Below are 83,757 nucleotides of genomic sequence, written 5' to 3'. Positions count from 1 at the left end.
ACGGCGTCGGTGCGGAAGCCGGTGACCGCGTCGGCGTGGCCGTCGTCGACGGCGGCCTTCGCGGCGAGGCCCAGGGCACCGCGGGCGGGGAGCTGGTCGGCGGTGCCGCCGCCGAAGGTGGAGCCGCTGATACCACGCCGCAGGATCCATACGGTGTGGGTGTCGGGGGTCTCCTCGGCGAGGTCGGCCAGGTAGGCGAGGGCGGTGAAGGCGGAGGCGCCGGAGCCGATGACCGCGGTGCGCCTGCCCGCGTACCGGGCGCGGACGGCCGGGTCCTTGAGGTCGGGGATCCGGTAGGAGATCCGGGCGGTCGCCGTCTTCTCACCGAGCGCGGGCAGGCCGTCGCCGCCGATGGGGCTGGGGGTGGACCAGGTGCCGGAGGCGTCGATGACGGCGCGGGCGGTGATCCGCTGCTCCGTGCCGTCGGCGTTGAGGATGCTGATGGTGAAGGGCTGCCGCTCGCGGTCGGCGTCGACGATGCGGTCGCGGCCGAGGCGGGAGACGCCGGTGACCTGGGCGCCGTAGCGAACCTTGTCGCCCAGGACGTCGGCGAGCGGCTGGAGGTACTTCTCGGCCCAGTCCGCCCCGGAGGGGTAGGTCGAGCCGTCGGGGGTGGTCCAGCCGGTGGGGGCGAGGAGCTTCTCGGCGGCCGGGTCGACGAGCTCGGACCAAGTGGAGAAGAGTCGTACGTGACCCCACTCGCGCACCGCGCTGCCGGCGGCGGGCCCGGCCTCCAGGACCAGAGGTGCGATGCCGCGCTCGACCAGGTGTGAAGCCGCAGCGAGGCCGGCAGGTCCGGCGCCGATCACGACGACGGGCAGAGCTTCGGTGTGTGTGGTCACGGCAGACTCCCATTGATTTGATGGACGTCGATGTCTCGATGCCACCAGAGTGGACCACGGATCGACATTCGTCAATATAGACATCTGTCGAATCTCGCTGCATGATGGATACATGTCCACTGTGAAGGTGCTGCCACTGCTGGAGCCGGAGGCCGTGGCCCCCTGCTGTCCGCCACTGACCGAACGCCCGCTGACGGCCGACGAGGCCGAGCGGAGTGCCGTGATGTTCAAGGCGCTCGGCGATCCCGTACGGCTGCGGCTGTTCTCGCTTGTCGCCTCCCACGAGGGCGGCGAGGCCTGCGTGTGCGACATCTCCGACGTCGGCGTCTCGCAGCCGACCGTCTCCCACCACCTCAAGAAGCTCAAGGAGGCCGGTCTGCTCAGCTCCGAGAGGCGCGGCACCTGGGTCTACTACCGGGTCGAGCCGTCCGTGCTCGCCGCCATGGGACAGCTCCTGACCCGCGCGGGTGCCGCGTGAGCGCGGCGATCACGCCTCTCGGCGAGGTGCACGCCGAAGAGGTCCTCGCGATCTACCAGGCGGGCATCGACGAGGGAAACGCCACCTTCGAGACCACGGCCCCCACCTGGGCGGACTTCGATGCGGCCAAACTCTCGGACCACCGTTTCGCCGCACTCGACGAGTCGGGCAAGGTCCTCGGCTGGGTGGCGGCCACCAAGGTCTCCGACCGCTGCGCGTACGCAGGCGTGGTCGAACACTCCGTCTACGTCCACCCCGGCGCCCGCGGACAAGGCGTCGCCAAGGCGCTTCTGCACGCGCTGATCGCCTCCACCGAAGCAGCGGGGATCTGGACGATCCAGTCCGGGGTCTTCCCCGAGAACGTCGCGAGCCTCGCCGTCCACGAGCGGGTCGGCTTCCGTGTCATCGGTATCCGTGAGCGCATCGGCCGCCACCACGGCGTGTGGCGCGACGTGGTCCTGCTCGAGCGCCGGAGCCCGCGGATCAGCTGAGCTCGCCGTTCAGGGTGAGCTGGCGGCGGTGGAAGTCGAAGTGCCGGGTCGGGTAGCTGTAGAGGTCGGCGAGCGTCATGAAGTCCTGGAAGAACGGGTCCCAGCGGACGGGGTAGTGCATGCCGCGGGCCAGGTCGGCATCGGATTCCACCGCGAGCCGGCGGTGCAGGGAGTCGATGACCCGGTCGAACGCGGCGCCCGTCCGGCGTGGCCCGAAGACCTTCACCGCCCCGCACGGGCCGACGTAGTTGACCCAGTGGAACGGGACCGTCGCAGCATTCAGCGCACGGGCGAAGACCCTGCTGGTGCTGCGGGGCAGCCGCCCGAAGACTCGGGCGAGGACCAGCAGCACCCGGACGACCATGTAGCCGAAGAGCATGTGCCACAGCAGTTGCTCGTTGGTCCACCGGGTACCGCGGGTGGGGCGGGCGAGGTCGGCTTCCGTGGCGGCGTCGAGCAGGTCGTGGAAGGTATGCCGGGCGCGTTCGTAGTCCGCGGACACCGCCTGCCGGTCCATCGCCATCTCGTTCATCATTCGCACCTGTCCACTGCGGTGATTCCCGCCCGGGGCGGTTTCAGGCGCCGAGGAGTTCGGCGATCTCGCGGACGGCTCCGCGGGCTGTGCGGCCGACGCCGATGAGGGTGGCGGAGGCGGGGCCGGTCCAGTCGCCGTAGCCGAGGAGGTGGATCCGGGGGTCGGCTGCGGCGCGGGTGCCCTCGGTGGGGATGCGGCCGCCCTCGGCGCGCAGGCCCAGGGGCGACAGGTGCGAGAGAGTGGGGCGGAAGCCCGTGCACCAGATGATCGCGTCGCAGGGCCAGATACCGCCGTCGGCCCAGCGGGCTCCGTCGGCCGTCAGGCTGTCGAACATCCGGTGGTCCGGGATGAGGCCGGCGTCGCGGGCGGCACGTACGGGCGGGACGGCGACGATGTCGCCGAGGTCCGAGATGCGGGGTCCGCCGGACTGGACACGCCGGGTGGCGAGTTCGAAGAGGGCGCTCCCGTCGATCTCGTCCGGGAGATAGCGGGCCGGGCGCTGGGTGACCCAGCGGACGGTGGCGTGCGGGGCGAGGTCGGCGGCGATCTGGGCACCGGAGTTGCCGCCTCCCACCACGATGACACGCTGTCCCGCGTAGTCCCGAGGGCTGCGGTAGTCCACCGTGTGGCGCTGGCGGCCCTGGAAGTGCTCGCGGCCGGGAACGGCCGGCAGGAAGGGACGCCACCAGGTACCGGTCGCGCTGATCACGGCGCGGGCCGTGAAGGCGCCGGAGTCCGTCTGGACGCGCAGGAGAGGTGCCTGGTCATGGACGGCCTCGACGCGGACACCCCGCTGGATCGGGAGTTCGTACCGTTTCTCGTAGTCGGCGAGGTAATCCAGTACGTGGGACACGTCCGGGAACGTCTTGCCCGCCTGCACCGGCATGAGCCGGCCGGGCAGGGAGGAATAGGCGGCCGGGGAGAACAGGTGCAGCGAGTCCCAGGCGTGCTGCCAGGCTCCGCCCGGGGTGGCCTGGGCGTCGAGGACGGTGAAGTCGATGCCCGCCCGGCGCAGGTAGTAGCCGGCGGCGAGCCCGGCCTGCCCGCCGCCGACCACCACCACATCCGCGTGCCGCGTCATGCGGCGGACTGCCTGCTGTCGGTCCTGCCGCGCATGAAGATGACCGCCACCAGGGCCAGGCCCACCGCGGCACCGATCAGCTGCATGCCGATGAAGGCGGGCACGGAGGCCGGGGCGATGCCCGCGAACGTGTCCGTGAAGGCGCGGCCGATCGTCACCGCCGGGTTGGCGAAGGAGGTGGAGGAGGTGAACCAGTAGGCGGCGCCGATGTACGAGGCGACGGCTACGGGGGCGAAGCGGAGGCGGTCGGTACGGGCCAGGCCGAAGATCAGCAGGATCAGGCCGGCGGTGGCGACGACCTCACCGAGGAGGAGGTGGCCGGCGGAGCGGTCGTGGGTGGACCACTTCACGAGCGGCTCGCCGAACATCGCGTCCGCCAGGACGGCGCCCGCGATGGCGCCGACGATCTGGGAGGGCACGTACACGGCGAGCTCGCGGGCGGTGACGCCCGCGCCGCCGCGGCGGGCGGTCCACCACTCGGCCAGGGTGACGGCCGGGTTGAAGTGGGCGCCGGAGACCGGGCCGAGGAGGGCGATCAGGACGCCGAGGCCGAAGACCGTGGCGGTGGAGTTGGCCAGGAGCTGGAGGGCCACGTCCTGGGTGAGCTCGGTGGCCTGGATGCCGGAGCCGACCACGACCGCCACGAGCGCGGCGGTGCCGACCAGCTCGGCGGCGGCCCGGGCGGTGAGCGGGGTGCGGGGCGGGGTCGCGCCGGGTGCGGGCTGGGGCGCGTCGGCGGCTATGACGGTCTCCGCTGCGGGGGCGGTGCCGAAGGGCTCGGTGGCGGTCAAGACAGGTTCTCCTCGGGCAGGTGAGGCAAAAGAGCGACTCCGGGCTACGGACAGGCCCGCTTGAGGTTCGCTTCGGCGGTGGCACGCGCGGTCCGAGCGAGGTCGGCGAACTGACCGGCGATGGCTTCGATGACCTCAGGGCGCACGCGGTAGTACACGAACCTGCCGCACGGCTCCGTCTCCACGACCCCCGCCTCGCGCAGCACCTTCAGATGGTTCGAGAGGTTCGTCTGCTTGGCTCCCGTCTCCTCCACGAGGTGGGTGGCGCACAGCGTCTCCTTGGCCAGGAGGGTCACGATCTGGAGCCTGAGCGGGTCGGCCAGAACCCGAAACAGATCAGTGTCGACTGACATCATCATGTGCTGATACTCTCACATCACTCGGGGCTGATACCAGTCCGGGCTGAGTCACTGGATTGAAGGAAGAGACGATGTCCTCCACCCCGCTCGCATCCGTGCTGTTCGTCTGCATCCACAACGCAGGCCGATCGCAGATGGCCGCCGGATTCCTGCGCCACCTCGCGGGCGACCGGGTCGAGGTCCGCTCCGCCGGCTCGGTGCCCGGAGACCGGATCAACCCCTCCGCCGTCGCCGCGATGGCCGAGCTGGGGATCGACATCTCCGACCAGAAGCCGAAGGTCCTCACCACCGAGGCCGCCCAGGCCTCCGACTACATCATCACCATGGGCTGCGGGGACGCCTGCCCGTACTTCCCCGGCAAGACCTACCTGGACTGGCAGCTGGAGGACCCGGCCGGCCAGGGCGTGGAGGCCGTACGCCCCATCCGGGACGAGATCAAGGGCCTGATCGAGGGCCTCATCGCCGAGATCGACGCGAAGAAGCAGGAGAGCTGACCACATCATGACGACCAACCCGACAGGCGCCCAGGACGTGCGCGAGGTCATCATCATCGGCTCCGGCCCGGCCGGCTACACCGCGGCTCTCTACACCGCCCGCGCACAGCTGAAGCCGCTGCTGTTCGGCAGCTCCATATTCGTCGGCGGCTCGCTCACCACGACCACCGAGGTCGAGAACTTCCCCGGCTTCCCCAGCGGCATCGACGGCCCGGACCTGATGGACAACATGCGGGCCCAGGCGGAGAAGTTCGGCGCCGAGATGATCGATGACGACATCGTCTCCGTCGACCTCAGCGGTGACATCAAGCTGCTGACCGACTCCGAGGGCACCGTCCACCGCGCGAGGGCCGTGATCATCGCGACCGGCTCCGGCTACCGCAAGCTCGGCCTGCCGAACGAGGACACGCTCTCCGGCCGCGGAGTCTCCTGGTGCGCCACCTGCGACGGGTTCTTCTTCCGCGACCGCGACATCGTCGTGGTCGGCGGCGGCGACACCGCCATGGAAGAGGCCACCTTCCTCACCCGCTTCGCCCGCTCGGTCACCATCGTCCACCGCCGCTCCGCCCTGCGCGCCTCCAAGACCATGCAGGACCGGGCCTTCGCCGACGAGAAGATCTCCTTCGCCTTCGACAGCGAGGTCGCCGAGATCAAGGAGACCGACGGCATGCTCTCCGGCCTGGTCCTGCGCGACGTCCTGACCGGCGAGACACGCGACCTCGACGCGACGGGCCTGTTCGTCGCCATCGGCCACGACCCCCGTACGGAACTCTTCGCCGACCAGCTCGAACTGGACGACGAGGGCTACCTCAAGACCCAGGCCCCCACCACCCGCACCAACATCCCCGGCGTCTTCGGCGCCGGCGACGTGGTGGACCACATCTACCGCCAGGCCATCACCGCGGCCGGCTCCGGCTGCGCCGCCGCCCTGGACGCCGAGCGGTACCTCGCGGCCCTCGGCGACGCTGCGCCGGCCGGCGAACCCGAGCTTGTAGCGGCGGGCTGAAACAGACGCCGGGCCCGGTCCGTCGTGATTGCGACACGACGGACCGGGCCCGGTTCCCGATATTTGCTGCGGCTCTTCGCGCCCCGTGCTCAGACGGCTGCCGAGGAGAGCGCCAGGGTTTCCGGCAGCTCCAGACGTACCGTGCGGTCACAGAGCCGTTCCACCTGCGCCGGATCGTGTGAGACGAGGAGGACCGTGCGGTTGCCGCGAAGGGCGGCCACCGACTCCTCGACCGTGTCCCGGCTCCGCTCGTCCAGGGCACTGGTGGGTTCGTCCAGCAGGAGGGCCGCCGGTTCCAGGGCCAGGGCGCGGGCCAGGCACAACCGCTGGCGCTGGCCGTTCGAAAGAGTCTGTGCCGGGGTGTCCAGCCGGTCGCGGACCTCGTTCCACAGACTCGCCTCCCGCAGCGCCTGCTCCACACGGTCGCGCATGTCCGCTCGGGAAGCACGCACCAGGTGCCGGAGGCCGAAGAGCGCGTTGTCCAGGATGCTGCCGCCGAAGACCACGGGTGTCTGCGGCACCAGGACGACCGTGCTCCGCAAGCCGGCGTCCCCCTTGCCGCGGCGGATGGTCCGCCCCTGGACCTCCACATGGCCGTCGCGGGTGAGGCCGTGGGGCAGCAGGTCGACCAGGGCGCGCAGCACCGTGGACTTGCCGGCGCCGGAGGGGCCGCACAGGCCGGTGGTCGATCCGGCTGTCAGCTCGAAGGTGACCGGGCCCACGAGAGTCTTCTTGCCGTCGAGAACCCGCAGGTCGCGGACGGCTATCACGTTGTCCATCGTGCTCCTTCGAAGCGGTTGCGCAGTGCCACCGCCAGGCTGAGAAGTACTGCGGTGATCAGAACCAGGACCAGTGCGCTGCCCCATGCCTGGTTGATCGCCTCCGGGGCGTTCGAGTCCTGGGACAGGGTGAAGATGTGGGTCGGCAGCGCCTGCACAGGGGAGTCGACGATCCCGGTCGGCAGGGCGGGCGCTCCGAAGAACACCGTGGCGGTGAAGATCAGGGGGGCCGTCTCGCCCGCTGCCCGGGCCAGACCGAGCAGCAGACCGGTGAGGGTGGCCGGCCAGGTGTAGGGGATGACCACGGAGCGGATGTACTGCGCCCGGGTCAGGCCGAGTGCCAGGGCGCTCTCGGTGAGTTCGCTCGGCATGCCGCGGATGCGGCCCGCGGTGGTCAGCGCGATGACCGGTACGACCACGGGGACCAGGACGATGGCCCCGGCCAGCCAGGACCGGCCCCATCCCATGGTCATGGAGAAGAGGACGTATCCGGCCAGGCCCAGCAGGATGGTCGGTGTTCCGCCGATGGCCACCGTGACGGTCTCCAGCACACGCGCTGTCCTCGCGGAGGCGTGGGCGCCGATCAGGATGCCCGCGCCGTAGCCGAGGGGCAGCGCGATCAGGGCCGTGGTGGCGATCAGCAGGAGTGTCCCGAGGATCTGGCCGCTCACACCGCCACTGGCCGCACCGGTGGCGGAGGAGAACCAGAAGGCCGGGTTGAGCGCGGAGCTGCCCCGTGTCACGAGGATGGCGAGCATCCCGACGAGGAGTGTTCCCGGCAGGAGCAGGGCTCCCAGTCGCAGCAGCGTCGCGAGCCGGTCCCGCGGAATGCGCAGCCACGCGGTGGCCCGGTGGGCGCGCAGCCCGCGCTTGGCGGCACGGCTCGATGTCCCTCGGGTGCCCCACACCGTGGCCGCGGCCACCAGGGCGAGCAGGATGATGCCCAGACCGCACAGCGCCGCGAAGTAGGGGCCGGAGGTTCCCGCGAGCATCGGCTCGGGGCCCGCGAGTTTGGTGGTCAGGGTCTGACCGGGGTGCACCAGGGAGGAGAAGAAGTCCCCGAGCGACTCCGGAAGTCTTCCGTCGGCCCGTCCCACGACCAGGAAGACCGCGATCGCCTCGCCGAGGGCCCGGGCGAGACCGAGCAGGACACCGGCGCGCATCCCCGGCCGTGCCTGGGGCAGCACGGCCGACCGTACGACCTCACGGCGCGTCAGGCCGAGGGAGTAGGCGGCCTCCCGATAGCGGCCGGGGACGGCGGCGAGGGCGTCCACGCTCACGGCCACGATCGTCGGCATGATCATTACGGCGAGCACGATGCCCGCGGCGAGCAGACTGTCGCCGCCCGGCACGTCACCCAGCGCGGCGACGAACGGGCGGACGACCATGACGCCGACGAGGCCGTAGACGATGGAGGGGACTGCGGCCAAGAGCTCGACGCTCAGCCTCAGGGGCTTGGCGAGGCGGGGAGGCAGGTATTCCGTCAGTGCGACGGCCGCCGCCCAGCCGACCGGGACGGCCAGCAGCAGCGCGAGGACACACACGACGGCCGAACCGTAGATCATGGCCAGGGCACCGAAGGTGCCGTTCACCGGGCTCCACGTCGGGTTGGTGACCAGGTCGGACCAGTCGACGTCGCCGCTCGCGATGCCGGTGGCCAGGTATCCGATCAGCACCGTCAGGATGAGGGCCACCGAGAACATCCCGGTGTGGACCCATCCCCAGACCCATCTCGCCCGCCCGGGGCGGCCGCCCCGGACGGGCGGCCGCGGCGTGGCAGATCCGGGCGCCTGGGAAGGGCGCTCCAGAGTGAGACTCACGGTCACATCCCCATCTGCTTGCGGCTCAGGTAGCCGTGCTTGGGCAGCAGCTTCTGGCCTTCCGCCGAGAGGACGTAGTCGATGTACTGCTTGACGGAGCCCTTCGGCCGGCCATCAGTGATCATGAACAGCGGTCGGGTCATCGGGTACTTGGAGGACTTCACGTTCTCGAGGGTGGGAGCGACGCCGTCCAGGGCCACGGCCACCAGGTCGTCATGGCCCGCGATGAAGCCGGTCGACAGCGGGCCGATGGAACCCCGGGTGGACTCCAGCTTGTTGAGGGTCTCCGTGTTGCCGCCGACGATGGCGTAGTTGTCGGACTTCGGCGGCGGCGGGGCCTTCTCCTCGCCGTAGACGAACTTGTCGAGCACCTCGCGGGTGCCGCGGCCGGGCTCCTTGTCGTAGACGAAGACCTTCAGGTCCGGGCCGCCCACCTGCGACCAGTTGGTGATCTTCCCCTCGAACAGGCCCTTGACCTGCTCCTTGGAGAGGCTCTTGACGCCGGCGTCGGCGACCTCCTTGGTGATGATGACGCCGACCGCGTCCGCGCCGATCTGCGTCGGGACGAAGTCGGTGTCGGGGTAGGCCTTGCGGTCCTCGTCCGACAGGGGCTTGGAGCTCAGTGCCATCGTGATCTGCTTCGAGCCGAGCTGGGAGATGCCGCCGGCCGAACCGCCCTGGGTGGCCACCGTGATGTTCAGACCCTTGGACTTGAGAGCCTCGGCGGCGTCGGACGCGACGGGGGCGACGGTGGTCGATCCGCTGGCCTGCAGCGCGGCCGAGTCGGCCTTGGCGGAACCCGCGCAGCCCGTCAGCGCGGTTGCGAGGAGCAGCGCGGCGGAAGCGGCGAGGCCGAGCTGCTTCCGCTTTCCGATGCGGAGTGACGGCGTCTGATGGGGCTCAGTGGTGATGACAGACATGGCGGTGCCTTTGCTAATAGACAGTGGGTTGAGTGAGAGTCGAGGGCGGGTGAACAACCCTGGCGATCAAGAGTCTGCTCGGCGGGAAGCCGCGGCAGAAGAGGTTGTGGGTGGCATCAACCGCGTGCGGCACCCACCTGCCTGGCAGGGCGTCCGGAGCGTGGTCCGGGCCTAGTTGAACGGCAGGCGAATAATGGCTGAATAGGATCATCCGCAATGCCGGACACCGCACCCGCGACCGTAGGGTGAATCGCATGTCCGCAGATCAGGCGACCGGCCGCTCCTCAGGCCTCCTGTCCTTCATCGACGAGGATCCGTCCTGCGGGCCGCCCCTTGAAGTGGATCCACTGCCCAGGAAACGGGCGGAGGTGCTCGCGAAGAACCTGAAGGGCATAGCCGACCCGACACGGCTGCAGATCCTCAGCGTCTTGCTCGCGGCCCCGGACGGTGAGGCGTGCGTATGCGATCTGACGCTGCTCCTGGGACTGGCCCAGTCCACCGTCAGCCAGCACATGAAGACCCTTGTGGACGCCGGCCTGGTGAACCGGAGGAAGCTCGGTACGTGGGCCTGGTACGCGGTCAGGCCCGAGCGGCGCGCCCTGCTCCATGCCCTGATCTGGGGCGATGAGGAGACAGCCGGGGGAACGCAGAACCCCGGGCGGGTCATGGTGGAGACATGACCCGCCCGGGGTGCGGTAGGAGTGTCAGGCGCTGACGGCTGCGCGGGCGGCCACCTCGGCCGCGAACGCCTTGATCAGCACATGGACGTTGCCGGGGCCGGAGACCAGCTCCGGCTGGAAGAGCGTGCCGATGAAGAACGGGTGGCCGGGGACCTCGGCGGCACGCGGGGCGCCCTCGGTGTCCCAGCCGCTGAACAGCACGCCCGCGTCCGTGAGGCGCTCGACGAACTCGGCGTTGAGGCCGTACTTGCAGTGGTACGTCTCGGTGGTCAGCTCCGCGTTGCCGTAGACGGCGGCCAGCCGGCTGCCCGCCGTGAGCAGCAGCGGTGCCTGCTCGCCCGCCAGGCAGCAGGTGAGCGGCACGATCAGTGGGGTCGGAGCCTCCGGGTCGTACTGCACGTCGTCGGCGTCGGTGAGTCCGACGACCGTGCGGGCGTACTCGATCAGCGCGTGCTGGAAGCCGCCGCAGGTGCCCAGGTAGGGGATGTCGTTCTCCCGGGCGTGCCGGACGGCTGACAGCACGCCGTCCTTGTTCTCGTACGGGGAGCCGGGCACCACCCAGATGCCGTCGAAGCCTTCGAGGGACTCGGGGCCGGTGACGGTTTCGGTGGGGACCCACTCGGTGTCCACGTCGAGCTCGTGCCGGAAGCTGTCGAGCCGGGCGTGGGCGGGGGACTTGCCGTGGTCACCGATCAGTGCGATGCGCGGCCGGGGTCCGAGGGCGGTGGTCATACGTGCTCCTGCGGGCTGTCGAGGATCCGTCCGAGCTGGACGAAGCCGTGGGGCGCGAGGTGGGCGACGAGTCGGCCGTCGCGCTCCTCGGTGGTCGAGCCGCCTCCGAGGAACAGAAGCGGGCCGTCGGTCTGCGGGAGCAGGGCCTCGGGCTGGAACTCCTGGATCTCGTCGGTGGTGTTGTGGACGCTCAGCACGTGGACGGTGCCGGCCGTGTTGGTGCGAATGTCGGCCTTGAGAGCCGGACCGAGGTCCAGGTCGCGCAGCGCGGCCTCGGTGGTGAAGACGGAGGCGAAGGCGGCGCCCCCGGGGGTGGTGGGTGTGATCAGCTGGGCTGCGGTCACAGGAGACTCCGGCCGGTCATGGCTGGGCTGCTCGGGCGGCCCAGCAGGTGCAGGACGGTGGGTGCGATGTCGGCGAGGCTGCCGCCGTCGGCGAGGTGCTCGGGAAGGAGCTGCCCGGGGGCCGCGACCACGACCGCCGGCACCGGGTTGGTCGTGTGACCGCCGTACGGGAGCGGGGTGCCGTCGGGGCCGGGCTTGGACATGCGTTCGGCGTTGCCGTGGTCGCCGACGAGGAGGACCCAGCGGCCTGTTGCCGCGGCGGCGGTCAGGATCTTTTCGACCTCGTGGTCGGTGTGTTCGGCGGCCTTGACGGTGGCGTCGTGGTCGCCGGTGTGGCCGACGACGTCGATGTTGGCGAGGTTGGCGATCACCAGGGCCACGTCGTCACGCCGGGCGGCGGCGGTGACGGCTTCGGTGACCCGGGCGAGGTTCATCTCGGGCCGGGTGACGTAGTCGGGGGCGGTGTCCGCGGTGATGCGGATGTGCTCCTCGACTTCGCGGGCCCGGTCGTCGCGGCCGTTGATGTAGTAGGTGACGTGCTCGAACTTCTCCTGTTCCGCGATGCGTACGGAGCGCAGGCCGTGCGTTTCGAGCGCGTCGGCCAGACCGCCCGAGGCGTCGGCCCGTCCGACCAGGGCGGGGATGGCCGCCTGGGTGTCGTACTGGGTCAGGGACAGGATGTCGACGTCCGTGTCGGTGAGGATCTGGACGAGATCGTCCGCGAGCTGCTGGATGCGGTCGCTGCGGAAGTTGGTGAAAAGGATCGTGTCGCCGTCGTGGACGGTGGCGAGCGGCTCACCGTCGGCGTCGGTGAGGACGGTCGGGGTGACCCATACGTCCCCGTTCTGCGCGCCGGCCAGGACCTGCTGGTAGTCGCGGGCGGTCGCGCCCTTGCCGTCGGTGATGGCCTCGCTGACCTTGGCGGTCAGTTCCAGGTCGCCGCTCTTGTCGAGGCCGTAGCCGCGACCGGAGACGGTGGCCAGGGCACCCGTGCCGGTGGCGGCGAAGAACTCCTCGACCCGGCCCAGGTAGTGGCCGGCGGTGCGGTCGGCGACGTCGCGGCCGTCGGTGATGGCATGCACCCACACGCGCTTCACACCGCGGGACGCCGCGATGGACAGGAGCTCGTGGAGGTGGTCGACGTGGGCGTGGATCATCCCGTCGGAGACCTGGCCGATGAGGTGCAGGGCACCGCTGTCGGCGGCGAGCCGGTCGAGGGCTTCGGTCAGGCGCGGGTTGTCCCGCAGCAGACCGGAGTCGATCTGCCGCTGGACCAGGACGCTGTCGTAGTCGAGCGGCCGGCCGGCGCCGATGACCATGTGGCCGATCTCGGAGTTCCCGACGGTGCCGGGGAGCAGGCCGACGTGCTCGCCCGACGCTTCCACGAAGGTGGAGGGGTGCTTGGCGGCGATGGCGTCGAGGACGGGGGTGTGGGCGTCGGTGAGCGCGTTGCCGGGCCCGGGGGCGGCGTGGCCCCAGCCGTCGAGGACGAGCAGGATCCCGGGGGTTCCGGCGGAGGTGTCGGAGCCGGTCACCGCAGGGTGTCCAGGGTGTTCCAGAAGGCCGGGAAGGACTTGGCGACGCAGCCGGGGTCGTTGATGACGACGCCGGGGGTGCGCAGGCCGATGATCGCGAAGGTCATGGCGATGCGGTGGTCGTCGTAGGTGTCGATGACCGCGCCGTGCGGGGTGCCGCCGTGGATGGTCATGGCGTCGTCGTACTCGTCGACGGTGATACCCATCTTGCGGAGCTCGGTGGTGACGGCCGCGATGCGGTCGCACTCCTTGACGCGCAGGCTGGCGATGTTGGTGATGTGGGTCTTGCCCTTGGCGAAGGCGGCGACCGCGGCGAGGGACGGGACGACGTCGGGCATGGCGTCCATGTCGACCTCGATGCCGCGCAGGTCGCCGCCCTTGACCGTGATCGAGTTCTCGGCGATCTCGACGTGGGCGCCCATCCGGCCCAGGACCTCGGCGAGGCCGACGTCCCCCTGGTGGGAGGTGGAGCCGATGCCGGGGATGGTGACCCGGCCGCCGAGGATCGCGGCGGCGGCGATGAAGTAGGACAGGCCGGAGGCGTCGGGCTCGACGACGGCGTGGCCGCCCTTGAAGGACTGGCCGGCCGCGATCTTGAAGCGGCGGTAGCCGTCGCGCTCGACGGTGATGCCGTGTTCGGCGAGGGTGGCCAGGGTCATCTCGACGTACGGCTTGGAGACCAGTTCGTCGACGATCTCGATCTCGGTGTCCTGCTGGGCACGAACGGAGCTGATCAGGATCGAGGACGTGTACTGGGAGGAGATGGCGCCGGAGATCTTCGTCCTGCCGCCGACGAAGTTGCCGCCGGTGACCTGGATCGGCGGAGAGCCGTTGCCGCGGACCGCGACCGCCTCGACGCCCAGGCCCGGCAGGGCCGCGAGCAGGTCACCGAAGGGGCGCTCCTGCATACGGGTGTTGCCGGTGATGGTGGTGACGCCCTCGGCGAGTCCCGCCAAGGAGATCAGGAAGCGCAGCGGGGTGCCCGCGCCACCGACGAAGATGTCGTCCTCGGGGGCGACCATCGGCTTGCCGGTCGGAGTGAGGGTGAAGCGGTGGTTGTCGTGGTCGATCTCGACGCTGACGTGCCCGAAGGAGGCCACGGCGTCGGCGAAGTAGATGGTGTCGTCGGAGACGAGGGCGCCGTCGATCACACCGGTCTTGCCGTCGAGGGCGGCCAGAGCCGCGATCGCGATCTGGCGGTTGGTGTAGGACTTGGATCCGAGGACCTTCACCTCGTGGTCGATCGAGTCGATGGTCTCGACGGTGAGCTGCTCGGCCTTCAGCCGCGGGTCGTTGATACCGCTCATGGGTGGGACTCCTGGTGATGGTGTGTGATCTGCGTCACGCGAATGCGGCGCCCGAGCCGGGCAGGGCATCGGGAAGCTGAGGGGCGGCGGAAATTCGCCAATTGGCCAATGTGGGACTGGAATTGAGTGCGCGTCGGCAAATCTCGGCCGCCGCGGACAATGCGCTGTCGGGGCTGCTGGTCTGGTGAAAGAACGTCAGATCGATGCGTCCGGAAGTCGTCTTCGCGTGGACGTGTTCGAGGTCGTCGCCCGGCATTGCGGCAGCCCACACGATGTCGGTGACCACTGCCGATTCCAGCTTCGCGGCCTCGGCTTCCCTGGCGGCGACGAGCGTGGCGGTGGCCATGAACATGGGGCCTCCAGGCCGGGCGGTGAGCCCTGGGACGGACCACACGTGCTGGTCGGCTTCAGCCTGGGTGACGGCACTGTAGAGCTCCGTGTGGCGGCACTTGGGGCCGCAGCCGTGCCCGCCGGCGGGGGAAAAGCCCAGTGCGACCGCGGCGGCTCTGTTGATCAGGCGCAGGGCTTTCCGCGCAGCAGGCATGGCTGTCCTCCGTGTGGTGGAATGAAGGTTTTCGCTCAGATCAGGGGGCGTTCTCGACGCGCTGCGGATTCCGTGTCCGAGGATCTCCGCCGCCCTGTGATCACTATTTTGCTGACCATTTCCAGGGGGCGGAAGAGTTCCCCCCTGGCACGAAGTGCGACCGGCAGGCACCTGCCTGAAAGTGGCCTGAACTGCGACACCCGAAGACCCGAAAGGTGCCCACGCCTGTGATCACTCTGTGAACATGCCTTGTCGCGCAGACCCCTGACCTGCAAAGATCGGCGCCCGCCGATGCGTTAACAGATCGTCTCGACATGTAAGACGTCAAGCGGGGGGTCGCTGTGCTGGCAAGTTTGGGACTGGATGCCGAAGCCGAGTCTGTCTACCGGCTGATGCTCACCCAGCAGGACTGGGGAGTTGCGGAAATCGCAGTCCACCTGGGCTGCTCGGAGGAGTCCGTACGGTCCTCGTTGGACCGGCTGGCCGAACTGAACCTGCTGCGCCGCTCCATGCAGGCACCCGGCGGACTCAGACCCGTCAGCCCGGATCTCGGTTTCCAGCTGCTGCTCCAGCGCCAGCAGGCTCATCTGCTCGCCCAGCAGCAGCAGTTCGCCGAGAGCCAGGCGGCCATCAGCAAGCTCCTGGACGAGTACTCCGAGCTCCGGACGGGCGAGCGGCACGGCGTCGAGTACCTCCAGGGCATCGACGCCATCCAGACCCGCCTCGAAGAGCTCGCCCATCGCTCCACCAGTGAGTGCCTGTCCTTCATGCCTGGCGGCGCGCAGTCCGCGGCGAGCCTGGATGCGAGCCGGCCGCTGGACGAGGACCTGATGCGCCGGGGCGTACGAGTCCTGACCGTTTATTTGGACAGCGTCCGCAACGACAACCCCACGGTCGAATACGCCCAGTGGCTCCACAGCGACGGCGGCGAGGTCCGTACCGTGCCGGCCCTGCCTCTGCGCATGGTCCTGTTCGACCGCGAAGTGGCCCTGCTGCCGGTGGACCCGAACAACACCAAGAAGGGCGCGGTCCAGCTGACCGGCCCCGGTGTGCTCACCGCCCTTGGCGCCCTGTTCGAACAGGTGTGGGAGTGTGCGGCCCCGATCGGCAGCACCCGCGACCGCGACGAGGCCGGCCTCACGGCGCAGGAGCGTGAGCTGCTGCGCCAGCTCACCCAGGGGGCCACCGACGAGATCGCGGCGAAGAAGCTCGGCATCGGCCTTCGCACGGCCCGCCGCATGATGTCGGAAATGATGGCCCGCCTTGGTGCGCGCAGCCGCTTCGAGGCCGGCGTCCTGGCGTCGAAAGCCGGCTGGACCGACTGAGACTCCCTCCCCCTCGCGCGGCACCCCCTCCCGCAACGCGAGCAAGGCCCGGTGCGCGACGAGTCGCGCACCGGGCCTTGTGGGGGGTGTTGAGTTGTGGACCAGGGGTCAGCCGCAGCAGCCGCCCTCCGGCTGGAGAGGCTGGATCGGCTCGTAGGCGTTTCCGCCGAGCAGCTTGGCCTTCAGGCGGCCGATGGCCGTGGCCGGCACCTCTTCCGTCGTCGCGCCCAGCGCCTCGCGGCGGGACTGCCCGAAGGCGGCGTGCAGCCTGGCGACCTCGGCACGCAGGTCGGTGTCGGTGACCAGGATCGCCGAGCGGATCTGGCGAGGCTTGAAGCCGCGCAGCCGCTTGGCCTCGTCCGCACCCGGGCCGGCTTCGATGGACGTGACGCCTTCGGCGTAGGCATCACGCAGTGGCCGGTCCAGGACGATCTCGAAGTAGATGCCGCTGCGTTCGCCGAGCGCCTCGTAGTCGAATCCTGCCCACTTCACGAACAGTCGTTTGCCCTGGCGCACGGTCACCGAGACGGCGACGAGCTGCTCGTCCTTGTGGACCAGGTACGCGCGGACGTCGGCCCCGCCCTCGACGAGCGCGCCGAGCAGAGCCCCGATGTGCGCCTCGTCCTCGCCGCCGCCGTACTTCTGGCGGTTCTGGGTGATGAGTTCGGAGATCCGGCCGACCAGCGGGCGCAGCTCCTCGCGGTCCTTGCGCTCGATGCGGGTGCCGGAGCCGTCGGCCCGGTCGCGGTCCTCCTTCACACGGCGGCGCTTGCGGGCCGGGAGGGAGGCCAGGTAGGCGTCGTAGCTGTCGTGCTGGAGATCCAGGAGGTTGTTCTCGCCGTGGAAGGCGATGTCACCGCCGTACGCCTGAAGGGCGAGCGCGAGGACTTCGCTGTGCGGGCTGTCGTGCAGCCAGGGGGCGACGATCGACCGTACGCCCGCCTCGGTGGCAGCCGGGACGATGCGGTCGATCAGGTCGGCGACCAGCAGCGGATCCTCGACCGAGGCGGAGGCCTCGGAGCGGTAGCCGAGCGGGGAGCCGAGCAGCAGCGCCGGGAAGAAGGCGTCCGCGCCGAGCGCCTCGACGGTGTCGTTGGTGGTGTCGCAGCAGGCGGTGGCCGAGCAGCAGGCCACGGCGCCGTCCTTGGGCTGCCAGCCCAGGTAGGTGCGCGGGTCGGCGTCCACGATCGGGGCGGCGTCGAAGAGGAAGCCGGGCAGGAAGGCGAGTTCGCCCTCGCCGCGGTCGGCCACGGTGTACCAGGGCTTGGCGCCTTCGAGGCTGGCCTCGGTGGCCCGGAGCCAGTGCGGAAGGACGTACGGCGCGGGGTCGGTGACCTGCGGGACGCTGCCGCCGAGGGCCGCGACCGCGTCGTCGAGCGACAGGCCGGTCCGTACGTCGGCCGGGTCCTCCTGCTCGGTGCTGCCGCAGCAGGAGACGGGCTCGGGCTCGGCGGGACCGCAGCATCCGGTGGCGGCCTCGACCGGCTCCGGCTCGGGGTCCGCGGCCGGGCCGCAGCAGCCGGAGGACTCCTCGGCCTTCGCGGGTGCGGCCTCCTCCGTCGCGCCGCAGCAGGAGGATTCCTCCTGCTCGGCGGCCTCGGGGGCCGAGCAGCAACCGGCGGTCGGCTCTTCCAGCACCACGAGCGCCGGGGCCGGCTCCTCAGTGGTGGCGCTGCAGCAGGAGGTGGTGCTCATCTCTTCTTCTCCTCGGGTGGTGGCTCTGGGCGTCAAGCCGGGTCAACGGGTCGTGGCTACGAGGGCAGGAGGTCAGTCCCAGCCCGCGCCGTTGGTGGAGGGGTCGATCGGGGCGGTGTCCCAGCCGGCACCGGCCAGGGTCACGGGGGCGGTGTCCCAGCCGGCACCGGCCAGGGTCTCGGGGGCGGTGTCCCAGCCGGCACCGGCCAGGGTCTCGGGGGCGACGTCCCAGCCGGCGCCGACCCGGGAGCCGAGCGGCGAGGAGCCCAGCGCGGAGACGGAGCCGAGTCCGATCACGGACACCAGGACGGCGGCGGCAAGGCTCATCGAGGTACGCGAAACAGACATGGCTATCCCCTTGAAATGACAGTGGCTTTTTTGGCGACCGGCGGCCTGGTGGCCGGTAGTCCTGGGGGCTTGTCGCCCTCCCGGTGTCCATGAGTCTGTCCGAGGTCACCCAGGGTGCGGAAGAGATCACTGCTGGCATGAAGCGCGCCCGGCACCCTCATGCCTGAACATGCCAAAAGGCCGGTCACCTGCGCGCGGCGCGAGGGTAACCAGCCCTTTGCTGAAACGGGTTGGGTCAGGCGGGGAGAAGATCCGGCGAAGGGTCCAGGGCCTGGCACAGCACGGTCATGCTCCCCGGCGCGATCCGGTAGTACGTCTGACGCCCACGCCGCTCACGCTCCAGGAAGCCGGCCTCGAAGAGCACCTTGAGGTGGTGCGTGACGGTCGGCTGGGTCAGCCCCAGCGGCTCGGTGAGGTCGCAGGTGCAGGCCTCGCCTCCCGACTGGGTGCGGATCAGCCCGAGCAGCCGCAGCCGGGTGGCGTCCGCGACGACCTTCAGCGCGGCGGCGAGGTCATCGGCGGCCTCCGGGGTGAGCGGGCCGGCGAGCACGGGGGAGCAGCAGAGCTCCGAGATGGGCGTAGGCATACCTGATTCAACGACGGTCATCTATGGATTGTTCCCCAAACGCATTGACAGTCATCTATGAGTCGGGCAGAGTTCAACCCATCGACAGCCGTCTATGAGTTGAGTTGGAGCTCCCCGTGTTCGACACCGTCCTCGACGTCCTGGGCCGCACGGCCTCGGACGTCGGCCACTCCCTCTCCGCGAACTGGCCCTTCCTGCTGATCAGCGTGGTCGTGGCCTCGGCCATCCCGGTGTACGTCGGAGCGGAGCGCCTCTCCTCCTGGCTGCGACGCAAGACGCTCTGGGCGGTCATCGGGGCGGTCGTCCTGGCCACACTGACGCCGTTCTGCTCCTGCGGAACCACCGCGGTCGTCCTCGGCGCCCTCGCCACGAGCGTCCCCTGGGCCCCGGTCATCACCTTCATGGTCGCTTCGCCACTGACCAGCCCGGAGGAGCTCGTCTATTCCACGGGCCTGTTCGGCACCAACTTCGCCATGACCTTCTTCGTGGCGGCGATCGTCATCGGCCTCTTCGCCGGCCTCGTGACCTGGCTCATCGAAAAGACCGGCTGGCTCGAGGGCCAGGCCCGCCTGACCTCCACCGAGGCTGAGAAGAAGGCCGAAGAGAGCTGCTGCACCGGCGGTGACGCCGAGGCCGACGACATCTCGGGCGGCGGCGTCAGCACCCCGGCCGGCTCCGGCGGTGGCGGCCTGGCCCGTACGGCCCTGCTGAACCGGCCCATCGCCCCGGCGCCGGCCCCCGCGCCGGTCGAGACCAGTCTGGTCAAGCGGTGGAAGCTCGACGAGTTCGGCAACGAGCTCATGGTCACCAGCAAGCGCCTCGCGCTCTACTTCCTCGGCTTCGCGACCCTGGGCTTCCTGATCATCAACTCGATCCCGACCCGCTACCTGACCGAGTACCTCGGCGGCGGCCACTGGTACTCCGTCCCGCTCGCCGCGCTCATCGGCATCCCGGTCTACCTGAACTCCGACGGCTCGCTGCCGCTCGTCGCCACCCTGATGAAGGGCGGAATGGGCCCCGGCCCGGCGCTCGCCTTCCTGATGACCGGCGCGGGCACCAGCGTCGGCGCCATCAGCGGCATGCTCCTCATCGCCCGCTGGCGCGTCGTGGCCCTGGTCGTCGGCATCCTCTTCACCGGTGCGGTCGTCCTCGGCTACACCGCCCCGATGTGGCTCTGATCCACCCGGCCTGAGCGCCAACGCAACAGACGGCAACGGCCCGCCCCCTGCTCCGGGGCGGGCTGCAGCCATGTTCGGGGGCGGGAGCGCGCACCGGCTCTCCTGCGGTCAGGCAGGGGTGACGCAGGAGCCCTGCCCGAGCATCGCCTTCATCGCGGAGAGCTGACCGATCAGGGCGTCCAGTCGGTCGGAGCGCACCCGGTAGTACACCTCGGTCGCCCTGCGTTCGGAGGACAGCACCCCGGCCTCCCGAAGCTTCCGCAAGTGATGGCTGATGGTCGGCCCCGAGACGGAGAACTCCGCGGCGATCTCTCCCATGCAGACCTCGCCGGCCGGGCAGCAGGCCACGATGCTGGCGATTCTGAGCCGCACCGGGTCCGCCAGCGCCTTGAACGCGGCTGCCAGATCGGCCGCTTCGGCGGCGGTCATGGGTTCAGGGCAGCAGGGTGCGGGGACCCCGGCGGGTGCAGGCTCGATCATGCGCCCAATCTGGCCGATCGGAGCCCCCTCCGTCCAGATCCGCCCGAGAGTCGGGACGTGACACCAAATCCATTGACGAGCATCTATGAATCCTGTCATCCTATGAGTCATAGACGCTCATCTATGAATCGAGGATGTCATGCCGTCCATTCGTCACTCCATCCGCAAGTTCCGCCAAGCCCGCAACGACGCGTTCGTCGCCCGCGTCCGCTTCTGCGACGGATGCGCTGAAGTCAGCGATCCCGTAAGCCGCTCCGACAAGTTCCGCCGCGTCCAGAACTCCGCGATCGCCCTTCACGGCGCACGCATCTGAACCCCGTCGCACCCGCACCGAACCCCACCCCGAGGAACGCCGTGAGCACTGCAACGCCCGCCCCCGAAGCGATCAGCCGCGTCCGTCTGGCCCGACGGGCCGCGCAGGTCCCGCCGTCCGCGACCGCCGCCCTGGACGCCCAGGCAAAGGCGCTGATCGCCCAGGGGGTGGACGTCATCAACCTCACGAGCGGTGAGCCGGCCTTCCCGACCGTCGAACCGGCGGGCCAGGCCGCCCTCGATGCGATAGCCGCGGACTTCACCCGGTACACCCCCGCCGCGGGCATCCCCGAACTGCGCGCGGCGGTCGCGGAGTTCCTCAACCGGCACGGAACGACGTACGAGCCGGGGCAGGTGGTCATCACGGCCGGGGCCAAGCAGGCCCTCCACTACGCCTTCACCACCCTGGTCGAACCTGGCGACGAGATCCTCATCCCGGCCCCTTACTGGGTCAGCTACCCCCATCTCGCCGCCCTGGCCGGAGGCACCCTGGTGCCCGTGCGACCTGCCCCCGGCGCAGGACTGAAGGTGACCGCGGACCAGCTGCGAGCCGCGGTCACCGACCGGACCCGGGTCATACTGCTCAACAACCCGGCCAACCCTTCCGGCGTCGTCTACGACCGGACCGAGCTCGCCGCCCTCGTCCAGGTCGCCATCGACCACGACCTGGCGATCATCAGCGACGAGATCTGCGACCACTGGGTCTTCGGCGCCGCCGAACACGTCTCCGTCGCCGCCCTCGGCCCCGAGGCCGCACAGCGCACCCTCACCATCGGCGGCGTCTCCAAGACCTTCGCCATGACCGGCTGGCGCATCGGCTGGGTCGCCGCCCCCGCCCCTGTGGCCCAAGCCATCACGGCAATCCAGAGCCACACCGCCTCCGCCCCGTCCTCCATCTCCCAGAAGGCAGCCCACGGCGCCCTGACCGCAGACCTCACCTCCGAGCTGGAACGCCGGCGACTGGAGCTGGACGAGCGCCGCCGGACCACCATCAAGGCCCTCGCCGACATTCCCGGCATCGAGGTCGACGGCAATCCGGAGGGCGCCTTCTTCCTCCTTGCCGACGTCTCCGGCACCTACGGCCGCACGCTGGCGGGCCGTACCATCACCTCCGCCGCGGACTTCGCGGAACTGCTCCTCACAGAGGCCAACGTCGCGGTCGTCCCGGGCGCCGACTTCGCGGCGCCGCACCACGTCCGCATCTCGTACACGGTCCCCCCAGACCGCCTCACGGAGGCGCTGGGGCGGCTCGCGGCCTTTGTGGACGGACTCGGGAAGAGGACTGCGTAGGCTCGCCTCATGGCCGGGGAGTGTCTTCGACCTCGCCCGCTACGCCGCGGATCTTCGACAGGTTCTGGTGTGGTCCTCGGCAGCCGAGTGATTCGAGGAGTAGAGGACTAGCAGGAACAGGTGGTGCTGGATGAGTGCCCATGGCTCTGTGACGAGCCCGGGAATCCGGTAGGGCTCTTTCCCGGCCCAGCACGGAGAGTCTCGTTCACCGGGATCCGCCGGGGTCGAATCCGTCGGCTTCGCCCCTGGCGCATCTCAGAGCCAGCCGCCAAGAACGATCAACCCTCGGTGCACCAGCGGCTCGACGAAGGGATTGGGTCGAAGCGAGGGCCCGTAAGCCAACTCCGCCACGTCCATGCGCCACGGCGTACGCCGGTGATCGAGGAGCCGGAGGTCGGCGACCCGGTCGGCGACCCGGTCGGCGACCTCCGAGGCGGAACGCCCACGGCGCAGAAACCAGTCCGCGGCACAAACGGCAGCCGCCACCCGAAGCGAGTCGGTCCACGGCCTTCTCCCGTCCCTCTTTCGTTGGGTGGTGCCCCTGGGGGAGCGCACCGCGTACCGCAGGAGAGGGTCACCGCGCCGCAGCATCGACGGGGACATGAGCGGGATCAGGACCGAAGCCAGGGCCACGAGCATTCTGTCCTCGTGCGAGGGCGTCCCATCGAGCCAGGTGTGGACGCGAGTCTGCAGGGTCAGAACGGACTCGTCGCTCACCGGCGTCGGCTGGCCCAGGGCCAACGGGAAACCGCACGGCTCTCCAAGGCCGTAGTTCCCCTCCCCCTCGTCGGTCCAGTTCTCACAGGCTCGCTCGGGTGGGGCGTCATGCCGGAAATGGACGGTGTCCCAGCAGGCCTGGCACTCGGTCACCAAGTACACCCCGTGGTTCACACACACGAACGACCAGGGAAGTTTCCAGCGCAGAAGCCAGCGCGGACCGTCTTTGCCGCGCAAGCACTTCGGGCACCAGCGTGCCCGTGAGTGATGGAACCAGGCCCCCTTGTGCCATTGCTCGACCGCCACACCGTCGGACGAGAACGGCGGCAGATGCGGCAGCGCGTTGCCGGCATAGCGCGCGAGGGTCATCGCGTGCAGGCGCTCGGCGTCCATCCCGGTGAGTTCCTCCATCCGTCGAACCACCGGGCCGGATATCCGCATCTCGGCCCCGGAGAGACCCCCGAGCCGATCGAGATGAAGTTCCCGCAGGAGCGCCTTCGTCTCGAGTTCCTGTTGCCGGGCGAGTGCGCCGATCCAACTGGTCAGTGACTCCCCGGGTATCGGCTCGATCGCGGGCAGGGCCAGCGTGCGGCGGGGCTGGCGACGCTTCTGCGCTGTCTTCTTCGCAGTATTCACGAGGCGCATCCTGTGGCAGGCGCATTCCGGCGAACTGCGAGTCGCGAACAGATCACCGATGTGGGTGACCCTGAGCGCTCTTTCCTTACGGGATCCTGGCCCGTCGCGCATCGCCCTGCTGGAACTCCCGGAGATGCTATTCGAATAACATTGAGGGAAGGTGGAGGCATGGACGATGCCCCCACGGACGGCCGCGACGTAGTACGTCCTGTCCTCACCGATTCCTTGAAGCGCCGACTCCTCCTGATCCCGTCCGCGCCCGACAGCGAAGTCGACTGCTGGACCGTGCCGACGTTCCCCATACGCCCCGGTGAGACCGTCCGCCGCGCGGCAATGAGACATCTGCGTCGCGTTGCCCATCTCCCCGCGCTTCGCATTCAGCCGCTCATCGGCCGCCTCTCCCGCAGGGACGTACCGCAGGGCGTTCAGTACGTCGTCGTGGTGCGGCCCGCAGGAGAGAGCTGGCCGTCGGCCGTCCGCTTCGCGCTCGCCCCGGAAGCCCAGTGGTGGACGACGGCCGAACTGCGGTCGTCCGGAGAACGGGTCGAGCCCGCTGAACTGCTCGACTTCATGGACGGCTACTGGGAGGGGTGGCTGCCGGACGGAGAGATCTCGCTGGAGTGACCGCTGGTGCCGGCGCCTGGATCGAACCCGCAGAAGGAGGACGAGCAGTGACCTTGCACGCCATCGAAAACGCTCTGACCCGGTCCGTCGAAGCCGTCGAGCTCAGGGCCGCACAGCAGGAGAGTGCCCTACCCCTGGCCGCCGTCGGCGACGGCAAACGACTCGTGGTCCTGGTGCCAGCCAAGAACGAACGCCGGGCCATGCGGAAGATCTGGAAGCGGCTGGAGGACGTACTTCCCATCGACGTGCTCTGCACGCTGTTTCCGGGACCCGACGGCAAGTACCTCATGAGCATCCCCATGAGCGAGGAGATCCACGACCGGATCCGAAGTCACGCAGCGGCTGAACAGAAGACTCCGGAGGAATACCTGCAACAGGCGATCGCACAGGCACTGGCTCGCGATCGGTCAACGCGCCAGGCCCAGTTGGAGTGTCGGCTCAACGAACTGCTGAATACGTACAGCGCCGAGGAGGTCGCTGGAGCGGCGGCGCGGCAGATCACGACATGAGTTCCCTCGTTCGATGTCAGTGTGGTCCGCTAGCGTCCGCTCATGGCTCTTGAACCGCTTTGGGAAGCGCTGGTCGACGCTCCCTCTTTGTCTCCCTCGCAGCAGCGTGTCCTGGCCGAGCTCGTGGCTCAGCGGGGTGGCACCGAGACGGCAACTCGCTTCTTCACCCGGGCGGATGTGACAGCGGAAACCCGCGCTCACCTGATTCGGAAGGCTTACGACCGGCAACTGATCAAGGCCGTGCTGGCCACGCCCGTGGTGACCACGGAGATGCTGCTGCTCGCCGCCGACAAGCTGGGCGTCGAGACCGTCCTGATCGAGGTCGCCCGGACGCGATGGGACCTCCAGGAGGCCCAGTTGCTGCTCATCGAGAGGCTGGATCATGCCTCGGCTCGTCGCGTTGCGGAGTCGTGGGGTTACTTCGGTCACGAGCTGCGTACGGCGCTGATCGACGCCGCCATTCGGGACAAGCCCCAGGACCTTGGGAAAGACATAGCCTCCGATGCCCAGCGCAAAGCTGAAGAGGATGCATACATGGCCAAGGTCAAGGCCTGGCACGACGACATCTGGGTGCTCCTGTCAGGCGAGTCTGCCAAGGGGCTGTGGCCGGAACTCATCGCTCGCGGCAGGGACCACGACAGCACTCGCCTCATCGTCAACTTCCTGCTCAGCAGGGCAAAGGAGCTCGCCGACGAAACCCTTTGGGCTTGCCTGAAGTCGGCGTTCGCCGACGATGCTCCTGAATCCGACCCTGACCTCGGGGGCTGGGGAGCATGGTTGGAGCTCGAGCGGATCGCGAAAATCGTCAGCCGTCATCCCCGCGCGCTTTTCCTGCATGGAGTCGTTCTCCGCCCCCGGGTGGCGGCCTTGACCGCGGCGGTCGTGGCTGATTTGAGGGAGGAGGGCATATCGACGTGGGACTGGTCGCGCCTCGATCCGGTTGCTGCCGTGTGCACCAGTCCCGAGGCGCTCGACGATGTCGCCAGTCTCGTGTCGACCGCCGTCTCACCCTCCTGGAAGCGCCGCTCGGGGCCCGATCCCGAATGGGCCGCTGGCCGGACCAAGGCCGCCGACGCCCTGGCCATGAACCCATTGCTCCCCTCGGCTGCTCTGGCTCTCGTCGCTCCCCTGCTCAGTCCCGCAGTCGCCGCTCGCTTCGTCCTGCACCCGGATGAGCAGGTGCGGAAGGCAGCGGAAGAGGTCGTTGCTCAGGCCATCGGGAAGGTCCGCAGCGAGCGTCACGGTGCACCGACCTCCCGTAAGGAGCCCGAGCGTCCGGCGGTGCCTTCGGACGATGTCCTGGCCGAGAGCGGGGACCCGCGAGCCGAACTGGCTGCCTTTCTGCCTCTCAAAGGGCCGGCGGCGCACAAGCGGCAGGTCGCCGAGGCGATCGCCGCATCCCGGTTCGCGGACGCGGACCTCCTCCGGCAGCTGCCGGCCCCCATCGCGCTGGGAAGCACGGCGCAGGCTTCAGAGGTTGCCCGACTGCTTCAGGGGGACCTGGGCGACAACGCCGACGCGTGGGAGGCGTTTGCGGAGAAGGTAGGACGCCTTACCTCCAATGCCACCAAGAGCCTGTCGACGCTGATCGACGAGGCGCTCGACAGCGGGTCCGGTGCCTGACTACCCGCGTGGTCTGCGCGGTGGGAAACGATCAAACATTGCCCGGGAAATGATCTTGGCTGCTCCTGGATAGCCGCTGACCAGCGCATTCCGTCGGTGCCCCACCAGCCGAAAGCCCCTCAGGTCATCGACCTGAGGGGCTTTCGCGTTGTCCGGGGTGCTTCCCGGTGCTCTCCTCCACGGGGGCCTCCGCCGGCTTTCCCCGGTTCTCGCGCGATGGCGTACGCCGGGTGGTGCCGGTCGTCATGGGTCGTGCGGGCGGCCGGGGGCGCTGTGAAGTGTGACGATGCTCTCACGCAAGTGGTGCGGAGTTGGCGGGTACTCGGGGGGTCGGCGGCCGGTGAACGGCCGTTCGCGGACCTGGAGCTCCCGGACGGGACGGAGCCCCGCAGGGCCGGGGGCGGTCCTGCGGGGCTGTGCGTCCGGTCCTGCGGGGGACGTGTGCCGCCGTGCCGTGTGCCGGTGGGTGGTGCGGCGGGCGCCGGGGGCCGTGATCAGGCGGCGAGACGCGCCGCGACCTTCTTGGCCCGGGTCGCCGCGTCGTCGAGGGCCTTGCTCCGGGACGCCTCGAAGAGCGGGACCAGGTCGGACATCGCCGGGTTGTGCGGGGCCATGGTGAGCTCCGGGACGATGAATTCGACGTCGAGGGCGAGCATGTCGCCCAGCACGGCCTGCAGGTAGTTCTGCACGTACTCGAAGCCCTCGCGCGGAGTGCCCGGCGCGTACGAGCCGCCGCGGCTGGCGACGACGGTGACCGGGGTGCCCTTGGTCTTCGCGTCCTCGGTCATGGCGGTGCGCCCGACGAGGATGACGTTGTCCAGCCATGCCTTGAGGGTCGAGGGGACGGACAAGTTGTACATGGGGGCGCCGATCAGGATCGCGTCCGCGTTCTCCACCTCCTCGATCAGCTCCAGACGCGCGGCGAAGGCCTCGGCCTGCCCGGGGGTGTGCGTCTCAGGGGCGGCGAAACCGGCGCTGTGGGCATCGGCGGTGATGTGCGGCACAGGGTGCGCGGCGAGGTCGCGGTGGACGACCGTGCCGTCGGGGTGCTGCTCCTCCCAGGCCGCGCGGAAGGCGTCCGTCACGGCGCGCGAGACGGAGGAGCCGTCGGGAGAGGCGGACGAGTCGATGTGGAGGAGGGTGGCCATGGTGATCTCCAGATGAAAGAGGGTGTGAGGGGTGTGAGGGATGTACGGGGTGGTGATTCGGAGCCCGGGGCGGGCCGGCCCCGGGGCCCTTGAGGGGCGGGGGCGGTCCGGGCGGACGTCGGAGCTCCGGGTGGGGCGGGTCGCGGGTGCGGGTCGTGAACCGGATCGGGGCAGGGCTGTCGCAGGGAGCCGAGTCGCCGGGTGGCTTCTCTTTCGTGCCTAACTAGAGATAACACAGCCACTTACTTTTTTTCATCCCCTTGCGAGGGCGCAGTACCCTGGGCTCATGCCAGAACCGGGAAGCCGCGACGCGGGGCCGTGCCAGAAGGTCGACGACGGCATGACCCGTGTCTTCACGCTGCTCGGAAAACGATGGACGGGCCTCGTCATCGCGGTCCTGATGCAGCACCCCGTCCACTTCGCCGATCTGCGCAGAGCGATCCCCGGCATCAGCGAGCGGATGCTCTCGGACCGGCTCACCGAACTCGGCGTGGCCGGCCTGGTCGTGCGCAACGTCGACGAGGGCCCGCCGCTGCGGGTCTGCTACGCCCTGACGGAGGCGGGCGCGGCGCTGGAACCAGCCCTCAAGGAGCTGGGTTCCTGGGCGGAGCGGTACCTGCCGGAGGGCGGGCCCTGCCGGGTGCGGTAGCGGGGCGCGGTGGGGCGCGTCGTGGCGTGGTGCGCCGAGGTGCGTCGCCGCCGGTCGGACGGTGGGCGCGGGTGATGTCGTGGCGGTTCTCCCGGGACCCTGTGGAGTTGTCCACAGGGTCTGACGCGTTTTCCCGGCCGGCTGTACGGTCAGCACGAATTGATGTTCGTGCGCGGGGGAGGCGGTCGTGATGGCCGAGGTCGGTACAGCGGGGGCGGAACGGCGGCCGACGCCGGGCGGAGCGGCCGGGCTGGTCGAGCAGGCCGGGCCGGTGCGGCGGGACAGCGGTGGCGGGCAGGGAGGGGGCGCGTTCGTGCCGGAGCCCCCGCGGCCGTCTTCGTCCGCCGGCGGGGCGTCCGTGGAGGCGGGACCGGCGGCCGGGGAGCGGTCGGCGGCCGAGGCGTCCGTCGGCCGGGGGTTCGCGGTTCCGGGCTTCGCCGCCTGGCCGGTCAAGGGCTCGCCCAAGGAGGAGGGGAAGGCCCTGCGCGGGCGGGTGCCGCGCGAGGCGCACGCCGAGTTCCTGGTGGACGCCGACCGGCCGGACGCCGTGACCGCGGTCGAGGAGTCCAACCGGGGCCGCATTCCCGGGCTCACCCCGATACGGGTCGGCAGGATGGCGGCCACGCCCTTCGCGTTCCTGCGCGGCAGCGCCGGCCTCATGGCGTACGACCTCGCCCGCACCCCGATGACCGGCGTCAGCGCCCAGATCTGCGGTGACGCCCACGCGGCGAACTTCGGCCTGTACGGGGACGCGCGCGGTGGCCTGGTCATCGACCTGAACGACTTCGACGAGACGGTGCACGGCCCCTGGGAATGGGACCTCAAGCGGCTCGCCACCTCGCTCGTGCTCGCGGGCCGGGAAGCCGGCGCCGACGAGGACACCTGCCGCGACGCCGCGCGCGACTGTGTCGGCGCCTACCGCCGCACCATGCGCCTGCTGGCCAAGCTGCCGGTGCTGGACGCCTGGAACGCCATCGCCGACGAGGAACTCGTCTCGCACACCGACGCCCATGACCTCCTCGGCACCCTGGAGCGGGTCTCGGAGAAGGCGCGGGCCAACACCAGCGGACGGTTCGCGGCCAGGTCGACGGAGGCCGTGGAGGGCGGCGGCCGTCGCTTCGTCGACGCGGCACCCGTGCTGCGCCGCGTTCCCGACGAGGAGGCGGCCGCGGTCGCGGCGTCCCTGGAGCACTATCTGACGACGCTCTCCGAGGACCGCCTCCCCCTGCTCGCCCGCTACGCGGTGCACGACGTCGCCTTCCGGGTCGTCGGCACCGGCAGCGTCGGTACCCGCTCGTACGTCGTGCTGCTCCTGGACCACCGCGGCGAAGCCCTGGTCCTCCAGGTCAAGGAGGCCCGTGCCTCTGCTCTGCTCCCGCACCTGGCGACCATCGGCCGTCCGGCGCCCGAGGTGGCCCACGAGGGCCGCCGGGTCGTCCTCGGCCAGAAGCGCATGCAGGTCGTCAGCGACATCCTTCTCGGCTGGACCTCGGTCGAGGGCCTCCCCTACCAGGTACGCCAGTTCCGCAACCGCAAGGGCAGTGTCGACCCCGCCGCACTGGCCGCCGACCACATCGACGACTACGGCCGTATGACCGGCGCCCTGCTGGCACGCGCCCACAGCCACAGCGCCGACCCGCGCCTGATAGCCGGGTACTGCGGCAAGGGCGAGGAACTGGACGAGGCCGTCGCCTCCTTCGCCGTCGTCTACGCGGACCGCACGGAAGCGGACCACGCGGCCCTGACGGCGGCGGTCCGAAACGGACGGATAGCTTCCGAACCGGGGGTGTGACCCCGGGGCGCCGCCGGTCCGGTGCCGGCGCGGGGTGGTACGGCGCCGGTCGCGGGGGTTGGGATGATCGGGGTGGTTGGGGGCAATGGGGTCGTTGTGGCCGGTCAGGCGGCCGTCGGGACGGGGAGGACAGTGAGCCCCGGGGGAGTGTGGCCTACGCTGGTCGGGTGACGACCCCGGAAGCCGATCAGAGCCAGCCCGAGCCCGCCTTCGAGGGGGCCGGGGAACACTCCGGCGCGCCGGAGGGCGGGACTCCCCACGCCTCCCCCGGCGACGACGGCCGCGTCACGGACGCGGAGAGCGCCGACGCGCCTTCCGGCGCCTCTTCCGACGGCCTTGCCGGTTCCCCGGCGGAGCAGGGCGAGGCCCGGGCCGATGATGGACAGAGCCCGGCTCCGGGTGGGGACGACCGGCCCGAGGCACGCCTCGAACGGGCCGTGCGGGCGGCCGAGCAGGCGCTGATCGAGTTCGAGATCGCCGTGGAGACCTTCCGCGTCGAGGTCGAGAACTTCTCCCGGCTGCACCACCAGAAGCTCGGTCCCATGTACTCCCGGCTCGACGAGCTGGACGCCCAGATCGCCGAGGCGCGTGCCGCGATCACCGGTGACCCCGAGGACGTGTTCAAGGCGCACGAGGCACGGGCCCGGGTCATGCCCATGCCCGGCGTCGAGGAGCTGTTCCACGGCTGGATGGACTCGGAAGGACTGTTCCCCGAGGCCGTGGCCATGCTCACGGACCAGCCCGTACGGCCCCCGCAGCGCGTGCGTCCCAGCGAGGAGGTCCGCAAGCTCTTCCGCGAGCTGGTCCGCAAGGCCCACCCGGACCTCGCGCAGGACGACGACGAGCGCAAGCGGCGTGACGAGTTCATCGCCCGGGTGAACATCGCGTACGCCAGGGGCGACGAGGCGTTGCTGCGGGAGCTGGCCGCGGAGTGGGCCGCCGGTCCCGCGCCCGTGGAGTGGAAGCCGAGCGCCAGCGAAGAGCTCTACGCCCGCCTCGAATGGCTCTCCGAGCGCAAGGAGATGCTCACCCTCGTCGCCCGCGAGCTGGAGGAGAGCGCCATCGGCGCCATGCTCAAGCTGGCCCCGGAGGACCCGGACAGGCTCCTGGACGAGATCGCCGAGCAGCTGCTGACGCAGGTCGGTGAGCGCGAGCACGAACTGGCGGCGCTGATCGCCCAGGCTCCCTGAGCTTCGCCGGCTCGGTCGGGTAGCGTCGTAAGCATGAGTTTCGGAGCTGGTGTGCCTACGGTCGGGGTCGGCGGTCTCGCGGCCGACGACTTCCTGCTGGACGTCCGGGAGGACGACGAGTGGGAGGCAGGTCACGCCCAGGGGGCGCTGCACATCCCCATGAGCGACTTCGTCGCCCGGTTCGGCGAGCTGACCGAGGCGGCCCCGCAGGACGGCCGGGTCAACGTGATCTGCCGCTCCGGCGGGCGTTCGGCCCAGGTCACCATGTACCTGGTGCAGCAGGGCATCGACGCCGCGAACGTCGAGGGCGGCATGCAGACCTGGGAGGCGGCGGGCCGCCCGGTCGTGAACGGCAAGGGCGAGCCCGGCTTCGTGCTGTAGCCGGGGCCCGTCCGCCCCGGGGCGCCGCGGGACCGGCCCGCCCGCCCGGGGAACGGCGTTGCCTGGAGGGGGCGGTCCCGTCACCCCAGGGAGTGGGCCGCCAGCAGGTCGCCCAGGGCTTCCTCGTGTGCCGACGCCGGGCCCAGTGACAGTTCCAGGTGCTTGGCCCAGGCGTGGTACCGGTGCAGGGCGTACTCGGTGTCGGCGCCGAACCCTCCGTGCAGGTGCTGGGCGGTCTGCACGACCCTGCGGACCCCTTCCGAGGCCCAGATCTTGGCGACGGCCACATCACCGGCGGCCGGGAGCGCGCCGTCGGCTCCCGTGCCGATCCGCCACGCGGCCTGCCACAGCGTCGCCTCCATCGCGCGCAGGTCGATGTAGCGGTCGGCGGCCTGAACGGCGACCGCCTGGAACGTGGCGACGGGGAATCCGAACTGCTCCCGCCGGCTCGTGTACGCGCTCGTCATCCGGAGCACTTCCTCCCCGAGCCCGAGCGCCAGCGCACAGGTGCCGGTGGCGAGCAGGTCACGCAGCCACTCCCACGCCCCCGGCGCGTCGATGACATGCCGGTCGGCGATCCGCGCGGACTCCAGCCGCAGTTCGCCCAGCCGCTCACCGGTCGTGGAGATCTGCTCGGCGAGAACGGCCCCTTCGTGGTCGCGGGGAACCAGCGCGAGGACGGTCCGGTCGGCGTCCGTGTGCGCGGGCACGACGGTGAAGTCTGCGTCCAGGGCCCAGGGGATCGCCGTCTGCACGCCGTCGAGGACCCAGCCCGCGCCGTCCCGCCGCGCGGTCACGGCGCGCCCGGCCGGGTCGTGACCGGTCCTGCCGTTGGCCGCGACGGTCAGCACGAGTTCGCCCCTGCCGGACCGCGCCGTCAGCTCCGCTTTCGCTTCCTTGCCGCCGTAGCGCTGCACGGCGGCCGTCGCCGCGCTGTTCTCCAGCAGCGGCACCCGTGCCAGCACCTTCGCCGACTCCCGCAGGACGAGACACAGCGCGATCGCGTCGAGGCCCGCCCCTCCGGACTCCTCGTCGAGCAGCAGGCTCAGCAGGTCCGCGTCGGCGAGCCTCGCCCACAGGGTCCGGTCGAAGTCCTCGGCGACGGCGCCCGTGGTGTCCGCCGGGCTGGGCACCCCGTCGGGGGAGACCCCGGCGAACACCCCCCGCGCCGCCTCGGCCGCCGCCTGCTGCTCCTCGGTGAAGGTGAAGTCCACGATCCCGTCCTTCCACGCACGCACCGGACCAACGACCAGACGGAAAGCCTGATCTGACGGTGCGTCAAGATAGAACAGGTTCTATGAGAAGGGAACGGCCGACGATCGGTCACTCCTTCCCGACGGCCGGAGCCGGACTCGCCGGCCGGAGTCCGGCTCAGCGGTCGAAGTCCAACTCGACCTTCTCCGTGGCGGGATGGGACTGGCAGGCCAGTACGTACCCGGCCTCCGTCTCCTCCGGTTCCAGCGCGAAGTTGCGGTCCATCCGCACCTCGCCCGAGACGAGGAACGCCCGGCAGGTGCCGCACACGCCGCCCTTGCAGGCGTACGGCGCGTCCGGACGGTTGCGCAGGACCGCGTCCAGCAGCGACTCGCCGTCCTGGACGGGCCAGGTGCCGCCGCGTCCGTCGAGCCGTGCGGTGACCGTGCTGTGCGCCGGAGCCGGTACGGCGGAAGGGACGGTGGTGCCGGCGTCCACGTGGAAGATCTCCTCGTGGATGCGCGTCCGGGACACCCCGAGTCCGCGAAGCGCCCGCTCGGTGCCCTGCACGAGCCCCATCGGCCCGCACAGGAACCATCCCGCCACCCGGTCCACGGGCAGCAGCGCCGGAAGCAGACCGGTCAGCCGCTCCTCGTCGAGCCGGCCGGACGGCAGTCCCGCCTGCTGCTCCTCCCGGGAGAGGACGGTCACCAGCTGGAACCGCTGCGGATAGCGGTCCTTGAGGTCGGCGACCTCCTCCAGGAACATCGTCGAGGCGGACGTGCGGTCGCTGCGGATCAGGCAGAAGCTCGCGTCCGGCTCCCGCGCCAGCAGGGTCGAGGCGATCGACAGCACCGGGGTGATCCCGCTGCCGCCCACCACCGCCGCGTACAGGCCGGGCGAGGGCTCCAGGGTGAAGCGTCCCGCCGGGATCATCACCTCCACCTCGTCGCCGACGGCGATCTCCTTGAGCGCGTACGTCGAGAACGCGCCTCCGTCGACCAGGCGCACACCGACCCTCAGGGTGCGCGGTGCCTCGTCCTCGGGGGCGGGCGCCGGTGAACAGATGGAGTACGTGCGGCGGATCTCCGCGCCGTCGACCGTGCGGCGCAGCGCCAGGTGCTGGCCGGCGGCGTGCCGGTAGTCCTCGCGCAGTTCCGCGGGCACCGCGAGGGTCAGGGCCACGGAGTCGTCGGTGATCCGGTCGACCGCGGCCACCGTGAGCGGGTGGAAGCGGGCCATCACAGCTCCTTGAAGTGGTCGAACGGTTCGCGGCAGGACAGACAGCGGCGCAGCGCCTTGCACGCGGTGGAGGAGAAGCGGCTGAGCAGCTCGGTGTCGGCCGATCCGCAGGCCGGGCAGCGGACGGGTTCCGGCTCCGCCGCGACCGTACGGGTCGGCCCCAGGTCGAGGGCCACGGGTCCGGCGGGACGGTTGCCGCGGGGCGGGGCTATCCCGAACTCCCGCAGTTTGCGGCGGCCTTCGTCGGAGATGTCGTCGGTCGACCAGGCGGGGCTGAGCACCGTGCGCACCGACACCTCGCGTATGCCGTGCTCGTGGAGCACCCGCTCGATGTCCATGGACATGGCCTCGACGGCCGGGCAGCCGGTGTAGGTCGGGGTCAGTTCGACCTCGACGCTGTCCGCGCCGCGGACGTGGACGGCGCGCAGCACGCCGAGGTCGTCCAGGGTGAGAACGGGCAGCTCGGGGTCGGGCACGGAGCCCGCCAGCCGACGCAGCTCCTCCTCCAGGGCGGTGGCCGTCACCATGACGCCCCCGGGTGGCTGCGGTGCAGGTGCTGCATCTCCGCGAGCATCCGCCCGAAGGGCTCGGTGTGCAGGCCCTGGCGTCCCGCGCCGGCCGTCCAGGCCCCGGTCCGCGGGCCCTCGGGGACGGTCAGCGTGGCCCGGCGGAGGACGGCTTCCACGGACTGCGTCCAGGCGGCCCGGAGACCGTCCCAGTCGATGTCGACGCCGTCGAGCGGCTGGAACATCTCGCCGGTGAAGCGCCACAGGGCCCGGCACGCCCGGTCCATCCGCTCGTGGCTCTCGTCCGTGCCGTCGCCGAGGCGCAGCGTCCACTGCTCGGCGTGGTCCTGGTGGTAGGCGACCTCTTTGACGGCCTTGGCGGCCAGGGGAGCGAACTCGCTCTCCCCAGAAGCCAGTTGTGTGTAGAGAAGCCGCTGATAGGTCGAGAAGTAGAGCTGCCGGGCGATGGTGTGCGCGAAGTCGCCGTTCGGCTGCTCGACCAGCTGGAGGTTGCGGAAGGAGCGCTCCTCGCGGAGGTACGCCAGCTCGTCCTCGTCGCCGGCCATGGACAGCAGGACCCGGGCCTGGCCGAGCAGGTCCAGGGCGATGTTGGCCAGGGCGACTTCCTCTTCGAGGACGGGCGCGTGGCCGGCCCACTCCCCCAGCCGGTGCGAGAGCACCAGCGCGTCGTCGGCGAGGGCCAGGGCGGCCGCGGTGTTCACGGTGAGGGTCACAGGTGCTTCACCCCTTCCGGGATCTCGTAGAACGTCGGGTGCCGGTAGGGCTTGTCCGCGGACGGCTCGAAGAACGGGTCCTTCTCGTCGGGAGAGGAGGCCGTCACGGCGGCGGAGGGGACGACCCAGATGGAGACACCCTCGCCGCGGCGCGTGTACAGATCGCGGGCGTTGCGCAGCGCCAGCTCGGCGTCCGGCGCGTGCAGGCTGCCGGCGTGGGTGTGCGAGAGTCCCCGGCGCGAGCGCACGAAGACCTCCCACAGCGGCCAGTCGGTGTTCGTCATGCTCGGGTCGCTCCTGTCTCACCGGTCGTGCTCGTCGAGCCGACGGCCTGGCTCGTGTGCTTGTCCGCGTACGCCGCGGCGGCTTCCCGCACCCACGCGCCCTCCTCGTGGGCGCGGCGGCGCTGGGTTATCCGCTGGTCGTTGCAAGGGCCGTTGCCCTTGAGGACCTCCCAGAACTCCGTCCAGTCGATGGCGCCGAAGTCGTGGTGTCCGCGCTCCTCGTTCCATACGAGGTCGGGGTCGGGCAGGGTCAGGCCGAGCGATTCGGCCTGGGGGACGCAGATGTCGACGAAGCGCTGGCGCAGCTCGTCGTTGGAGTGGCGCTTGATCTTCCACGCCATCGACTGGGCGGAGTGCGAGGACTCGTCGTCGGGCGGGCCGAACATCATCAGGGAGGGCCACCACCAGCGGTCGACCGCGTCCTGTGCCATCGCGTGCTGTTCGGGGGTGCCCTGGCTCAGGGCCAGCAGCAGTTCGTACCCCTGGCGCTGGTGGAAGGACTCCTCCTTGCACACGCGGATCATGGCGCGCGCGTACGGGCCGTACGAGCAGCGGCACAGGGGGACCTGGTTGGTGATCGCCGCGCCGTCCACGAGCCAGCCGATGGCGCCGACGTCCGCCCAGGTCAGCGTCGGGTAGTTGAAGATCGACGAGTACTTCTGGCGGCCGGAGTGCAGCTTGTCCAGCAGTTCGTCGCGGCTGACGCCGAGCGTCTCGGCCGCGCTGTACAGGTACAGGCCGTGTCCCGCCTCGTCCTGGACCTTCGCCATCAGGATCGCCTTGCGACGCAGCGAGGGCGCGCGCGTGATCCAGTTGGCCTCCGGCTGCATGCCGATGATCTCGGAGTGGGCGTGCTGCGCGATCTGGCGGACCAGGGTGGAGCGATAGGCCTCGGGCATCCAGTCGCGCGGTTCGATGCGCTCGTCGGCCGCCACCGCGGCGTCGAAGACGACCTCGTACGCGGCTGTCCGCGCCGCTTCGTCGGCGGCTTCGTCCGCTTGTGTGCGGGCCGTGTGGTGCGCTGATGCTGTCGCCATGCGGTCCCCCTCGACCTCTCGCTCCCGACCGACCGATCGTTCGGTCCATTCGCAACAATGGTCGGTCGGGCACCGTTCGGTGTCAACCGCTGTGGATAACCTCGTGGGCGTCGGTGCGGCCGTCGTGGCATCGGGAGCCGTGCCGGAGCGCCGGCTCTGATTACGGTTCGCTTGCGTACGTCGTGGCGCGGTGCGGCGTGGCGGTACGGTGCCCGCAGTCCGGCGGCCGGCGGCCGGCAATCGGATTCGGGATCGTGAATCGGGGCGGGATGGACGCGAGGAACGAGGGCTCTGAACGGGAGCCGGGTTCGGTCGCGCCCGAGAGGGGCGCGCCCGGTGGTGCCACCGGCGGTACGGCGTTGCCCGGCCCGCGGCCGGCCGACGGTCCGCGGACCGGGGCGGAGGTCTCCCCGGAGCCCGGCCACGGTGAGCCCGAGGGGGCGGCTTCCGGGGAGCCCGGGGTGACCGGGACCGAGGAGGTGGTCTCTTCGGAGTCCGGGGCGATCGGGGCCGATGTGGTGGCTTCGGTGGAGTCCGGGGCGACCGGGCCCGAGGCGGCGGCCTCTGCTGAGTCCGAGACGGCCGGCCCCGATGCGGTGGTGCTTCCGGGGCCCGGGACTTCCGGGGCCGGGGCGGTGTCCCGCCCGGAGCCCGAGGTGACCGGACCGGTCGCGGGTGCGGGCGAGGAGGACGCGGGGGTGTCCGAGGTTTCCGGGCCGGCCGGTTCCGAGGCGGTGACTCTTCCCGAGCGCGTGGAGGCCGTGTCCCAGAAGGCCGCGCCCGCGGGCCTCGACGGGGCCGGGTCCGGTGCGACGGCCGCCCCGGAACACCCCGGAGAAGCCGCCCGGCCGAAGGACGCGGCCCCCGTCGGCCTCGCGGCCCTGTCCTTGGGGCCTCAGATCGTCGCGGCCCTCGCCCTGGCCCTCGTGGCCGTCGGGGCCTGTGTGCACCTCGGCATGGTCTTCCTGCACGTCTCGCCCTCGAACACGGTGACCAAGCAGCACGGTCGTGCGATCGACGAATGGATCTACCCCGAGTTCGAGCAGAACTGGAAGCTCTTCGCCCCCAACCCGCTGCAGCAGGACATCGCGGTCCAGGTCCGGGCCATGGTGCGGACGGAGGACGGCATCAGCCAAGAGACCGGCTGGTACGGCCTGTCGGCGCTCGACGGACGGGCCATCGACGGAAATCCGCTGCCGAGCCACACCCAGCAGAACGAACTGCGCCGCGCCTGGGACTTCTACGTCGCCACGCACGAAGACGAGAACCGTCCCGTGGGCCTGCGCGGCGACCTCGCGGAGCGCTATCTGCGCCGTATCGGTGTGCTGCGTCTCGACCGCGAGCACGCGGGCGGCGAGGGAGCCGTCGTCGAACGCGTCCAGTTCCGCTCCCTCACCACCGACGTGCCGCCTCCCCGGTGGAGCGACGAGAAGGTGTCCGACCGGCCCGTCGTCCGGGAACTGCCCTGGTGGTCCGTTCCCGGGAGCGACCGCGCGGACGGGCTGACGGAGGCGAGCGCCCGATGAACCGACTCGCTCCGACGATCGCGCGCGGCATCGCCCGGGTCACCGAGTCCGCACTCGGCCCGTACCAGAGCGCCGTGATCCGTATCGGCTTCGCCGCCACCTGGCTGCTGTTCCTGCTGCGCGAGTACCCCCACCGCCAGGAGATGTACGGGCCCGACGCCCCCTGGAGCTGGGACCTCGCCCGGCAGCTCGTCGCGAACAACCACGCCTTCACGGTCCTGCTGTGGTCCGACGGCCAGGTGTGGTTCGAGACGGTCTACGCCGTCGCCGCCCTCGCCGCCGCCCTGCTGCTGGTGGGGTGGCGGACCCGCGCGGTGTCCGTGCTGTTCATGATCGGCGTGCTGTCCCTGCAGAACCGCAGCGTCTTCATCGGGGACGGCGGGGACAACGTCCTCCACCTGATGGCGATCTACCTGGTGTTCACCCGCTGCGCCCAGGTGTGGTCCCTCGACGCGCGGCGGGACCGGCTCGCCCGCGAGGCGCACGCGCGGGGCGAGCGGCCCGGGCCCGACCGGGTGGGCCCGGTGCTGTGGGCGGGGCTCGGGATCGTGCTGGCGGTGGCGACGGGCGCGGGACGGATCGACGGGGGCGCCTTCGGCGGCTGGGCCACGGTCTTCTGGGGGCTGTGGGCGGCGCAGGGCCTGTGGTGGGCGGTCGGCCGTCTCGCCCGCACCGTGGAGCCGCGCGTCCTGCTGGACGTCCTCGCCAATCTCGTGCACAACGCCGCCCTGATGATCATCATGGCCGAGGCGTGTCTGATCTACGCGACCGCGGGCTGGTACAAGATCCAGGGCTCGCGCTGGCAGGACGGCACCGCCGTCTACTACCCGCTCCACCTGGAGTCCTTCTCCCCCTGGCCTGCGCTGTCCGACCTCATGTCGGCGCACGGCACGATCGTGATGCTGGTGACGTACGGGACGGTCGTCGCGCAGGTCGCCTTCCCCTTCACCCTGTTCAACCGGCGGGTCAAGAACGTCCTGCTGGCGGTCATGATGACCGAGCACGCCGTGATCGCCGTGGTCCTCGGGCTGCCGTTCTTCTCCCTCGCGATGATCGCCGCGGACGCCGTGTTCCTGCCCACGTCCTTCCTGCGGCGCCTGGGCGGACGGGTCGCACGCGCGCGTGACCGGCTGTTTCCCGGCGGCGACCGTACGGTGCCGGGGCAGCGGGAGCCGGTCCCGGGCGCTCCGGAGGAGCCCGAGCCCGGGCACGTAGGCTTCACCGCATGAACGACCCGGTACGCGTCTGGTGCCAGCTCCGCGACGACTCCGTCCTGCTCGACGGTTTCCACGCCCTCAAGCACGCGGTGCGCTTCGGGGCGCGCGTCCCGGTGGCCGTCACGACCGACCGGCCGGCGGTGCTCGAACTGGCCGAGGAACTCGCCCCCGACGTACGTGCCGCGCTCGACGGGCTGCTGACCGAGATCCCCGGGACGGCGTTCACGGCACTCGTGCCGCGGCCGCATCCCACCTCGGTGGCGGCTCTCGCCGTACGTCCCTCACGCGCCGCCCACCTGGAGACGCTGGCCCGGGCGCCGCGCACCGCGCCCGTGGTCGTCCTCGACAATCCGCGCAACCTCGGCAACGCGGGCGCGGTGATCCGGCTCGCGGCGGGCTTCGGAGCGACCGGGGTGGTCACGACGGGCACGCTCGACCCCTGGCACCCCACGGTCGTACGAGGCGGGGCCGGACTGCACTTCGCGACCGCCGTCGAGCGCCTTGCCGTGGACGAACTGCCGGCGGGCCCGGTGTTCGCGCTCGACCCCGAGGGCGAGGACATCCGGGGGACGAAGCTCCCCGACGACGCCCTGCTCGCCTTCGGCTCGGAGCGCAGCGGGCTGTCCGCCGAACTGCGCTCCCGGGCCGACCACCTGGTCTCGCTGCCGATGCGCCCCCAGGTCTCCAGCTACAACCTCGCGACCAGTGTGGCCATGACGCTGTTCCACTGGAGCGCCGCGGAGGGCGCACCGGCGTAGGGGTGCCGCCCGGACCGGACGACACCCCAAGGGGCTCACGCCTCCCGGCGTACCTCGATCACCCGGAAGCGGTTCGCGACGAACGCCCCGTCGCACAGCGCCGCGTTGGCCGCGCCGTTGCCGCCCGAGCCGTGGAAGTCCGAGAACGCTGCCGTCTGGTTGACGTAGACCCCGCCCGTGAGGTTCAGGGAGAGCTGGGCGCACTCCTCCAGGCAGGCTTCCTGCACCTCGCGCTCGAACGCCTCGTCGGTGGTGTACGCGCCGACGGTCATCGCGCCCTTGTCCCGGGTGGTGCGCCGCAGGAGCTCCACGGCCTCCGCGGCCGAGTCGACCGCGACGGCGAAGGAGACCGGGCCGAAGCACTCGCTCAGGTAGGCGGCCTCGTCGTCGCCGCCGGCGTTCTCCCAGTACTTGCGCGCGCCGTCGAGCTTCACGATCAGCGGGGAGCGCACGACGGCGCCCGGGAACTCCGGGTTGTCGATCTGCCGCGAGGCCAGGGCCACTTCGCCGAGACCGGCGGCGGCCTCCAGCCGGGCCTTGACGTCCGGGTTCACGATGGCGCCGAGCAGCGCGTTCGCGCGGGCGTCGTCGCCGAGGAGTCCGCCGACCGACTTCGCGAGATCCGCGGTCACCTCGTCGTAGGACTTGTGGCCCTCGTCCGTCGCGATGCCCTCGCGGGGGATCAGCAGGTTCTGCGGGGTGGTGCACATCTGGCCGCTGTAGAGCGACAGGGAGAACGCCAGGTTGGACAGCATCCCCTTGTAGTCGGCGGTCGACTCCACGATCACCGTGTTGACGCCGGCCTTCTCCGTGTAGACCTGCGCCTGGCGGGCATTGGTCTCCAGCCAGTCGCCGAAGGCGGTGGAGCCGGTGTAGTCGATGATGCGGATCTCGGGGCGGGTGGCCAGCGTCTTCGCGATGCCCTCGCCGGGACGCTCGGCGGCCAGCGCCACCAGGTTCGCGTCGAAGCCCGCCTCGGCGAGCACCTCGCGCGCGACCTGCACCGTGAGCGCGAGCGGGAGCACCGCGCGCGGGTGGGGCTTCACCAGGACCGCGTTGCCCGTGGCCAGCGAGGCGAACAGGCCCGGATAGCCGTTCCACGTCGGGAAGGTGTTGCAGCCGATCATCAGCGCGATGCCGCGCGGGACGGGGGTGAACTGCTTGGTGAGCGCGAGCGGGTCGCGCTTGCCCTGGGGCTTGCTCCACTCCGCGGTGCCGGGGGTGCGGACCTGCTCCGCGTAGGCGTAGGCCACCGCCTCCAGACCGCGGTCCTGCGCGTGCGGGCCGCCCGCCTGGAACGCCATCATGAAGGCCTGGCCGCTGGTGTGCATGACCGCGTGCGCGAACTCGTGGGTGCGGTCGCTGATCCGCTTGAGGATCTCCAGGCAGACCACCGCGCGGATCTCCGCGCCGACGTCGCGCCAGGCGCGCTGTCCCGCGCGCATGGCGGGCAGCAGGGTGTCGATGTCCGCGTGCGGGTACGTGACGCCCAGCTCGATGCCGTACGGCGACACCTCGCCCCCGACCCAGTCGTCCGTGCCGGGCTGGCCCAGGTCGAGGCGGGTGCCCAGGAGGGCGTCGAAGGCGGCTTTGCCCTCGGCCATGCCCAGGCTGCCGTTCTCGCCGTACGCCTTGGGGTGCTCGGGGTGCGGGGACCAGTACGCGCGGGTGCGGATCGCTTCCAGCGCCTGATCCAGGGTGGGCCGGTGCTGGGCGATCAACTGGTGCGCGGTGGGTTCGGCGGCCATCAAGGACCAACTCCTTGTCTCAAGAGCTCCTCGTCGAGCTCGCGAGCTGGGCAGGAATGGACAGTCAGGGTTAGAGTAACCGAACGATCGGTCGGGACAAGGGGGACCGCCGCATCTGTGGAAAACGGCGTGCGGGAGGATCGCGCACATGACAGCACTCGACCTCAGCAGCCCCGTGGCAGTCGTCGGCACCGGCACCATGGGCCAGGGCATCGCCCAGGTCGCGCTGGTGGCCGGCCACCCCGTACGGCTCTACGACACCGTTCCCGGGCGTGCCGTGGCGGCGGCCGAAGCGATCGGCGCCCGCCTCGACCGGCTCGTCGCGAAGGACCGGCTCACCACCGCGGAGCGGGACGCCGCGCGCGCCCGGCTCCAGCCGGCCGCGAGCCTCGCCGACCTCGCCGACTGCGCGCTCGTCGTCGAGGCGGTGCTCGAACAACTCGACGTCAAACAGAAGCTGTTCGGCGAGCTCGAGGACGTCGTCGGGGACGACTGCCTGCTGGCCACCAACACCTCCTCGCTGTCCGTCACGGCCATCGGCGGCGCACTGCGCAACCCGGGCCGCTTCCTCGGGCTGCACTTCTTCAACCCGGCGCCGCTGCTGCCCCTCGTGGAGGTCGTCTCCGGGTTCGCGACCGACGTCACCTCGGCCACGCGCGCGTACGAGACGGCCCGCGCCTGGGGCAAGACGCCCGTCGCCTGCGCGGACACGCCCGGTTTCATCGTCAACCGCATCGCGCGGCCCTTCTACGCCGAGGCCTTCGCGGTCCACGAGTCCCAGGCGGCCGACCCCGCCACCATCGACGCGGTCCTGCGCGGGTCCGGCGGGTTCCGGATGGGCGCCTTCGAGCTCACCGACCTGATCGGCCAGGACGTCAACGAGTCCGTCACGCACTCCGTGTGGCGGTCCTTCTTCCAGGACGTGCGCTTCACGCCCTCGCTCGCCCAGCGGCGGCTCGTCGAGTCGGGCCGGCTCGGCCGCAAGACGGGACACGGCTGGTACGACTACGGGGACGGCGCCGAGCCCTCCGAGCCGCACACCGCGGAGAAGGAGCAGCCGCCCGCGTACGTCGTCGCCGAGGGCGACCTGGGTCCCGCCGCCGACGTCCTCGCCCTGATCCGCGAGGCGGGCATCAGGGTCCGCGAGGACGAGGAGGACAACGGCACCCGCCTGGTGCTGCCGAGCGGCGGCCAGCTGGTCCTCGCCGACGGCCAGACCTCGGTCGAGTTCCGTGACGTCGTCTACTTCGACCTCGCGCTCGACTACCGCAAGGCCACCCGGATCGCCCTGTCGACGGCCCAGGACACCGCTCCCCAGACCCTCTCCGAGGCCGTCGGCCTCTTCCAGGCGCTGGGCAAGGACGTCAGTGTGATCGGGGACTGCCCCGGCATGATCGTCGCCCGCACGGTGGCCCGGATCGTCGACCTCGCCCACGACGCGGTCGCCAAGGGCGTGGCCACCGAGGAGGACATCGACACCGCGATGCGCCTCGGCGTCAACTACCCCCTCGGCCCCTTCGAGTGGAGCCGCAGGCTCGGCGCGAGCTGGTCGTACGACGTCCTGGACGAACTGCACGAGCGTGACCCCTCGGGGCGCTACGCCCCGTCGCTGGCGCTCTACCGCCACGCGTACGCCGACGAGAAGCGGGAGGACACCCAGTGACCACCGCCAAACGGGACACGTACACCCCCGAGACGCTGCTCTCCGTCGCCGTCCAGGTCTTCAACGAGCGCGGCTACGACGGCACTTCCATGGAGCACCTGTCCAGGGCGGCCGGCATCTCCAAGTCCTCGATCTACCACCACGTCTCGGGCAAGGAGGAGCTGCTGCGGCGCGCGGTGAGCCGGGCGCTGGACGGCCTCTTCGAGATCCTCGACGAGGAGCACGCGCGCGTGGGGCGTGCCGTGGAGCGCCTGGAGTACGTGGTGCGGCGCATGGTCGAGGTGCTCACCTCCGAGCTGCCCTACGTGACGCTGCTCCTGCGGGTGCGCGGCAACACGGACACCGAGCGGTGGGCCCTGGAGCGGCGCCGCGACTTCGACCACCGGGTCGCCGACCTCCTGAAGGCCGCGGCCGCGGACGGGGACGTGCGCGGTGACGTGGAGGTCCGGCTCGCGACCCGGCTGGTCTTCGGAATGATCAACTCGCTCGTGGAGTGGTACCGCCCCGACGCGCGGGGCATGGGCGCGCGGGAAGTGGCCGACGCCGTGGTGGTGCTGGTCTTCGGAGGGCTCAGGCGAGAGGCCTGAGGCCGCCGGGAAGGGCCGGCGGCGGCCGCCTTGGGCCGGTCTCCTGGGGGCCGGAGCCCGGCCGTGCCGGGCTCACGGGCCGGAGTCGGGGCCGGCCGGCCCGGCGGTCCGGCCCTCCGGCTCCAGGTCCTCCTCCTCGAAGACCAGCAGTGTCCTGCTGCTGAGCACCTCCGGGATGGCCTGGAGCCGGGTGAGCACGAGTTCGCGCAGGGACCGGTTGTCCGGCGTGTGCACCAGGAGGAGCACGTCGAAGTCGCCGCCCACCAGGGCGATGTGCGAGGCCCCGGGAAGCACCCGCAGCCGCTCCCGCACCGTGCGCCAGGAGTTCTGCACGATCTTGAGCGTGATGTACGCCGAGGTGCCCTGTCCCGCGCGCTCGTGGTTGACGCGCGCCCCGAAGCCGCGGATCACACCGTCCTCGATGAGGCGGTTGATCCGCGCGTAGGCGTTGGCCCGCGAGACATGGACCCGCTCGGCCACGGAACGGACGGAGGCGCGGCCGTCCGCCTGCAGCATGCGCAGGATGTCCTGGTCGATCGCGTCGAGCGGACGGGCGGGCGGCACGGGCGGCGCAGGGGATCCGGCCTCCGGCGGCTCGGCCATTTGTTCAGGTGCCATGTCCCCCCGCCTCCCTACCATGGACGTACTGCATCCATCTCAGGCTGCGCAGAACCGTTTGTCCACAGCCTGGCGGCGCCTGTAGCCAAAATGTGCCGACGACCGAACAATCGGTAGGTGAGGCGTGTCACACCCGTGACGCGTCCGAAGCCGCTCCCACGAGGAGGTGCCGTCATGACGGTCATGGAGCAGCGAGGGGCCTACCGGCCCACGCCGCCGCCCGCCTGGCAGCCCCGCACCGACCCCGCGCCGCTGCTGCCCGACGCGCTGCCCCATCGCGTCCTCGGCACCGACGCCGCCGCCAAGGTCGACCCGGCCCTGCTGCGCCGCCTGCACACGGAACTGGTGCGCGGCCGCCGGTACAACGTCCAGGCGACCGCCCTCACCAAGCAGGGCCGTCTCGCCGTGTACCCGTCCAGCACCGGGCAGGAGGCCTGCGAGGTCGCCGCCGCGCTCGTGCTGGAGGAGCGCGACTGGCTCTTCCCGAGCTACCGCGACACCCTCGCCGCCGTCGCCCGCGGCCTCGACCCCGTCCAGGCCCTCACGCTCCTGCGCGGCGACTGGCACACCGGCTACGACCCGCGCGAGCACCGGATCGCGCCCCTGTGCACCCCGCTCGCCACCCAGCTCCCGCACGCCGTGGGCCTTGCGCACGCCGCCCGCCTCAAGGGCGACGACGTGGTCGCGCTCGCCCTGGTCGGCGACGGCGGCACCAGCGAGGGCGACTTCCACGAAGCGCTGAACTTCGCCGCCGTGTGGCAGGCACCCGTCGTCTTCCTCGTGCAGAACAACGGCTTCGCCATATCCGTCCCGCTCGACAAGCAGACCGCGGCCCCGTCGCTGGCCCACAAGGCCGTCGGCTACGGGATGCCGGGCCGCCTGGTCGACGGCAACGACGCGGTGGCCGTGCACCAGGTGCTGAGCGAGGCCGTCGCCCACGCGCGCGCGGGCGGCGGTCCCACCCTCGTCGAGGCCATCACGTACCGCATCGACGCCCACACCAACGCCGACGACGCCACCCGCTACCGGGGCGACGCCGAGGTCGAGACCTGGCGCGGACACGACCCCGTGGCGCTCGTGGAGAGCGAGCTGACCGAGCGCGGTCTGCTCGACGAGGCCGCCCTGCAGGCGGTGCGCGACGGCGCCGAGGCGATGGCAGCGGACCTGCGTGAACGCATGAACCAGGACCCGGTCCTCGACCCCATGGACCTGTTCGCCCATGTGTATGCCCACCCCACTTCTCAACTGCTTGAGCAGGAGAGCCAGTTGAGAGCGGAGCTGGACGCCGAGGCGGACGGCACGTTCGGAGCGGGCCCGCACGGCCCGGAAGGAGCCGGGCGATGACCACGGTTGCCCTCAAACCCGCCACCATGGCGCAGGCGCTCGGCCGGGCCCTGCGCGACGCCATGGCCGCCGACCCGTCCGTCCACGTCCTGGGCGAGGACGTCGGCACCCTCGGCGGCGTTTTCCGCGTCACCGACGGGCTCGCCAAGGAGTTCGGCGACGACCGCTGCACGGACACCCCGCTCGCCGAGGCGGGCATCCTCGGCGCGGCGGTCGGCATGGCCATGTACGGTCTGCGGCCGGTCGTGGAGATGCAGTTCGACGCGTTCGCCTACCCGGCGTTCGAGCAGCTGATCTCGCACGTGGCGAAGATGCGCAACCGCACGCGGGGCGCCATGCCCCTGCCCATCACGATCCGCGTCCCCTACGGCGGCGGCATCGGTGGCGTCGAGCACCACAGCGACTCCTCCGAGGCGTACTACATGGCGACCCCGGGCCTCCACGTCGTCATGCCCGCGACCGTCTCCGACGCCTACGGGCTGCTGCGCGAGGCCATCGCCTCGGACGACCCGGTGGTCTTCCTGGAGCCCAAGCGGCTGTACTGGTCGAAGGATTCCTGGAACCCGGACGAGCCGTCCGCCGTTGAGCCGATAGGCCGCGCGGTGGTGCGGCGCTCCGGCCGGAGCGCCACGCTGATCACCTACGGGCCGTCCGTGCCCGTCTGCCTCGAAGCCGCCGAGGCGGCGCGGGCCGAGGGCTGGGACCTCGAAGTCGTCGACCTGCGCTCGCTGGTGCCGTTCGACGACGAGACGGTCGCGGCCTCGGTGCGGCGGACCGGACGCGCGGTCGTCGTGCACGAGTCGAGCGGGTTCGGAGGACCGGGCGGGGAGATCGCGGCCCGCGTCACGGAGCGCTGCTTCCACCACCTGGAGGCGCCGGTGCTGCGCGTCGCCGGGTTCGACATCCCGTATCCGCCGCCGATGCTGGAGCGGCACCACCTGCCCGGCGTCGACCGGATCCTGGACGCCGTAGGACGTCTGCAATGGGAGGCGCAGGGCTGATGGCACAGGTGCTGGAGTTCAAGCTCCCCGACCTCGGGGAGGGCCTCACCGAGGCGGAGATCGTCCGCTGGCTGGTGGAGGTCGGTGACGTCGTCGCCGTCGACCAGCTCGTCGTCGAGGTCGAGACGGCCAAGGCGATGGTCGAGGTCCCCTGCCCCTACGGCGGTGTGGTCACCGCCCGCTTCGGCGAGGAGGGCACGGAGATGCCCGTGGGGGCGCCACTGCTGACCGTCGCCGTGGGCGCCCCGGCCGGGGCCGGGGACGGCGGGGCCGTCAAGGACGAGCGGAGCGACGAGGGCTCCGGGAACGTGCTGGTGGGGTACGGCACGGGAGCGCCCCCGGCGCGGCGCCGGAGAGTGCGCCCCGCCGGAGGACCGGCCGGGGCACCGTCCCCGGCGGGCACCTCGCCCGTCCGGACCGTGCCGGGCCGTCCCGAGCCCGTCGGTGCAGCCTCGCCGGACACGGCGGGCATGCCGCGGAACGCCCGTGAGGGCGCCGCGCCGTCGCGCGGCGACGGGCCCGTGCCGGTCATCTCGCCCCTCGTGCGGCGGCTCGCCCGGGAGAACGGCGTGGACCTGCGGGAGCTGGAGGGCTCAGGCCCCGAAGGACTCATCCTGCGGGCGGACGTCGAGTACGCGCTGCGCGCGGCGGCGACCGGCCGCCAAAGGCCGTCCGCCACGCCGGTCGCGGCGCCCGTGGACGGCCTGCGCGACCAGGTGGCCTCGTACGCGGACATCGCCTCGGTGGTGCCCGGCGGCTCCGGTGTCTCCCGGGGCACGACCCCGCAGGGTGTCCGTGTCCCCCTCCGGGGTGTCCGCGGCACCGTGGCCGACAAGCTCTCGCGCAGCCGGCGCGAGATCCCCGACGCGACCTGCTGGGTGGACGCCGACGCGACCGAGCTCATGCAGGCACGCAGGGCGATGAACGCGGTCGGCGGCCCGAAGATCTCCCTGCTGGCGCTGCTGGCCCGGATCTGCACCGCGGCGCTGGCCCGTTTCCCCGAGCTCAACTCCACGGTCGACATGGACGCCCGCGAGATCGTCCGGCTCGACCAGGTGCACCTGGGTTTCGCGGCCCAGACCGAGCGAGGGCTCGTCGTCCCCGTCGTGCGGGACGCGCACGCACGGGACGCGGAGGGTCTGAGCGCGGAGTTCGGCCGGCTGACCGAGGCGGCCCGCACCGGGACGCTGACGCCGGCGGAGCTGACGGGCGGCACCTTCACGCTGAACAACTACGGCGTGTTCGGGGTCGACGGCTCCACGCCGATCATCAACCACCCCGAGGCGGCCATGCTCGGTGTCGGCCGCATCATCCCCAAGCCCTGGGTCCACCAGGGCGAGCTGGCGGTGCGCCAGGTCGTCCAGCTCTCGCTCTCCTTCGACCACCGGGTCTGTGACGGCGGTACGGCGGGCGGCTTCCTGCGGTACGTGGCGGACTGTGTGGAACAGCCGGCGGTGCTGCTGCGCACTCTGTAGGACGTGCGGTCCGGAACGCCTCCGGTACCCGTGCCGTGCCCCGGGGGTGGCGCCGGTTTTCCCGGCGCTCATACTCGGGGCATGACCGTGTACGAGCCCGAGGGCGCGACCGGGCGACCGGGCGGCCGTGACTGCCCGGACACCGCCGGCGCCGATGCCGGGTACGACGCCGTCGTGCTCGCGGGCGGTGCCGCCCGCCGGCTCGGCGGCGAGGACAAGCCAGGTGTGCGGGTGGGCGGCCGGACGCTGCTGGACCGGGTGCTGTCCGCGTGTGCCGACGCCACGCGCACGGTGGTCGTGGCCGGTTCCAGGCCCACGGCCCGCCCCGTGGAGTGGGCCCGCGAGGACCCGCCGGGCGGGGGCCCGCTCGCGGCGCTGGACGCCGGGCTGCGGCACACCGTGGCGCCGTACGTGCTCGTCCTCTCGGCCGACCTGCCGTTCCTGGGGGAGAGGACGGTCCGGCGCCTCCTGGACACCCTGCGCACCAGCGGGCCTTCCGAGACCCCGGCCGCTCCCGGAACGACCCGCCCGGCCCCCGGGGCCCCCGGCACCGACTCCGAGGGCCCCGGCACCCGTGACGGCCTGCACGGCTCCCGCCCCGACGGGCGTGACGCCCGCGACGACGGGTACGGCCCCCGCCCCGACGGCCCCGGCACCCGCTTCGACGGCGTCCTTCTCGTCGACCCCGAGGGGCGGGACCAGCCCCTGGTGGCCGTGTACCGCGCCGACGCGCTGCGTCGCGAGCTGGACGTGCTCGCCGCCGCGCACGGGAGCCTCGCCGGACTGCCGCTGCGACGGCTCGTGGCCGCCCTCGACCTCACTCGCATCACCGATTCCGTCGCGTCCTTCGACTGCGACACCTGGGACGACATAGCCGCCGCTCGAGTACGCATCAGGGAGCATGGGCACGTGCTGGATGAATGGATTTCCGCAGTCAAGGACGAACTGGGCATCGATCTGGACGTCGACACCGGCGTTCTGCTCGACCTGGCCCGGGGCGCCGCGCCCCGCGGCGCGGGTCCCGCCCCGCCCGTGACCCCCGTGCACGTCGGATACCCGGCCGCGCGGGCCCCCCGGGGGCCCGGAGCGGGTGGCGCAGCCCCCCCCAAGGCCGCCGCGCTCGCGCTCCGCTGGGCCGAGGAGGAGACGACCGCCACCGCGCCGGACGCCGCGTCGCCCGGTGCCACGACCACCACCGCGCCGGACGCCGCGTCGCCCGGTGCCACGACCGCCACCGAGCCGGACGCGGGATGACCGCCGCCCGCTCCACCCGGGGCAGCCAGGACAGCCAGGACGCCGACGACTTCGACGTCGAGGAGGTGCTCGCCCTGGTCAAGGGCGCGGGCGCCCGCCCGTCCGGCGAGTCCGGCCGGGCGGAGCGTGACGTCCCCGGCCCCCAGGGAACCGACCCGGCAGCCGCCCCGGCATCCGGTGGCCGGGACGGCGGTGAGGGCAGGCACGCCCGTCACCGGTCCACCCCGTGGCCGGAGGCCCGGGCCGTCGCCGAGCGGGCCGCCCGCTCGCTGGCCCGCCGCACTCCAGTCCCGGTCCCCCTCGACGCCTCCCTCGGCCTCGTCCTCGCCGCCCCGCTGACCGCGCTCACCGACCTCCCTTCCTTCGACACCTCCGCCATGGACGGCTGGGCGGTCGCCGGGCCCGGGCCCTGGGAGGTACGGGAGGACGGCGTGCTGGCCGGGCACGCGGAACCGGAGCGGCTCGGCGACGGCGAGGCGGTCCGGATCGCCACCGGGGCGCGGGTCCCGCGGGACGCGACCGCCGTCCTGCGCAGCGAGCACGGCCACCTCGACGACAAGGGACGGCTGCACGCGAGCGCCGCGCAGGAGCCCGGTTCGGCCCGCTCCAGGGGAGTCCTGGCGCCCGCGCACGGGCAGGACATCCGCCCGCGCGGCCAGGAGTGCCGCAGCGGAGACCAGTTGCTGCCGCTCGGAGCCCTGGTCACCCCCGCCGCGCTGGGTCTCGCGGCGGCCGCCGGTTACGACACGCTCGCCGTCGTCCCCCGCCCCCGCGCCGAAGTCCTCGTCCTCGGGGACGAGTTGCTCACCAAGGGGCTGCCCCGGGAGGGGCTCATCCGGGATGCGCTCGGCCCCATGCTGCCGCCGTGGCTGCGGGCGCTGGGCGCCGAGGTCGTCGCGGTGCGCCGGCTCGGCGACGACGCCGAGGCGCTGCACAAGGCGATCACCGGCTCGCGGGCCGATCTGATCGTCACCACCGGCGGCACCGCCGGCGGCCCTGTCGACCATGTCCACCCCATCCTGCGCCGGATCGGCGCCGAACTCCTGGTGGACGGCGTCAAGGTACGGCCGGGACACCCGATGCTGCTGGCCCGCACCCAGGAGGACCAGCACCTCGTCGGCCTGCCGGGCAACCCCCTCGCCGCCGTCTCCGGACTGCTCACGCTCGCCGAGCCGCTGCTGCGCACGCTGGCCGGACGCACGGCCCCGGAGCCGTACACGCTGCCCCTCGGGGAAGCGGTGCAGGGGCATCCGCACGACACCCGGCTCATCCCCGTCTCGCTGCGCGGCGAGCGGGCCGTGCCGCTGCACTACAACGGCCCGGCGATGCTGCGGGGCATCGCGGCCGCCGACGCGCTCGCGGTCGTACCGCCGGGCGGTGCGCGCGCCGGACAGGAACTGGAACTCATGGATCTGCCGTGGGCCGTCACGGGGATCGACGCGTGCTTCGGCTGAGCCGGACGTGCGCGCTTCCTACGAGCAGGTCGAGGGCATGAACAGCATGGATTCGAGCGGGAGTGTTTCACGTGAAACTTCCAGGTGACGACACGATCGCCCGTCAGGCGGACGAACGCCTCGTGACCTACCAGGTCAAGCTGCCGCAGAAGGTGGTGCAGCGCCCGCTCCGGCAGGTGGCGAAGCGGCTGGCGATAGCGCTGCTGCTGCTCGTGCTCACCGGGCTCCTCGTCTGGTTCGACCATGGCGGATACACCGACAACTCCGACGGCAGCGTCGACATGCTCGACGCCTTCTACTACGCGACGGTTACCCTCTCCACCACCGGATACGGCGACATCACCCCGACCAGTGATCTCGCCCGGCTCACCAACATCCTGGTCATCACGCCCCTGCGGGTGCTGTTCCTGATCATCCTGGTCGGCACCACGCTGGAGGTCCTCACGGAACGCACCCGCGAGGAGTGGCGATTGAACCGCTGGAGGGCGGCTTTGAGGGATCACACCGTTGTCGTCGGCTTCGGGACCAAGGGGCGGTCGGCCGTCGAGACCGTCTGTGCGAGCGGGCTCAGGAAAGAACAGGTCGTGGTCGTCGACCCGAGTGCCCGAGTGGTCGACGCGGCGGCGGCCGAGGGGTACGCGGGAGTGATCGGGGACGCCACGCGCAGTGACGTGCTGTTGCGCGCCGAGCTCCACAAGGCACGGCAGATCATCATCGCCACCCAGCGGGACGACACCGCGGTCCTGGTCACCCTGACAGCGCGGCAGCTCAACCGCAGGGCGAAGATCGTCGCCGCCGTCCGGGAGGAGGAGAACGCGCCGCTGCTGCGGCAGTCCGGCGCCGACGCGGTCATCACCAGCGCCAGCGCGGCCGGCCGGCTCCTCGGACTCTCCGTCCTCAGTCCCGCCGCGGGTCTGGTGATGGAGGATCTGATCCATCAGGGCAGCGGGCTCGACGTCGTGGAGCGGCCCGTCACGAAGGCCGAGGTGGGCATGAGCGTCCGGGACACCACCGACCTGGTGGTCAGCGTCGTACGGGGGCATCGCGTGCTCGGGTACGACGATCCGGACGTCGGCACACTGCAGTTGACGGACCGGCTGATCACGATCGCGCGGGTCACGCGCACCACCTGGACGACGCCGGACATCCGGCCTCTGCCGCAGGAGTAGGCGGCACCTTCCAGGAGTAGCGTCCTTCTCATGTACGCGATCACGATTCCTGAACCTGGTGGGCCCGAGGCGCTGGTGTGGGACGAGGTCCCCGATCCCGTGCCGGCCGAGGGCGAAGTACTGGTCGAGGTGGTGGCCAGTGCGGTCAACCGCGCCGACCTGCTGCAGCGACAGGGTCTGTACAACCCGCCGCCCGGAGCCTCCCCCTATCCCGGACTCGAATGCTCGGGGCGTGTCGCCGAGGTCGGTCCGGGCGTTCCCGGCTGGTCGGTCGGCGACGAGGTGTGCGCGCTGCTCTCGGGCGGCGGCTACGCCCAGAAGGTCGCCGTCCCCGCGGGACAGCTGCTGCCCGTGCCCGCGGGTCTGGACGTCCGGCGGGCGGCGGCGCTGCCCGAGGTGGTGTGCACCGTCTGGTCGAACGTCTTCATGGTCGCCCACCTGCGCCCCGGCGAGACCCTGCTCGTGCACGGCGGCTCCAGCGGCATCGGCACCATGGCGATCCAGCTCGCGAAGGCCGTCGGAGCGAAGGTCGCGGTGACGGCGGGCACCAAGGAGAAGCTGGACTTCTGCGCGGAGCTGGGCGCTGACATCCTGATCAACTACCGCGAGCAGGACTTCGTCGAGGAGATCGAGCGGGCCACCGGAGGAGCGGGTGCGGACGTCATCCTCGACAACATGGGGGCCAAGTACCTCGACCCGAACGTGCGCGCCCTCGCCGTCAACGGACGGCTCGCCGTCATCGGCATGCAGGGCGGTATCAAGGCGGAGCTGAACATCGCGGCCCTCCTGAACAAGCGTGCCGCGATCAGCGCGACCTCGCTGCGTGCCCGTCCGCTCAGCGAGAAGGCGGCGATCGTGGCGGCCGTGCGCGAGCACGTGTGGCCGCTGATCGACTCGGGCCACGTCCGGCCGGTCGTCGACCGCGAGCTGCCCATGAGCGACGCGGCGGGCGCGCACCGGGTGCTGGAGGAGAGCAGCCACATCGGAAAGGTGCTGCTCGTCGCCCCGTAGAGCTGTCCCGTAGGACGGCCTCGTAGGACTGCCCCGTAGGACTGTCCCGTAGGGCTGGGTTCGGGTGCGGCGCGTCCCCGCCTCCCGGGGGCGGCTCAGACGTGTCGCACCCGCAGGCCCAGGAGAGCCAGGGCCAGGCCCAGACCGATGAGGATCAGGCCGCTGCCCAGCGGCAGGATCGCCAACTCCCCGTCGGGCGTGGAGCCCGGGCCCACCACGCTCTGCTGGACCGGGGCCGCGTCGTCGTCCGAAGGACCGGGGGTTTCGCTCGGCTCCGTGACCGTGGTGTCCGCGGCGGGCGTCGTGTCCTGGAGGTCGGTGCCGTCCTGGAGACCGGTGTCCTGGCTGTCCTGGTCTTCGGGGGTCCTCGGCTCCGCGCGGCCGGGCCGCTCGCGCCCCTCGCCCGCGTGGCTGCCCGCGCGGGAGGGGTCCGCCGTGGGGGTGGGCCGGGCCGGGTCGGAAGCCGCGGGGCCGGCCGTGTCCGTGGCGGTCGGCCCCTGCATGGTCGGCCCTTGCGCGGTCGGCCCCTGCGCGGACGGGACGGGCGGGGTGGACCGTCCGGGTGACGGAGGCGGTGATCCGGGTCCTGAGGCGGGCGGGTCGGACGGAGTGGGCGTGGTGGTGCCTCCCGTGGAGGGGGCGGACGGGTCGGGCGCCGTGGTCCCTCCCGTGGACGGAGAGGGCGGCCCGGCGCTGCGTGAGGGCGGGGCCGGTGAGACGGCGGCCCGCGCGGCCGGAACCCGCGAGAGGGCGGACGAGGGGCGCCCGGAGCCGGGCGGGACCGTGGAGGAGAGGATCCCGGCGCTGGTCACGGCGGGGTACGAGAGCCTCCCGGAGCCGGCCTCGGCGGTGGAGGAGGGAGGCCTCGAACCAGGCGGGGCGGCGTTCGCGACGGGAGTGGTGGCGTTCAGCAGGACGGCCGCGAGGAGGCCGGCCGTGGGCAGGGTGCGCAGCCATGGAGTCACGTCGGTGACCCCCTCCCGGAACGGTTCGCCAAGACGGGTGCCGTGATCGACGCAATCAGCCTCACATGACGTCGTGATCCCGGCATCTCGGCGGAAAGTGACGTCATTCGCGCAGTTCAGAGGCCGTGGCACGGCCTTACTTTCGCCAACTGGGCCGACTTAGGTGGTGGATCACCGTGTACGGGGGGCACCACCGTGATGGAGTACACGGGTGCGAGAGAATGGCGGCATGGAGATGCCGAGGAACGAACGGTCGCCGGAGAACCCACAGATCCTGGTCGTCGGCCAGGACGGAATGGCGCTCGGCGGCGCCGGGGACGAGGACTCCCGCGAGATCCCGGTGACGGAGATGGTGGAACAGCCCGCCAAGGTGATGCGCATCGGCAGCATGATCAAGCAGCTGCTGGAGGAAGTGCGCGCCGCACCCCTGGACGAGGCCAGCCGGGTCCGCCTCAAGGAGATCCACGCGAGTTCCGTCAAGGAGCTGGAGGACGGTCTCGCTCCGGAGCTCGTGGAGGAACTGGAGCGGCTCTCCCTGCCCTTCACGGACGAGGGGACTCCCAGCGACGCCGAACTGCGGATCGCGCAGGCTCAGTTGGTGGGCTGGCTGGAGGGGCTCTTCCACGGGATCCAGACGACCCTGTTCGCCCAGCAGATGGCGGCCAGGGCGCAGTTGGAGCAGATGCGCCGTGCGCTTCCGCCGGGTGTCGGCGGTCTGGAGGGCGACGAGGACCCCCGCACGGGGGGCCGTTCGGGCGGGCCGTACCTGTAACCACGCAGGATGTACCCGCTGACCACGCGGGCCGTCGAACTCCCGCCCCGTCATCCCGGCGACGCGCGGTCACCACGGACAAGAACGGGCCCGGCACTCAAGTGCCGGGCCCGTTCCCGATTCCGCTGCCACGGCGCCTTCGGCCGGAAGCGTCCAGGGACGCTAGGAGGGGTCGCCCGTGGAAACCTTGAGCTCGATCTCGGGCATGTTCTTGGGGTCCACGTCCGTTCCGGCCGAGGGGAACTGGTCCATGACCGTGTCCTCGCCGTACGTGTTCTCGTCCACGGGCACTTCCTTGATCTGCCAACCGGCGGCCTGGAAGCAGGACTTCACCGACCTGAGGTTCTTGAACCGGAAGTTCGGGACCTCGATCTTCTTCGGGTCGTTGTACGACTCCGTCGGGTCCGTGCACTTCTCGGTGTCGATCGTCTTCGACGTGTCCGGACCCTTGTGACCCGCGGCCACGGTGGGCGACGAGCTGGCGGTGGTGCCGCCGCCCTTGTGGTCGTCGTCCTTCTCGCCGTTCAGGTTGATCGCGGTGATCAGGCCGCCGATGGCGATGAGCGCGACCAGGACCGAGCCGATCACGACCGACCTGCTGCTCCTGCCGCCGCCCGAGCCGTCGGCGGGCTGGTGAGAGAGGTTGTACGGGGGAGGCGTGGAGGGACCGTGCTGCCCGGCGTACGCGGCGGTCGGCGGCGCCTGGTAGCCGCCCGGCTGCGGGTAGCCGTACGCAGGGGAGGGGGTCGGCGTGCCGTACGGGCCGGGCTGGTACGGCGTCTGCACGGGGCCGGGGGCCGGGGTGCCCTGGTCGACCGGCGGGAAGACGGCGGAGCCGACGCCCGCACCGCTCGGCGTCTGGGCGCCCGGCACGATGTTCGGCGCGACGGCCTGGAACGACTGGGCGACCCGCAGACACTCGTCGCGCATGATCTCGGCGCTCGGAAAGCGCTCGTTCGGGTTCTTCTTCAGCGCGCGGGCGACCAGCGCGTCCACGGCCGGGGGCAGCGAGCGGTTGACCGAGGAGGGCGCGACCGGCTCCTCCTGGACGTGCGCGTAGGCGATGGCCAGCGGGGAGTCCGCCTCGAACGGCAGGCGTCCGGTGACCAGTTGGAACAGCATGATGCCGACGGAGTACAGGTCGGACCGGGCGTCGACGCCCCGGCCGAGGGCCTGCTCCGGGGAGAGGTACTGCGGGGTGCCGACGACCATGCCGGTCTGCGTCATGGAGGTGACGCCGGACTGCATGGCGCGGGCGATGCCGAAGTCCATGACCTTGACGACGTTGCGCTTGGTCATCATGACGTTGCCCGGCTTGATGTCCCGGTGGACCAGGCCCATCTCGTGGCTGATCTCCAGGGCCGCCAGCACGTCCGCGGTGATCTTCAGGGCCTTGTCGGCGGGCATCGCGCCGTACTGCTGGATGTCCGCGTCGAGGACCGAGCCGAGCGGCTTGCCCTCGATGTACTCCATGACGATGTACGGCGTCGTCATGCCGTCGAGGTCGTCCTCGCCGGTGTCGAAGACCGAGACGATGTTCGTGTGCGTGAGCTTGGCCACGGACTGCGCCTCGCGGCGGAAGCGCTCGCGGAACGCCTGCTCCCGGCCGAGCTCGGTGTGCAGCGTCTTGATCGCGACCTGGCGGTCGAGCACCGAGTCGTAGGCGAGATGCACCGAGGCCATGCCGCCCTCGCCCAGCAGATCGCGCAACTGGTAGCGGCCGCCGGCGACCGCGCGCCCCGCGTACCGGCCCTGCGCGCCGTCCTGGCTCATCTTCTGCGTCCCCCGAGGCATCGGTGATCGATTGGCTTATTCCGGGCCAAGTCTGCCTGAGGGCACGGACACGTCAAGCTCGGTGCCCGATCCGTGACCGTCTGAGAAAGAAGCGTCGCGGAAGCGTTACAGGTGGCGTACAGCCGGTACACGGAATTTGAACCGACGGACTCCGGCAGGTGGGACGTCCGGTCCATCTCACGCTCATCCCGGACCGGCGCCCCGCGCGGAGCCTGTAGCGTGGCCCGACGGAGACCGTAACAACCACCGCGCAGACCGCGGGCAGAAACGACGGCGAGGACTGATGGCACAGCAGCAGCGCGCTCAGGGCCCGTCCGACCCCGAGGCGACTGGCGGCGGTATGTCAGATGCGCCGGAGAACTGGGGTAACGGAGGGCTGGTCGGCGACGGCCGGTATCGGCTGACACACAGGCTCGGCCGGGGTGGCATGGCCGAGGTGTTCGCCGCCGAGGACGTGCGCCTGGGACGGACGGTGGCGGTCAAGCTGCTCCGCGCCGACCTGGCGGAGGACCCCGTGTCCAAGGCGCGTTTCACGCGTGAGGCGCAGTCGGTCGCGGGGCTCAACCACCACGCGGTCGTGGCCGTGTACGACTCCGGCGAGGACGTGGTCGGGCACGGGGTCGTCCCGTACATCGTCATGGAGATCGTCGAGGGTCACACGATCCGCGACCTGCTGATCAATGCCGAGGCCCCCGGGCCCGAGCAGGCGCTGATCATCGTCTCCGGTGTCCTGGAGGCGCTGGCCTACTCGCACCAGCACGGCATCGTGCACCGCGACATCAAGCCGGCGAACGTGATCATCACGGAGACCGGCGCGGTCAAGGTGATGGACTTCGGCATCGCGCGCGCCCTGCACGGCGGCCAGGCCACGATGACCCAGACCGGCATGGTCATGGGCACCCCGCAGTACCTCTCCCCGGAGCAGGCCCTCGGCAAGGCCGTCGACCACCGCTCCGACCTGTACGCGACCGGCTGTCTGCTCTACGAACTGCTCGCGCTGCGTCCCCCGTTCACCGGGGAGACCCCGCTGTCGGTGGTCTACCAGCACGTCCAGGACATCCCGGTGCCTCCCTCGGCGGTCTCGGGCGACGTGCCGCCGGAGCTCGACGGGCTCGTCATGCGCTCCCTCGCCAAGGACCCGGACGACCGGTTCCAGACGGCCGAGGAGATGCGCGGACTCGTCCAGTACGCGCTGCAGATGCTGTACGACCAGGGCAGTCACACCGGCACCTGGAACACCGGCCCGGTCACCATGTACGAGGCTCCGCACGGCCAGGCCCCCGGTTTCGCCGGCACGGCGTCGCTGCCGCACCCCGGTGACTACGGCACCACGCAGATCCCGGCCCCGCTCATCCCGTCCTACGGGAACGGCGACGACGGCGGCTTCGAGGGCCACGGCAACCACGGCGGCGGCCGCGGCAAGCTGCTGATCCTCGCGGTCTTCGCGCTGATCGCCATCGCCGCGGGTGTCGCGTTCGCGATCCAGCACACCGGCAACGGCGGGAAGGCGGGGACCGGCACCTCGCCGTCGCCGACCGTCTCGCACTCCAGCAAGGGCGACGACTCCAGCGAGCAGCCCAGCGACGACTCCACGGAGCAGTCCACGGACGACGACTTCCCGGACGACTCGACCGACACCGGCGACGGCACGGACTACCCGCCGTCGTACGAGCCGACGCGGAACGTCACCACCCAGGAGCCGTCGTACGAGCCGACGGACGATCCGACGAAGACCACTCCGACCACGGCGGCCCCGAGCACACCGGTCACGCCGACGGACGATCCGACGGCCAGCGAGCCGGCGGACGGCGGCACCGAGGAGTCCCCCGTCGAGGGGACCGTGGACTGACCCGGTCCGGCCGGGTCCGGACGGACCCGGGAGAACGCGCCTTCCACGCGCGCGTGAAGCCCACGACGGGCTTCACGCGCGCGTGCCGTATCCCGGGACGCTGACGCCCCGCCCGCACCTCGGGCCGCTCACGCCCGGGTCCGCTCGTGCGCCGTCCCGCCAGGAGCGCCGCCGTTCCGCGTCAGGGGTGCCGCTCCTGTTCCTGTTTGCGTGCCACATAGGCGGCCGCCTGCGACCGGCGCTGCATTCCCAGTTTGGACAGCAGGCTCGACACGTAGTTCTTGATCGTCTTCTCGGCGAGGTGCAGCCGCTCCCCGATCTGGCGGTTGGTGAGCCCTTCGCCGATCAGGTCGAGGATCCTGCGTTCCTGCTCGGTGAGACGGGCGAACCGCTCGTCCTCCCCGGTGCCGCCGCCGTCCCGCAGCCTCTCCAGGACGCGCGCGGTGGCCACGGGGTCGAGCAGGGACTTCCCGGCCGCGACGTCCCGTACGGCCGCGAGCAGTTCGTTGCCGCGGATGGCCTTGAGGACGTAGCCCGAGGCGCCCGCCATGATCGCGTCGAACAGGGCCTCGTCGTCGGCGTACGAGGTCAGCATCAGGCATTTGACGTCCGCGTCGGCGGAGCGGATCTCGCGGCAGACCTCCACGCCGCTGCCGTCCGGGAGGCGCACGTCCAGGACGGCGACGTCCGGTCTGGTGGCCGGGATCCGCACCAGTGCGTCGGCCGCCGTACCCGCTTCCCCGACCACGTCGATGTCGTCCTCGCCGGCGAGCAGCTCATGGACACCGCGGCGGACCACTTCGTGGTCATCGAGGAGGAATACGGTGATTTTCCCGATTTCGTGCACGCTTCAGTCTCACACACGGCCCGGCGCATTGCCCCAGGTGAACTCTTCCCGAGGCCGGGGTGGCCGGGATAACGTGCCGGTGTTCCGGCCCCCTGCAAAGCTGTGACCAGTGCTGTGACCAGCGCCTGTTCCGACCCTCTCGATCTAGTAGGAAATTCACCTTTCCAAGTACTTGGATTTCCTATCAAAATCGCAGGTCAGAAGGGGTTTCACAGAAATGTGAAGCACTGGGTAACGTGGCAGTTGCAGGGCGCTCGCCGGGGCACCTGTCACGCCTGTTCCCGGCCGAGTGGCACCCACCCCGTGCACGGGTGCCGGAACAGGCGAGCCGCTCTCCCGAGCTCGAACCGCGAGCGAGGGGGACCCCAGCCTTCCGGCAACCCCGGGGGCCGGACCGACGGAGGAGCACACGTGACCGTGGAGAGCACTGCCGCGCGCAAGCCGCGACGCAGCGCCGGTACGAAGAGCGCTGCGAGCGCCAGTACGACCGGTACCAAGAGCGCCGCGAGCAGGAGCGCAGGCGCGGCCGCCAGGAAGTCGCCCGGGGCGACGGGCGGCGGGCCGGAGCTCGTTCAGCTGCTGACCCCGCAGGGCAAGCGGGTCAAGGACGCCACGTACGACCCGTACGTCGCCGACATCACCCCCGAAGAGCTGCGCGGTCTGTACCGGGACATGGTCCTGAGCCGTCGCTTCGACGCCGAGGCCACCTCCCTGCAGCGCCAGGGCGAGCTGGGCCTGTGGGCCTCGATGCTCGGCCAGGAGGCCGCCCAGATCGGCTCCGGCCGCGCCACCCGCTCCGACGACTACGTCTTCCCGACCTACCGCGAGCACGGCGTCGCCTGGTGCCGCGGGGTCGACCCGACCAACCTGCTCGGCATGTTCCGGGGTGTGAACAACGGCGGCTGGGACCCGAACAGCAACAACTTCCACCTGTACACGATCGTCATCGGCTCGCAGGCGCTGCACGCCACCGGCTACGCCATGGGCGTCGCCAAGGACGGTGCCGACTCGGCCGTGATCGCGTACTTCGGTGACGGCGCCTCCAGCCAGGGCGACGTCATGGAGGCCTTCAACTTCGGCGCGGTCTACAACGCGCCGGTCGTGTTCTTCTGCCAGAACAACCAGTGGGCGATCTCCGAGCCGACCGAGCGCCAGATGCGCGTGCCGCTCTACCAGCGCGCGCAGGGCTTCGGCTTCCCCGGCGTCCGCGTCGACGGCAACGACGTCCTCGCCTGCCTGGCGGTCACCAAGTGGGCGCTGGAGCGGGCCCGCAACGGCGAGGGCCCCACCCTGGTCGAGGCGTACACCTACCGCATGGGCGCGCACACCACCTCCGACGACCCCACCCGCTACCGGGGCGACGACGAGCGCGCGGCCTGGGAGGCGAAGGACCCGATCCTGCGCCTGCGCGCCCACCTGGAGGCCGCGAACCACGCGGACGAGGCATTCTTCGCGGAGCTCGAGGCCGAGAGCGAGGCGCTCGGCAAGCGGGTACGCGACGTGGTACGAGCCATGCCTGACCCGGACCACTTCGCCATCTTCGAGAACGTGTACGCGGACGGGCACGCGCTCGTCGACGAGGAGCGCGCCCAGTTCGCCGCCTACCAGGCGTCGTTCGCGGACGCCGTGGAGGGCAAGTAGCCATGACGACGGAAAAGATGGCGCTGGCCAAGGCGATCAACGAATCGCTGCGCACGGCCCTCGAGGCCGACCCCAAGGTCCTCGTCATGGGCGAGGACGTCGGCAAGCTCGGCGGTGTCTTCCGGGTCACCGACGGGCTCCAGAAGGACTTCGGCGAGGAGCGGGTCATCGACACCCCGCTCGCCGAGTCCGGCATCGTCGGCACCGCGATCGGTCTGGCCCTGCGCGGCTACCGTCCGGTCGTGGAGATCCAGTTCGACGGGTTCGTCTTCCCGGCGTACGACCAGATCGTCACCCAGCTCGCGAAGATGCACGCGCGGGCGCTCGGCAAGATCAAGCTGCCCGTCGTCATCCGCATCCCCTACGGCGGCGGCATCGGCGCGGTCGAGCACCACTCGGAGTCCCCGGAGGCGCTGTTCGCGCACGTGGCGGGCCTGAAGGTGGTCTCTCCCTCGAACGCCGGCGACGCCTACTGGATGATGCAGCAGGCCATCCAGAGCGACGACCCGGTGATCTTCTTCGAGCCCAAGCGGCGCTACTGGGACAAGGGCGAGGTCGACAAGGACGCCATCCCCGGTCCGCTGCACAAGGCGCACCTCGCGCGCGAGGGCAGCGACCTCACCCTGGTCGCGTACGGCCCGATGGTGAAGGTCTGCCTGGAGGCCGCCGCGGCCGCCCAGGAGGAGGGCAAGTCGATCGAGGTCCTGGACCTGCGCTCGATGTCGCCGATCGACTTCGACTCGATCCAGGCCTCGGTCGAGAAGACCCGCCGCCTGGTCGTGGTGCACGAGGCACCGGTGTTCCTCGGGACGGGCGCGGAGATCGCGGCCCGGATCACCGAGCGGTGCTTCTACCACCTGGAGGCACCCGTCCTGCGGGTCGGCGGCTACCACGCCCCGTACCCGCCGGCACGCCTGGAGGAGGAGTACCTTCCGGGCCTGGACCGGGTGCTCGACGCCGTCGACCGCTCGCTGGCGTACTAGGAGAGAGTCGTGACGACGATGACTGAGAACGCGTCGGGGCTCCGCGAGTTCAAGATGCCCGATGTGGGTGAGGGACTCACCGAGGCGGAGATCCTCACGTGGTACGTCCAGGTCGGTGACACGGTCACCGACGGACAGGTCGTGTGCGAGGTCGAGACCGCCAAGGCCGCGGTCGAACTGCCGATCCCCTACGACGGCGTGGTGAGCGAACTCCGCTTCCCCGCGGGCACGACGGTGGACGTCGGCCAGGTGATCATCGCGGTGGACGTGTCCGGTGGCGCGGCGCCCGCGCCGGCGGCCCCGGCCGCCGCGCAGGCTCCGGCGGCGCCCGCCGCTCCGGCGCAGGCCCCCGTCGAGGAGGAGGCCAAGCCCGAGGGCCGCAAGCCGGTCCTCGTCGGGTACGGCGTGGCGGAGTCCTCCACCAAGCGGCGCCCCCGCAAGGGCGCCGAGACCCCGGCCCAGCAGGGCGGGGCGATGTACGCGGCCACCGCGATCCAGGGCGAGCTCAACGGCCACGGGTCCGCACCGCAGCAGCGGCCCCTCGCCAAGCCCCCGGTCCGCAAGCTGGCCAAGGACCTCGGCGTCGACCTGGCGACGGTCACCCCGTCGGGCCCGGACGGCATCATCACCCGCGAGGACGTGCACGCGGCCGCCGCCCCGGCACAGGCCCCCGCTCCGGTCGCCACCCCCGTCGCGGTCCAGCCTGCCCCGGTCCAGCCGCAGGCACCCGCTCCGGCCCCCGCCGTGTCGTACGACGGCGCGCGGGAGACCCGGATCCCGGTCAAGGGCGTCCGCAAGGCGACGGCCGCCGCGATGATCGGCTCGGCGTTCACCGCGCCGCACGTCACCGAGTTCGTCACGGTCGACGTGACGCGCACGATGCGGCTGGTCGAGGAGCTCAAGCAGGACAAGGACATGCAGGGGCTGCGGGTCAACCCGCTGCTGCTCGTGGCCAAGGCCCTGCTCGTCGCGATCAAGCGCAACCCCGAGGTGAACGCGTCCTGGGACGAGGCCAACCAGGAGATCGTCCAGAAGCACTACGTGAACCTGGGCATCGCCGCGGCCACCCCCCGCGGGCTGATCGTGCCGAACATCAAGGACGCCCACTCCAAGACCCTGCCGCAGCTGGCCGAGTCGCTGGGTGAACTGGTGGCCACGGCCCGGGAGGGCAAGACCTCGCCGGCCGCGATGCAGGGCGGCACGGTGACGATCACCAACGTCGGCGTCTTCGGCGTCGACACCGGCACGCCGATCCTCAACCCCGGCGAGTCCGCGATCCTCGCGGTGGGCGCGATCAAGCTCCAGCCCTGGGTCCACAAGGGCAAGGTCAAGCCCCGCCAGGTCACCACGCTGGCACTCTCCTTCGACCACCGCCTGGTCGACGGCGAGCTCGGCTCCAAGGTCCTCGCCGACACCGCGGCCGTCCTGGAGCAGCCCAGGCGGCTGATCACCTGGGCGTGAGCCGTCCGGCCGCGCGGATGTGAGTCCGTCCGGCCGGAAGCGATCGCACGACCGCCGAGGGCGCCTCTTCGCCGTACGTGAAGAGGCGCCCTCGGCATGGGCCGGACCGGGTGTCCCGGACGGCCCGGCACAGCAGAGGGGCCCGCCGCGCACCGCCCGGCAGGCCCCTCTTCGGATCTGTACCGCTGTGTTTCCGCGTCCGCGGTCTCAGCGGGCGAAGCTGTAGTCCAGCAGCTTCTTGGCGTCGGCCGTGCGGTTGGTGATCGACGAGGAGGCGAGCACCGTACCGATGATCGTCTTGCCGTTACGGGTGGCGGCGAACACGAGGCAGTACTTCGCCTCGGGGCCCGACCCGGTCTTGACGCCGATCGTGCCGGAGTAGCCGGTCAGCAGCGGCTTGTTGGTGTTCTCCCACGTGTAGTAGCGGTAGCCACCACTCGAGGTCGTCACCTTCTGCTTGGTGGTGACGGTCTTGACGATCGTCTTGAACGTGGTGCTCTTCATGGCGCTGCGGGCGAGCTTCGTCAGGTCGCGCGGCGTCGAGTAGTTCGCACCGTGGCCGACACCGTCGAACGAGTCGAAGTGGGTGTTCGTCATGCCGAGGCTCTGCGCGGTGGTGTTCATCTTGCCGATGAACGACTTCACGCGCGCGGCGCGCGTCGAGCCCGAGCCGAACTTGTCGGCGAGCGCGTAGGCGGCGTCGCAGCCGGACGGCAGCATCAGACCGTAGAGGAGCTGACGGACGGAGACCTTGTCGCCGACGATCAGGTGGGCCGTGGAGAGGTAGCCGTTGTCGACGATGTAGTTGCTGTACGCGCTCGAGACCGTGACCTTGGCGTCCAGGTCCAGGTTCGTCTGGGCGAGCACGACCTTGGCCGTCATGATCTTCGTGGTGGAACCGGTGGACAGCTTGGTGTCCGCGGCCTTCGTGTAGAGGGTCGTACCGGTTCCGCTGTTCATGGTGTAACCGCCCTTGGCGGTGACGGTGGGCGTGGCGACGGCGCCCGCCGGCGCGGCGCCGAAGGCTCCGGCTGCCAGCACGGCGCCGGTGGTGAGGGTCACAGCGGCGGCCCTGCGGAAACGCGTGCCCTTAATGCCGGTAATCAAAATGAACGCTCCGAATGCGCGAAATGCCCCTGGGAGAACGGCGCATGAGAGTGCCGTCCCACGTTCAGACTCGTGGGCCGGGTGAAGGGATGTGCGCCCGGCGGGTGAAATTCATGTGATCTGGGTTACACGCGGAGGCCGTTGGGGTCCGCATGCCGGAACGCGCCCTGGAATGCGTACGTGTTGTATCTATGATGTGCGCATGAATTCAGCCCCTCCCGTGCCGACGCGGTCCCCCGTGAAGCAGCCGCCGGCGGCCGACCGCGTCTACACACACGTCAAGGACGGGGTCCTGGAGCGCCGCTACGAGGGCGGGTCCCTGCTCACCGAGGGCGAACTCGCCGACGCGGTGGGCGTCTCACGCACCCCGGTCCGCGAGGCGCTGCTCCGCCTGGAGGTCGAAGGGCTGATCAAGCTCTACCCGAAGAAGGGCGCGCTCGTCCTGCCGGTCTCCGCCCAGGAGATCGCCGACGTGGTCGAGACCCGCCAGCTCGTGGAGGAGCACGCCGCGCGCAAGGCCGTACCGGCGTCGCCGCGGCTCCTGGCCCGTCTGGAGGAACTGCTCGACCGGCAGAAGGAACAGGCCGCCGCCGGTGACCTGGCCGGCGCCGCCGTCACCGACCGCTGCTTCCACGCCGAGATCGTCCGCAGCGGGGGCAACGAGATCCTCTCCCGCCTCTACGACCAGCTCCGCGACAGGCAGCTCAGGATGGGAGTCGCCGTGATGCACGCCCACCCCGACCGGATCACCAAGACGCTCGTCGAGCACGAGCAGATCCTCGAGGCGCTGCGCTCCGGCGACGCCGACGCGGTCGTCGCCCTCATCCACGGACACGTGAGCTGGTTCTCCAACCTGGCCCGGGGCGAGGTCCGATGAGCTCCCCGGCCACCCTGCCCGGAGACCCGCCGGGCGGCCGGCGCGCGGTCGCCGTCTGGGGCATCGGTGTCGCGGTCTACTTCGTCGCGGTCATCTTCCGTACGTCCCTGGGGGTGGCCGGGCTCGACGCGGCGGAGCGCTTCCACGTGGGCGCCTCCGCCCTGTCCACCTTCTCCATCCTCCAGCTCCTCGTCTACGCGGGCATGCAGATACCGGTCGGGCTCCTCGTCGACCGGCTCGGCACCAAGAAGGTGCTGGCCATCGGCGTCCTGCTGTTCACCGCGGGACAGCTGGGCTTCGCGTTCTCCTCGTCGTACGGCATGGCGCTCGCCTCGCGCGCCCTGCTGGGCTGCGGTGACGCGATGACGTTCATCAGCGTGCTGCGGCTCGGCACCCGGTGGTTCCCCGCCCGGCGCGGACCGCTCGTCGCGCAGCTCGCGGGCCTGGCCGGCATGGCCGGAAACCTCGTCTCGACCCTCGTGATCGCCAGGCTGCTGCACGGCGTGGGCTGGACGGCCGCGTTCGCCGGCAGCGCCGCCGCCGGTGTGCTCGTCCTCGTCCTCCTGCTGCTGTTCCTGCAGGACCACCCCGAAGGCCACCACCCCGAGCCGTTCCCGCACAGGGGCGCCGCCTATGTCCGCCGGCAGATCCTCGCCTCCTGGCGGGAACCCGGCACCCGGCTGGGGCTGTGGGTGCACTTCACCACGCAGTTCCCGGCGATGGTGTTCCTGCTGCTGTGGGGGATGCCGTTCCTCGTCCAGGCCCAGGGCCTCACGCGGGCCACGGCCGGTGAGCTGCTGACACTCGTCGTCCTGGCCAACATGGGTGCCGGGCTGGTGTACGGACAGATCGTCGCCCGGCACCACACCGCGCGGCTTCCGCTGGCGCTGGGCACGGTCGCGGCGACGGCCGTCGTGTGGGCGGGGGTGCTGGTGTACCCCGGTGGGCACGCCCCGATGTGGCTGCTGGTGGTGCTGTGCGTGGTGCTCGGGCTCTGCGGTCCGGCCTCGATGCTCGGCTTCGACTTCGCGCGCCCGGCGAACCCGCCGGAGCGTCAGGGAACCGCGTCCGGGATCACCAACATGGGCGGTTTCGTCGCCTCCATGACGACGCTGCTGGCCATCGGCGTCCTGCTCGACGCCACCGGCGAGAACTATCGGATCGCCTTCGCGGCCGTGTTCGTGCTCCAGGCGCTCGGGCTGAGCCAGATCTTCCGGCTGCGCACGCAGGCGGCCCGCCGGGAACGGGAGCGGCTCGTGGCCAGCCGGGTGGAGACGGTGCACGTACCGGCGTAGCCGCGAAGGCCGCACCGCTGTCCTGCCGCCGCTGTGGCTGTCCCGTCGCCGTGCCGCTGCCGCCGTCCGGGGCACGTGGAGCGGGACGGAGGGGCGGGGAGCACCCCCGCCCCGTCGCCCGCGTGGGTTCCCGACCCGCCCGTTACGGCGTGACGGCGAGGCTGCGCAGGATCGCCGCGGTCAGTTCCGGGTCGCCCTCGGCCTTGATCCGGTCGGACACGGCGTCGGGGTTGACGCGACCGCAGCAGAGCCGGACGAAGGTCTCCCAGTCGAGGCTCAGGCTCACCGCGGGGCCGAGGGAGGGCGAGCCGTTTATCGTCCCGCGCCCGTCGGCGTTCACGCGGACGGTGCGGAGGAACTCGACGGGACCGTGCACGTCGAAGACGACCGCGGAGTTCGCGGGCGCCCCCGCGTCCTTGGCGACGATCTTCGGCAGCGCGGCCAGGAGCTGGTCCCGCACGATCCCCGAACCGGGGGAGTCGAGGTTCCCCGGCCGGCCCAGCGTCCACCGCAGGTCCTGCTCGTGCACCCACACGTCGAAGGCGCGGTTGCGCATCGCCTGCTCGAGGGTGATCTCGGTGCCCAGCGGACCCCGCACCTTGGCGTCGGGCTGCCGCGACTCGTTCCGCAGCTGCCGGTTGCGGCGGATGACCGTGTACTCCAGCTCGGAGGTCATCTCCGGCGCCGTGTGGTGGCGGCGCACGTCGACCTGCATCTCCATGTACCGCTGGTGTTCGTTCGTGACGTGGTAGAGGTCGCGGGGAAGGGTGTGGATCGGCCGGGGGTCGCCGAGCATCTCGCAGTCCAGCCCGATGACGTGCGAGACGATGTCACGGACCGACCAGCCGGGGCACGGGGTCCGCCGGTTCCACTCGCCCTCCACGAGCGGCTGCACCAGCTCGGATATCGCTTCGATCGAGTGGGTCCAGGCGTCGGCGTAGGACTGAAGGCTCGGATGCAGACTCACGGAACGGGACCCCTCGGGCGGTTGGACGCGGGCATTTCACAGGCAGCGGGTGTCTTGGGACGCTAAGTTACGCTGCTGTGAGGCACCCCGGCAGTGCTTTCGTGTGACGATCGTAGGCCCGTATCGACGGCTCGAATTGCCAGGACGGTGGTAGTGTGCGCGCCTCGCTCCTCCAGATCGACGTAAACGACGACGAATCGGTCGCATCGCGCAGGCGGCGCGTGGCGGACCTGGTACGTGATCAGGCCGGAGTCGATCTCGTCGTGCTCCCCGAGCTGTGGACCACCGGCGCCTTCGCCTACGAGGAGTTCGCCGCGCGGGCCGAACCGCTCCGGGGGCCGACCCACGAGGCGATGAGCAAGGCCGCGAGCGACGCGGGCGTGTGGCTGCACGCCGGCTCGGTCCCCGAGCGTGCCACGTCCGGGACCGGTTCCGCGGCCGGGGGTGCGCTCTACAACACCTCCCTCGTCTACTCCCCCGCCGGCGAACTCGTCGCCTCCTACCGCAAGATCCACCGCTTCGGCTTCGACCAGGGCGAGGCCGTGCTGATGGGCGCCGGCACGGAACTGGTGACGGTGGAGCTGCCGGAGACCGTCGTCGGCCTCGCCACCTGCTACGACCTGCGCTTCCCCGAGATGTTCCGCGGGCTCGTCGACGCGGGGGCGCAGACCTTCGTCCTCTCGGCCGGCTGGCCCGAACGGCGCCGCGCCCACTGGACCCTGCTCGCCCGGGCGCGCGCCGTCGAGAACCAGGCGTACGTCCTCGCCTGCGGAACGGCCGGCACGCACGCGGGGGTTCCCCAGGCGGGTCACTCGATCGTGGTCGACCCGTGGGGTGACGTCCTCGCCGAGGCGGGGCCTGACGAGGAGATCCTCACCGTGGAGTTCGACCCGGCGAAGGTCGCGGCGACACGGGAACAGTTCCCGGCCCTGAAGGACCGCCTGCTGGGCCTGGAGACCCCCGCCCGCTGACCGCCGCCCCGCCCGCGGGCCGGCACCCGCTCCACCACCGCCGGCCGGGTCCCGCCTCGCCGTTCCGGCGGGCGTCCGCCCGGCCGCGCGGCCGGACGTGCGCTCAGCCGACCCCCCGTTCCTTCTCCGCCAGGTGGATCACGCACACCGTGACCGCGATCAGCAGCGCCGGATCGGCGTCCTCCCGTACGACGTCGACGCCGTAGGTGTCGCGGAGGCGGAGCCAGCGGCGGGAGATCCGGGCGAGGAGTTCGCCGTCGTGGTCCACGGCGAACTCGCGGTCGAGGATCTTGCCGCTGACGTCGAGTTCGGTGCCGTCGACCAGCGACACGCGATAGTGGTTGCGGAGCAGGGACCAGCGCTTGCGCTTGATGGTCGCGAGCGGATCGCCGTCCCGCTCGATGATCATCGTGTCGTGCAGCGCGAACATCTTCTTGTGGATGTCGATCAGGACGCGTCCGCCGGTGTCCTTCAGCTGGAAGGTGTCCCGCAGCCGCATGGCCTTGCCGTCGACGAGGAAGACCCTGTCGCCGTGGTCGTCCTCGATCCAGTAGTCGTCACCGAAGCCGAGCAGCCGGTCGCGTACGAGGTATCTCATGCCGTCACCGGTTCCCCGGCGGGCGCTTTGAAACGCCGCCGGTAGGCCGACGGGCCGAGTCCCGTCGCCCGGCGCACCCGCTCGCGCCGGCCGGCGGCCGGCCGCCACGACGGGATCCCCGCCCACGTGGACGCGACGACGGGGCACGTCCTGGACCGGCGACCCGTCGCGCGCTACGCCTGTCCCGGCTCAGACGCCGTAGCCGTCCGAGTAACCGTCACGGCGGTGCCGGTCGTCGTCCACGACCGTCGCGGCCGGCGGTACGACGACGCGCCTGCGCCTCGCGATGCTGCTGAAGGTCGTCACGCCGATCAGCCCGACGATCATGAGGATCACGCCGACCAGGTGAAGGTTGACCCCCTGCATGTGCCAGTCGGTCGCGAACGTGAGGATCGCCCCTGCGGCGATCAGGATGATGCATCCGCCCAGGCCCATGGGTGTCGTCTCCTTGAGGTAGCAACTCCGAGTCGTACCGGACGCGTTCCGGGTACCCGGGACCCCACGGGCCATGCGGAGGGGAGCCCTCACGGTGCCGCGCGCCGTCTTCCGGCGACGGTGTGCGGCACCGTCACACGGAGGCGGGCCGCCCTTCCAGGAACGCCACCAGCGCGTTTGTCAGCAGGAACGGGTCGTCCGCGGCGCAGAGTTCGCGGGCGCTGTGCATCGACAGGATGGCCACGCCGATGTCGACCGTCCTGATGCCGTGCCGCGCCGCCGTGATGGGGCCGATGGTGGTGCCGCAGGGCATGGAGTTGTTGGAGACGAAGGACTGGAACGGCACGCCGGCCCTCTCGCAGGCGGCGGCGAACACGGCCCGGCCCGAACCGTCGGTGGCGTAGCGGTTGTTGACGTTCACCTTGAGGATGGGGCCGCCGCCCGCGCGCGGGTGGTGCGTCGGGTCGTGCCGCTCGGCGTAGTTGGGGTGCACGGCGTGGCCGGTGTCGCAGGAGAGGCAGACGGTGCCGGCGAAGGCGCGCGCCCGGTCCTCGTAGGAGCCGCCGCGGGCGAAGACAGAACGTTCCAGCACGCCGCCGAGCAGGGGGCCGTCGGCGCCGGTGTCGCTCTGGGAGCCGTTCTCCTCGTGGTCGAAGGCGGCGAGGACCGGGATGTAGGACAGCGCGGAGTCCGCGGCGGCGGCCGCCGCCAGTGCGGCCGTGGCCGCGTGCACGGACAGCAGGTTGTCCATGCGCGGACCGGCGAGCAGTTCGTTGTCGCGGCCCAGGTAGGCGGGGGGCTCGATGGAGTGGGTCATCAGGTCCCAGCCGGTGACCTCGCCCGCGGGCAGCCCCGACTCCTCCTCCAGGAAGGAGATCAGGTCGCCCTCGCGGGCGTCGCCGAGTCCCCAGACGGGCTGGAGGTGGCGCTGCTTGTCGAGCTTGAGGCCGTCGCTGGTGACGGAACGGTCCAGGTGGATGGCGAGCTGCGGCACGCGCAGCAGGGGGCGGTCGATGTTGACCAGCCGGGTCGAGCCGTCCCGCAGCGACAGGCGTCCGGCCAGGCCCAGGTCCCGGTCGAGCCAGGAGTTCAGCAGCGGTCCGCCGTAGATCTCCACGGCGACCTGCCGCCAGCCGTGCGCGCCGGAGTCGGGCAGGGGCTTGACCCGCAGGTTCGGGGAGTCGGTGTGCGCGCCGATGATCCGGAACGGTGTGTGCGGCTCGGCGCCCTCGGGGACGTACCAGGCGATGATCGCCCCTCCGCGCAGCACGTACTTCCCGCCGCTGGTCCCTTCCCACGCGTCTGTCTCGGCGACCTGACGGAACCCGGCCTTCTCCAGCCGCTCGGCGGCGGTCGCCACGGCGTGGTACGGGGTCGGGCTCGCCGTGAGGAAGGACATGAGGTCGTCGGTGTGGCCGCGGTCGAAGCGGGTGGGTGTACTCATGGTTTCACCTTAACGACGCACGAGGGCCCGCTCCCGGTGTTGGGAACGGGCCCTCGTAAGGGGGATGTGAAGGGCGGACACCTCGGGACACCTGAGCGGACGGTCAGGTGCCGGTCCGGTGCTCGCCCGGCCCGAAAGCGGCCGGCGGGCTCCTAGAAGGCGGCCTCGTCCAGCTCCATCAGGTCCAGGTCGACGCCCTCGGCGAGCTTGCGGGCGCCGGTGACGCCCGGCAGCACGTTGGCGGCGAAGAACTTCGCGGCCGCGATCTTGCCGGTGTAGAAGGGCTTGTCCTTGGCGGAGGCGGTCTCCAGCTTCTCCGCGGCGACGGCGGCACCGCGCAGCAGCAGGTAGCCGACGACCACGTCACCGGAGGCCATCAGCAGGCGGGTGGTGTTGAGGCCCACCTTGTAGATGTTCTTGACGTCCTGCTCGGTGGCGGCGAGGTCGGTCAGCATGAGGCCGACGATGGCCTCCAGCTCGACGGCGGCCTTGGCGAGCTGCTCGCGGGCGGCGGACAGCTCCTCGCCGCCCGTGCCGAGGGCCAGGAACTTCTTGATGTCCTCGGCGAGGGAGTTCAGCGCGGCGCCCTGGTTGCGGACGATCTTCCGGAAGAAGAAGTCCTGGCCCTGGATGGCGGTGGTGCCCTCGTACAGCGTGTCGATCTTGGCGTCGCGGATGTACTGCTCGATCGGGTACTCCTGCAGGAAGCCGGAGCCGCCGAAGATCTGGAGCGACTGGGCGAGCAGCTCGTAGCCCTTCTCGGAGCCGTAGCCCTTCACGATCGGCAGGAGGAGGTCGTTCAGGGCCTCGGCGGAGGAGGTGTCCTCGCCGGCGGCCTCCTTGATCTGGATCTCGTCCTGGACCGCGGCGGTGTGCAGGACCAGGGCGCGCATGCCCTCGGCGTACGCCTTCTGCGTCATGAGCGAGCGGCGCACGTCCGGGTGGTGCGTGATGGTGACCTTGGGCGCGGCCTTGTCCATGAAGTTCGCCAGGTCGGTGCCCTGGACGCGCTCCTTGGCGTACTCCAGCGCGTTCAGGTAGCCCGTCGACAGCGTGGAGATGGCCTTCGTGCCGACCATCATGCGGGCGAACTCGATGATGCGGAACATCTGGCGGATGCCGTCGTGCTTGTCGCCGATCAGCCAGCCCTTGGCGGGGTGGCGGTCGCCGAAGGTCATCTCGCAGGTGTTGGAGGCCTTGAGGCCCATCTTGTGCTCGACGTTCGTCGCGTACACGCCGTTGCGCTCGCCCAGCTCGCCCGTCTGGAAGTCGAACTCGTACTTCGGGACGAGGAAGAGGGACAGGCCCTTGGTGCCGGGGCCGTGGCCCTCGGGGCGGGCGAGGACGTAGTGGAGGATGTTCTCCTCCATGTCGTGCTCACCGGAGGTGATGAAGCGCTTCACACCCTCGATGTGCCAGGAGCCGTCCTCCTGCTGGATCGCCTTGGTGCGGCCGGCGCCCACGTCCGAGCCGGCGTCCGGCTCGGTGAGGACCATGGTGGAGCCCCACTGCTTCTCCACGGCGACCTTGGCGATGTGCTTCTGGACCTCGTTGCCCTCCTCGAAGAGGATGCCCGCGAACGCGGGGCCGCTGGAGTACATCCAGACGGCCGGGTTCGCGCCGAGGATCAGCTCCGCGTAGGCCCAGATCAGGGAGCGGGGAGAGGTGGAGCCGCCGATCTCCTCGGGCACGCCGAGACGCCAGTACTCGGAGTCCATGAACGCCTTGTACGACTTCTTGAAAGAGGCCGGGACCGGCGCGGTGTTCGTCGCCGGGTCGAAGACCGGGGGATTGCGGTCGGCGTCCGTGAAGGACTCGGCCAGCTCGTTCTCCGAGAGGCGGGTCAGCTCTTCCAGGATGCTCTTGGCGGTGTCCGTGTCCATCTCCGCGAACGGGCCGGTGCCGTACAGCTTGTCGCGCCCGAGCACCTCGAAGAGGTTGAACTCGATGTCGCGGAGATTCGACTTGTAGTGCCCCATGGCGACGGCTCCGTAAGGGATCGGCGAGGCACTGACTCCCCGCATCTATGTACACGTACCAGCAAGTAGCTAAGATGATGCTACCCGTCAGTAATAAGAAGCAACCCCGAGTCGGCCATATGTGGCCCACTACTCTTTGACGCATGTACGGCTACGAGCAGAACGCAGGCGCCCAGCAGGGGTACGTCCCGCCGCAGCAGCAGATGCCCGGCCAGATGCCGGACGGGCAGCAGATGCCCGGTGGGTACGGCCAGCAGCCGCCCCTGTACCCCGAGCCGTCCCCGCCGTCCCTGCCGGACGCGGTCCGCGCCTTCACCACGGGTGCCATGGCGGCCGAGGACTTCCAGCAGGTCTTCGCCACCTCGAAGGTCTACTGCCCGCGCGGTGACAACCCCGGATTCCTGGCGCTGCACAACACCCAGCAGCCCGTCATCCCGATGTTCAGCTCGCTCAAGGAGCTGCGCCGGTACGCGGGCAAGGAGTCCAAGTACTTCGTGATCACCGGGGCGGAGGTGATCGACCTGCTGCCCACCGGCTACGGCTTCGTGATCGACATGGAGGGCAAGCACCGGATGGTCTTCGACGCGAAGGCCGTGGAGCAGATGGTGGACTTCGCCATGCGCCGCATGTACGGCTGACGGTCCGCCGTGGGTGCCGCCGGCACCCCGGTGTCCGCTCGGCCGGACGCCCCGTGCCTGCTCGGCCGGACGCCCCGTGCCTGCTCGGCCGGACGCCCCGTGCCTGCTCGGCCGGACGCCCCGTGCCTGCTCGGCCGTATGCCCAGAAAACCTGTGACGCCCGGAGGGAATGCCCTCCGGGCGCGCGTCGTTACGGGTAGCAGAAAGTTCAACTCTCAACCAAATTCGAAGCGCAAGGAGGTACCGACATGCCCGCAGTGACTGTCGAGAACCCGCTGGCCCTGCCCCGTGTGGCCGCGCCGGCCGACGCGGTGGACCGGCCCGTGCTGGCCGTGACGACCGCGCCCAAGGGCTTCGAGGGCGAGGGTTTCCCGGTCCGTCGCGCGTTCGCCGGGATCAACTACCGCCACCTCGACCCGTTCATCATGATGGACCAGATGGGTGAGGTGGAGTACGCGCCGGGCGAGCCGAAGGGCACCCCCTGGCACCCGCACCGCGGCTTCGAGACCGTGACCTACATCATCGACGGGATCTTCGACCACCAGGACTCCAACGGCGGCGGGGGCACGATCACCAACGGTGACACCCAGTGGATGACGGCCGGGTCCGGACTGCTCCACATCGAGGCGCCGCCGGAGCACCTCGTGATGTCGGGCGGCCTCTTCCACGGGCTCCAGCTGTGGGTGAACCTGCCGGCCAAGGACAAGATGATGGCCCCGCGGTACCAGGACATCCGGGGCGGCACGGTGCAGCTGCTCAGCACCCCGGACGGGGGCGCGCTCCTGCGCGTCATCGCCGGTGAGCTCGACGGCCACCAGGGGCCGGGCATCACGCACACCCCGATCACCATGGTCCACGCCACGCTGCGGCCGGGAGCCGAGATCACCCTGCCGTGGCGCGAGGACTTCAACGGCCTCGCCTACGTGCTGGCCGGACGCGGCAGCGTGGGCGCGGACCGCCGGCCGGTCCACACCGGCCAGACCGCCGTCTTCGGCGCGGGCTCCTCGCTGACCGTGCGGGCGGACGAGAAGCAGGACTCCAACACGCCCGACCTGGAGGTCGTGCTGCTCGGCGGGCAGCCGATCCGTGAGCCCATGGCCCACTACGGTCCGTTCGTGATGAACACCCGCCAGGAGCTCCAGCAGGCGTTCGACGACTTCCAGAAGGGCCGGCTGGGGACGATCCCGGCCGTGCACGGGATGGCGGAGGGCGGGCTGTAGGTCCCTCCGCGCGGCCCGTGGAGCCCTCCTGGGCGACAGCGGTCACGCAAGCCCCGTCCCTCCGGAGGGACGGGGCTTCCCCCATTCGGACGTCCCCGGAAGCCTGACCGGCTGACGCATGGTCAGCTTGCAGGGTGCAGCTACTCCCCGAGGGTGCCCGGCGGTTGGCGGCCTGGTGTGCCGTGATCCTGCTGGCCGCCGGGGTGGGATGGGTGGGGATCCAGCTGTGCTCGGAGTTCCGTACGGCGGTGGTGCCGGTCCTGCTCGCGCTGCTCGGGACCGCCCTGCTCGGACCGCTGTACCGGCGGATGGTCAGGGCGAAGATCAACCGCTCGCTCGCCGCCGCCCTGACCTGCGTCGCGGTGGCCGTCGTGGTCGGCGGTGCCGTCTACGTCGTCGTCGCGGCCCTCATCCACACCGGCGCCCAGATCGTGTCCTCGCTCCGGGAGGCCTCGCGTTCCCTCGCCGAGCACTTCGGCGCGGCGGGGACCTCGCTCGACGACCTCGCGTCCAATTCCCGGGACCTGCTGGCCGAGTTCGGCGGCACGGCCGCGTCCAACGTCGTCAGCGGCGTCAGCGTCGTGGCCGAGACCCTCGCCATGGCCTTCCTCGCCCTGCTGCTCGTGTTCTTCTTCCTGCGCGACTCGCACCGGGTGGCCGGATCGCTGCGCTCGCTCGCGCCCCGGGGGACCGCCGACGTGGTCGAGGCCATGGCCCGGCGCGCCTACGGGGCCGTCGAGGGCTTCATGCGCGGAACGACGATCATCGCGCTCATCGACGCCCTCTGCATCACCGTCGGACTCTTGATCCTGCGCGTCCCGGGCGCGGTCGGGCTCGGCGCGCTGGTCTTCGTGGGGGCGTACATCCCCTACCTCGGAGCGTTCATCTCCGGCACGGTGGCCGTCCTGGTCGCGCTCGCCGACCGGGGGTTCGTCATCGCCCTGTGGACGGTCGGCGTCGTGCTCGCCATCCAGATGCTGGAGGGGTACGGCCTCCAGCCGATGATCCAGAGCCGGCAGGTGCAGATGCACCCGGCGGTGGTGCTGCTGGCCATCACGGCGGGCGCCTCCGTGGCGGGCGTCCTCGGCATGCTGCTCGCCGTCCCCCTGACGGCGGCGGTCTTCGGTGTCGTGCACGAACTCCGTGTGCGCTACGGGTCGGACGGGGTGGGAGGGGCGGACGGGCCCGGAGAGCGGGGAGGAGGGCCGCCGGGGCCCGGGGGCACGGAAGGACCGGGAACGCCGGGATTCCCCGGAGTTCCGGGGGCGCCGGGACCGTCGGCGGATTCGTAGTCCCCGGTGGACGATTCCCACGCGCCGAGCAGCGCGGAGTCGTCCGGAGCCGGGGTCCCGGCCCCGCCGGGATCCGTGTCCGGGGCCTCGGAGAACTCGAACCAGATGCTCTTGCCCTGGCCGCGCGGGTCCACCCCCCACGCGTCCGCGAGCATCTCGACGAGCACCAGGCCGCGTCCGGACGACGCCAGCTCCCCCGGATGGCGCCGGTGCGGCAGGTCGTCGCTGCCGTCGGTGACCTCGATCCGCATCCGTCGCCCGCCCGGCTCGCCCGCCACCTCGGCGACGAGCAGCGCGTCCGCGTCGGTGTGCACGAGGACGTTGGTGACCACCTCGGAGACGAGCAGGACCGCGGAGTCGAGCTGGTCGGCGCAGGTCCAGTCGTGCAGGAACTCCCGGAGCTGCTGGCGGGCGTCCGCGATGCGCTCGGGCTCGTCCTGCGCCACGGTCAGCATCGTGCGGCGCAGCGGCGCCGGTACGGGCGAGGCCGTGTCGTCGCCCTCCAGGGGCAGCCGGGACAGCAGCAGCACCGCTATGTCGTCCTCGCGCCGGTCGGCCAGCGGACCGGTGGTGTGGTGGGAGGAGGGCCCGTGCACGGCCTGGACGAGTGCGTCGGCGAGGGTCTCCAGGTCGCCGACGTGGGATTCGAGTGTCCGCCGGATGCGGTGCCAGCCGGTGTCGAGGTCGTGTCCGCCGGTCTCGATGAGCCCGTCGGTGCAGATCATCATGGTCTCGCCCGGCTCCAGGACGATCCGGGTGGTCGGGTAGTCGGCGTCCGGGTCGATGCCGAGCGGCAGCCCGCCCGCAGTGGGCCGCATCAGCACGGTCCCGTCCGCCATCCGTATCGCGGGGTCCGGGTGACCGGCGCGCGCGATGTCCAGCGTCCCGGTCGCCGGGTCGACCTCGGCGTACAGGCAGGTCGCGAAGCGCACGTCGGCGGGGTCCGCGGGTTCCTCGCCCGGGTCGGTGCCGCCGCTCGACCCGTAGGTCACCGAGTCGGTGACCCCGTAGAGGAAACGCGCCGCCCGTGACAGCACCGCGTCGGGGCGGTGGCCCTCGGCGGCGTAGGCGCGCAGGGCTATCCGGAGCTGGCCCATCAGGCCCGCCGCGCGGACGTCGTGGCCCTGCACGTCGCCGATGACCAGGGCGTAGCGGCCGGCCGGAAGCGGGATCACGTCGTACCAGTCGCCGCCGACCTGGAGGCCGCCGCCGGTCGGGACATAGCGCCCGGCGACGCTCATGCCCGGCATGCGGGGTCCGAGCGTCGGCATCATCGAACGCTGGAGGCCGTCGGTGAGTTCCCGTGCGGTCTCGGCGTCTCCGGCGCGGGAGAGTGCCTGGGCGAGCATGCGGGCGACGGTCGTGAGGACCGAGCGCTCGTCGGGGGTGAAGGTGACGGGGTAGGTGAAGGCCGCCATCCACGCGCCCATGGTGCTGCCGGCGACCGTGAGCGGCAGGAACGCCCACGACTGTCGGCCGAAGTGCCGGGCGAGGGGCCAGGACGCCGGGTAGCGGTCCTTGTAGTCCTCGGGGGAGGAGAGGTAGACCGCACGGCCCGTGCGGACGACCTCGGCGGCCGGGTATTCCGTGGCCAGCGGCATGTTGGAGAAGGGGCCCTCGTCGCCCGGCTGGTGTCCGTGGTGGCCGATGACCGTCAGGCGGTCGCCCTCCGCGCCGAAGACGGCGAGACCGTCCGGCGAGAATCCGGGCATCGACAGGCCCGCCGCCACCCGCAGCACCTCCGCCGTGGACCGGGCCTCGGCCAGTGCCCGTCCGGCGTCCAGCAGGAACGCCTCCCGCGAGCGGCGCCAGTCCCCGGTGACGGGAGTGCGCGCGGCGGCGTCCGGGGGCTGCGCACTGACCTCCTGGAGGGTGCCGATCAGCTCGAACTGCCCGGTCGCGGGGTCGACGATCGGCTTGGAGCGGCTGCGGACCGTGCGGAGCACCCGGCCGTGCTCGTCCATGATCCGCACCCGGGCCTCGGCGAGCGTGCCCTCGGCCACCGCGAGCTGCACCACCCCGTCCATCTCGTTCCAGTCGACGGGGTGGACCCGGGAGCGCACACCCGCCTCGGTGAGCGTCACCTGCTTCGCGGGCATGCCGATCAGCCGTGCGGCCTCCGCGTCGAAGGTGACGAGTCCCAGGGCGTTGTCCCAGCGCCATACGCCGGTGGAGAGAGCGGCCAGGACGTCCCCCACGGTGGGCAGGGGCTCACCAGTGCGCATGCGCCCACTGTAGGAACAGGGGATCGGTGCCTGCCACCGATGCCCGGCGCGGCGCGGAGCGTCTAATGAGGGGGAGGTGACCTGGGCTGCCCGGTACCCTGGGGGTGTTTCACGTGAAACCAGGCCCCCAATCCGCGAAGACTGGATGAACCTCGATGCATCGGTACAGGTCCCACACCTGCGGCGAGCTCCGCGCCTCTGACGTCGGCACCGACGTCCGGCTGAGCGGCTGGCTGCACAATCGCCGAGACCTGGGCGGCATCCTCTTCATCGATCTGCGCGACCACTACGGCATCACGCAGCTCGTCGCCCGCCCCGGCACCCCCGCCTACGAGGCCCTGGACAAGGTCTCCAAGGAGTCGACCGTCCGCGTCGACGGCAAGGTCGTCTCGCGCGGCACGGAGAACGTGAACCCCGAGCTGCCGACCGGTGAGGTCGAGGTCGAGGTGAGCGAGGTCGAGTTGCTCGGTGCCGCCCAGCCGCTGCCGTTCACGATCAACGCCGAGGACGGTGTCAACGAGGAGCGCCGTCTGGAGTACCGCTTCCTCGACCTGCGCCGTGAGCGCATGCACCGCAACATCCTGCTGCGTACGGCCGTGATCTCCGCGATCCGTCACAAGATGACGGCGCTGGGCTTCAACGAGATGGCCACCCCGATCCTCAGCGCCACCTCTCCCGAGGGCGCGCGCGACTTCGTGGTCCCCTCCCGGCTGAACCCCGGCAAGTTCTACGCACTGCCGCAGGCGCCCCAGCAGTTCAAGCAGCTGCTGATGATCTCCGGCTTCGACCGCTACTTCCAGATCGCGCCCTGCTTCCGCGACGAGGACGCCCGTGCGGACCGTTCGCCGGGCGAGTTCTACCAGCTCGACGTGGAGATGTCCTTCGTCGAGCAGGAGGACGTCTTCCAGCCGATCGAGAAGCTCATGACGGAGCTGTTCGAGGAGTTCGGCGGTGGCCGTCACGTCACCTCGCCCTTCCCGCGCATCCCGTTCCGCGAGTCGATGCTGAAGTACGGCTCCGACAAGCCGGACCTGCGTGCCCAGCTCGAACTCGTCGACATCACCGACATCTTCGAGGGCTCCGAGTTCAAGGCCTTCGCCGGCAAGCACGTGCGCGCGCTGCCGGTGCCGGACGTCGCCGGCCAGACCCGGAAGTTCTTCGACGGTCTCGGCGACTACGCGGTCGAGCAGGGCGCGAAGGGCCTGGCCTGGGTGCGCGTGGGCGAGGACGGCTCGCTGACCGGCCCGATCGCCAAGTTCCTCACCGAGGAGAACGTCGCCGAGCTGACCAAGCGCCTCTCCCTGGCCGCCGGTCACGCGGTGTTCTTCGGCGCGGGCGAGTTCGACGAGGTCTCGAAGATCATGGGCGCGGTGCGGGTCGAGGCCGCCAAGCGCTCGGGCAACTTCGAGGAGAACGTCTTCCGCTTCTGCTGGATCGTCGACTTCCCGATGTACGAGAAGGACGAGGACACCGGCAAGATCGACTTCTCGCACAACCCGTTCTCGATGCCGCAGGGCGGTCTGGAGGCCCTGGAGACCCAGGACCCGCTGGACATCCTCGGCTGGCAGTACGACATTGTCTGCAACGGCGTCGAGCTGTCCTCCGGCGCGATCCGCAACCACGAGCCCGAGATCATGCTCAAGGCCTTCGAGATCGCGGGCTACGACCGGGAGACCGTCGAGGAGCAGTTCGCCGGCATGCTGCGCGCCTTCCGCTTCGGCGCCCCGCCGCACGGCGGGATCGCCCCGGGCGTCGACCGCATCGTCATGCTGCTCGCGGACGAGCCGAACATCCGCGAGACGATCGCGTTCCCGCTCAACGGCAACGCGCAGGACCTGATGATGGGCGCGCCCACGGAGCTGGACGAGACGCGGCTGCGCGAGCTGCACATCTCGGTCCGCAAGCCGCAGCCGAAGTAGGCAGGCTCCGCGTCTCCTGAGGGTGACGCACACGGGAGTGGCCCGGAACCAGCGATGGTTCCGGGCCATTCTCATGTGGCGTGTGAAAACACAGCCCGCACCCACGCTGCTGACAGGTGGGCTCCCTACCGTCCCGCGCATGACTGAGACCGGGAGAACGACGCACGAAGGGACCGTGACCCGACGCAGGGTCGTCGTCGCGGGTGGAGCGGCCGTGGCGGCCGTGGGCGTGGGCGGCGCGGCCGCAGTGAACGCGTTCGCGGGCGAGACCGCGGCCGGAACGACCGCGACGGCCGCGTCCGGTGCGGAGGCCTGCTACACGCTGACCTCGGAGACCACCGAGGGTCCCTACTACATCGACGCGGACAAGATCCGCCAGGACATCACCGAGGACCAGGACGGCATCCCGCTGTTCCTCACGCTGAAGGTGATCGACGCCGAGACCTGCAAGCCGGTCAGGAACGCGGCGGTGGACATCTGGCACTGCTCGGCGCTGGGCGTGTACTCCGGCTACGAGGAGATGAGCAACGGCGGTGGCGGCGGCCCGTCGGGCGAGCCCACGGACGTCCCGACCGGCACCCCGACCGGTGAGCCCCCGTCAGGTCCTCCCCCGGGAGGCGGCGGAGGGCACGCCGAGCCCACCGACGACAAGCGGTACCTGCGCGGCACCTGGAAGACCGACCGGCACGGCCACGTCACCTTCAGGACGGTCTTCCCCGGCTGGTACCGGGGCCGCTGCGTCCACATCCACGTGAAGGTCCATGTGGACGGCACCTGGACCGACGCGGGCTACGAGGGCGGCCACACCTGCCACACGGGTCAGCTCTTCTTCTCCGAGAAGTCGGTCCTGGCCTCGGCCGAGGTCTCCCCCTACTCCACCAGCACGACCCCCCGCACGACGCTGGACGAGGACACCATCTACCCCGGCAACGGGCACGAGGGCGGGCTCCTGCACCTCACGTACGACAAGAGGCACATCGCCCGGGGCGTCCACGGCCGGCTGACGATGGGCGTCGCCCCGGACGAGACCCACGACAGCACCGACACCGGACCGGGCCCGTCGGCCACCTCGTCCTGACCCTCGGCACACAGGCCCGGAACACACCGGGTTCCGGGCCCTCGACTCCCTGACAGGAACAGGGCCCGGAACCCGCTGGTTCTGGGCCCCTCTCCGTTTCGGAACCCGATCAGCTCTGCTCCGGGGTGCCCTCCGGGCCACGCGGGGCTTCGCCGAACAGCTCCTCGGCGCGGGCGACGGTGCCGGCCCGGTCGAGCCAGTCTCCGAGGGAGTCGAGGTCGGTACAGGTGGTGATCCGCGTACGGACGTCGTCGGAGACGGTCAGCCCGCGCACCTCCAGCACGCGCAGAACCCCTTTTGCCTCGCCTTCGGCCACGCCCTCGGCCATGCCTTCTGCCTTGCCTTCGAGATAGGCCGTCTCTCGGACGGTTCCCCTGCCGGGGAAGTAGGTGACGAAGCTCAAGATTTCCCTCCATTTGTCGCCGGCGGGGGTACTCCCCAGATTGACGTCAAGGAACTCGTAGAAGTAGTCGGAGGCTTGCCGGTCCATCGCCTGCAGGGCACGGCCCAACGCTTCCAGTATGGCGTCGATGTCGTGGCTGTGGGCGTGAGCGAGGGCGGAGAACGCGGCCATCGCGGGCTTCCGCGCCACGGTTCTCTCATCGGTGATCACCGGGAGGTTGTCGGGTCCGATGACCATGGGGTACGTCCGCTGGGCGGTCCAGCCGCGGGCTCCGCAGTCGAAGGGGCCGGTCGCCCACTTGGTCGTGGCCCGGTCGCGGCAGATGACGAGAAGCAGCACCGGCAGGCCGTACTTGGCTTGGAGATAGGCGACGTAGTAGGCCCAACTCGACGCCTTCTTCGGGTCTCGTCGCTCCTGCGCCTCGACGGCCAGCAGGAAGTCTTCCCCGTCGGAAGGGCCGACGCGCAACACGGTGTCGATGCGTCGCTCGACCGGCTTGGTCTCCGTCGCGTCAGGGGTGACCGCGTCCACCGTCGCCTTCTCGGGTAACGCGATACCCAGTGCCCCGAAGACGGGGGCGAGAATCTCGGGCCGGTCCTGGAAGATCCGGTGCAGGCCCTCGTGAGCTGATGTGACCATGTGCGCAAGCTAGGTTGATCAAGGGACGAGACGTCCGGCCGATGCGTGTCGTTCACTCTTTCGGGGACCGGGGAAACGTTCACGCCGCCGTGGCCAGTTCGCACCAGATGAACTTGCCTGTGCCTCGCGGGTCCTGGGCTCTGCCGAGCAGGTGCCAGCCCCAGCCGTCTGCACATTCCTCCACGAGGGTGAGCCCACGTCCCGTCTCACCGGATGCCGCTGGTGGAGCGGGGGCCGGCGGGGTGGGGTCCGCGTCCCACACGCCGATGCGGAGCACTCCGTGGGCCCGGCGGAGACGTATGGCCGCGGGCCCCGCGGTGTGCTGTACGGCGTTGGTGACCAGCTCGGTCGCGACGAGTTCGGCCACCTCCGCGAGATGCGGCAGGCCGTGCAGGGCGAGGATCAGGCGCAGGGTGCGGCGGCAGATCGTGACGGCCCGGGGGTCGTTGGGGATGGAGAGGATGTACTCCCAGCGGTCGGCGTCGAGTTCGCCGGTTTCGGGCATGCGGAACTCCTGGTCAGGGAGAGGGGCGCGGGCTTCGGGCGGTGGCAGTGCCGCCACCGCCGTGGCAGGGCGGGGCAGTGCGCTTCCGGGGTCCCGGTGTTCCGCAGAGTGTGCGTCGCGTCACTGACGGTAGGGCATTAATTTCTGCCCATGCAAGCCGCTCGCGTAATCTGACTCCGGACGAGCGAGACCAACCAGCGCTCGCACAGGGCTCATTGAGAGGATCAGGCGCGCATGCCACCGAGGAGTCAGCCGACCGCTCGTCAGGTCCGCCTCGGCACTGAGCTGCGACGACTGCGTGACGCCGCAGGAATGACCGCTCGGGAGGTCGCCCGGTTCCTGGGGTCGACCTCGGCGCAGATGAGCCAGATGGAGGCGGGGATCGCCGGGGTCAGCGAGAAGCGACTGCGCATGCTCGCGGCGCACTACGCCTGCGCGGACGTGGGACTGATCGACGGCCTCGTCGAGATGGCCGCAGATCGAACGCGTGGCTGGTGGGAAGAGTATGCGCAGGTACTGCCGCCGGTGTTCGGCGACCTGGCGGAGCTGGAGCACCACGCGCGCTTCATGCGGGTGATCGCCACCGCGCACGTACCCGGTCTGCTGCAGACGGAGGACTATGCCCGCGCTGTGCTCGCCTACCGGGTTCCCGAGCTTCCGGACACGGAGTTGGAGCCCAGGCTGACGCACCGGATGCGCCGGAAGGCGGCCCTCACGCGAGAGGGGGCGCCTCCCTATGAGGCGGTGGTGCACGAATCCGCGTTGCGTACCCGTGTCGCGGATCGGCGAGTGGCCCGTGCCCAGCTCGGC

81 protein-coding genes and 1 pseudogene (1 of these 82 only partly in view) are annotated in these 83,757 nt (G+C 71.0%); 43 read left to right on the top strand and 39 right to left on the bottom strand.

The annotated features are described in order from the left end of the window. Positions 1-842, bottom strand: an 842-nt coding sequence (locus ACFW6B_RS22865) for an NAD(P)-binding domain-containing protein (protein WP_386598360.1), incomplete at its 3' end; no start/stop codon positions are given. A gap of 112 nt (positions 843-954) precedes the next feature. Between ACFW6B_RS22865 and ACFW6B_RS22860 the strand changes: the two genes are divergently transcribed. Together ACFW6B_RS22860 and ACFW6B_RS22855 are read left to right on the top strand one after the other, a co-directional pair. Next, entirely contained in the window at positions 955-1,320 is a 366-nt protein-coding gene (locus ACFW6B_RS22860) for an ArsR/SmtB family transcription factor (protein ID WP_386598359.1), read from the top strand. Then, the gene (locus tag ACFW6B_RS22855) at positions 1,317-1,811 is read left to right on the top strand and encodes a GNAT family N-acetyltransferase (protein WP_386598358.1); all 495 of its coding nucleotides are present in this window, start codon (positions 1,317-1,319) and stop codon (positions 1,809-1,811) included. Before ACFW6B_RS22860 ends, ACFW6B_RS22855 begins: the two co-directional genes overlap by 4 nt. On the opposite strand, the gene ACFW6B_RS22850 is transcribed toward ACFW6B_RS22855, so the two are convergent. From ACFW6B_RS22850 to ACFW6B_RS22835, 4 genes are read right to left on the bottom strand one after another with little or no spacing between them, the layout of a single operon-like run. Continuing rightward, complete coding sequence (locus ACFW6B_RS22850; RefSeq protein ID WP_386598357.1) at positions 1,804-2,346, bottom strand: DinB family protein; 543 nt, start codon at positions 2,344-2,346, stop codon at positions 1,804-1,806. The two genes, ACFW6B_RS22855 and ACFW6B_RS22850, sit on opposite strands and share 8 nt — an antisense overlap. 40 nt (positions 2,347-2,386) lie before the next feature. Next, positions 2,387-3,427, bottom strand: a complete 1,041-nt coding sequence (locus tag ACFW6B_RS22845; RefSeq protein WP_386598356.1) for an ArsO family NAD(P)H-dependent flavin-containing monooxygenase — start codon at positions 3,425-3,427, stop codon at positions 2,387-2,389. Continuing rightward, complete coding sequence (locus tag ACFW6B_RS22840) at positions 3,424-4,218, bottom strand: aquaporin (protein ID WP_386598355.1); 795 nt, start codon at positions 4,216-4,218, stop codon at positions 3,424-3,426. The genes ACFW6B_RS22845 and ACFW6B_RS22840 overlap by 4 nt, the downstream gene beginning before the upstream one ends. 44 nt (positions 4,219-4,262) lie before the next feature. Further along, complete coding sequence (locus ACFW6B_RS22835) at positions 4,263-4,577, bottom strand: ArsR/SmtB family transcription factor (RefSeq protein WP_386598354.1); 315 nt, start codon at positions 4,575-4,577, stop codon at positions 4,263-4,265. Positions 4,578-4,648: 71 nt separating this feature from the next. On the opposite strand from ACFW6B_RS22835, the gene ACFW6B_RS22830 reads away from it, so the two are divergent. Together ACFW6B_RS22830 and trxB are read left to right on the top strand one after the other, a co-directional pair. Then, positions 4,649-5,071 (top strand): arsenate reductase ArsC, encoded by a 423-nt coding sequence (locus ACFW6B_RS22830; RefSeq protein ID WP_386598353.1) that lies wholly within the window; start codon positions 4,649-4,651, stop codon positions 5,069-5,071. Between the two features lie 7 nt (positions 5,072-5,078). Beyond that, a complete protein-coding gene (gene trxB, locus ACFW6B_RS22825) occupies positions 5,079-6,077 on the top strand; it encodes a thioredoxin-disulfide reductase (RefSeq protein ID WP_386598352.1) in 999 nt (332 codons plus the stop codon). Positions 6,078-6,166: 89 nt separating this feature from the next. On the opposite strand, the gene ACFW6B_RS22820 is transcribed toward trxB, so the two are convergent. The 3 genes from ACFW6B_RS22820 to ACFW6B_RS22810 form a co-directional block, all read right to left on the bottom strand. Then, positions 6,167-6,856, bottom strand: a complete 690-nt coding sequence (locus ACFW6B_RS22820; RefSeq protein WP_386598351.1) for an ATP-binding cassette domain-containing protein — start codon at positions 6,854-6,856, stop codon at positions 6,167-6,169. Further along, on the bottom strand, positions 6,844-8,559 hold the full coding sequence (pstC, locus tag ACFW6B_RS22815; RefSeq protein ID WP_386598350.1) for a phosphate ABC transporter permease subunit PstC: 1,716 nt from the start codon (positions 8,557-8,559) through the stop codon (positions 6,844-6,846). Before pstC ends, ACFW6B_RS22820 begins: the two co-directional genes overlap by 13 nt. Positions 8,560-8,678: 119 nt before the next feature. Then, positions 8,679-9,596, bottom strand: coding sequence for a phosphate ABC transporter substrate-binding protein (locus tag ACFW6B_RS22810; RefSeq protein ID WP_386598349.1), 918 nt, complete (start codon positions 9,594-9,596; stop codon positions 8,679-8,681). Positions 9,597-9,850: 254 nt separating this feature from the next. On the opposite strand from ACFW6B_RS22810, the gene ACFW6B_RS22805 reads away from it, so the two are divergent. Continuing rightward, complete coding sequence (locus ACFW6B_RS22805; RefSeq protein WP_386598348.1) at positions 9,851-10,276, top strand: ArsR/SmtB family transcription factor; 426 nt, start codon at positions 9,851-9,853, stop codon at positions 10,274-10,276. A gap of 24 nt (positions 10,277-10,300) precedes the next feature. Here the strand turns inward: ACFW6B_RS22805 and ACFW6B_RS22800 are convergent, their stop codons facing one another. The 5 genes from ACFW6B_RS22800 to ACFW6B_RS22780 are packed head-to-tail and all read right to left on the bottom strand — an operon-like array spanning position 10,301 to position 14,546. After that, complete coding sequence (locus ACFW6B_RS22800) at positions 10,301-11,008, bottom strand: hypothetical protein (RefSeq protein ID WP_386598347.1); 708 nt, start codon at positions 11,006-11,008, stop codon at positions 10,301-10,303. Continuing rightward, positions 11,005-11,352 carry a hypothetical protein gene (locus ACFW6B_RS22795; protein WP_386598346.1) on the bottom strand — a complete coding sequence of 116 codons (348 nt, stop codon included), beginning with the start codon at positions 11,350-11,352 and terminating at the stop codon, positions 11,005-11,007. The genes ACFW6B_RS22800 and ACFW6B_RS22795 overlap by 4 nt, the downstream gene beginning before the upstream one ends. Continuing rightward, entirely contained in the window at positions 11,349-12,887 is a 1,539-nt protein-coding gene (gene gpmI, locus ACFW6B_RS22790) for a 2,3-bisphosphoglycerate-independent phosphoglycerate mutase (protein ID WP_386598345.1), read from the bottom strand. Before gpmI ends, ACFW6B_RS22795 begins: the two co-directional genes overlap by 4 nt. Further along, positions 12,884-14,194: a 3-phosphoshikimate 1-carboxyvinyltransferase gene (aroA, locus tag ACFW6B_RS22785; protein ID WP_386598344.1), complete on the bottom strand. Its 1,311-nt coding sequence runs from the start codon at positions 14,192-14,194 to the stop codon at positions 12,884-12,886. Before aroA ends, gpmI begins: the two co-directional genes overlap by 4 nt. Before the next feature lie 34 nt (positions 14,195-14,228). Then, positions 14,229-14,546, bottom strand: coding sequence for a hypothetical protein (locus ACFW6B_RS22780; RefSeq protein ID WP_386598343.1), 318 nt, complete (start codon positions 14,544-14,546; stop codon positions 14,229-14,231). A gap of 545 nt (positions 14,547-15,091) precedes the next feature. On the opposite strand from ACFW6B_RS22780, the gene ACFW6B_RS22775 reads away from it, so the two are divergent. Next, entirely contained in the window at positions 15,092-16,063 is a 972-nt protein-coding gene (locus ACFW6B_RS22775; protein WP_386598342.1) for a LuxR C-terminal-related transcriptional regulator, read from the top strand. A gap of 108 nt (positions 16,064-16,171) precedes the next feature. Here ACFW6B_RS22775 and ACFW6B_RS22770 read toward each other — a convergent pair whose 3' ends face one another. The 3 genes from ACFW6B_RS22770 to ACFW6B_RS22760 form a co-directional block, all read right to left on the bottom strand. After that, the gene (locus ACFW6B_RS22770; protein WP_386598341.1) at positions 16,172-17,758 is read right to left on the bottom strand and encodes a GNAT family N-acetyltransferase; all 1,587 of its coding nucleotides are present in this window, start codon (positions 17,756-17,758) and stop codon (positions 16,172-16,174) included. A gap of 72 nt (positions 17,759-17,830) precedes the next feature. After that, entirely contained in the window at positions 17,831-18,106 is a 276-nt protein-coding gene (locus ACFW6B_RS22765; protein WP_386598340.1) for a hypothetical protein, read from the bottom strand. Positions 18,107-18,341: 235 nt separating this feature from the next. Beyond that, positions 18,342-18,713, bottom strand: a complete 372-nt coding sequence (locus ACFW6B_RS22760; RefSeq protein ID WP_328449961.1) for a metalloregulator ArsR/SmtB family transcription factor — start codon at positions 18,711-18,713, stop codon at positions 18,342-18,344. A gap of 95 nt (positions 18,714-18,808) precedes the next feature. On the opposite strand from ACFW6B_RS22760, the gene ACFW6B_RS22755 reads away from it, so the two are divergent. Further along, entirely contained in the window at positions 18,809-19,870 is a 1,062-nt protein-coding gene (locus tag ACFW6B_RS22755; RefSeq protein WP_386598339.1) for a permease, read from the top strand. 108 nt (positions 19,871-19,978) lie between these two features. Here the strand turns inward: ACFW6B_RS22755 and ACFW6B_RS22750 are convergent, their stop codons facing one another. Further along, a complete protein-coding gene (locus ACFW6B_RS22750; protein ID WP_386598337.1) occupies positions 19,979-20,299 on the bottom strand; it encodes a metalloregulator ArsR/SmtB family transcription factor in 321 nt (106 codons plus the stop codon). Positions 20,300-20,489: 190 nt separating this feature from the next. On the opposite strand from ACFW6B_RS22750, the gene ACFW6B_RS22745 reads away from it, so the two are divergent. Further along, complete coding sequence (locus tag ACFW6B_RS22745) at positions 20,490-20,663, top strand: hypothetical protein (protein WP_386598336.1); 174 nt, start codon at positions 20,490-20,492, stop codon at positions 20,661-20,663. A 41-nt stretch (positions 20,664-20,704) separates the two neighbouring features. Further along, complete coding sequence (locus tag ACFW6B_RS22740) at positions 20,705-21,952, top strand: pyridoxal phosphate-dependent aminotransferase (RefSeq protein WP_386598335.1); 1,248 nt, start codon at positions 20,705-20,707, stop codon at positions 21,950-21,952. Between the two features lie 255 nt (positions 21,953-22,207). Here ACFW6B_RS22740 and ACFW6B_RS22735 read toward each other — a convergent pair whose 3' ends face one another. Next, complete coding sequence (locus ACFW6B_RS22735; RefSeq protein WP_386598334.1) at positions 22,208-23,305, bottom strand: TniQ family protein; 1,098 nt, start codon at positions 23,303-23,305, stop codon at positions 22,208-22,210. Positions 23,306-23,473: 168 nt separating this feature from the next. Here ACFW6B_RS22735 and ACFW6B_RS22730 point away from each other — a divergent pair, with 168 nt between their 5' ends. From ACFW6B_RS22730 to ACFW6B_RS22720, 3 genes are read left to right on the top strand one after another with little or no spacing between them, the layout of a single operon-like run. Further along, on the top strand, positions 23,474-23,929 hold the full coding sequence (locus ACFW6B_RS22730; protein WP_386598333.1) for a hypothetical protein: 456 nt from the start codon (positions 23,474-23,476) through the stop codon (positions 23,927-23,929). Positions 23,930-23,976: 47 nt separating this feature from the next. Further along, positions 23,977-24,438: a hypothetical protein gene (locus ACFW6B_RS22725; protein ID WP_386598332.1), complete on the top strand. Its 462-nt coding sequence runs from the start codon at positions 23,977-23,979 to the stop codon at positions 24,436-24,438. Positions 24,439-24,480: 42 nt separating this feature from the next. Beyond that, entirely contained in the window at positions 24,481-26,061 is a 1,581-nt protein-coding gene (locus ACFW6B_RS22720) for a hypothetical protein (protein ID WP_386598331.1), read from the top strand. Positions 26,062-26,555: 494 nt separating this feature from the next. Here ACFW6B_RS22720 and ACFW6B_RS22715 read toward each other — a convergent pair whose 3' ends face one another. Beyond that, positions 26,556-27,209: an FMN-dependent NADH-azoreductase gene (locus ACFW6B_RS22715; RefSeq protein ID WP_386598330.1), complete on the bottom strand. Its 654-nt coding sequence runs from the start codon at positions 27,207-27,209 to the stop codon at positions 26,556-26,558. 286 nt (positions 27,210-27,495) lie between these two features. Here ACFW6B_RS22715 and ACFW6B_RS22710 point away from each other — a divergent pair, with 286 nt between their 5' ends. From ACFW6B_RS22710 to ACFW6B_RS22695, 4 genes are all read left to right on the top strand, one after another. Beyond that, on the top strand, positions 27,496-27,858 hold the full coding sequence (locus tag ACFW6B_RS22710; protein ID WP_386598329.1) for a winged helix-turn-helix transcriptional regulator: 363 nt from the start codon (positions 27,496-27,498) through the stop codon (positions 27,856-27,858). A gap of 190 nt (positions 27,859-28,048) precedes the next feature. Further along, the gene (locus tag ACFW6B_RS22705) at positions 28,049-29,650 is read left to right on the top strand and encodes a DUF2252 domain-containing protein (RefSeq protein WP_386598328.1); all 1,602 of its coding nucleotides are present in this window, start codon (positions 28,049-28,051) and stop codon (positions 29,648-29,650) included. A 167-nt stretch (positions 29,651-29,817) separates the two neighbouring features. Further along, complete coding sequence (locus ACFW6B_RS22700) at positions 29,818-30,840, top strand: hypothetical protein (protein ID WP_386598326.1); 1,023 nt, start codon at positions 29,818-29,820, stop codon at positions 30,838-30,840. 33 nt (positions 30,841-30,873) lie between these two features. After that, the gene (locus tag ACFW6B_RS22695) at positions 30,874-31,221 is read left to right on the top strand and encodes a rhodanese-like domain-containing protein (RefSeq protein WP_386598325.1); all 348 of its coding nucleotides are present in this window, start codon (positions 30,874-30,876) and stop codon (positions 31,219-31,221) included. 80 nt (positions 31,222-31,301) lie between these two features. Here the strand turns inward: ACFW6B_RS22695 and ACFW6B_RS22690 are convergent, their stop codons facing one another. From ACFW6B_RS22690 to paaA, 6 genes are all read right to left on the bottom strand, one after another. Beyond that, positions 31,302-32,435, bottom strand: coding sequence for an acyl-CoA dehydrogenase family protein (locus tag ACFW6B_RS22690; RefSeq protein ID WP_386598324.1), 1,134 nt, complete (start codon positions 32,433-32,435; stop codon positions 31,302-31,304). A 157-nt stretch (positions 32,436-32,592) separates the two neighbouring features. Continuing rightward, a complete protein-coding gene (locus ACFW6B_RS22685; RefSeq protein WP_386598323.1) occupies positions 32,593-33,657 on the bottom strand; it encodes a 2Fe-2S iron-sulfur cluster-binding protein in 1,065 nt (354 codons plus the stop codon). Then, complete coding sequence (paaD, locus tag ACFW6B_RS22680; RefSeq protein WP_386598321.1) at positions 33,657-34,184, bottom strand: 1,2-phenylacetyl-CoA epoxidase subunit PaaD; 528 nt, start codon at positions 34,182-34,184, stop codon at positions 33,657-33,659. Before paaD ends, ACFW6B_RS22685 begins: the two co-directional genes overlap by 1 nt. Continuing rightward, entirely contained in the window at positions 34,178-34,897 is a 720-nt protein-coding gene (paaC, locus tag ACFW6B_RS22675) for a 1,2-phenylacetyl-CoA epoxidase subunit PaaC (RefSeq protein ID WP_386598320.1), read from the bottom strand. The genes paaD and paaC overlap by 7 nt, the downstream gene beginning before the upstream one ends. Further along, positions 34,894-35,181, bottom strand: a complete 288-nt coding sequence (gene paaB / locus ACFW6B_RS22670) for a 1,2-phenylacetyl-CoA epoxidase subunit PaaB (protein WP_164372737.1) — start codon at positions 35,179-35,181, stop codon at positions 34,894-34,896. The genes paaC and paaB overlap by 4 nt, the downstream gene beginning before the upstream one ends. Next, positions 35,178-36,218, bottom strand: coding sequence for a 1,2-phenylacetyl-CoA epoxidase subunit PaaA (paaA, locus tag ACFW6B_RS22665; protein WP_386598319.1), 1,041 nt, complete (start codon positions 36,216-36,218; stop codon positions 35,178-35,180). The genes paaB and paaA overlap by 4 nt, the downstream gene beginning before the upstream one ends. Positions 36,219-36,679: 461 nt before the next feature. Between paaA and ACFW6B_RS22660 the strand changes: the two genes are divergently transcribed. Genes ACFW6B_RS22660 through ACFW6B_RS22650 form a run of 3 tightly spaced genes read left to right on the top strand, consistent with a single transcriptional unit; the run spans position 36,680 to position 39,719 of the window. Further along, complete coding sequence (locus ACFW6B_RS22660) at positions 36,680-37,744, top strand: DUF5819 family protein (RefSeq protein ID WP_386598318.1); 1,065 nt, start codon at positions 36,680-36,682, stop codon at positions 37,742-37,744. Beyond that, positions 37,741-38,973 (top strand): HTTM domain-containing protein, encoded by a 1,233-nt coding sequence (locus ACFW6B_RS22655; RefSeq protein WP_386598317.1) that lies wholly within the window; start codon positions 37,741-37,743, stop codon positions 38,971-38,973. Before ACFW6B_RS22660 ends, ACFW6B_RS22655 begins: the two co-directional genes overlap by 4 nt. Next, positions 38,970-39,719, top strand: a complete 750-nt coding sequence (locus ACFW6B_RS22650; RefSeq protein WP_386598315.1) for a TrmH family RNA methyltransferase — start codon at positions 38,970-38,972, stop codon at positions 39,717-39,719. The genes ACFW6B_RS22655 and ACFW6B_RS22650 overlap by 4 nt, the downstream gene beginning before the upstream one ends. A 35-nt stretch (positions 39,720-39,754) precedes the next feature. Here ACFW6B_RS22650 and paaN read toward each other — a convergent pair whose 3' ends face one another. Then, entirely contained in the window at positions 39,755-41,467 is a 1,713-nt protein-coding gene (gene paaN / locus ACFW6B_RS22645) for a phenylacetic acid degradation protein PaaN (RefSeq protein ID WP_386598314.1), read from the bottom strand. Positions 41,468-41,615: 148 nt separating this feature from the next. On the opposite strand from paaN, the gene ACFW6B_RS22640 reads away from it, so the two are divergent. After that, positions 41,616-43,130 (top strand): 3-hydroxyacyl-CoA dehydrogenase, encoded by a 1,515-nt coding sequence (locus ACFW6B_RS22640; protein WP_386598313.1) that lies wholly within the window; start codon positions 41,616-41,618, stop codon positions 43,128-43,130. Then, positions 43,127-43,717: a TetR/AcrR family transcriptional regulator gene (locus ACFW6B_RS22635; protein WP_386598312.1), complete on the top strand. Its 591-nt coding sequence runs from the start codon at positions 43,127-43,129 to the stop codon at positions 43,715-43,717. Before ACFW6B_RS22640 ends, ACFW6B_RS22635 begins: the two co-directional genes overlap by 4 nt. 72 nt (positions 43,718-43,789) lie before the next feature. Here ACFW6B_RS22635 and ACFW6B_RS22630 read toward each other — a convergent pair whose 3' ends face one another. Beyond that, entirely contained in the window at positions 43,790-44,335 is a 546-nt protein-coding gene (locus ACFW6B_RS22630) for an Lrp/AsnC family transcriptional regulator (RefSeq protein WP_386598311.1), read from the bottom strand. A 174-nt stretch (positions 44,336-44,509) separates the two neighbouring features. Between ACFW6B_RS22630 and pdhA (ACFW6B_RS22625) the strand changes: the two genes are divergently transcribed. The 7 genes from pdhA (ACFW6B_RS22625) (at position 44,510) to ACFW6B_RS22595 (ending at position 53,043) form a co-directional block, all read left to right on the top strand. Further along, entirely contained in the window at positions 44,510-45,679 is a 1,170-nt protein-coding gene (gene pdhA, locus ACFW6B_RS22625; protein ID WP_386598310.1) for a pyruvate dehydrogenase (acetyl-transferring) E1 component subunit alpha, read from the top strand. Further along, on the top strand, positions 45,676-46,680 hold the full coding sequence (locus ACFW6B_RS22620) for an alpha-ketoacid dehydrogenase subunit beta (RefSeq protein WP_386598309.1): 1,005 nt from the start codon (positions 45,676-45,678) through the stop codon (positions 46,678-46,680). The genes pdhA (ACFW6B_RS22625) and ACFW6B_RS22620 overlap by 4 nt, the downstream gene beginning before the upstream one ends. Further along, positions 46,680-48,155 carry a dihydrolipoamide acetyltransferase family protein gene (locus ACFW6B_RS22615; RefSeq protein ID WP_386598364.1) on the top strand — a complete coding sequence of 492 codons (1,476 nt, stop codon included), beginning with the start codon at positions 46,680-46,682 and terminating at the stop codon, positions 48,153-48,155. Before ACFW6B_RS22620 ends, ACFW6B_RS22615 begins: the two co-directional genes overlap by 1 nt. Positions 48,156-48,236: 81 nt before the next feature. Next, positions 48,237-49,409, top strand: coding sequence for an NTP transferase domain-containing protein (locus ACFW6B_RS22610; protein WP_386598308.1), 1,173 nt, complete (start codon positions 48,237-48,239; stop codon positions 49,407-49,409). After that, positions 49,406-50,863 (top strand): molybdopterin molybdotransferase MoeA, encoded by a 1,458-nt coding sequence (locus ACFW6B_RS22605; protein ID WP_386598307.1) that lies wholly within the window; start codon positions 49,406-49,408, stop codon positions 50,861-50,863. Before ACFW6B_RS22610 ends, ACFW6B_RS22605 begins: the two co-directional genes overlap by 4 nt. A 62-nt stretch (positions 50,864-50,925) precedes the next feature. Beyond that, positions 50,926-52,032, top strand: a complete 1,107-nt coding sequence (locus tag ACFW6B_RS22600; RefSeq protein ID WP_386598306.1) for a potassium channel family protein — start codon at positions 50,926-50,928, stop codon at positions 52,030-52,032. A 30-nt stretch (positions 52,033-52,062) separates the two neighbouring features. Next, entirely contained in the window at positions 52,063-53,043 is a 981-nt protein-coding gene (locus ACFW6B_RS22595; protein ID WP_386598305.1) for an NAD(P)H-quinone oxidoreductase, read from the top strand. Between the two features lie 95 nt (positions 53,044-53,138). On the opposite strand, the gene ACFW6B_RS22590 is transcribed toward ACFW6B_RS22595, so the two are convergent. Beyond that, positions 53,139-53,546 (bottom strand): hypothetical protein, encoded by a 408-nt coding sequence (locus ACFW6B_RS22590; protein WP_386598304.1) that lies wholly within the window; start codon positions 53,544-53,546, stop codon positions 53,139-53,141. A gap of 112 nt (positions 53,547-53,658) precedes the next feature. Between ACFW6B_RS22590 and ACFW6B_RS22585 the strand changes: the two genes are divergently transcribed. Continuing rightward, positions 53,659-54,054: a hypothetical protein gene (locus ACFW6B_RS22585; RefSeq protein WP_386598303.1), complete on the top strand. Its 396-nt coding sequence runs from the start codon at positions 53,659-53,661 to the stop codon at positions 54,052-54,054. Positions 54,055-54,237: 183 nt separating this feature from the next. Beyond that, positions 54,238-54,780 carry a bacterial proteasome activator family protein gene (locus tag ACFW6B_RS22580; protein ID WP_386598302.1) on the top strand — a complete coding sequence of 181 codons (543 nt, stop codon included), beginning with the start codon at positions 54,238-54,240 and terminating at the stop codon, positions 54,778-54,780. Between the two features lie 162 nt (positions 54,781-54,942). Here the strand turns inward: ACFW6B_RS22580 and ACFW6B_RS22575 are convergent, their stop codons facing one another. After that, positions 54,943-56,553: a protein kinase gene (locus ACFW6B_RS22575; protein ID WP_386598301.1), complete on the bottom strand. Its 1,611-nt coding sequence runs from the start codon at positions 56,551-56,553 to the stop codon at positions 54,943-54,945. Positions 56,554-56,857: 304 nt separating this feature from the next. Between ACFW6B_RS22575 and ACFW6B_RS22570 the strand changes: the two genes are divergently transcribed. Then, a complete protein-coding gene (locus tag ACFW6B_RS22570) occupies positions 56,858-58,423 on the top strand; it encodes a protein kinase (RefSeq protein WP_386598300.1) in 1,566 nt (521 codons plus the stop codon). A 181-nt stretch (positions 58,424-58,604) separates the two neighbouring features. Here the strand turns inward: ACFW6B_RS22570 and ACFW6B_RS22565 are convergent, their stop codons facing one another. After that, complete coding sequence (locus ACFW6B_RS22565; protein WP_386598299.1) at positions 58,605-59,270, bottom strand: response regulator; 666 nt, start codon at positions 59,268-59,270, stop codon at positions 58,605-58,607. Between the two features lie 411 nt (positions 59,271-59,681). On the opposite strand from ACFW6B_RS22565, the gene pdhA (ACFW6B_RS22560) reads away from it, so the two are divergent. From pdhA (ACFW6B_RS22560) to ACFW6B_RS22550, 3 genes are read left to right on the top strand one after another with little or no spacing between them, the layout of a single operon-like run. Then, positions 59,682-60,911: a pyruvate dehydrogenase (acetyl-transferring) E1 component subunit alpha gene (pdhA, locus tag ACFW6B_RS22560; RefSeq protein WP_386598298.1), complete on the top strand. Its 1,230-nt coding sequence runs from the start codon at positions 59,682-59,684 to the stop codon at positions 60,909-60,911. A 2-nt stretch (positions 60,912-60,913) separates the two neighbouring features. Continuing rightward, positions 60,914-61,894, top strand: coding sequence for an alpha-ketoacid dehydrogenase subunit beta (locus ACFW6B_RS22555; RefSeq protein WP_386598297.1), 981 nt, complete (start codon positions 60,914-60,916; stop codon positions 61,892-61,894). 9 nt (positions 61,895-61,903) lie between these two features. Continuing rightward, a complete protein-coding gene (locus ACFW6B_RS22550) occupies positions 61,904-63,355 on the top strand; it encodes a dihydrolipoamide acetyltransferase family protein (RefSeq protein WP_386598296.1) in 1,452 nt (483 codons plus the stop codon). A 207-nt stretch (positions 63,356-63,562) separates the two neighbouring features. Here the strand turns inward: ACFW6B_RS22550 and ACFW6B_RS22545 are convergent, their stop codons facing one another. After that, the gene (locus ACFW6B_RS22545) at positions 63,563-64,462 is read right to left on the bottom strand and encodes a D-alanyl-D-alanine carboxypeptidase family protein (protein ID WP_386598295.1); all 900 of its coding nucleotides are present in this window, start codon (positions 64,460-64,462) and stop codon (positions 63,563-63,565) included. A gap of 202 nt (positions 64,463-64,664) precedes the next feature. Between ACFW6B_RS22545 and ACFW6B_RS22540 the strand changes: the two genes are divergently transcribed. Further along, positions 64,665-65,339: a GntR family transcriptional regulator gene (locus ACFW6B_RS22540; RefSeq protein WP_386598294.1), complete on the top strand. Its 675-nt coding sequence runs from the start codon at positions 64,665-64,667 to the stop codon at positions 65,337-65,339. Next, entirely contained in the window at positions 65,336-66,634 is a 1,299-nt protein-coding gene (locus ACFW6B_RS22535) for a nitrate/nitrite transporter (RefSeq protein ID WP_386598292.1), read from the top strand. Before ACFW6B_RS22540 ends, ACFW6B_RS22535 begins: the two co-directional genes overlap by 4 nt. A 142-nt stretch (positions 66,635-66,776) precedes the next feature. On the opposite strand, the gene ACFW6B_RS22530 is transcribed toward ACFW6B_RS22535, so the two are convergent. Next, complete coding sequence (locus tag ACFW6B_RS22530; RefSeq protein WP_386598291.1) at positions 66,777-67,601, bottom strand: maleylpyruvate isomerase family mycothiol-dependent enzyme; 825 nt, start codon at positions 67,599-67,601, stop codon at positions 66,777-66,779. 155 nt (positions 67,602-67,756) lie between these two features. On the opposite strand from ACFW6B_RS22530, the gene ACFW6B_RS22525 reads away from it, so the two are divergent. Beyond that, on the top strand, positions 67,757-68,572 hold the full coding sequence (locus tag ACFW6B_RS22525; protein WP_386598290.1) for a carbon-nitrogen family hydrolase: 816 nt from the start codon (positions 67,757-67,759) through the stop codon (positions 68,570-68,572). Between the two features lie 103 nt (positions 68,573-68,675). On the opposite strand, the gene ACFW6B_RS22520 is transcribed toward ACFW6B_RS22525, so the two are convergent. The 4 genes from ACFW6B_RS22520 to ACFW6B_RS22505 form a co-directional block, all read right to left on the bottom strand. After that, positions 68,676-69,170, bottom strand: a complete 495-nt coding sequence (locus ACFW6B_RS22520) for an LURP-one-related/scramblase family protein (protein WP_386598289.1) — start codon at positions 69,168-69,170, stop codon at positions 68,676-68,678. Between the two features lie 189 nt (positions 69,171-69,359). Continuing rightward, entirely contained in the window at positions 69,360-69,605 is a 246-nt protein-coding gene (locus ACFW6B_RS22515) for a DUF6458 family protein (RefSeq protein ID WP_386598287.1), read from the bottom strand. A gap of 133 nt (positions 69,606-69,738) precedes the next feature. Next, entirely contained in the window at positions 69,739-71,049 is a 1,311-nt protein-coding gene (locus ACFW6B_RS22510; RefSeq protein ID WP_386598286.1) for a M18 family aminopeptidase, read from the bottom strand. Positions 71,050-71,201: 152 nt separating this feature from the next. Next, positions 71,202-73,028: an acyl-CoA dehydrogenase gene (locus ACFW6B_RS22505; protein ID WP_386598285.1), complete on the bottom strand. Its 1,827-nt coding sequence runs from the start codon at positions 73,026-73,028 to the stop codon at positions 71,202-71,204. 143 nt (positions 73,029-73,171) lie between these two features. On the opposite strand from ACFW6B_RS22505, the gene ACFW6B_RS22500 reads away from it, so the two are divergent. The 3 genes from ACFW6B_RS22500 (at position 73,172) to ACFW6B_RS22490 (ending at position 76,178) form a co-directional block, all read left to right on the top strand. Beyond that, a complete protein-coding gene (locus ACFW6B_RS22500; protein ID WP_103552626.1) occupies positions 73,172-73,666 on the top strand; it encodes an SseB family protein in 495 nt (164 codons plus the stop codon). 248 nt (positions 73,667-73,914) lie between these two features. Further along, positions 73,915-74,886, top strand: a complete 972-nt coding sequence (locus ACFW6B_RS22495; RefSeq protein WP_386598284.1) for a pirin family protein — start codon at positions 73,915-73,917, stop codon at positions 74,884-74,886. 134 nt (positions 74,887-75,020) lie between these two features. Continuing rightward, complete coding sequence (locus tag ACFW6B_RS22490; RefSeq protein WP_386598283.1) at positions 75,021-76,178, top strand: AI-2E family transporter; 1,158 nt, start codon at positions 75,021-75,023, stop codon at positions 76,176-76,178. A gap of 32 nt (positions 76,179-76,210) precedes the next feature. Here ACFW6B_RS22490 and ACFW6B_RS22485 read toward each other — a convergent pair. After that, positions 76,211-78,403 (bottom strand): annotated as a pseudogene (locus tag ACFW6B_RS22485) (SpoIIE family protein phosphatase); the annotation flags it as partial. Between the two features lie 155 nt (positions 78,404-78,558). Here ACFW6B_RS22485 and aspS point away from each other — a divergent pair. Then, positions 78,559-80,322 carry an aspartate--tRNA ligase gene (gene aspS / locus ACFW6B_RS22480; protein WP_386598281.1) on the top strand — a complete coding sequence of 588 codons (1,764 nt, stop codon included), beginning with the start codon at positions 78,559-78,561 and terminating at the stop codon, positions 80,320-80,322. 139 nt (positions 80,323-80,461) lie between these two features. Beyond that, on the top strand, positions 80,462-81,400 hold the full coding sequence (locus ACFW6B_RS22475) for an intradiol ring-cleavage dioxygenase (protein ID WP_386598280.1): 939 nt from the start codon (positions 80,462-80,464) through the stop codon (positions 81,398-81,400). A 109-nt stretch (positions 81,401-81,509) separates the two neighbouring features. On the opposite strand, the gene ACFW6B_RS22470 is transcribed toward ACFW6B_RS22475, so the two are convergent. Together ACFW6B_RS22470 and ACFW6B_RS22465 are read right to left on the bottom strand one after the other, a co-directional pair. Further along, entirely contained in the window at positions 81,510-82,442 is a 933-nt protein-coding gene (locus ACFW6B_RS22470) for a hypothetical protein (protein WP_386598279.1), read from the bottom strand. A gap of 79 nt (positions 82,443-82,521) precedes the next feature. After that, on the bottom strand, positions 82,522-82,947 hold the full coding sequence (locus ACFW6B_RS22465; RefSeq protein ID WP_386598278.1) for an ATP-binding protein: 426 nt from the start codon (positions 82,945-82,947) through the stop codon (positions 82,522-82,524). Between the two features lie 234 nt (positions 82,948-83,181). Between ACFW6B_RS22465 and ACFW6B_RS22460 the strand changes: the two genes are divergently transcribed. After that, positions 83,182-83,757: the 5' portion of a helix-turn-helix domain-containing protein gene (locus ACFW6B_RS22460; RefSeq protein WP_386598277.1), read on the top strand. 276 nt of this gene lie beyond the right edge of the window; only the first 576 of its 852 coding nucleotides appear in the window; its start codon is at positions 83,182-83,184; its stop codon lies beyond the right edge, outside the window.

The sequence above is a fragment of the Streptomyces sp. NPDC058751 genome (assembly GCF_042746485.1).
In the GTDB taxonomy this organism is placed as follows: domain Bacteria; phylum Actinomycetota; class Actinomycetes; order Streptomycetales; family Streptomycetaceae; genus Streptomyces.
This window is presented reverse-complemented; position numbering and strand designations above follow the sequence as displayed.

Bases quoted from the DNA above. Each gene is read 5' to 3' on its own strand.
- ACFW6B_RS22860 (WP_386598359.1), top strand. From the start codon at position 955: ATGTCCACTGTGAAGGTGCTGCCACTGCTGGAGCCGGAGGCCGTGGCC.
- ACFW6B_RS22850 (WP_386598357.1), bottom strand. From the start codon at position 2,346: ATGATGAACGAGATGGCGATGGACCGGCAGGCGGTGTCCGCGGACTAC.
- ACFW6B_RS22845 (WP_386598356.1), bottom strand. From the start codon at position 3,427: ATGACGCGGCACGCGGATGTGGTGGTGGTCGGCGGCGGGCAGGCCGGG.
- ACFW6B_RS22835 (WP_386598354.1), bottom strand. From the start codon at position 4,577: ATGATGATGTCAGTCGACACTGATCTGTTTCGGGTTCTGGCCGACCCG.
- ACFW6B_RS22830 (WP_386598353.1), top strand. From the start codon at position 4,649: ATGTCCTCCACCCCGCTCGCATCCGTGCTGTTCGTCTGCATCCACAAC.
- trxB (WP_386598352.1), top strand. From the start codon at position 5,079: ATGACGACCAACCCGACAGGCGCCCAGGACGTGCGCGAGGTCATCATC.
- ACFW6B_RS22820 (WP_386598351.1), bottom strand. From the start codon at position 6,856: ATGGACAACGTGATAGCCGTCCGCGACCTGCGGGTTCTCGACGGCAAG.
- pstC (WP_386598350.1), bottom strand. From the start codon at position 8,559: ATGTTCTCGGTGGCCCTCATCCTGACGGTGCTGATCGGATACCTGGCC.
- ACFW6B_RS22810 (WP_386598349.1), bottom strand. From the start codon at position 9,596: ATGTCTGTCATCACCACTGAGCCCCATCAGACGCCGTCACTCCGCATC.
- ACFW6B_RS22805 (WP_386598348.1), top strand. From the start codon at position 9,851: ATGTCCGCAGATCAGGCGACCGGCCGCTCCTCAGGCCTCCTGTCCTTC.
- ACFW6B_RS22800 (WP_386598347.1), bottom strand. From the start codon at position 11,008: ATGACCACCGCCCTCGGACCCCGGCCGCGCATCGCACTGATCGGTGAC.
- aroA (WP_386598344.1), bottom strand. From the start codon at position 14,194: ATGAGCGGTATCAACGACCCGCGGCTGAAGGCCGAGCAGCTCACCGTC.
- ACFW6B_RS22780 (WP_386598343.1), bottom strand. From the start codon at position 14,546: ATGTTCATGGCCACCGCCACGCTCGTCGCCGCCAGGGAAGCCGAGGCC.
- ACFW6B_RS22770 (WP_386598341.1), bottom strand. From the start codon at position 17,758: ATGAGCACCACCTCCTGCTGCAGCGCCACCACTGAGGAGCCGGCCCCG.
- ACFW6B_RS22765 (WP_386598340.1), bottom strand. From the start codon at position 18,106: ATGTCTGTTTCGCGTACCTCGATGAGCCTTGCCGCCGCCGTCCTGGTG.
- ACFW6B_RS22760 (WP_328449961.1), bottom strand. From the start codon at position 18,713: ATGACCGTCGTTGAATCAGGTATGCCTACGCCCATCTCGGAGCTCTGC.
- ACFW6B_RS22750 (WP_386598337.1), bottom strand. From the start codon at position 20,299: ATGACCGCCGCCGAAGCGGCCGATCTGGCAGCCGCGTTCAAGGCGCTG.
- ACFW6B_RS22745 (WP_386598336.1), top strand. From the start codon at position 20,490: ATGCCGTCCATTCGTCACTCCATCCGCAAGTTCCGCCAAGCCCGCAAC.
- ACFW6B_RS22730 (WP_386598333.1), top strand. From the start codon at position 23,474: ATGGACGATGCCCCCACGGACGGCCGCGACGTAGTACGTCCTGTCCTC.
- ACFW6B_RS22720 (WP_386598331.1), top strand. From the start codon at position 24,481: ATGGCTCTTGAACCGCTTTGGGAAGCGCTGGTCGACGCTCCCTCTTTG.
- ACFW6B_RS22715 (WP_386598330.1), bottom strand. From the start codon at position 27,209: ATGGCCACCCTCCTCCACATCGACTCGTCCGCCTCTCCCGACGGCTCC.
- ACFW6B_RS22710 (WP_386598329.1), top strand. From the start codon at position 27,496: ATGCCAGAACCGGGAAGCCGCGACGCGGGGCCGTGCCAGAAGGTCGAC.
- ACFW6B_RS22705 (WP_386598328.1), top strand. From the start codon at position 28,049: ATGGCCGAGGTCGGTACAGCGGGGGCGGAACGGCGGCCGACGCCGGGC.
- ACFW6B_RS22695 (WP_386598325.1), top strand. From the start codon at position 30,874: ATGAGTTTCGGAGCTGGTGTGCCTACGGTCGGGGTCGGCGGTCTCGCG.
- ACFW6B_RS22685 (WP_386598323.1), bottom strand. From the start codon at position 33,657: ATGGCCCGCTTCCACCCGCTCACGGTGGCCGCGGTCGACCGGATCACC.
- paaD (WP_386598321.1), bottom strand. From the start codon at position 34,184: ATGGTGACGGCCACCGCCCTGGAGGAGGAGCTGCGTCGGCTGGCGGGC.
- paaB (WP_164372737.1), bottom strand. From the start codon at position 35,181: ATGACGAACACCGACTGGCCGCTGTGGGAGGTCTTCGTGCGCTCGCGC.
- paaA (WP_386598319.1), bottom strand. From the start codon at position 36,218: ATGGCGACAGCATCAGCGCACCACACGGCCCGCACACAAGCGGACGAA.
- ACFW6B_RS22655 (WP_386598317.1), top strand. From the start codon at position 37,741: ATGAACCGACTCGCTCCGACGATCGCGCGCGGCATCGCCCGGGTCACC.
- ACFW6B_RS22650 (WP_386598315.1), top strand. From the start codon at position 38,970: ATGAACGACCCGGTACGCGTCTGGTGCCAGCTCCGCGACGACTCCGTC.
- paaN (WP_386598314.1), bottom strand. From the start codon at position 41,467: ATGGCCGCCGAACCCACCGCGCACCAGTTGATCGCCCAGCACCGGCCC.
- ACFW6B_RS22640 (WP_386598313.1), top strand. From the start codon at position 41,616: ATGACAGCACTCGACCTCAGCAGCCCCGTGGCAGTCGTCGGCACCGGC.
- ACFW6B_RS22630 (WP_386598311.1), bottom strand. From the start codon at position 44,335: ATGGCACCTGAACAAATGGCCGAGCCGCCGGAGGCCGGATCCCCTGCG.
- pdhA (WP_386598310.1), top strand. From the start codon at position 44,510: ATGACGGTCATGGAGCAGCGAGGGGCCTACCGGCCCACGCCGCCGCCC.
- ACFW6B_RS22620 (WP_386598309.1), top strand. From the start codon at position 45,676: ATGACCACGGTTGCCCTCAAACCCGCCACCATGGCGCAGGCGCTCGGC.
- ACFW6B_RS22615 (WP_386598364.1), top strand. From the start codon at position 46,680: ATGGCACAGGTGCTGGAGTTCAAGCTCCCCGACCTCGGGGAGGGCCTC.
- ACFW6B_RS22610 (WP_386598308.1), top strand. From the start codon at position 48,237: ATGACCGTGTACGAGCCCGAGGGCGCGACCGGGCGACCGGGCGGCCGT.
- ACFW6B_RS22605 (WP_386598307.1), top strand. From the start codon at position 49,406: ATGACCGCCGCCCGCTCCACCCGGGGCAGCCAGGACAGCCAGGACGCC.
- ACFW6B_RS22595 (WP_386598305.1), top strand. From the start codon at position 52,063: ATGTACGCGATCACGATTCCTGAACCTGGTGGGCCCGAGGCGCTGGTG.
- ACFW6B_RS22590 (WP_386598304.1), bottom strand. From the start codon at position 53,546: ATGCAGGGGCCGACCGCCACGGACACGGCCGGCCCCGCGGCTTCCGAC.
- ACFW6B_RS22580 (WP_386598302.1), top strand. From the start codon at position 54,238: ATGGAGATGCCGAGGAACGAACGGTCGCCGGAGAACCCACAGATCCTG.
- ACFW6B_RS22575 (WP_386598301.1), bottom strand. From the start codon at position 56,553: ATGAGCCAGGACGGCGCGCAGGGCCGGTACGCGGGGCGCGCGGTCGCC.
- ACFW6B_RS22570 (WP_386598300.1), top strand. From the start codon at position 56,858: ATGGCACAGCAGCAGCGCGCTCAGGGCCCGTCCGACCCCGAGGCGACT.
- ACFW6B_RS22555 (WP_386598297.1), top strand. From the start codon at position 60,914: ATGACGACGGAAAAGATGGCGCTGGCCAAGGCGATCAACGAATCGCTG.
- ACFW6B_RS22540 (WP_386598294.1), top strand. From the start codon at position 64,665: ATGAATTCAGCCCCTCCCGTGCCGACGCGGTCCCCCGTGAAGCAGCCG.
- ACFW6B_RS22535 (WP_386598292.1), top strand. From the start codon at position 65,336: ATGAGCTCCCCGGCCACCCTGCCCGGAGACCCGCCGGGCGGCCGGCGC.
- ACFW6B_RS22520 (WP_386598289.1), bottom strand. From the start codon at position 69,170: ATGAGATACCTCGTACGCGACCGGCTGCTCGGCTTCGGTGACGACTAC.
- ACFW6B_RS22515 (WP_386598287.1), bottom strand. From the start codon at position 69,605: ATGGGCCTGGGCGGATGCATCATCCTGATCGCCGCAGGGGCGATCCTC.
- ACFW6B_RS22510 (WP_386598286.1), bottom strand. From the start codon at position 71,049: ATGAGTACACCCACCCGCTTCGACCGCGGCCACACCGACGACCTCATG.
- ACFW6B_RS22505 (WP_386598285.1), bottom strand. From the start codon at position 73,028: ATGGGGCACTACAAGTCGAATCTCCGCGACATCGAGTTCAACCTCTTC.
- ACFW6B_RS22500 (WP_103552626.1), top strand. From the start codon at position 73,172: ATGTACGGCTACGAGCAGAACGCAGGCGCCCAGCAGGGGTACGTCCCG.
- ACFW6B_RS22495 (WP_386598284.1), top strand. From the start codon at position 73,915: ATGCCCGCAGTGACTGTCGAGAACCCGCTGGCCCTGCCCCGTGTGGCC.
- aspS (WP_386598281.1), top strand. From the start codon at position 78,559: ATGCATCGGTACAGGTCCCACACCTGCGGCGAGCTCCGCGCCTCTGAC.
- ACFW6B_RS22475 (WP_386598280.1), top strand. From the start codon at position 80,462: ATGACTGAGACCGGGAGAACGACGCACGAAGGGACCGTGACCCGACGC.
- ACFW6B_RS22470 (WP_386598279.1), bottom strand. From the start codon at position 82,442: ATGGTCACATCAGCTCACGAGGGCCTGCACCGGATCTTCCAGGACCGG.
- ACFW6B_RS22465 (WP_386598278.1), bottom strand. From the start codon at position 82,947: ATGCCCGAAACCGGCGAACTCGACGCCGACCGCTGGGAGTACATCCTC.